The following is a 115,343-nucleotide window of genomic DNA, read 5'->3' as shown; positions in this document are numbered from 1 at the left end:
CTTTAGCGTGCTTTGCAAGGTGGTCAGGGTTTGTTGAGGGAGCGATCACCGTGGGTTCATTGGGTTGTTCACCAAATGCCGCTAGTGGTTCAATCGCACCGTTACTCTTACGCATCCCGATTTCGCGAACTGTTGTGACTGCCCCATGCACCACCACGCCTGCTGCTGCGGCACCGATGAGGCCGAAGCCGATTTTCTCCGCGCTGTTTTCAATGCCGAAGCCAACAATGTGGGGCAGAGTGTCATAGAACGGGGTGAAACGGTCGAAGAAGTGCTTTTCCGTACACCCAATGCACGGGTGGCCCGCACCAATGGGCCACCCTGATTTGAGGTTCCACTGAATAATCGGGCACGGGCTGAAGGTGGATGGGCCTTTACATCCCACTTCATACAGGCACCATCCGTTTCGTGCGGCTTCGTCGTCGAAGGTGCGCACGAACTGGCCGGCATCGAAATGTGCGCGGCGGGGGCACGAGTCGTGAATACGCTGGTCGTAGGCGAAAAGGGGGCGACCTTCGGCATCCACCTTCGGTGGTTTCCCGTGGGTAAGAATATAGGTGATGGTGGCGGTAATCACCTCACCAATTGGTGGGCATCCCGAGACATTAATGATGGGTTTGTCTTTGATTATGTCATCCACTCCAACGGCGTGAGTGGGATTTGGCCTGGCTGCTTGCACTGATCCGTAAACTGCGCAGGCACCAACTGCAAGGATGGCGGTGGCGTTTTTCGCTGCCTCGCGAAGCACTTCCTCGGAAGTTTTCCCACCGATCATGCAATAGACGCCATCTTCTGCCAACGAGACAGAACCGTTGACTACGAGGATGTGTGGACTTTCGTTCAGATCATGCAGGGCTTTTTCGGCTGCTTCACCAGAAGCGGCCATCACGAGTTCGTTGTAGTTGACCGACAGTTGGTTGAGTACGAGGTCTTCGATGGTGGAAGAACCAGACCTCAACACGGATTCCATACAGCCGGTGCATTCTTGAAGTTGAAGCCACGCAACATTGGGCTTGGTTACTTTATCGAGGGTCTCGGCGATTTTTTCTGCTTCTTCGGCGGTGGCTACCCCTTCTAGGGGTACCCCAACGGTGAAGATTGCGGCCATCGAGGCGCACATTTTCATGAAATCTCGGCGGGTTACACCTTTACGCTCAAGGTTTTCTTTAAGCGTTTCGCCTTGCCACGTGTCCAATAAGTGCATGAATCCAACCTCGTGATTGTTCAACGTTAGGTAAGAGTGCGTGTGCACATACGTGGACGCGGGGGTACCCGTCCACGTATACGGTGTCACTTCACGCTTCTTTCGTTAGGTATAACATTAGCTAACAACGGCGGTTGGCATGAGGAAATGTAGCCAAAGTTAAGAAGGCACGACGGTGGTGATCCAGTCGTAGAAGTTTTCCATTCCTTCCCCAGTTTTGGTGGAGAGTAAAATTACTCTGGCCTCGGGGTTTACCTGCCGAATATTTTTGATGAACAGATCCATATCGAAATCGAGATATGGGAGAAGATCAATTTTATTGACAATCACCACGTCCACGGATCGGAACATGACAGGATATTTCAGGGGCTTGTCTTCCCCCTCCGTAACGGAGGCCACCATCACTTTGTGGTGCTCCCCTACTTCAAATTCCGCTGGACAAACGAGGTTTCCAACATTTTCGATGAAGACGAGGTCGAGGGCATCGAGCGTGAGATTCTTCAGCGCGGCTGCGACCATGGGGGCGTCGAGGTGACATTCACCACCAAAACCCTTACCGGTATTCACAAGTGAGATTTGTGCCCCCATATTGGTGAGCCTGTCGGCGTCGAGGGCTGTTTCAATGTCGCCTTCGACTACTCCGATGCGCACTTTCTGGTGAAGATGGGCAAGTGTTTTTTCCAGCAGCGCAGTTTTTCCAGCGCCTGGTGAGCTCATGACATTGATGGCGACTATCCCATGCTCGCTGAAGGCATGGCGGTTGGAGTCTGCAAGCCGATCGTTTTCGGAGAAAATATCTTCCAGCACGCTGATGCGTTCGCGTGAGGTTTCGTAGCCTGAGTGATCCCCTAGATGCTCCTTCCCTTGACTATGCGAGTGTTCGTGGGTATGCCAATGCCCCTGGCCGTGCGAATGCTCATGCGTGTGCGAATAACCCTCACCATAGTGATGATCATGCTCGTGCTCATCATGGTGATGATGGTGGTCGTGATCATTATCGTGGCGGTGGAATCGTCCCATGTTCTTCTCCTTCAACCTCTATATCGATGACGCTAAACTCCTCGCCCGCGATCACGCGGGTCGGTTCGGGGCATTGGTGGCAGGAAAGGTCAAGATACTCCTCGCCTGAGATGTCGCGACGGTGCCCGGCAGCACATTCGATTATGGCGTCGACCCATTCAATGCTCAGTGTGGCCTGTTCGAGGGGTGTCTTTTTGGTTACGAAGCCCCACGCGTAGGTGAGAGTTTCTGGCACAACTTGGCGTAACGCCCCGATTTTCAGGTGCACATCATAGACTCGTCGATTCCCTGCGGCGCGTTGAACAACGTGCGCAAGCTGGGTGGAAAGAGCGATTTCGTGCACAAAGTCTGATGCTACCCCTTTAGGCTGCTGCAGTGCAGCACAACACACTGGCATTTGGGGAGGTCACAGCAGTGTTAGGGGCACCCTCTACACTGATGAAGTATGTATGGCGATCGTGAGCTTGTGCGTCAGCGGCATCTTTTGCGTGGCGTGGTCCAGGGCGTGGGTATGCGCCCGTTTTTATCCCGTGCGGCTTCGAAATGTGGGGTGTCGGGCTTTTGCGTCAACGATGTGTCGTGTGTGGAGCTGGAGGTTCAGGGATTTGCGGATGCAGTGGCTGAGTTTGAGTTGATGCTTGTGCATGAGCTTCCGCCTTTGGCGCAGGTTATTGGGCACGATGTGACGTCGTGTGAGGTGGTTCCTGGCGAGGAGGGGTTTGAGATTAGGGCGTCGACACGCTCATCGGGGTCGGCGGCGACGTTTATTCCGCCTGATGTTGCGATGTGTGATGATTGTGCGCGGGAGATGGCTGATCCGCGCAATCGTCGTTACCGTTATCCGTTTATTACCTGCACAAATTGTGGTCCGCGCCTGTCGATTATTGAGTCGCTACCTTATGATCGCCCTGCCACAACGTTGAAGGTGTTTCCGCTGTGCCCCGAGTGTGAACGCGAGTATACCGATCCGGCTGATCGTCGTTTTCATGCTCAACCTATTTCTTGCCCAGCGTGTGGCCCTCGTGTGTGGCTTACTGACAAGCAGGGCAACCAGCTGTGCGAGGGCGAGGATGTGTGGGCAACAGTGCATGAGCTTTTCGACGCCGGCAAGATCGTCGCGGTGCGCGGCATCGGGGGTTTTCACCTAATGTGCGACGCTCGATGCCCCTCAGCAGTGCACACGTTGCGTCAACGCAAACGCCGTGGTGATAAGCCCTTTGCGGTGATGGTGCCAGATGTTGCGGAAGCACAAAAGTGGGCGAAGTTCTCTCCCGAGCAGCTGGAGGTACTGTGCTCCCCGGCTCGCCCAATTGTGGTTGCCCCGGTGTGTGAGGGCGTGGGGGTGGCAGATATTGCGCCGGGTTTGAATGAGGTGGGGGTGATGGTGGCTTATTCCCCGCTTCATGTGTTGGTGGTGGATCGCCCGGTGGTGGCCACGAGTGGGAATGTGGCTGGGGAGCCGATTTGTTTTTCAAATGAGGCTGCGTTGGCGGGTTTGGGAGACTTCGCGGACGCGTTTGTGCTGCATGATCGTGAGATTCATGTACCGGTGGAGGATTCGGTGGTGGTGGGTTCGCGGTTGGTTCGGCGTTCGCGGGGGTTGGCACCGATTCCGTTTCGGGTTCCTGTGGGTAATGGTTTGTGTGTGTTGGCTGTGGGTGGTGAGTTGAAGAATACGGCTGCGTTGGCGGTCGGTGAGGTTGTGCATGTGTCGGCGCATGTGGGAGATATGGGCTCACTGGCGGCGTTGGAGGCCTTTGAGAAGATGGTGGCGCAGATGGTCAGCATTCGAGGTGTGCGGGTGGATGTGGTGGCCTGTGATGCGCATCCTGGCTATTCGACGTCGGCGTGGGCTTCCCGGTTTGCCGATCGCCATGATGTTCCGCTGGTGCAGGTGCAGCATCATCACGCGCATGCGCTGTCGTTGCTCGCTGAGCATGGTCGTGTGGGATCTTTGGGTGTGGTGATTGCCTGTGATGGCACGGGGTTCGGGTCGGATGGTTCGGTGTGGGGCGGGGAGGTGTTGATTGTTGAGCGCACTGGTGGTTTTCGCAGGTGGTGGCATATTCCGGAGTTCCCGCTTGTCGGTGGGGATCGTGCGGTGCAGTTCCCGTGGCGGGTTTCTCAGGGCGTGGCGCATGCTGTTGGGGTGGATGTGCCGGTGCCTGAAGGGGTGGATCCACAGGAGACTCAGCTGGTTGCTTCGCAACTTTCCTCGGGTATGGGTGTGGTGTCCACATCGAGTGCTGGGAGGCTTTTCGACGCCGCCGCCAGCATCATCGGTTTGATTCACGAGGTCTCTTTTGAAGGCCAAGCGGCGATGATGTTGCAACAGCATGCTTCTGCCCCGTCTTCCGCCATCAACGTCGGTGAGGGGTTGAAAGATCTGGTGGAGATGCTGAGCGACTCGCGGTTAGATTCGGGCGTGCGGGCGTGGCTTTTTCACGAGTGGTTGGCTCGCGTATGTGCCCGCGCGGTAGTCAGTGCGATCGACGCTCTCATGGAGGATGATGGTGAACAGTGCTCGCACGATAACCTCCCAGTGGTGGGGGTTACTGGTGGGTGTGCGGTGAATGGGCTGTTTATCCAGCGTCTGCGCCACCACCTGCCGTACCCGCTTCTTGAGCATTCTGCGCTTCCCTGTACTGATGGTGGGATCAGTGTGGGTCAGGCGGTTGCGGCGCGACTAGTGAGTAGCTTTGAGGAATTTTAGCAGATGCGTGGCAGTGGGTCCCCGACGAGTTTATCCACCATGCGGGTGCCACCGAAACCAGTAATGAGCACTACTGCGGCAGCGGGCTGGCTGACAATTCTTCCGATAACCCGCGGGTTTTCCGCACCGGCAGCTCTCAGTGCGGCAACGGCACGCTCAGCGTCTTCGGCGGGAACTACAGCGCAGAAGGTTCCCTCGTTGGCCACGTAGAGGGGGTCGATTCCCAACATGTCGCAGGCGGCGCGGGTCATGGGGCGTACTGGAATTGCTTCGTCTTCAAGCGCCACCCCGAGTCCGGTGTTTTCGGCGAGTTCATTCATCACGGTAGCCAATCCCCCGCGGGTTGCGTCACGCATCCACCGTGTGTTGGGGACGGCGGTCACAAGGGCGTCGACAAGCGTGGCTACCTCACGGGTGTCGGATTCGATGGGGGCGTTGATCGCGAGGTCACCCCTGGCCATCATCACTGCCATACCGTGGTCAGCGATGTGGCCAGAAACGATGATTTTGTTACCTTTCTCGACATGCTCGAAACCTAAGTTCCGGGCCTGTGGGATGATGCCGATGCCGGAGGTGGTGATGTAGATTTTGTCGCCTGCCCCTTTGGGCACCACCTTGGTATCCCCTGTGGCGATGCGCACACCCGCTTTGTCAGCGGCCTGATGCATGGAGGTGACAATGCGACGCAACGTTTCGATTTCTAGGCCTTCTTCGAGGATAAAGCTTGCCGAGATGAACTGCGGGATCGCTCCTGCAACTGCAAGGTCATTCACTGTGCCATTGATGGCGAGTTCGCCTATGTTTCCGCCGGGAAACTCTATGGGGTTGACTACATACCCGTCTGAAGAGAACGCAATCTGCGCCCCTGGCGCGTCCCCAGCGCTCACAAGCTCGTTGAGCCCGATCACTGCGGAGTCGCCTGCCTGCCCGAGCAGATCGTTGCCGTAAGCATTGAAAAAGACGTGCTCCACCAGCGCGGCGGACGCTTTTCCGCCCGCACCATGGGCGAGGGTGACATGGGTATCTTTGAGTTTGCTTGGGCGGCGTCGCACCCGGGCAATAGTCTCATTAACGTGGGTTTGATCCTGGTTGAGGCGGTTTTTCGGCTCCATTGGCGGGTCATCCTTGAAAGGGGCGGGAGATTCAACGCGGTGTGGCATTTGTGCTGGCACCGTCTTTCACTATACGATTGTTCATTTTTCCACGCGAGAACCACTCCACTTCCGCTCACGCCGCAGCGCACCTGAAAAAGCTGCTCTGGTGTTTGAGGTAAACACATGTGAGTTTCACGTATGCGTAAAAAAGTCTGACGCCAGTAGCCCCTCAATAACTATGGACGTGATAGAGAAGCTGCATTACCCACCGAGAATGGGGCTCATGTGGGGTAAGTGTGGGGGTGGAGTGTGCATGGGAAAAGGGAAGGGTAGCACAGTCGCGTTTTTTGCTTTATGTTCTGCAAAGTAGCATAAGTGTGTGGCCAAAGTGAGAAACTAGGTGTTGGTATTCCCTCTTTTTTCATCTCACGCCCCTTGCCTGGTTTTCTCTCTCCCGCACAAGAAAAGGACAGATACCCATGTGTCTTGGCGTTCCCGCGCAGGTAGTCGACATTCACGACTCGGCTCGCGCAACCGTGAGCATCGACGGGGTTTCCCGCATGATCTCCACCGAGCTTCTCATCGGCGACGACATTGAGGTTGGCAGCTGGGTTCTTGTGCACGTCGGCTTCGCGCTGAGCACGATCAACGAACAAGAAGCCTTGACTACTCTCGAACAGATCAAGAGACTCGGGGGAAACACGTTCGAAGAAGAAGTGGAATCGTTTAGCAGTTCGGAGATTAACTAGCCATGAAATACGTTGATGAATTTCGCGACCCGCAGGCCGCCCGCGCCCTGATCGCCAGCATTCACGCCCAAACGGACAAGCTGGAGCGGCCGTTGAAAATCATGGAGATTTGTGGCGGTCACACCCACACCATCTACCGCTACGGATTGGAAAACCTTTTACCTGACGCGATTGACTTCGTGCACGGCCCCGGATGCCCAGTCTGCGTGATCCCCATGGGGAGGGTCGATGATGCACTCTGGTTAGCTGCCCAACCCGATGTTATTGTGACTACGTTCGGTGACATGATGCGTGTGCCTGGCACCACCGGCTCGCTGCTTGATGCCCGCGCCCGCGGCGCCGATGTCCGTTTCGTCTATTCCCCGCTCGACAGCCTCAAAATTGCGGAAGATAACCCCGATAAGCAGGTCGTTTTCTTCGCCGTCGGATTCGAAACAACCGCGCCCTCCACCGCGGTAACGCTGAAAACCGCCCGTGAGCGCGGGGTGAAAAACTTTTCTGTTTTCTCCAACCACGTCACCATCGAACCCCCGCTTCGAGCCATCGCCGACGGCGGCAAAACGCTTGTCGACGCCTTCATCGGCCCCGGTCACGTCGCCACCATCGTGGGGACCCAAGCATTTGAGTTCCTGCCTGCCGCACACAACCTCCCCGTTGCGGTTTGCGGTTTCGAACCCTTGGATATTCTCCAAGGCGTCGCCATGCTACTTGAGCAATACATTTCCGGTGATGTTGCCGCAGGCAACGCCCGCGTGGAAAACCAGTACAGCCGCGTGGTACGTGAGGCAGGAAACCCGGCAGCAACAGCGCTGTTAAACGAGGTCTTTAGCCTGCGCGATACCTTTGAATGGCGTGGGCTTGGCTGGCTTGAGCATTCTGGGCTGAAACTCGCAGATACCTACGCCGAATTTGATGCGGAAAAAACGTTCACCCTCCCCAGTAACCGAGTGGAAGACCCCAAGGCCTGCGAATGCGGCTCGGTTCTTACCGGCTATATCAAACCGTGGCAGTGCAAAGTATTTGGCACCGCCTGCACCCCCGACACCCCCATTGGTACCTGCATGGTTTCCCCTGAGGGTGCGTGCGCAGCCTACTACAACTTCGGCCGCATCGAAAAAGAACTCGCAGTTGCGATCGTCGATTAGCTTAAGAGTGCTTTTGCCCGCGACACGCCACCCACTTACGCCACAACACCCGCAAGGTTGAATGCGGCAGCGCAAAAACCTCACGGACAAACGCCCGCTGACGGTGCGGTGGTGGTGAGGTGGCACTATGGGTGCGGATCGTCAAACCCAAATGCCATGCCCACACTTTTGTGCGCAGAATGTGAAAATCGTTGGTAACCACCAGCATCGAAACGGCGTCGCCAAGCAAGCGGTGCGCGTTTTCCAAATTCTCGTTGGTGCTCGTCGCCTCGTTTTCCACAATGATGCGGACAGGGTCAATGCCGCGAGCCACCAAATACTCAAACATGGGCCACGCCTCATTTTTCCCCGACACCACAATCACCGCAGGATCAGCAGCCGCAAGCTTCACAGCAGCATCAAGCCGACTCGCCAACAACCTGCTCGGATGCCCGCGATACACCTGACAGCCCAGCACAACAATCGCATGCGACCTCACCTTCAACCCCCTTTTTTTCTTTCCCACTAAGCAACCACACCACCTCATGCAGGTGCTTAAAAAGAGTTACTCACCAAGCAACGACTTGCGCAGTCGCTCATCCTTCGCCTCAACCTCAAGACGCATATTCTCCTGATAAGCAGCCATCTTCTCCACTAACGTAGTGTTGCCAGCACCCAAAATACGCACAGCGAGCAGACCAGCATTCTTCGCACCACCAATGGATACCGTCGCCACTGGAACACCAGCAGGCATCTGCACAATCGACAACAGCGAATCCATGCCATCAAGCTGATCAAGAGCACGCGGAACACCAATCACAGGCAGCGGCGTTGCAGAAGCAACCATACCCGGCAAGTGTGCAGCACCACCAGCACACGCAATGATGCACTTCAAACCACGAGTGTGAGCACTCTTAGCATAGGCCAGCATCTTTTCTGGTGTGCGGTGTGCCGACACCACCCCCACCTCGAATGGGATACCAAATTCCGCCAAAACCTCAGCAGCTGGCGAAACAGTAGGCCAGTCCGAATCCGAACCCATAATCAAACCAACGAGAGCAGTCATCTTTTTCTCCTTCATGCACAGACTATCCACCACAGTATGTCACCGCGCATAAACCCACACAAGCATCCTCAACGCACGATGCAGCTAGAACATCTAGGGCACGGCACCATCGCCAGCCTGAAATTCTTTTAGGGGTGTACCACGGCCTAAACACACACTAACTGGCCACAACTACGACCACCAACCACACCCCCACCACAGTTATTTCAACACCCCACATCACATCGTTACCCCACGCAATTCGTGGAGTACTTCTTATCCGCCCACATGAAGAGAAGAGCTCACATACACGCATCCTCAGCGTGGATTACAGCACACGAGCGCCCACGCACTCCAAGCACACTCGACCAATTCCACTCGCAAGGGCAGAATCCAAACCCTCAAAAACCTAAAGGTCGAGTAAGCCCCAAAACCCAGCATGCTGACCCAATCGACAACCCACTCAAGCATGAGAAAACCCAGTAAACCTAAAGAGCAAAGCAAACAAAAAGCATTCCCTTGGAATGGATGCCCTCAAACACTGCGTAACTCAAACACATACGCGCCAGCGCATCACTTAACCCCAACCACACCAACCCGCTGCGCCCACTCACACCAAGCAAACTCGACCAATTCCACTCGCAAGGGCAGAATCCAAACCCTCAAAAGCCTAAAGGTCGAGTAAGCCCCAAAACCCAGCATGCTGACCCAATCGGCAACCCACCCAAGCATGAGAAAAACCCAGCAAACCCAAAGAACAAAGCAAACAAAAGCATTCCCTCGGAAAGGATGACCTCAAACACATCTGCGCCAGCGCATGCGCTGCGAGCATCACTTAACCCCAACCACACCAACCCGCTGCGCCCACGCACACCAAGCAAACTCGACCAATTCCACTCGCAAGGGCAGAATCCAAACCCTCAAAAGCCTAAAGGTCGAGTAAGCCCCAAAACCCAGCATGCTGCCCCAATCGGCAACCCACCCAAGCATGAGAAAAACCCAGCAAACCCAAAGAACAAAGCAAACAAAAGCATTCCCTCGGAAAGGATGACCTCAAACACATCTGCGCCAGCGCATGCGCTGCGAGCATCACTTAACCCCAACCACACCAACCCGCTGCGCCCACGCACACCAAGCAAACTCGACCAATTCCATTCGCAAGGGCAGAATTCAGCCCATCAGAAACCTAAAGGTCGAGTTAGGGGGTGGATTCAGCGCCGATGGGGTGTTCGCACAATGAGTATCTTCGGGGGTGCCACAAGGAAAATACGTGCTCAAAGGGCACTTCCTCCTTGCTGGAAGGCGCAGGCCTAAGCACGCCCCCGTGCTGTCGTGAGGTCACAATGCACCATGCGTGCTAAACCTGTTGTTTGCATGCTTAGTGGGAGAAAGCACACATGCCCGCGTTGAAACAGTCGCTGCGGAAAAACAGCGTCTGTTTCAATGCGGGCTCAAGAAATGAAACCGTTTAAGGCCAGCGGGCATGAACAAGGAAATGTGCACACGCAAGTGCTGTCGAACGCACCTGGTTCACATCGTCACCGGATACATTCACATGTCCTATTTTGCGGCCGGCACGATGCGACTTTCCATACAAATGAATCTTCGCCTCAGGATGACGCAGCCAGACCTGGCGCATCCGCTCAGCCATACTCATTTCAGGATCGTTTTCAGCCCCCAACACATTCGCCATCACGGTAACAGGTGCGGTCATCTCGGTGGAGCCCAAAGGGAAATCCAACACAGCGCGCAGATGCTGCTCAAACTGGCTAGTGATACACCCGTCTTGGGTCCAGTGCCCCGTGTTATGTGGGCGCATGGCCAACTCGTTGACAAAAATCTCGGGCTCACCGTGCGCATTGCGGGTTTCAAAAAGCTCCACTGCAAGAGCACCTGTCACACCAAGGCTGGTGGCAATAGTGGCGGCAAGTTCACGCACCTGCGTCTCCACCGCGCCAAGACCTGGGGCTGGGGCAATCGCGAGAGTGCAAATACCATTCGTTTGCACCGACTCCACCACCGGCCACGCCTGTGTTGCACCTGAGGGGGTGCGCGCCACCATTGCGGACAACTCGCGCACCAGCGCAACCTTGCGCTCTGCCATCAACAAGGTGCCGGCGTCGAGAAGCTTAGTTATCAGTTCATCGAGCTCTTCTCGGGTGTCGGGGAACCACACACCGTGACCGTCGTAGCCACCACGCCGGGCCTTGATACACACAGCGCCGTTCATAGCGGCGAAGAAGGAGCGGGCGTCGTCAAGCGATTCGATAGCGGCAAACTCCGGCACCGGCGCGCCCAGCTGCGCAAGCTTTGTGCGCATCACCAGCTTATCCTGCGCATTCACCAACGCCTCAGGGCCTGGCTGCACATTCACCCCTGCTGCCCGCAATGCGTGCAAATGCTCGGTGGGCACATGTTCATGGTCAAACGTCACCGCATCACTACCCGCCACAACAGCGCGCACATCAGCAAGGTCAGTGTAATCCCCAATCACCACATCGCCGACCACCTGGGCAGCAGAATTGTGGGCATCAGAAGCAAGAATACGCACATGAACCCCCAACTCGATCGCCTCAGTGTGCATCATCCGCGCAAGCTGACCGTCACCGATCACAGTGACAGTAGGCTGATCGGACAAGCGTAGCGACGTCGGGGACAGGTGAGCGTGTACAGTATCGGCTGAATTGGTCACTCACCCTACTCTAGGCAGCAAAAACCGTACCCACAAAACCACCCCACGCTAACGCCGCATCAACTCCTGCTCAATAATCGCCTGCACCCGCTTCGCCTGCGGCACCTCAGGAATAATCACAGGACGATCAGCACCCATAACAGCCAACATAATCGTGCCCCGACGCCGCGCCACCTGGCGCACCGCCGACAACGGAAAAGTAGCCACCGCACCCGCAAGCCCAGCCGAACGCACAACAATGCGCTGATCAGTAACCACAATCCGGCGACGGCGCAAACTAAAAACCTTAAAAAAGAACCGCCAGCACACCAAAACTGCCCACAACCCCACCAGCACATTATGCATATCCGGGTTCAAACCGGGGCCATCAAAATAGCCAATCAGCATCCACGCAACACCCGTGATTGCGACAAGCTCAATGAACGGAAAAACCGTCGCATGCACAGGACTCGTGAGATCAACGAGCAAACGCTCGTTATCGACAGGGCGAAAAAACATAGTGCGACCAAGCATAGTTTAAATTAGCCAGCAGCGTTTTTCGCTCTCTATTTCCCACAATCACACGCTACTAATTCTCCTGCAACCTTAAGTGCGTAACATCCCCAGCCGACAGGCTGTGCAGCATACCTTGAGAATCACGAACTTCTAGGCGGCCATCATCAGCAACACCTACAGCCTCGCCCAGCAATTCCTTATCGCCTGGCAAAATCACCCGCACCTGCTGCCCAATCGTCGCTGAAACCGCACGATAATCCTCCAACAAGGCAGGATCATTCTCCTGCCACTGCACCAAACGACAATGCAGCCCTAAAAGCACCCGGACTGCAAGCTCATTGCGCTCAAACGCAATACCTTCCAAGCTCAACGACGTTGCATGTGGCACCGGGAGCTCATCAGGCTGAAGGTCAGTATTCAAACCCAAGCCAATCACCACTGCAGGCTCAGTCAAACTCACAGCTTCCGCCAAAATGCCACACAACTTCCGCCCCTCACGATTGAGATCATTTGGCCACTTCAGCTTCACCCCAGCATCCGGACCTAACGCATCCACCAAGCCCAAACCCGTCGCCAGTGGCATCGTGCCCAAACGCTGCACGCACTCCTTCGGTGGGCGAATCAATACCGACACCGACAATTGCGCGCCCGAAGGGGCAGTATAACTGCGCCCCATCCGGCCCCGGCCAGCAGTCTGATGCTCAGCAATCAATGCCGACCACGCGGGCGCACCCTCATGCGCCAACGCAATCAGATCAGTATTCGTCGAACCAGTCTCAGCAACGACGTCGATATGCGCAAAAGGACCGTTCGTGACAAGATGCGTGCGCAAAAAATCCAGATCATGAGGGGTGCGATTAGTCATGCGTACCATCATATCCCCCATGCCCACACCCACATCGCCTTGAAGCACAGCCGAGACACTAACCTGACGCAGCCCACAGCAGCCGCCACTACACATTTAACATCTGTAAAAGTTCGATGAAAATCCCAGTTAAACACACCTTTTAGCCGGTTGCATATGGTTGAAAATTGCAGGTCGCATCCGCGTGCCACCTACCAGTAGCCAGCGCACGTGCGGGGTGGAAAATGGGGAACGAAACTGCATGTCCCCTCCCCACAGCGAGGGGCTGCGACACGCCGAGAATGCAGAATGTGTCCTATTTCATTTTTGGGACAAAACTAGATTCTGACCTGCGATTTTCCACGAGCAGACATCAGATGAGCAAAATTTTTTGGATTTTTATCTAGAAAACTTTGCGTTCGTGGTCTACCATTCCAAAACATGACTATTTCCTCACCTTTGATCGACGTCGCATCTTTGCCAGACGTATCCACCACCGCCGGCAAGATCGCCGACCTCAAAGCACGCCGCATCGACGCCGCCACCCCCGTTGGCCGCGCTGCGCAGGAAAAGGTTCGTGCCCAGGGCCGCCTGACCGCACGCGAACGCCTCGATTACCTCCTCGACCCACACTCCTTCGTCGAGGTTGACCAGCTCGTGCGCCACCGCACCACCGACTTCGGCATGCGCGCCAAGCGCCCCGCCACCGACGGCATCGTCACCGGCTGGGGCACCATTGACGGGCGCGAAGTCTGCATCTTCTCCCAAGACGGCACCGTTTTCGGCGGCGCACTCGGCGAAGTCTACGGCGAGAAAATGTGCAAAATCATGGAGCTGGCCGTGACCACCGGCCGCCCACTGATCGGCCTGTATGAAGGCGCGGGCGCGCGCATCCAGGACGGTGCCGTCTCCCTCGACCTGATCGCCCAGACCTTCTACCACAACATCAACGCCTCCGGCGTGGTGCCACAAATCTCCGTCATCATGGGTGCCTGCGCAGGCGGCAACGCCTATTCCCCAGCGCTGACCGACTTTGTGGTCATGGTCGACCAAACCTCCAAGATGTTCGTCACCGGCCCAGACGTGATCAAGACCGTCACCTCCGAAGACATCACCCAAGAAGAGCTGGGTGGCGCAAGCATCCACATGGAAAAGGCCGGAAACTCCCACTACACCGCCGCCAACGATCAGGATGCGCTCGACTTCGTCGCCGATCTAGTCTCCTATCTTCCTTCCAACAACCGCCAGATGGCGCCTGTGACCGACTTCGACCAAGAAGAAGGCAGCATCGAAGAAAACATGGGTCCAGATGATCTGAAACTAGATTCCATCATCCCCGACAGCCCCACCGTTCCTTATGATGTGCGCGACGTCATCTCCGCACTCACCGACGATGGCGAGTACTTGGAAATTCAAGCTGAGCGCGCTGAAAACGTGGTCATCGCCTTCGGCCGCATCGAAGGCCAGTCCGTGGGCTTCGTGGCAAACCAGCCCACCTGCTTCGCTGGCTGCCTCGACATCGACTCCTCCGAGAAGGCTGCCCGCTTCGTACGCACCTGCGACGCCTTCAACATCCCCATTGTGATGTTGGTCGACGTGCCAGGCTTCCTGCCCGGCTCTGATCAGGAGCACGACGGCATTCTGCGCCGCGGCGCGAAGCTGCTCTACGCCTACGGCGAGGCGACCGTTCCAAAGATCACCGTGACCATGCGCAAAGCATACGGTGGCGCATACTGCGTGATGGGTTCCAAGGGCTTGGGCGCTGACCTGAACTTGGCGTGGCCAACCGCACAGATCGCAGTGATGGGCGCTGCTGGCGCTGTCGGCTTCCTACACCGCAAGGAACTCGCCGAAGCACGCAACTCCGGTCTCGATGATGATGCGTTGCTGGCTTTGCAGAAATCTTTCGAGCGCGAGTACGAGGATCACATGCTCAACCCCTATCTTGCCGCTGAGCGTGGGCTTATCGACGCCGTCATCTTGCCGAGCGAAACTCGCGGCCAGATCGCGCGCAACCTGCGCCTGCTACGCAACAAGCATGTGAATCGTCCGGCTCGCAAGCACGGCAACATTCCGCTCTAAATACACCAGCTTTCCTTATCTCTCTTCGTTGCCCCCTGTGTTTTTCACGCAGGGGGCAACGGCTGTTTGAACAGCGTGCCTTAAGTTCTAGTGGTCGTGGTGTGTGAACAAGTGTTGCCTTAGTTTCTCTTGCATGCGCTCAGGGCGGCAGCGTTAATTCAAGGAGATGCCAAAACTCACGAGAGTAACGCGCGGGTGTAATTCGTGGTGTTTTGTGCACGCGGAAACGAGAGGACAGTTACTGTGCACCCTACTATTCGGATTCATCCTTTTCAGAAGGCGGATAGTGAGTTTCCAGGTTTTTTTAGGGAGCATCGCCTGTGGCGATGCTCGCGAGACAGTGCGCTCGATCGTGGGTGGTACTCAGGGCTTTTATGCCACTGATGATCTTGTGATGCTGTTAGATAATGCCATCCAGATCACCTTGGCCAATGGGTGCGTGGATTTCATGGAGTTTTCCACGTTTCGTAATACTGAGGATGATGAGGATATCGCCTGCGCGATCATCATGGACGACACTGCCCTTTCTGAGCTTAAAGCCCCAGCACTGGTGGAATTTCTGTCTTCGCTCAATGGCGATGGCAACGTGGATGACAGTGAAGCTCCTGCAAGCTACCGATTTGAGGGAATCGGACTAACGTTGTGGCAGCCGATTGCATTCGAGGATGCTCTCGCCGAGCTTGAGCATGCTCGTGACAAGGATGCAGATGACGAGGAAATCGCGTTCTTGGAGCGTGAGGTCAAGGCTGCGCGTTTCTTCCATACAATCGGGTTCGGAACCCACTCCTCTATGTGCAGCTTTCACGAACCATAGATAGGACTACATATATGAGGGAACAAGATTCTGGGCTATAGAATACTTATGTGTACAACTGTGATGCATGAATCATACGGGTCTACTGCGTGTGGCATAAAGGCATGCGGGGTTAAAGGCAACAACTTTGGTGAAGAAAGTATCGCTATTCTTCCCCCACCTGAATTGACAGATACTGGGAAAATGTCAGAAGCTCTACCCCCAATGTGTGTAATTATTCGCCAGAAATGAAAGAAAAATACGAACACTTCACAAAACTTTCTTTTCCCCCTTAGACTGTGAAGTTATGACTGCCGCAACGATCACTGACGCAGGTGCACCAACACCTGATTTGACTACTACTGCAGGCAAGCTCGCCGATCTTCGTGCGCGCATTGCCGAAACTCAAGCCCCTATGGGCCAGGCTTCCGTTGACCGTGTCCACGAGGCTGGTAAGAAGACTGCACGTGAGCGCATTGAGTACCTCCTCGACGATGGTTCCTTCGTCGAGGTGGATGCGCTTGCTCGCCACCGTTCGAAGAACTTTGGTCTGGATGCCAAGCGTCCTGTCACCGATGGTGTTGTCACTGGCTATGGCACGATTGATGGCCGCAAAGTGTGTGTATTCTCCCAGGATGGCGCTGTGTTTGGTGGCGCTCTGGGTGAGGTTTACGGTGAGAAGATTGTCAAGATCATGGATCTTGCGATCAAGACCGGTGTACCTTTGATTGGTATCAATGAGGGCGCTGGCGCCCGTATCCAGGAGGGTGTTGTTTCTCTGGGGTTGTATTCCCAGATTTTCTACCGTAACACCATGGCTTCGGGTGTTATCCCCCAGATTTCCCTCATCATGGGCGCGTGCGCTGGCGGCCACGTGTACTCCCCTGCTTTGACTGACTTCATCATCATGGTGGACAAGACCTCCAAGATGTTCATCACTGGCCCTGACGTGATTAAGACCGTCACCGGTGAGGAGGTCACTCAGGAGGAGCTGGGTGGCGCTCAGACTCACATGAATATGTCTGGTACTTCTCACTACACTGCTGCTGATGATTCTGACGCTTTGGATTGGGTGCGCGATCTGGTTGGTTTCTTGCCTTCCAACAACCGTGCTGAGGCTCCTCGTGAGGCTGCTGACATTATGGTGGGTTCGATCCAGGAGAATATCAACGAGTCCCATCTTGAGTTGGATACGTTGATTCCGGATTCCCCGAACCAGCCTTATGACATGAAGGATGTCATCACCCGCGTGGTTGATGATGGTGATTTCTTCGAGATTCAGGAAGGCTACGCTGGCAATATCCTCATTGGTTTTGGCCGTGTTGAGGGTCGTTCCGTGGGTATTGTTGCTAACCAACCCACCGAGTTCGCTGGCTGTTTGGATATTCGTGCGTCGGAGAAGGCTGCGCGCTTCATCCGTACCTGTGATGCTTTCAACATTCCAATCATTGAGTTTGTGGACGTTCCTGGCTTCTTGCCTGGCACTTCTGAGGAGTACAACGGCATCATTCGTCGTGGCGCGAAGCTGCTGTACGCATACTCTGAGGCGACAGTGGGTAAGATCACCGTGATTACTCGTAAGTCTTACGGTGGCGCTTACTGCGTGATGGGTTCAAAGGATATGGGCGCTGACCTTGTGTTCGCTTGGCCTACCGCTCAGATTGCTGTGATGGGTGCCGCAGGCGCTGTTGGCTTCATCTACCGCAAGGAGCTCAAGGCTGCCGCTGCAGAAGGAAAGGATGTTGCTGCTGTGGCGAAGGAGTATGAGAAGGAGTACGAGGAGACTTTGGTGAATCCTTACATGGCTGCTGAGCGTGGCTATGTGGATGCGGTTATTCCTCCTTCTGAGACTCGTGGCCAGATCATTGAAGGTCTGCGTTTGTTAGATCGCAAGGTGGTCAACGTTCCTGCGAAGAAGCACGGTAATATTCCACTGTAACGTTTCTTTTGCTTCACACGAAGGAGCATTTGGAAACCCATGCTCCTTCGTGGTTCATCATCTCCGCACTCTTTGCTTGAATTGCGGAGGTCGTGACTGAAGGTATTTTTACACAATGCTCTTGGGCGTTGTCTGTCCTATCCGGCTACTTTTGAAGGCACTGTTATGTCTGATTCCACTGCGATCTCCCCCAGCTCAGCGGATGCGCCTGAGGTAAAGAAGCCCTTTTTGACAATTGTCAAGGGCAATCCTGACGATGTTCAGGTGGCTACGTTAACTGCTCTTTTTGCATCGATGGCACATAATGCTGCAAACGCTGAAGCTGTTGAGCGTGAGCGCAATATGTGGGGTAATGTGGCTGAGCGTTTGCAACGCCCAACCACCTACAATCCAACTGCGTTCCAAAACGTCAGCTTCTTTTAACGCATCTGTGTCCTTAAAACTCAGGCACACATGAAAAAATGCGGGAGGCTGTGAAAGAAACCTGGTTTTCTTTCACAGCCTCCCCCATTGCGTGTACTGCGTTGTTTAGACGCGTAGCAGGTTGCGTAGTGCAGGCGGGATAATGTGCTGAGGGTTAAGCGCCGATATAACAGCTGCAAGGATTCCTACTACACCAAGTGACCCGAGCACCCCGAGCAGAGCCTTTACCCAGCCTCGTGGGCTGTTGTTGTTGCTTTGATCGTCGGGCACTGTTCCGTTATCTGGCTGTGTGGCGTCTGCCTCAGGCTTCGGGGTATTCTCTTTGCGTTTTTCAATGTCGGCATCCGGTTTACCCTGTTCTTTGGGGGCATCCGGCACCTCCGCCACTGGAGGCACAGTAGTGCCGTTGCCTTGCGCATTGTTTCCCTGATTGCCTTCGTGGAGCATTTGAGTGCGCGGACCAATCTTTACAAATTTGTAAGGGCCATCCTCCTTCAATGAAGTCGTTTGATCCCAGCCCGTGGCACCGTCTGCGGAAGGAGTGGTGTTCACCTTCACGGGAAGACTTCCGGTAGCATACTCGACCACGTGCATGGCTTTATTAGGGCTTAGCACTTCGACTTCTGCATCCTTAACAGTCAATTTGCCGAAAGCGTACAGGCCGTAATTTGTTTGACCAAGGTGGTGATCGTGAAGTTTTCCACTGGCTGTCACTTTTCCACCAGTAATTTCGATGTTTTCGAATGCGTTGAAAATACCCACACTACTGTGTTTCCCAGTGTTTGCTTCTGCAACGATTTCACCCGCTTGCATCTTCAACCCCTTAAAGAGGGACATTCCCGTGCTAGATAATTGGAGAGATCGACCAGGTTTGAAATTGAGGGTCGGTCCATCAACGATGAGTTGTACGGTGGATTGAATGCCGTACGTTCCCTTCGCTGAATCAGCAGTTGTCACATTCAGCTCGCCCTGCCCGACAATTTTCAACGGTGATTGTGACTTCCCTACGTACTTCAAACCATAAACATCTAAATCACTGGCCGGAACATGAATGCTATTTTTCCCTTGTAAGTTAAGGATGAGCGATTTGGAGTTCTCCCCCTCATCAATCGCGTAAATTCCAACGGTAGCATCTTCCCGATTTTCCTCCTTTGCACGACTCTCAGCACGTGACGATTCAGAAATCTTTGCATTTTTCAGAGTCAGTGTCCCAGTTTCTGGGTCATAGCTAACAGTGCCATCGCTTTTCACATCGTTCTTGTTAGTCGATGTTACTTGGGTAGCACCCACCCACACATTGTATTTTTCTTCTGCATAAGCGGCCGGAGCTTGAGCACCCAACGCAAGTGCAAGTGACAATGAGAGCGCCACGGAGGGACGAAACACATGAGATGATCGCGACATCAAGACATTCCTTTCACATAACGCATTATCGATAAACGAGAGAAAGCACCCTTACTCTACACAGTTTCCATTAAGGTTTGTACTGCATATCGCTTGCATACACTCACGATTTTGACGGCAAAGTTTTGCCTACACATCCCGCGTAACAACAGTGCCTGATTAATACATTTAAGGAGGTTGTGGCATTTAAATTCGTTATGCTCGCCGTGGGTCTGCAGGCTCAAAAGAGGTAGACACAGGACGTATGGTCTACTGCGCGGCCGCTTTCTTTGTGAAAAATCTTTCAACGGGAATAAAAGGCTAATCTTATAGCAATCACGAGGTTGTCACAGTTAGCTTTGAGCAAGAAGCCCCTCAAAGCCAATGTTTTACAGCAGCAAAATATTGCTATAAAAATCATCCCCCAACCAGATCAAATCCACAGCGAGCGCAATGGTTCTAAACGAAAATTCTTGACTGAAGACACCCTTCCGTCAGCACATTTTGCAGCACCCCAGTGCGCAATAGTAACACGGAGCCAATTCGCATAAAAGTTCCGTTTACATAAGATAAATATAAGCACCTATCAAGATTTCCACCCTCTTTCCTTTACGAGCATGCGCTATCAACATGGCAGCTTGGAACATATGGGTGATAAAAATGTTTTGATAGACGTCAAATAATTTTCGTTTTTTCGTGTTTTAAAAAAATCAATTACCCCCTCAGTTCCAGCCCTAAACTTCCGCTATGCACGAGCTTTAGTCACGCATCAGACCATTTAGGGGTATACCCCTACGCGATTATTATATTTTGTTATTGCAGCCATAGTTCAAATATAGGTACATTCGGGGGTTAATCCCCCATTTCTTTAGCCCACAAACCCAACAACCGCACCAATCCGTGACCACGCTTTAACGGCGTCGACACGCAACTCACACCCCATCCCCGCACGAGATTGAACGGCGCGAATAGGAGGCACCATGCACACAACAACCGACATACCTGAACCAGTACTGAGCTTGGTCGATGTGTGCAAATCTTTCGGCCCCATTAACGTCATCGACCACGTAAGCGTGCACGTGCGCCCAGGGCGGGTGCTCGCACTGCTGGGCGAAAACGGGGCGGGCAAATCCACCCTGATCAAAATGATGTCCGGCGTCTACCAACCAGATTCCGGGCAGATCATCGTTGATGGCAACCCCACCCGCCTGCCCACCGCCAAAGCCGCCGAAGCGCTCGGCATCGCCACCATTCACCAAGAGCTCAACCTTGTGCCCACCATGTCGGTGGCAGAAAACGTGATGCTCGGGCGGGCGCCACGGCGCTTCGGGCTGGTCAATTTTTCGCGATTGCGCGCCGAAGCACGCGCAGCACTCGACCTGATCGGGGTCGACGTTGATCTCGACACCCCCATGCAGGAACTGGGAATCGCGCACCAACAAATGGTCGAAATAGCCAAAGCACTATCGGTTAACGCGCGCATCCTGATTCTCGACGAACCCACAGCAGCGCTCACCGACCGCGAAGTTGAGCAGCTTTTTCGCATCATTCGCCAGCTGAAAGAACGTGGCGTTGCCATGGTGTTCATCTCCCACCACCTCGACGAAATCGCCACGATCGCCGACACCGTCTCCGTGCTGCGCGACGGCCACTTCATTGCCGAAGTACCCGCCACCACCAGCGAAGATGAACTCGTGCGGTTAATGGTGGGGCGCGAAATCGACAACCAGTTTCCCAAACACACTGCCGCGCGCGGCCCCGTTGTGCTCGATGTGCGCGGTCTGAGCGCAAGCGGAAAATACCACGATGTTTCCTTTCGCGTTCACGCCGGGGAAATTGTGGGGATCGCCGGGCTGGTGGGCGCTGGTCGCACCGAACTGTTGCGTGGCATCGTCGGCGCTGATCACCGCGATCACGGCGAAGTGCTTATCGACGCCACCACCATCAAACCCAACGACATTCGCGCCGCCATCCACGCCGGAATCGGACTGGTGCCCGAAGACCGCAAAGCCCAAGGCTTAGTCCTCGACGCCAGCGTCAACGACAACCTCGGTCTCGCAACCTTCCGCAGCACCGCACGATTCGGACTCGTTGACCGCAGTGGGCAGCGCCAACGCGCAACACAGGTGGCCGATAGTTTGCGCATCAAAATGGCCTCCATGAGCCAGCCTGTACGCAACCTGTCCGGCGGCAACCAGCAAAAAGTAGTGTTTGGCCGGTGGGTGCTGGCCGGATCGAAAGTTTTGCTGCTGGACGAGCCCACCCGGGGTGTGGATGTGGGGGCGAAAGTCGAAATTTACACCCTCATTAACCAGATCATTGCCGATGGGGGCGCCGTGGTGATGGTCTCTTCCGAACTTCCCGAAATTCTCGGCATGTCCGACCGGATTCTCGTCATGAGCTCCGGGCGCTTAGTGGGGGAACTGCCCCCAACTGCCACCCAAGACGAAATCATGTCACTAGCTGTGAGCAACGTCGCCCACATTATCAAAGATCACTCCGACACTCACCCCGACCCCCACACCGAAGGAAAGGTACGGTCATGAGCACTCCCGCAACCACAACTGGGCCCACACCAGCTGCCCGGCGCGCACGCCACCCGCTGATGCATTGGATTATGAATAATGGTGCACTCGTCGGCCTCATTGTTTTGTGCATCGCTTTATTTATTGCCACCCCGCATTTTCTTACGGTGCGTAATCTTCTCAATATTGGGATCCAGTCGGCAACGGTGGCCATTCTTGCCTTCGGTATGACCTTCGTCATCGTGTCTGCGGGGATCGATCTGGCCGTTGGTTCGGTGGCTGCTTTTGGGGCGATGTGCTCCGCCTATTTCTTCGTTGAGGCGGGACTTCCTGGCTGGTTAACGTTGATTATTGGGCTTGTGATGGGGCTTGTTGCGGGTGCGGTGGCTGGGGTTGCTGTGGCCTATGGTCGCCTTCCTGCTTTTATTGCCACCTTGGCCATGATGTCTATTGCCCGTGGTGCCACGCTTGTTATTTCTGGTGGCTCGCCGCTGGCTGCCCCACCGGCGGTTACGGCCTTAGGCGCCGACTATTTCGGGGTACCCATGCCGATTGTCATGATGGCTTTAGCCGGGTTTTCCTGCTGGTTTATTCTTTCGCGCACTGTTTTGGGTCGTTCCATGTACGCCATTGGTGGCAATGAGGAAGCTGCTCGGCTTTCTGGCATCCCGGTGCGAACAACACTGGTGGTTGTGTATTCCTTATCGGGTTTGTTTGCGGCGTTAGCGGGATTGGTGATTATGGGGCGGCTTTCCTCCGCACTGCCCCAAGCTGCACTGGGCTATGAGCTCGATGCCATTGCCGCTGTGGTTATTGGCGGTGCCTCCTTGGCCGGTGGTTCCGGTAAAGCATCTGGGACTTTTGTGGGCGCGATTTTGCTCGCTGTGATCCGTAACGGTCTGAATATTTTGAATGTGTCCAGTTTCTGGCAGCAGATTGTTATTGGCCTCGTTATTGCTTTGGCGGTGGGTTTTGATGTTCTGCGCACCAAAACAAAGCTGTAGCCCCGACGCGGTGTTTTTGACCCCTATCACTTCAGCTTTGTGCAGGTGATCAGCAGTGTTTATCCGACCACCCTTCATTGTGGCTGTGGTCGGTGGTTGAACATCCAGCGGGAGAAAAAATTTAACAGTTGTGAGATTTTTACTATTTTTCCTCGAAAGGAGTTGAGTTTTCCCAATGTTTACTCATCCGTATTTCACTACACTTTCGGCAGCGGCGAAGTCGGCGACTGCACTGCATAACCGTCGCGGTGGGTCCGGAGCATCATCTCATTCGGCGCTTCGGCGTATTCTTACGCTGATCGCTGCTGTGGGTTTGGTGTGGGGTTTAAGCGCCTGTAACCGTGATTCAGCCACCGTGGCTGGGGGCGGGAGTGTGACTTTTGCCTTATCCACCCAAACAAACCCTTTCTTTGTGCAGCTACGGGAAGGGGCTGAAGAAAAAGCCGACGAATTGGGGGTGGCGCTGAATATTCAAGATGCCTCCGATGATTCTGCGGTTCAAACAAACCAGCTGAATAATGCCGCCACCATGGGCACGCATGTGGTGATTGTCAACCCCACAGATTCTGATGCGGTGGTTCCTGCGGTGAAAACACTCAATGCCGCATCCATCCCGGTGATCGCTGTGGACCGCACCGCCAATGGGGGCGAGCTTGCCTCCTTTATTGCCTCCGATAACGTTGCCGGTGGTAAGCAAGCCGCTGAAGTTTTAGCCCACGCTATTGCAGGCGAGGGTGAGATTGTGGTGCTACAAGGCATTGCTGGCTCATCTGCTTCCCGTGACCGAGGGCTGGGTTTCGAACAAGGCATTGCACAATTTCCGAATATTCGGGTGATTGCGAAGCAGACCGCCAATTTTGATCGAGCCGCAGGTTTGGATGTGGCAACGAATTTGTTGCAAGCGCACCCTGGTGTGAAAGCTATTTTTGCTGAAAATGATGAGATGGCGCTTGGTGCGATTGAGGCTTTGGGGTCGCGGGCTGGTACTGAGGTGATGGTGATCGGTTTCGATGGAACCGCCGATGGACTTCATGCCATTAGAGAAGGGCGCATGTTTGCTTCGATCGCGCAGCAGCCCAAGCAGCTAGGTGCCCGTGCTGTGGAGGAGGCCGCGAAGATTCTCAAGGGTGAAAAACCCCAGAAGGAAGTCCCTGTTGATGTGATTACGGTGACAAAGGAGAATGTTGCAGATTTTTAAATCACATCGTCTCCTTCCCCGCCTGTGGCATTCCTTCTTATCCCCTTGAAGCCTTGCTTTCCTGCTGCGTGGTTCTTGGTTTTCGTAGCCTCGCTTTGTCCGCGCACACCCGCGCACACCCGCGCACACCCGCGCACACCCGCGCACACCCGCGTGCGCGTCAGGTGCGCGGGCTGTAGTGGGGCGGTGGGTACGCCTTCGGTGTGCTGGCGCGGTTTCAATCTTTGACTGTCTTTTGATCTGAATGTGAAAGGTGTGTTGATGAAAACTGGTGGTCTGTTAAACCCTGATCTTAATTTTGCTCTGGCTCGTTTGGGGCATACTGATAGGTTTGCTATTGCTGATTGCGGTTTGCCTATTCCGCGTTCGGTTCCGGTGATTGATCTGTCTTTGGTGTTGGGTTTCCCGGAATTTGAGCGGGTGTGTGTGGCGGTGTTGGCTGAGGTGGTGGTTGAGGCAGTGACGGTTGCGGTGCAGATGCCGCAGCAGCTTCGTGTTGTTTTGCCTGATGTTGCTGTTCATGAGGTGGATCATGAGGAGTTTAAGCGCCTAATTTCTGAGTGTTCGTTTGTGGTGCGTACTGGTTCGACGGTGCCGTATGCGAATGCGATTTTTCATGCTGGTGTTCCTTTTTCTTAGTGCTTCGTATTTGTTGGTGTGCATCGGTAGTGTTGGCGGTAAAGCGTGACTGTTGGTGTTGTTTGAGGAGTGTGTAGGGTTTATGTCGATTGTTGTTGTGGGTTCGATTAATGCTGATTTGGGTGTGCGTGTGGCGCGTCATCCTCGCCCGGGTGAAACGTTGTTGGGTTCTGATGTGGTGATTTCACCTGGGGGTAAGGGGGCGAATCAGGCGGTGGCTGCTGCGTTGGTGGGCGCTGATGTGTCTTTTGTGGGTGCGGTGGGGGTGGATGCGTATGCTGATCCGGCGATGCGGATGTTGCGTTCCTCGGGGGTGGATGTGTCCCGTGTGGCGGAGGTTGAGTCGAGTACGGGGCTTGCGTTGATTGCTGTGGATGATCGCGGTGAAAATACGATCATTGTTGTTCCTGGTGCGAATGCGCTGGTGGATGGGGATTTTGTGCGCTCGCGTTTGCCTCAGTTGCGGCAGCAGGATGTGGTGTTGTTGCAGGGTGAGATTCCCCCTTCGGGTTTTGTTGCGGCTGTTGAAGCGGCGGTGGCGTGTGGTGCGCGGGTGGTGGTGAATCTTGCGCCGGTTGTTGATGTGGATCGTGGGTGTTTGTTGCGGGCTGATCCGTTGATGGTGAATGAGCATGAGGCGGCGTTGGTGTTGGTGCAGTTGGGGGTGTCGCCGGTTCCTGATTCTTTTGCTGGTATGGCGCAGGCGTTGCTGGATGTTGGTTTTCGGTCTGTGATTTTGACGTTGGGTGCTGATGGGGCGTTGGTGGCGGATGCTGGCGGGATCATTCCTGTTGCAACGCCGGTGGTTGAGGTGGTGGATACTACTGGTGCGGGTGATGCTTTTGCTGGTGCGTGTGTGGCTGCGCTTGATCGGGGCGAGTTGCTTGTCGACGCCGCCCGCTTCGCCGTTCGCGTCGGGGCGTTTGCGGTGACGGGGTTGGGGGCGCAGGAGTCTTATCCTCAGGTTGGTGATGAGCTTCCGGCGGTGTAGTGGCTTGGGTGTTGTGGCTTATGATTGTCGGTTATGCGTATTGTTTTAGCTTCTAGTTCGCCTTCGCGTCGGTCCATTTTGCTTTCTGCTGGGGTTGATCCTGTGATCCACCCGGCGGATGTGGATGAAGACGGGATTTTGGATTCTTTGTGTTCTCGTGCGCCTGAGGAGGTTGTGGCGGCGCTGGCGAAGGCTAAGGCTGAGGCGGTGGCGGCCGAGTATCCGCATGATTGTGTGATTGGTTGTGATTCTATGTTGCTTCTTGATGGCCAGTTGCAGGGCAAGCCGCATACGGTTGAGCGTGCGATTGAGCGGTGGCGGCAGCAGCGGGGGAAGAAGGCGACGTTGTTGACTGGTCATTGTGTGATTACTCCGATGGGTCGTTTTTCTCAGACTGCTGCCACTGATGTGTTTTTTGCGCAGGTTAGTGATGCTGATATTGAGGCTTATGCACGCACGATGGAGCCGTTGTTGTGTGCTGGTGCGTTTACCCTTGAGGCGATTGGGGGTTGGTTTATTGATCGTATTGAGGGCGATCCTTCGAGTGTGATTGGCTTGTCTTTGCCAACTGTTCGTCGGGGTTTGTATTCCTTAGGTATTGATGTGCATTCCTTGTGGAATAAGGTGTAGGTGTTATGCCACGCTGAGGCTTCCTACTTGGTGTGCTGGTTTTTGTTTTGGTGTTTGAAGGAGTTAGATCTATGACACAGTTGAAAGATATGCTTGCCCCTCCCCCAGTTCTTCTTCCTGCTGAGGAGCTTTCGGCTCCGGTTTCGGCAGAGAATGCGCTGGATTTGGCGTTGGTTCATCCTGCTTCGCCGCTGGTGTGGGCGACGGTGGCGGAATCTGCGCTTGCGCAGCTAGAGGGCGATTTAGCGCAGCAGAAGGTGTTTGCCTACGCGTGTGCGCGTACTGGCTATCACCGGAGTTTGGATCGTTTGCGGGCGAATGGGTGGAAGGGTTTTGGCCCGGTTCCTTTTGATCATGTGCCGAATCAGGGTGTGTTGCGTGCTATTGCTGCGCTTGCCCGCGCGAGCGCTGTGATTGGCGATCAGGCTGAGTACGATCGGTGCCGCCAATTGCTTTCCGACGCCGACCCCGCCTGCGTTGCCTCCCTGCTAGATTAGCGCCTGCACAGCATCCCCGTTTGCATCCCCAATGGCAACGTTGGATCAGTAGACAACCTTTCCAGTGACCAGTGGTTTCCCCTGGTCACTTTTTATTTTGCTCACGTTACTTTCGTTTTCCCTGGGGCTCAGAATCACTCAACTCGACCTATCCTCCCCCGCGCCCCAAAAACGTGGCGTCGCACCTGAAAAGGTCGAGTAAGCCCTACATCCCACACCCCACGCTTATCGACGCCAACACCCCACACCCCCACAACTCGACCTATGCCCCTCCCGCACCCCAAAAAACACGCCCTCACACCCCAAAAGGTCGAGCAACCCCAACAGCATGCAACCCACAACTCGACCTTTCCTACTCCCGCGCCCCAAAAACGTGGCGTCGCACCTGAAAAGGTCGAGTAAGCCCTACATCCCACACCCCACGCTTATCGACGCCAACACCCCACACCCCCACAACTCGACCTATGCCCCTCCCGCACCCCAAAAAACACGCCCTCACACCCCAAAAGGTCGAGCAACCCCCACACTTCCCCAGCCTAAAACTCGACATATCCTCCCTCACACCGCCAAACCACAGCCTCGCACACCAAAAAGTCGAGTAAGCCCACTGGAAGTACACCTGCTGCATATTGGGTAGTTCGACTTTTTCCTCCTGTGCAGCAGAATCCCCCAGCATGTACTGCCGATAGGTCGAGTAGTGCTGGGGGTAGGGTTGGGATGCGGGTGTTAGTGCGGTGGTTCTAGTCGTGGGTGGTGGCGTAAAACCCACTGGTTTTCTTTATTGGGTAGTGCTTCGCGATCCCATTCCGGCAAAGAATAGGATTGTACAGGGGTTGGTTGGGGTGAAGAAGTGGCCACAACACTAGGGCTTGCAGGTGTAGGCTGCGCAGTTGTGCTGCTGCTTGAGCTTGAAGTGGTGCTGGGTGGAGCAGATGGTGCCGATGAGGGTGCCATGGAGTGTGGCGTCGTAACGCGTGTGTTGTGTTTGACCAGTTCAACTACAGGTCGCATTTGTTCCCACAGCAGGGGGGCGAGTGTCAGCGCAAAATCGTCGCCCATGTGATTGCCGTCCCGGTAGACATAAATGTTGCCGATCACAGGTGGGCAGGTGTCGACGGGGCAGAACCAGTCGGCGGTGTCAACAGCAACAAAGTCGGGTCGCTTTTGGTACTTTGCTGCTGGATTCACCGGCGCGTAGACGTGCTCTTTCAAGCGTCCGCATTGGGAAATGTCGCCTGTTTCGGCGAAGCATTGGGATACCATCTGCCCGGTACCGTCGGGGTTTAAAAACCAGGGGTTGTCGCGCACGCCGACGAAAGCGATGTTGCGTTGGGCTAGGTAGTCCCACAAGGTGACGTAGGATTTTGGTACTTCATCTAAAAATCGGCCAGCCTCTAGCAGGGGGCGGGTGGCTGTGGAGAATACGAGGTCGGGGTTCAGTTTTTCTAAGCGTTTGATCATCACTTGGTTAAACTGTTTGCAGTCTTCGCTGAATACCCGGTCTTTTTCCTCCACAAAGGCTGGGCATCCTTGGCGCACTAGGGGAATGATTTTGAAGCCGTGTTGCTTGCCTAGTTTATCCAGTGGTGCCATCCATTGTTCGGCGTGCGAACCGCCCACCATTACCATCAAGGTTTCTGCTTGGCGGTCGCCATAAATGCAGTCGGAGTCCGCGAAATCCACTGCGAGTTTTTTCGGGTCGTCATGGAGTAACGACATGCACCCGTCGGACCAGGCTGGGGAGACTAGGTCCGCTAAAAGATACGGGTCTGGCATCGGCTCGGCGGCAGGCACCCGCGACATCGATGTTGCTGCCACTCCCGGGTAGCGGACGGGGTCGAGGCGCACGTCGGCTAAGGCGGCGACTTCCGCCCGCCACAGAAGCGGAACGTACAGTGTTGAAATAACCACCAGTGCCACCACGAGTCCGCCGAAGGCGCGTCCGCGCGCAGCCATGTTCACGCGCACTTGCTGCAGCGCTGTTGCGCAGCGCCGCTCCCCCGCCACGGGGCGTTTGCCGTGTTGTTTCAGTGGTTCCTCCACACAGCGGTGGGTGAGTTCAGCCAGAATAACGCTGGCTGCGATCACGCATACTCCCAGCACAAGGGTGGGGTTGTGCAAATTCAGGTAGACGGTGGAGATGATTAGCAGCGGCCAGTGCCACAGATAAAGGGGGTAGGCGATGCGTCCCAGCCAGCGCATCCAAGGGCTGGCGAGCCAGCGCACCCCTGCCCCGCCGCTGAGTACCACTAGCACTGCCCCGCCGATGGGGTAGAGTGTGGCGGGTCCGGGAAACAGGGTTGCGCCGTCGAAAAGCAGCCCGGTGCTGAGCACCATGAGCACGCCTACAATGCCGCAGGCTGCGCGCAGTTGAGCGGGCAGGGAGACCCGCGAAGCGTACAGCGCCAGCACCGCGCCGAGGCATAGTTCCCAGAAGCGCGAGAAGGTGGAGTAGTAGTTCAGCAGCTGGTCATTCATGCTGAGATACCAGGCGTAGCCGAAGCTGGCAGCTGTGAGCAGGATAAGAAGTGGTCCCGCCAGTCGCGCTGGGCTGACACTTTTTGCGTATCGACGCCGCCGCCGCGCCCACCACGCCACCACACTTCCCAGCGTGATGGCGAACAGATAAAACTGCCCCTGCACCGCCATCGACCACAAGTGCTGCAGCGGGCTGACCTGCGACTGCGCCGCACTATACGCCGCGCCTTGGGCGGCAATTTCCCAGTTTAAGAAGTAGCCCATAGCCGCCTCAAACTGGCGGGCGAGATTCAAATTCCGCAACTCTGGGGTAAGAAAATACACAGCGGCAGCAGTAGCACCCACAGTTAATGCCAGACTGGGTACGAGGCGGCGGATCGTGCGCCACAAGGGCCACAGGGGGTTCGGGTCAGCTGTTTCCCGCACCGCGTAGCGCAGCTGGGCGCCTAAGAAAAAGTAGCCGGAGAGAAGGAGGAAAACATCCACACCGCCTGAAACCCTGCCAACGAAAACGTGGAAAATAACCACGAAAGCGATAGCTAAACCCCGCAGACCATCGAGATCATAACGGTACTTGCTGGCAGTGAGCTGCTCCACGTTGAACAAATCCCCCGAGAGGTTAAAGGCGAAAACGAACGTTGGCTAAGTGGATGGTTTCGGCCTTAATCCATTCACAGGATGAATGGGTGTTGAAGCCAAACAGCTGTCATTCTAATGAACTTCACAGAGGGAGGAGAAATTGGGATCACAGCGCCTGCACAGCCCCGCCACACTCCCGCATCCCACCACGCAGACACACATCTACTGGCCTGCAGATATATGCGCACCGTTGCCCTAAAGTGCACCCACTTTTTGGCGATGATACGCACGCACAAGCGCACCAGCTGGCTACTGTCGGTTATTGTCCCGAAAGTAGCAGCTGGTGCGCTGCGCAATTAAGGGTTTTCTTGCCTAGATGCCAAGCATCTTATGCTCAGCACCTGTTAACCACTCAGTGCTGGAAGTGGAGCGCCTGAGATTTTAGGCGAACTTCTTTTCCACGCGCTCGATAGCTTCCTTGGCCACCATTTCCTGAATGCCCATGTCGAGCTCCGAGGTGAAGCCCACGCAGGAGCAGTTGATCTCGCCGAGTACGTAGGTGTCCTCGCCGTTGTCGCCGTCGGCAAGCATGAAGTCTGCGGTCCAGATCAGTGGGATGTTGTCGCCACCGAGTTTTTCAGCAATCACTGGGCGGGCGGCAGCGAACATGTCCACCAGATCCTGCCATGCTTCTGGCTTGTCGTAGGTGTACTTCGCGCCGGAGAACAGGGTTGCGGAGAAGTTGTCGCCGCCTTCGGCTGGCTTCTTGTGCACCACGAACACTGGGTGTGGGCCAACGAGCAGAATGCGGATCTCACCTTCGACGATGCGAGGCATGAAGCGCATGTCTACCAGCATGCCGTTGTCGCCGATGATGTACTGGTCGCAGAAGTCCATGAACTCGCCCAGCTCACGGATTTCGGTGTGGTTGTCCACAGCCTCGGTGCAGCGCAGCTTGGTGTCCAGCGGCAGTGCGGTGCCGGGGGTAACAGATGCTGCCAGTTCCTTATCTTCAAGCTGGACGCGCCAGATGCCGGAGCCTGTGGAGCCGCGGTTTTGCTTGAGCACGCGCTCACCATAAGACAGGGAGGTGGGGAAGGTGTTGTGGAAGGTTTCCACATCGTAATATGCGGCGGTGTCGGAGGGGACGAGGTCGGTGTCGTTGAGCTTGACCAGTGCGTCCTTCGCGCCGTAGGCCATCATCTCAGCTGGAGTGGACATGCCCACAAGACCTGCTTCGCTGAGCTTGGTCAGCAGGTCGAAGTAGCCCTTTTCGCCGCCGGGGATGTTGCCGGGGTTCACGCGGGAAATGTAGGCATCGAATTTACTGGAGACGTACTCGAACAGTGCGTCAGACCACTCTGGGCGGAAGTAGACAACCTCGGCGTGCCAGCCAGCATCCTTGATGGCGTTAACGATTGGCATGGTGTCTTTGCGGTGTCCGTCAAAGTACTTGTCGGAGCCGCCTTCGACCTCAAAGACTACGATGCTTTTGTGCATAGTGATTCCCTTTCGCTGAAGAAGATGCTTCGAGCTTCACACTGTGTGAACACTCGAAATTTAGGGGGTGAAGTTGTGGTGCGTGCACTGTTTTTACTCCCAGCGCCCCTGTCAATATTCTGCGTCTACCCCCAGATAGGGCAGAATGTGAACATTGATTTGCTTCAGTCACCGCCAGTGCTCAGCCACGTTTATCCGCGGTGTGTGTTTCACAAGCGCCAGGCGACTATGAGCACAATTTCTCAGGGGGAAACTGTAAAGAAAAGGTACACCTCTTTTAGGGTAATTGACTTGTTGTGGTACCGCCTGCAGAAAACAGCGTTAGTAATGAACAACACACAGATAGTGTGCACATGACGCTTGCGCAAGAAATTGCTTAAGCTGTTAAGTGTTTTCTAGTTCTTGAATTGTTCTGTTTTTTCATTCACGCAACTATTGCGCATTACTACCCCCGATCATCTCTCCTTGTGCGAGAAGAAAGGCTTCGAATACCTCATGCCTGCTCCATTTGATCCCCATCCGCTGTTGCAAGAATATGCCCACCCTGAGCGTTTAGTGTCCGCTTCGTGGCTGTCCGCACGCTTAGGCACCCCTGGTTTGCGGGTGGTCGAGTCCGATGAAGATGCTCTGCTGTACGATATCGGTCACATTCCTGGCGCTGTGCGTATCGACTGGAAGCGGGATTTGAACGATCCTCTGTCCCGTGATTTTATCAGCGCCGAAGAGTTTGCCCAGCTTATGCGGGCGAAAGGTATTGCGGCTGACGATACCGTTGTTATTTATGGCGATAAGTCCAACTGGTGGGCTGCGTTTACTTTGTGGGTGTTCGAGCTGTTCGGGCACAAAGATGTGCGTTTGCTCAACGGCGGCCGTGACGCATGGATGGCTGAGGAGCGCGACACCTCCTATATGGTCCCTGAATATCCGGCGACCGATTACCCCGTCCCTGAGCGTAACGACGCCCCATTCCGCGCCTTCGTCACCGATGTGCAGTCCGTGGTTTCGGGGGAGACGAAGGCAACCATTATCGATGCCCGCGAACCCGATGAGTATGCCGGCACCCGCCTGGCTGATGCCCCCGAATCGGGGGTACTGCGCCATGGGCATATCCCTGGTGCGGTGAATATTTCGTGGGAGAAGTCTGTGCACCCGAACTCACGCTTCCGCAGCCGTGAGGAATTAGAGAAGGCATACGCATTGGCTGGAAAATCGGATTCCACGATTGTCTACTGTAGCCATGGTCAATTGTCTGCCCACACGTGGTTTGTTCTAAAGCACCTGCTTGGCTGGGAAAATGTACGCAATTATGATGGTTCCTGGGCGGAGTGGGGCAATATGGTGCGTATGGATATTCGTCGGGGTCATGCCCCTGACGATCTTGAGATGTCAAAGAACTGGCCCGTGGGTTAAGAACTATTGAAAATCGGGAAAATTTTTGTTCACAGATTTTGCTTTGCCACTGCCGCAAATGTGAAAGAATGTGATACGCCGAGTGCTTCGTCACATTCTGTAATTTTGAGAGCCAAAGTTACGACAGTGTAGGTGTCCGTATACGATGACACGTTATGCTTTGCATAACGAACATTCTTCATGTGTGGGCTTCGTGACTGAAGCAGACAGCTGACAGAAAAATTTGACCCCCTATATCTTCAAAGAACCAGGAGTACTTCACGTGACTGTGGAATCCAGGAAGATCACCAAGGTTCTCGTCGCTAACCGCGGTGAGATCGCTATTCGCGTTATTCGCGCTGCGCGCGACGCTGGTATCTCCAGCGTTGCGGTTTATGCTGAGCCTGATGCAAACGCACCATTCGTTACCATGGCTGACGAGGCTTTTGCCCTCGGCGGCCAGAATTCTGCAGAGTCCTACCTGGTCTTTGACAAGATCCTCGACGCTGCGAAGAAGTCCGGCGCTGATGCGATTCACCCAGGCTATGGTTTCTTGTCGGAGAACGGCGACTTCGCCGAGGCTGTCATCAATGCGGGCCTGATCTGGATTGGGCCTTCCCCACAGTCCATTCGCGACTTGGGTGATAAGGTGACTGCCCGCCACATCGCTTTGCGCGCTGAGGCACCAATGGCTCCTGGCACCAAGGAACCTGTCAAGGATGCCAGCGAAGTTGTTGCTTTCGCCGAGGAGCATGGCCTGCCTATTGCGATTAAAGCTGCTTTCGGTGGCGGTGGCCGCGGCATGAAGGTTGCCTACACGATGGAAGAGGTGGCTGAACTTTATGATTCCGCTACCCGTGAGGCTTTGGCAGCATTCGGTCGTGGCGAGTGCTTCGTGGAGCGCTACCTCGACAAGGCACGCCACGTGGAGTGCCAGGTGTTGGCCGATATGCACGGCAACGTGATCGTTGCTGGTACTCGTGACTGTTCCTTGCAGCGTCGTTTCCAGAAGCTGGTTGAGGAGGCTCCTGCCCCATTCCTCACTGATGAGCAGCGCAAGTCTTTGCACGAGTCTGCAAAGCGTATTTGTAAGGAAGCTGGCTACTATGGTGCCGGCACCGTCGAGTACTTGGTTGGTTCCGACGGCCTGATTTCCTTCCTTGAGGTCAACACTCGTCTGCAGGTGGAGCACCCAGTTACTGAAGCCACCACTGGTTTGGATCTGGTGCGTGAGCAGTTCCGTATTGCTGAGGGCAAGGAGCTGCACATTAAGGAGGATCCAACTCCTCGTGGCCATGCTTTCGAGTTCCGTATCAACGGCGAAGATGCTGGTTCGAACTTCATGCCAGCTCCAGGCACCATCACCAAGTATGTTGAGCCTGCTGGCCCTGGTGTCCGTATGGATTCCGGCATTGTTGAAGGTTCGGTTATCGGTGGCCAGTTCGACTCCATGCTGGCGAAGCTGATTGTGTATGGTGAGACCCGCGAAGAGGCTTTGCAGCGTTCCCGCCGTGCACTGGGTGAGTACATTGTTGAGGGTATGCCTACGGCTATCCCATTCCACCGCCACATTGTGGAGAATCCTGCATTCGTGGGTGATGGTGAGAAGTTCGACGTGTACACCAAGTGGATTGAGGAAGAGTGGGACAACCCCATTCCTCCTTACGTTGATCCTGCTGAGGCTGAGGAAGCTGAAGAGGCTACCCCAAGCCAGAAGGTTGTTGTTGAGATCGACGGCCGTCGCGTAGAGATCGCCCTGCCAGGCGACTTGGCTTTGGGTGGTGGCGCTGGTGGCGCGAAGAAGAAGGCAAAGAAGCGTCGTTCCGGTGGCGCAAAGGCTGCTGTTTCGGGCGATGCTGTTGCCGCTCCTATGCAGGGCACCGTGATCAAGGTCAACGTCGAGGAAGGCCAGGAAGTTGCTGAAGGCGACGTCGTGGTTGTTCTTGAGGCCATGAAGATGGAAAACCCTGTGAAGGCTCACAAGGCTGGTGTGGTTACCGGCTTGGCTGTCGCTGCTGGCGAGGGCGTGACCAAGGGTTCGGTCATGATGGAACTGAAGTAGTATTCGTTTGTGAATGCTGTGGGTGCCTTCGCTATCTGCGGAGGCACCCTTGTGCTTGTATGTTGGGAGGTAAACAGATGAAGCTTGCAGAAGCGTTGTATGAGCGGGCGAATCTCCAGCGTTATTTGGCGGTTTTAGCGGATCGTTTGGAAGATCTAGCTCAGGTTCAGGAGGGTGATACCCCACCTGAGGATCCTGCACAGATTATTCAGGAGTATAGTGCAACCAATAAGCGCCTTGAGCAGTTGGTTGCCCGGATTAATCATGTGAATGCAACGACTCTTTTCGACGAGTCGCGAACTCTCACCCAAGCCTTGGCGCTGCGCGAACGCCTCAAGCGTGAATTCGATATGTACAATCGTGTCGCGCAGCGGGCTTCGAAGAATCAGGTTCGGTGGACTCGCTCAGAGATTAAGCTGGTTTCTACTGTCAATGTTGCTGATCTTCGTGCGCACGCCAATCAGGTGGCGCAGCAGATCAGGGATGTGGATATGAAGATTCAAGAGTTGAACTGGAGTATTGAGCTTTAGTTCAACGGTTGTGTTGGTAGGAAAATATCAGTGAGTACATTTTCCCATTTTTAACCTTTTGCTGCGGCATCAGTGATGATTCTGCGGGCCGGGATCGAGGATATCTTGCATTGTTAGGCCCTGCACATTCAGGATTGCGCACACACGGGATAATTCACTATTTATTACCACGTACTGGGGTATTTTCCGAGGGTTTTAGGGATTGGGGTTCACACAACCAATGGTTTTCACACAGTGCGTTACGCCACTGGTGCCAAGGAGTAATTCTTCGCTACCAGCCGTAGCGCACTGTTTTTTCTTGTGCCCACCACGTGAAGAATCGGTCGCACTTTGAGTAGTCCGCACAGATTGCTCCTGGTGCGAACAATCACCCCTGTACCGCAGCTTGCTCTGTCCAGCACGCAGACACACAAGCCACACTGACCGCAGCGCGAAGAAGCTCTGCTTTTTGTCTTCCCCGCTGGCACTATATTGTGGGACGCCTGTTGAGTTTTGGCACCGGGGATTAGCACGCAAATTTTTGTAAAAAGGTGATGTAAACTCCTGCCGAAAGAAACGTTCGTTCACTATACTTTCCTCATGTTTTGGGTCTCTTTTCTCGCGCTCCTCGCGCTTGTTCTCCTCGGGGTAGGCGTCGGTTTAATCGTTCGAGCGTATAAGATATGGCAAGCTTCCAAGAACCCACCGTCTACCACTCCGGTGGATCCTTTCGCGTTTGTCACAGGCGCTGAGCGGTTTAGCACTACTGTCATTGGGCCTGGTGCTGTGATCAGCCATGGTTCTACCGACTATGTGGTTCGTGGTACTCTCACCTGCCGTCAAGGCCCTTTCGAGTGGTACGAGCATTTGCTCACCAGCAATAAAGGCCCTGGCTGGTTCGAGGTTGAGGTGGATGAGGGGGAGGTGAAATTGGCGTTGTGGCGTACCGACCGTTCGGCGGATTTATCCCCCTTGGGCCAGGTGACGTATGAGGGTGAGACGTATACGGAGGTTGAGCGGGGTCCGGCCACCTATACCAGTGTGGGCACAACGGGGTTGCCGATGGCTGGTGAGATGACATATGTGGACTACAAGGGGCCTGACGGTAAGCTCTTGTCGCTGGAAAAATACAGTGATGATTCCTTGTGGGAGGTGTCCATTGGGCATGAGGTTGTGCCTGGTGAGTTGACAATTTACCCCGCCCCGCCTGCCCAGGAGTACTCGTGAGTGTGGTCATCACTGATCTTGTGGTTCCCACTGCTGATGTGTCCTGGCGGGATCTTGGGGTGTGTGTCAACGGCCCGACCCGCCCCGTGCTCAGCTCGCGCACGCTTGTCGACGCCCCCTCGACGTCGTTAAGCATGGGCATCATTGGTGCCTCCCATGTGATTGAAGTTCGGGGTGCACAAACCCCCTTATTGAGGGAGGAGGTGTCGTGTCTCGCAGCTACTGCGGCGGGCGAGACTGTGCCGGTGAAGGATGGGCGGGCAGATTACCGCCAGCGTTTTCCCAGCGCCGACTACCGTTTTTCGCTGCGCACCAGCATTTTTTCGGATTATGAGTTTGCGGATAAAGCCGAGGCTGTCATGGCTCAGTTGGATGCTTCGTGGCTGGTTGCCAGATTCCCCGGCGAGGGGGATTACCATATCACCGCGCTCGGTGGGGCGTGGAATTGCGATCGTTGGTGTTGGACAACGTATCACCTGTATCCACTGGAAGGTGCGATTGTGCGGACGCAATCGGCGTGGATTGTGAGGAATTAGATGAACGCGAAGGAAAATTCACATAACGAGTCGACGGTGAAGCTTCAGCAGCGGGCTGTGGCATTGTTTAATATCGGTGTCCTTTTCATCGTTGCTGGAATTGCAGCTTTTCAGCTCGCGTTGGAGATGAACGCGGAGGCACCTGCCACAAAGGTGGCGAAAGACTGCCAATTTGTTAAACGTGAGTTCATGGTGAGTTTTTATACCTGCCCAGGCTCTGTGGATGAGTGGATTAACACGATCGACGGTAATCCTGAGCTGCAGCAGATGGCAACAGATCATGAAACCAATACTGTGTACTTACGGCGGGAAAAGTATGTTTTTAGCGTGAAGGATAACGGGGATGGCACTTCACAAGTGACTGTGGAGGATCATCAGCGTTTGAATTCTGGGACGTTTGTGCATTTAGGTCCCTACTTTCGCCCTTCCTCGCCGCGTTCATCTTCGGGTGGCGATTCCGGCGGATTTGGTGTGAAGTAGCTGGATTGGTCGACAACTATTACTTTCAAGGAATGAGATTTTTATGAACACTTTTATCTCCTTTGCTCAGGTGGGTGCGCACGCCCAGCCCATGCTCGTTGCGGCGGGGTTTTCGGAGTCGAGTTTCACATTAGGTATGACATCTACGGTGTCTTATTTTGCCTTAGCCTTAGCGCTTTTCCTGCTGGGGTTTAAGGTGCAGGATTGGTTGACGCCGGGGCATTTTCGGAAGCAGATTTTTGTCGATAACTTGCCTAATGCCTGCGTGTTGGCGGGAAGCCAGGCGGTGGCGTTGGGGATCGTGATTGCCACGGCTATTGCGTTATCCCCTGATGAGTTGGGGCAGGGGTTGCTTTTTACCCTGTTCTATTCCTTGGTGGGGTTGGCGCTGCAAACTGTGTTTTTGGTGATCGTGGAGTTATTTTCGCCCAATCGTATGCGGGATGTGTTCGAGGATCCGAAGTTGCGCCCGAGTGCGCTGGTCAGTGGCGTTTTTCTGATTATGGTGGGTGTTATTAACGCGGCATGTCTGCTGTAGTGCTGTCCCCTGCCCGCAGGTTCCTTCTGCTTGTGTCGGTGTCGGTGTGTGCCGCTTCAGGGTTGGTGTATGAGCTTGCGTTGATTTCTTTGTCTGCGGTGTTGGCGGGTGGTTCTGTGGTGGAGACCTCGCTGATTGTTGCGGGGTTTGTGGCGGCGTTGGGCTTGGGGGCGTTGGCGGCAAAGCCGTTGTTGACACGGGCTGAGGTTGCGTTTTTGTCGGTGGAGGCGCTGTTGGGGCTTGTTGGGGGGTTGTCTGCGCTGGTGTTGTATTGGGCTTTTGCTGTTGTGGGCAATTCGCTTGCGGTTTTAGGCGGGGCAACCCTGGTCATTGGCATGCTGGTGGGGGCTGAGTTGCCACTGTTGATGACACTTTTTCAGCGTGGCAAGCTTGTCGACGCCACCACCTCCGGCTCAGTTTTAGCAACGTTGAATGCGGCTGATTATTTGGGGGCGTTGATTGGTGGTGTGGCGTGGCCGTTTGTGTTACTGCCGTTTCTGGGGGTGGTGCGTGGCACGCTGGCTGCTGGTTTGCTGAATGTCTGTGCGGCGTTAGTGATTGCGGTGTTAGTGTTGCGCAGTGATGTGCTGCGGCGGCAGTTCGCGACGATTGCCTCAGGGCTGTGTGCGATTGTGGTGGTGTTGGTGTCGGTGTTGGTCGCCAGTGATGGTTTGGTCACTTCGGCGCGACAGCGACTCTATGCTTTCCCGATTGTGTATTTCCACCAGAGCAAGTATCAGGAGATTGTGGTCACACAGTGGGGGAAGGATCGGCGCTTATTCTTAAATGGTGGGTTGCAGTATTCCACCCGTGATGAGTATCGCTACACGGAATCGTTGACCTACCCAGTGGTTGATGCTTCGACGTCGCGGGTGTTGATTATCGGCGGTGGGGATGGTTTAGCCGCCCGCGAGTTACTGAAGTTTCCACAGGTGAAGCATATTACGCAGGTGGAGTTAGATCCGGATATGGTCGCGGTGGCTAATTCAGTGTTGCGTGACGATAACGCTGGTGCCTTAGACGATCCCCGTGTAACTGTGCTGCTGCGCGATGCGTTTACGTGGGTGCGCACTCCCCCGCTGCCCCAGGATCGCTTCGATGCGATTGTGGTGGATCTGCCGGACCCTGATAATGAGATTATTGGGCGGTTGTATTCGCAGGAGTTTTATTCAATGCTGCTGAAACATTTGGCCCCTGGGGGTGCAATGACAGTGCAGTCTGGCAGTGCTTTTACTACTCCTGATGTGTTTTCCCGCGTGTATTCCACGTTGCTGGCTTCAGGCTGCGCATCTGTTGTTCCCTATCACGTGCATGTTCCTACTTTTGGTGACTGGGGTTTTAATTTCTGCACCCTCACCTCACGCGGACTTGTGATGCCGAAAACACCTGCGCATACTCCTCGCTTTGTAGACCAAGGAGTGTTGGATGCAGCAAGGGTATTTGGCGCGGACAACAAGCCCCGCCTGCTTCCTGCGAATACGCTGGATCGGCCGTTGATTGTGGCTGATCGCAGGCGTGGGTACCGCCAAGCGGGCGAGTAGCGGGTCTTTAGCTTTTCGACGTCGTCACGCAGCCAGTTAAACGCCGTTTAGCTTTGCGCTCTATGCTTGTGTTCATGGATGTTTTGGAATTAAACGGGGGCCGGTTTTATCTGCGCCCACTGCACAACGATGACCGCATCGACGATCGCCCCGCACTTGCGACCGTGATGGACAACCCCGATGAGTTCATCAAGCAGATGCGGGCCTCGGACAGCGACTATTGCTGGGCGATTTGCGAACAAACCAACGTAGACATGGTTGCGCTCGGCCACTACGATCACCGCACGAAAACAATCACCACCACCCCCATCGGCGACCCTGAGCGCATTTTGCCCAACGATCCCGTACTTCCCCCGAAATCCGTTGCGGATGCCGCCGAAGCCGGACACGGTGTGATCGCGCGATGGGTGGCAGCTGCGCTGGATTAGCAAGGACCTCATAACTGAGGGATTCGAAAACAAGGCGGGGGTAGTGGTATCAAAAACTACCCCAAGACACTACTTATAGTGTCCACACCTTGAAAGCACATACCAACCACCGTTCTCCGCGAGGGCGCGAAGAAAAAGGTCGAGCAACCCCAAGAAAGACCCCCACCACCACCACCCTCCTCACACCTATAACTCGACCTTTCCCACCCCAACCCCCAAAAAACACAACCCCAAAAACCTAAAGGTCGAGCAACCCCAAGAAAGACCCCCACCACCACCCTCCTCACACCCACAACTCGACCTTTTCTCTCCTCCGCACTCAAAACGAGGCCTCAAAGAGGAAAAGGTCGAACTACCGAATGCTTTGGGAACTTACTAGTGCTAGATTTGGCGCAATTGCCACAAATTCCGGTGATCCCGGTCCCGTTTCTGCCCTCTTCCCTTTGCGTAACGTGAGCTGGTCCTCCAAGGCAATCGGCCACCTATCAATATGCACGTATTGATTCAGAATTAATAGTTAGAGTTTCAGCACAGTGCCTTAAAATTGACCTGCGGTTTTACCAATAGCACTCGCTCTATCTCTAACTGATATTTCCCAGCATCCGCACACAGCTTCTACACAGTTATGTCGCTTCTAGTGCGCGCCATAAGAATCCGCGCACACCCCCACCAGGGTGCGATCAAAGCTGTATCGCAGTTGCCTAACAGATCCCACAGCACATAAAAATACCCCCTAGGGTGTATCTAGGGGGTGTGGATGACTAGGCTATTTAGCCAAGGTCGTCATGGGCAACCAACTGGCGGGCAGCCTCAGTAATCGAACCCGACAAGGAGGGGTACACCGCGAAGGTCTGGGCCAGCTGGCTGACAGTGAGCTGGTTGGTCACAGCAACCGCAATGGGAAGAATCAGCTCCGAGGCAGTCGGGGCAACCACCACACCGCCAATAACAATGCCCGAAGACTTACGGCAGAAAATCTTGACAAAACCGTGGCGCAGCGAACGCATCTTCGCACGAGGATTACGTGGCAAAGGCAGCATCACCGTACGCGCGGAAATCTCACCAGATTCAATCTCATGCTGCGTAATACCCACAGCAGCAATCTCCGGGCGGGTAAACACTGCGGTAGCCACAGTCTTCAAACGCAGTGGCGACACACCTTCACCCAAAGCGTGGTACATAGCGATACGCCCCTGCATCGCAGCAACCGAGGCAAGTGGGAACTGGTCAGTACAGTCGCCGGCCGCATACACGCCGGATACGCTCGTACGCGACACACGGTCAACCTTGATATGACCCGAAGGGGTGGTTTCCACACCAATGTTCTCCAAGCCCAAATCCTTGGTATTAGGAACAGAACCAACAGTCATCAAGGCGTGGGAGCCGAAAATCTCACGGCCATCAGCGGTGCGTACACATACGCCACCATCCTCAGTGCGGGTAACCGAATCCACGCGGGCATGCTTCTCCAGTAAAACACCACGCTCCGCCAACACAGTTTCCAGCACGTCGGCGGCATCGGCGTCGTCGTGAGGCAAAATGCGATCACGCGAAGCAACCATAGTGACCTTCACACCCAACTCAGCAAAAGCGGACACAAACTCCGCACCAGTCACACCGGAACCCACCACAATCAAATGCTCAGGAAGCTCAGTGATGTTATAAATCTGGCGCCACGTCAAAATACGCTCACCATCAGGCTGTGCCGCAGGCAAAATGCGCGGACTCGCACCCGTAGCCACCAACACCAAATCCGCCTCGAGAGTTTCCTCGAAGCCTTCCTTGTTTGTCACCTTGATATAGTGCAGGGTCTGCTTGGTGTTGTAATCATCAAACACACCACGACCATCAATAATGCGCACACCCGCACTCGCCACTGACTTACGGATATCGTCAGACTGCTCAGCCGCAAGCTGCTGAACACGCTCGTTGAGGGCGTCGATAAGCAAATGCGCCTCACCAATACCCTTATTCAAGCCCATATCATCAGCGCGGCGAAGGTCAGTCTTAATATTCGCGCCAGCAATAAACGACTTCGACGGCACACAATCATGAATAACCGCCGAACCACCCAAGCCCAAATCCTCAACAAGGGTGACAGCAGCGCCATACTTTGCGCCCGTCAACGCCGCCTCATAGCCGGCGGGACCACCACCAATGATGACAATGCGCTTAGCTTTCGGCAAAGAATCAGCCGGGTTAGACACCGCAGAAGCAGAAGACACGGCAGACGCAGAAGAATTGGTGGGCAGGGCGGACAAGGAACCTCCAAAAACAACAGTAATAATGGAAAGCAAAAACTATCTTATAGTGCTTCAATCTAGTGTAGTGCAGCACGCAGCAGCCCGACGACTTAAGCAGCATAAAGGCCACAAAACTCCGAGCACACACCACCTGCTCAAGCCAACTGCCAAAAGCACCAACCTACAGCTCGCCACTAAACACGTAACCACACTCCGCATGAAAACGCTGCACAATACCCGCAAACAAACGAATCCCCACAGGAATACACTTCTCATCCGCAAGCATTGTCGCCTTATGCAAATCACTCGGAGTACTCACACCATCCCAGCACCCCAAACGTGCCATCGAACCTGGCACATGCTCCAAATACCAGGAGAAATCCTCACCACCAGACGACTGCGACGCCTGCACCACCGACTGAGGATCAACGCTGCGGGCGGCGTCGGCGAGCACAGCTGTACACACATCATCATTGACCACAGGGGGCACACCCTTAACATAATCAACCTCAAATCCGCAGCCAGTCGGAGCCACAATCGCCGCAACCAACTCCTCCAACAACTGCTGAATACCACGCCAAACCATAATATCCGCAGTACGAATCGTGCCCCGAACCACACCCTCCTCCGGAATAGCATTCGGTGCCGAACCAGCATGCAACGCACCAAACACCATCACCGTCGCCGTACGCGGATCAACCCTACGCGACAACAACCCCGGCAAATCCGTGACAATCTTCGACAAAGCAAACACCACATCAGCACTCAAATGCGGGCGAGACGAATGCCCACCAGGACCCGTCACCTTAATCTCAACCACATCACCCGCCGACGTAATCGGACCCACACGCACACCAACCGTACCCGTACGCAACTTCGGCTCCGCATGCACCGCAAAAATACTCGTCACACCCTCAAGCACACCCAACTTGATCACATTCGGCGCACCAGAATCCATCACTTCCTCCGCCGGCTGGAAGATGATACGCACACCCATATTCAACGGATTTTTCGCATGCGTTTCAGCAAGCGCACACGCCAAACCCAACGCAACCGTGGTGTGAATATCGTGACCACACGCATGCATCACCCCAGGTGTCACCGAACTAAATTCGTAGCCCGTATTCTCATGGATCGGCAAGGCATCAATATCCGCACGAAACGCAAGCTTATGCTCAGTATTAGGGCCAATATCCACCATCAACCCAGTGCCGGGAAACAGCACAGGTGACAAACCGTACTCCCGCAAGCGGGCAGCGATAAAGGCAGTTGTTTCATGCTCCTGATCACTCAGCTCGGGGTGCTGGTGGAAATGACGTCGCCAGCGATAAATCTGCTCCTCATTGTCGCGAATCCACGCATCCACCAGCACAGAAAAGTCAGTAGCAGCGGGCGCGGCAGAGTGGGCTGCCGGTGCGGGTGCTGCGCTGGGCGCAGGCACAGCAGGCGCAGGGTTGGGTGCCGTGCGTGCTGCGGGTTGGGTGCCGGGTTGGTGGTCAGCTTGGGCGCGTAGGTGGTTTGAGGTGTGGTGTTCAAACTCCACGGTGTGTCATCTCCCCGGTTTTTATTGTGTTGGTGAACCAATGGTTGGTAAGCAGCGTGTCACGTCGTTTCTTCAGCAACTATGCTTGGAGGGTGACTGCATGTTGTTGAGTACTGTGTCTTCATACTTGTCGTGTGGCGGTGTTGTTGTGAAGCTTGTTGTGAAGCTTGTTGCAAGCTTCGTGCAACGTCGCCATGGTGGGTGTGTATGAAGGTGTGTGTGCTTGCGATCCTCTTGGTCCGCGCGTGGGTGCAGTGTTGGTGCTGTACTGTGGCGTGGGTGTTGAGGGTCGGTTCTTTGTCTATAGCATAGTGGTTGCGCTGATTTCTGTGGAAGTGCGCCGGTTGTGTGGCTTTCTTGGGTGGTTGGTGTGGTGTTGTTGGGCGTGTTCGACGTTGTTGACAGTTGTGAGGATTTTTTGTAGCCATGGCCGAGTCTGTGAGTTTTGGTACTGCGGGGATGCGGGCTCCGGTGGGCCCTGCGGCGCATCATATGAATGTTGGTCAGGTGACTCGGATTTCGTCGTGTATTGCGGCGTGGTTGGCGTTGAATGCGTCGCCGCGGAAGTCGGGGCATGATCGTGCGGCTTTTGAGTCTGTGCGGGATTTGGGGATTGGGCAGGCGTTTCATGATGAGGATCCGGCGCCGAAGGTGGTTGTGGGTTACGATTCGCGTTACGGTTCTCATATTTTTGCTACGACGACGGCTGAGGTTTTTGCGGGTGCGGGTTTTGAGGTGTTTTTGATGCCTACCCCTACCCCGACGCCGTTGGTTCCGTGGTTGATTCGCAAGTGGGGTTTGGATGGGGGTGTGCAGATTACTGCCTCGCATAATCCGGCGAGTGATAATGGTTACAAGGTGTATATGGGGAATGGGCGGCAGATGCCCCGTTCGGGTGAGGTTGCTGTTGAGCGTTTGCTTGTCGACGCCCCTGCGGCGTCGGCGATTCCGCGCGTGACCGTTCGTCCTTGCCAGGATGTGGTGCGTCGCTATATTGATGAGGTGACTGCTGTGGTTATTCCGGAGCAGGGGGATTTGTTGCGGATTAATAATGAGCGGGCTTCTCTTACTATTGCGTTGACTGCGTTGCATGGGGTGGGTGGGCGTAGCATTATGCAGGCATTGCAGACTGCGGGGTTTGCGCAGGTGCATTCGGTTGCTTCGCAGCATTATCCTGATCCGACTTTTCCTACTGTGAGTTTCCCGAATCCGGAGGAGCCTTCAGCGTTGGTGGAGCTGTTTGAGTTGGGTGAACAGGTGCAGGCGGATGTGTTGTTGGCTCTCGATCCGGATGCGGATCGTTGTGCGGTGGGGATTCGGACGAAGGCTGGGCATTTGAAGATGTTGCGTGGCGATGAAACTGGTCCGCTTCTTGCCACTCGCCTTGTGCCCCGCTATTCGGGTGAGGGGCAGCGCCCGGTGGTGGCCACTACTGTTGTCTCTTCGCAGCTTTTGGGGGTGATAGCAGAGGATATGGGTTGGGATTTGCGGCTGACTTTTACTGGTTTTAAAAATTTGAATGCTGCTGCGGGCGATGAGCCTGTGACTTTTGCGTATGAAGAAGCGATGGGTATTTCGCCCACACCGTGGATTGTTGATGACAAAGATGGCATTGCCACGGCTTTGATTGTGGCTAGTTGGGCGGCGGAGTTGCACGCCAAGGGTTTGGATTTTGACGATGAGTTGGAAGCGCTCTACCGCCGTTATGGCTATTTCACTGGCACTCAGGTTTCGGTGCGTACCCAGGATCCGAGTGCATTGATGCACACGTGTATTGAGAATCTTCCACACAGGTTGTGTGGGGTGGATGTGACAGCTAAGACTGTTCCGGTGCTGAGTAATACGTGTGGGATGTCAGAATCGTCGCGCCCGCCTGCGGGTCTTGTGCTGAATGGTGAGTGTGAGGTGGGTAAGGTGCGTGTGATTGTCCGCGCCTCGGGCACGGAACCGAAGGTGAAAGTGTATATCGAGGTTGTGCAGGAGAATGGCAGCACTGCTGATCGTGGCAGCGCTGTTGCGCTTGTCGACGCCCTAGCCGCCGAGCTCAGTACCCTTCTGGCCCGCCTGTAGTGTGACCGCCACTTATGCTGTGCGTTTGTGGTGGTTTTGTAGTATTTTGCGGAGTTGGTAGATGATGGGGTGGTTGAGGGGGTCGAGGTTGGGGATGTCGTTTCTACTTAGGCTGGGGTCTACTTCTTCTGGGTGGTAGCGGATGATGATGTAGCCGTGGTTTTGGATGATTTTTTCTCGGTAGCGTTCGTTTTCAAGCGCGTGGTAGTTGTTGCGGGTTTTAGCTCTGCCGTCGATTTCTATCCCGATGAATCCATTGACTACGATGTCAATCCGGTAGCTTTGGACTGGTACTTGGATTTCGATGCTGGTTAGTTCAGGGATGCGGTCGAATACGCTTTCAATCAGGCGGCGTGCTTTGGTTTCATACAGGCTTTCGCTGCCTTCTTGTGCAGTTGCTAATAGCTCTAAGGCGCGGGGTTTGCCTGTGATGCTGGGCATGGATTTAATCTCTGCATATGCTTGGATTTTAGAAATCCTCCGATGGTAAAACGCTGCTTCGATAAATGTCATGGCGGTGTCTTCGTCTTCTTCTTTAGCTACTAGGTCTACGAATGTGCGTGGAATAGTGGTGACGCGGATGCCGTTTTCTTCCATGATGTCTTTTTCCGGTAGCAGTCTGGATGTGTAGGTGGCGTAGGGGCTGCGTTGGTTTTTTGCTGGGGGTTTCATGGTGCCGGGAAGAGTAAGCTGCACGGTGACAAAATCAGTGGTGTTTGAGATAAAGGGGATGCCTAACACGCAGGCGGCTGCCCTGCCGGTTAAGACTGCCGAACGTGATGTTGACGCTACGGCGTAGCAGCGCATCAGATTGCGTCTGCTGGGTACTAGACGGTGAAAAACCGCAGAATTAATTGCTTGGGTTAAGGCTAGTTTGGTGATGCTGCTTGTGGTGTCGTGTGTGGTTTTCCGCAGGTTGATCAATGCATGGAATGGGAGGGGGTTATTTAGCCCACAGGTGATGTTGTAGGAATTGGTGGTCATATTTTTATCAGAACACACCTTCAGCAGGTTCGCATGTCGAGAGTGAAAAATCCTCCCCAAACCTGTGGATAACTCCATTTCCCACCAAGCCCTGTGGATAACTTTTCCTGCAACCAACCCCCCAACCCCGAGAAGCAGGCAGATTACTCGACCTTTCTGCCTTAAAGATCTGTTTCTCAAAACTCCCGCAAGAATAAGTCGAGTTACCCCACAAACAACAAGCCTCCCCAAGACAAGGAGCACAGGACACAAAACACAAGAGCTAAGGCTTACTCGACTCATCCATTCCCCAAGACAAGAAACGAAAAGCACCGGCACGGATTAGTCGAGCTTCCCCTCACACAGCACCCCCAAGAGAAAACAACGTCACTGGAAAAATAACACTAACTCGACTCATTAACCCCCAACGCCGCATACCCATAGCCACAGTGCAGATAAGTCGAGTTACCCCACAAGCAACAAGCCTCCCCAAGACAAGGAGCACAGGACACAAAACTCAAGAGCTAAGGCTTACTCGACTCATCCATTCCCCAAGACAAGAAATGAAAGGCACGGGCACGGATTGGTCGAGTTACCAGTAGGGGCACCAAAGTGTGATGCTTGCTGTAGAACCTAAAAAACACCTTGTGTTCTTTGGCACAAGGTGTTTTTGGTTAACGGTGGTTATAGGTCGATGTTGCGGGGTCCGTAGAGCCTGTCGCCGGCGTCGCCAAGCCCTGGCACGATGTAGGCGTCTTCGTTGAGGCCTGGGTCGATGGTGGCGGTGACGAGGCGTACGGGCAGCCCGGAGTTTGCGAGCGCATCGACGCCGTCTTGGGCGGAGACCATGCATACTGCTGTGATGTCGGTTGCGCCGCGTTCGGCGAGGATTCGTACTGCGTGGAGTAGTGAGCCGCCGGTGGCCAACATGGGGTCAACGATGAATACGGTGCGCCCGGATAGGTCTTCGGGTAGTGCTTCGAGGTATGGGACGGGTTCGTGGGTGACTTCGTTGCGTGCTAGTCCGATGAAGCCGACTTGTGCGTCGGGGATCATTTTGAGTGCGGGGTCGACCATGCCCAGCCCGGCGCGGATGACGGGGACGATGATGGGTGGGTCTTGGAGGCGGGTGCCTTCGGTGAGGGCGACGGGTGTTTTCAGGGGGAATTTTTCTATTTCAAGATCTCGTGATGCTTCGTAGATCAGCATTGCACCCAGATCGGCGAGAGCGGCACGGAATCCGGCGTTATCGGTGCGCTCATCACGCATAATTGTCAAACGTGAAGCGGCCAGCGGGTGGTCCACGATCCTAATATCCATACCCCACATGGTAGCGCGTGCTACCCCCGTTCACCCAACCTTTGGGAACGCAAATGCAAAAATTCCAGTCTTATATTGTATGAGTCTAAATATTTCTCCGGTACAGCTGCGGGGTCTCCTATCAGCCCTTGCAGCGCAGCTTGATGTGATCATTGATGCCCCGATTATTCCCGGCGAGCAGCTCGACGGTGTGGGTGAGTTCATTGGTGCGTTTAATTCGTGTGCGCAGTCTCTTGCGAGGCGTGGGCGTGCGCAGTGTGCGTATGTGGAATCGTTTGTGGATGAGGCTGTTGAGCTTTTGCATGCTGCTGAGAGCATTGATGCGGATACGGCTAGAAGGTTGGGGTCGAAATGATTGATGTTTCTGTGTTTGCTGATGAGGTTGCGCAGTGGCTTCCTGCGTTGGTGTCTGAATTGTTTGAGCTTCCGGTGATTCCTGAGTTTGAGCAGGTTGAGGCGGTTGCTAAGAGTTTTGGTGCGGAGCCGTTGACGTTTATTGCTGAGCATAAGCAGCTTCACGACGACGTGGCTGAGGCAGCCCGTACTGTTGCGGCTGCTGTTCCGCATCTGGTTGTGGCAAAGGAGTCTTTGGAGGCTATTGCTTTTTCGCATGCGCAGCGTGCGGCTGTGCTCATTCCGCAGGCGTTGAATCCTGTTCCGGCTGTGCATATTCCGGCGCAGCAGGCGTTGGTGGGTTTGTACGCGAGTTTTCAGCAGCAGGTTTCTCAGCAGTTGGTTGTGTTGAGGGAGGCGCTTGCCCCGTATACGCGGCAGTTGCAGCGGATTGCTGAGAAGGAGGCGGCGTTGCGTTTTACTACTGGTTCGCGTGGGCGTGCGCTTCCGGTGGGTGCGGGGCGTTCGTCGCAGGGGGAGGTTGTTGATGCGTTGGCGCTTTCGTCTGGTTCTTCTTCTAGTTCTGTTGATGAGCGGGCGCGGGGTCAGCGTGCGTTGGATGCTGCGCGTTCTGCTTTGGGTACCCCCTATGTGTGGGGTGGTACGACTCATAGTGGTTTCGATTGTTCTGGTTTGACCCAGTGGGCGTGGCGGGAGGCGGGGGTAGAAATTCCGCGTCTTGCTGAGCATCAAACGGTGGGCCGTCCGGTGTCGCGCGAGGAGTTGATTCCTGGTGATTTGATCGTGTGGAATGGGCATGTGGCCATGTATGCCGGTAATGATCAGTTGATTGAAGCTGGTGATCCTGTTCAAGTGGGGCCGATGCGTACAACGAATATGGGGATGGCTTTTAAGGGTTACTTTAGGCCTTCTTAAAGTGCGTTGTGCGTGCGGGAACAGCTACTATATATCTTCATGACAAACAAAGGCATTATCCCGGTTAAGGTTTCCCTCACCGAGGGTGACTTTTTCACCCTGTGGGCACCCTCCTGGCGTGAGCATGGCGCCGAGTGGCAAGCGTTCCTTGGCGCAGGTGACCAACTGTTCATGTTCCGTTCTCCGGAAGAGTTGCTGGTTTTCTTGGAGGAGGACACTGCCCATGATTTGCGTGAGCACCCGAAGTGGAATGCATTCATGGCGCAGGGTGCTCATCGGGTAGTCCCGAGCGACAAGCAGTACTTTGACATTGTGGGTGTTCCAGCGTTGTTGGCTGGGCGCGCGTCGCATGAGAATGTGTCGCATGTGGCGCGTTGCTTCAAGCTGGCTCGTAGTTTGGGTGATGTTACTGGCACGTCGAGTGTGCAGGTGTTTTTCTCCTCTCATTCGTTGTTGGCGAATGCTGATCGTGGCAGTGAGCATTTCAGTGGCCCGGCTGGCGAGGCTGAGTGGACTGCTATTGGTCGGGTGATTGTCACCAACTGGGACAAGGTTGTGGATGCGCTCGATGCGGCTGTGACGATCAAGGATGTCGCAAGTGCGGATGTTGCTTCGGCGCGCACTCGCATTGATGAGGCTGTCGAGGCGGCGAAGAAGGCTCGTGAGGCTGAAGAGCAGCGTAAGAAGGAGGAAGCTGCGAAGATTGATCCTTACGACACCACTGCGTGGGCTGCTGCTGGCATCGACCCTGTGAAGATTTCGCTTGATGGTCGTACTGTGTACACGCTGCGTACGTATGTTGAGGCCAAGCCTGTGTTCTTGGGTAAGTATGGTGAGATTTACACCTTCTCGTCTTCCAAGTCGCTGGTGCGCTGGTTGGTGGAGCATGATGATCATGATCTGGCGAAGGTGTCTACGTGGGAGGATATTAAGCAGGGTGCGAATGTGGGCACGCTTTCTGTGTCTGTGCACCCCGATAATGTCTACTCCTTCAACGGGATTGCTCGTGATATTGAGCGCGGCCCGGAGCATGTGGATACTGATCAGGTGCTGCGTGCTTACGAGTTGCTTGCCGACGCCGCCGACTGGGCCCAGGATGACTCGCTGAACTCCTTCTTCCTGGCGAATCCACGCATGCAGGACTATATTTCCTACATCACCGGTTCGACTCGCACCACAGGGTATATCCCTACCCCACCGTTTAACGAGCATGTCGATGCATGGAACCAGCTGGAGCAGATGCTGATCAAGCGTTTCTCCAAGTTCTAAAAACCAACTTTTTTACACAAAGGGCGGCCAGTACTTGTGCACTAGTCGCCCTTTGTGTTTTTAGTTGAGTCCAAGGTCTTTCGGTTCGATTCCCATATCGATAAGCAGCTGGGGATCCACGCCGTCGAGAAGCGCGTGGGTGTCAGGGGTTTCCGGCGCATCCTCATCGACTGTGCCTTCGACAGCGTCAGCTTCACCACCTGCGATAAGAGGGCTGAAGTGTGGGCGCAACACCGTCTCAATCACCTGCTCGCGCACACCATAGGGTAAGAACGTAGCATCCACCGTGCCCAAGATGAGACGATACACATCTTCGGCCGACAACTCGTGTGCCTCAACAAAGTCAAAGCTGAGCTCATCGATAGCAACCTTAAAGCCCATGGACTGCAGCACTGGGAGCGGGTGATCACCCAACTGTTCAATAGCTCCCTGCTCACAATCATAGGCTGGCTGGGCAAGCACAGGAATCTGCCTGTCGAGCACAAAACGCGCCTCCGGCCCGCAGGCAATGTCACCGTCGTCTGTCAGGCGGAAATCCCCCACCATGTCGGCCATGCCCACAATGCGCGAAGCCCCAGCAATCACCTGTTGCGCCACTGTGCCCTCGAAGTGGAAGGGGATGAATGCCTTGCGCAATAGCTCAGCAATCTTAGGGTCATTGGTCACCGCACCAACAAGGTGGGTGTTGCTGTCGACGTCGAAAAGCGCAACGTCCTCGTGTGTCTCACAGCGCAAAACCAAGCCCACAAGCACAGGAGCATCAGCTGCTACAGCATTCGCATGTGCCAGCTGCTCTGATGTGACAATGTGCTCAACATAAGCAACGTTATGCGCATGAGCAACAACCGCATCCACATCCCCACAACTGGCCACCACAATGCGCGGTAGCTGCTTAAATTCCACTTCCCCTAGAGCGGGTTGGCCGAAGCTGAGCGAGGAAAAATCAGGCATGTCATGCGCATCTAAAGTCATGCTCCCAGACTAATCTGACCAGACCCCAAATGCACACGACAGCTTTGTTCCTCGATAAAAAGACCCCTCCGCCAAGAACAAAGCATGCGGGGTGTTACTTCTTGCGCATGAAAAGCCCAATAATTCCCGCACCCACAGCACCTAGTACTGCACCAACACCTACAGAGGTTGTAGGGTTCGGGCCTGTAGCAACTTCCTGACGCACATAGATCACAGCAGGCGCAGGCGCATCCAACTGCGCAATTTCCAGCGCTTCCTTCGACGTTGCCGCCCACGCGGAGGTGTACAACAAAATCCGCCAGATGAAATAAAACAGCACCATCACACCAATGATCGGACCAAATGTTGCCCCCGCGGGGTTATTCAACGCGGAGGAGAAAAACACCGAACCGAGCTGCTTAAACACCTCAAAAGCGACCGCACCAATCAAGCTGGCCTGCACTGCCGACTTGCGGGGAACCTCGCCGCGTGGGAGTTTTTTCAACAGCCAGAAAAACACGAGGAAGTTCGCAACAATACCCAACACCAACGCAACGATGGTAGTCATAATCCCAATACCTGGGATTTGATCAAGGTGAGCGAATTCCAAAAGAGTCATGGTCAATCCAGAGCTGCCGACCACAGTAATGCCCAAAGCTACGGCCAACAGCAGCAAAACACCGATCAGGCCAAGGAAATCCGCAATTTTTGTTTTCACAAAATTGCCTTCATCAATGGGGTAATTCCACATCTTGGACACCCCGTAACGCAGGTTATTCATCCAGTTCAAACCGGACCACAAGGCGGTTGCACCACCGACACCAAACATGGCACTACGCTGATCGATAGCGGTGGAAATGATGTTATTGACAGTCTCGCCTAGCGAACCTTCAATAGTGGACGATACCCGCTCGTTGATTTCCATAAGCACATCAGGCCGGTTCGCCAGTACCGATGCGATCGCTGCGAAGCTCAGCATCAGCAACGGGAACATGCTCAGGACAGAAAAGTAGGTAATACCTGCGGCAAATTGGTTGCCACCACGCTGGGTATAGCGCTCATTCATCAGCATGATGTGGTCAAACCACGGCCACTTATCGCGGTAACGATCAATGAATCCTAATTCGTCAGCATTGCTACGCTCGATCCCGTATTCATCGGTGCGATCTTGATTAGGTCGTGTAGTAGTAGCCACAAGCGTTTTCTATCCTTGCATCGTGAACAAAAAGTGGACATAACAATAGCTACCACTCTATGCCAACTGGCCACCGCATGTTGAATGCGATGGCCAGTAGCACACGACTTGTTAGCAAATTGTTGTACTAACGCTTCGGGGGCAAAAAGCCCACGCGATCGTACACATCAGCGAGAGTTTTCGCTGCCACTGCACGCGCTTTTTCGGCACCTGCAGCCAAAACATTTTCCAGCTCAGCTGGATCATCCATGTACATGGTGTACTTCTGGCGCAGCGGGGTAACAAAAGCTTCAAGCGCCGCTGCGGTATCAGCCTTGAGCGCACCATAGCCTTGGCCTTGGTAGCCAGCCACCAAATCATCAATGCTGGTACCGGTCAATGAGGATTGGATAACGAGCAGGTTGGACACACCTGGCTTGTTTTCCTTATCAAAGCGGATTTCGGCGTCGTTATCGGTGACGGCGCTCTTGATGCGTTTGGTGGAAATCTTCGGATCGTCCAGCAGGTTGATCAAGCCCTTTTCGTTTTCTGCCGACTTCGACATCTTCGCCGTAGGCTCCTGCAAATCGTAGATCTTTGCAGCACCCTGCGGAATGAGCGCCTCGGGCACCGGGAAGGTTTTCTTGTAGCGCGAATTGAAACGCTCAGCAAGGGTGCGGGTGAGCTCAAGGTGCTGGCGCTGATCTTCACCCACAGGCACTAGCTGTGGGCGGTAGAGCAGAATATCTGCAGCCATGAGCATCGGATAGGTGTACAGGCCAGCGGAGGTGCGGTCAGCACCGCGCTTGGCGGATTTATCTTTGAACTGGGTCATGCGCCCCGCCTCACCGAAGCCGGTCATGCAGGTAAGAACCCAGGCAAGTTCGGCGTGTTCGTGCACGTGGGACTGGACGAACAAGGTGGAACGTTCAGGGTCGATACCTAAAGCCAGTAGCTGTGCTGCACCGGCGATGGTGCGCTTGCGCAGTTCTTTAGGGTCCTGATCGACGGTAATGGCGTGGAGATCAGGGATAAAGTAAAAAGCCTCGTACTCATCCTGCAGGTCGATCCACTGTTTCAGGGCGCCGAGGAAGTTTCCGAGGTGGTAAGAATCCGCTGTGGGTTGGATTCCGGACAGGACGCGCTTTTTCGCTACAGGTTTTCCGGTTTCAGTCATAGTAGATAAGTGTAACTCACCTCGCCTGCTGGCACGGTGTTGGTTTAAAGTACAACACCGCTGCACACGGTAAATGTGGCAGCGGTGTGATAAGTCAACGCGAGTTTATTGCAGGCGGTCTTTCTTGCCGAACAGGTACACCATGCTTGCGACGATGGAAGCTCCGCCACCGGCGAGTGCGAGCGCACCAAGGATTGCTGAAACGTCGTGGGCGCCGAGCAGGAAGTAAGAGACGACCAACAAAACGATTCCGAGGATGAAGAAAAAAATGCCCTGAGCGCGCATGTAAATCAATGCTCCTATGCGAGGTAGTAAAAGTATCCCCAAAGAACCTACCCTATTTCACCGAATTTTTCCGAAAATAATCTTCCCGCTATCGATGCGCAGTACCCAATCCTCCTAGTTATATGGCGCTGATCGTGCAGCGTATCGGCACATTGTGAATAGAAAATTCCCCAAAATTTTTTGCGTACCATTTTCATTATTGCGCTTTGGCACCACCCCCTTCTGCGCAGTTTTCTGTGGAACGAAACCCCCGTTTTCTTTAATAAAATATATAAAGAATATGCATTATTCCTTGTTTTGTTTCTACCCATCGACTAGCCTCGGTTCTTAATTGGCCTGTGAAATCGTGGTGTGCCCCGCGTTGAACGAGGAGGTGTGTGAGGTGAGTTGGATTCGGGATCTTTTGCGTCGCATTTTGAGCATAATTATTAGTGCGGTGATCTCAGTGGCCTCATTTTTTGGGCTATCAGGGCTGTTTAAAACCACAACTCCAGCTGACGCGCAGGCGGGCTTTCATTTGACGGTGGTCGATCAGGCCGGCCATCCGTGGTCGCAGTGTTTGGTGGCGTTGTCGTGGGAAAATGATGAGCGCGCAAAGTTCACTGATGATGCCGGGTATTTCCATGCCTCACTCGTGCCAGGCAAACACACGGTGACGGTGAATTGTCCCGCCACCGCACAGCCAAAGGTTTTTGACGTAACCCTTCCCGATCAACACAGTTTCGCACTCACCTTAACCATGCCACGCGGATAACGATCTGCTTTCAAGAAAAAGCCCTGAGGCGTGCAATCTCTCGGATTTATTCCTTCCACAGGCTTGCGACTGGAAGTGAATAGAGTTTCGGGCCAAGTAGTCTTCCTTGGGTGTCGGTGTTCATCACGAAGCCTGCGACAAATTTCTCCCTGTATTTATCCCGCAACCACTCTAGGTGTTTGAAATCTGTGGCGTTGACTGTCGACGCTGCTTTGACTTCGATCGCTATAATGCGCTGGTCAGCCAGTTCCACAATAATGTCGACTTCCCTATCGTCGGGGCTTCGATAATGCGCAAGACTCCAGTCTGTTTCGCTCCAGGTTTGTTGTCGCAGCAATTCACTTACGATAAACGCTTCGAGCATTCCACCAAAGGCTTGCCCGTGGATGATGTTTTTGAGGATGTCGGGGTGGGTTCGGGTCAGATGAACCCCCAAGCCGGAATCACTCATGATTATCTTTGGTCTTCCCACTTCACGTTTGAGCAAGTTTGGCGTCCATGGTGGGATTACATCGATGAGAAACACTGAACGCAAAAGTGACACGAATGCGCTGGTGGTAGTCGCAGGAATGTTAGCAAGATTGGCGAGCCTACCGATAACAGCTTCATATCCCTGGACTGCTGCGAGTTCACGAAGCAGGGTAAGTACTCGGTGCGGTTCAGGGACTCGCCTGAGTTCTTGAATATCTTTTGAAGTGATCCTTTCCAAGTAGGAATCGAACCATGCGGTTCGCATGCGTGGCGAAAGCGTTTGCACCTCCGGCATTGAGCCACGAGCGACAATGTCGACGTATTCGCTACGGTCTGCAGTAGTTTTTTCCTCCAGTGGATCTACACCGCTTATTACTCGTGTAATGAAGTCTTCTTTGTACCCGCGTAATTCTCCTTGACTAAACCCCCGCAGCGTGCAGCTAATGACGCGCCCAACTAAACTATCGGCTGATTTTTCTGCAAGTAATTGAGAACTACCAGTGATAATGAATCGCCCAGGAGTGCGGTCCGCATCAATCGCTGCTTTTAATGGCAAGACAAGCTCTGGGGCTCGTTGAAACTCGTCGATAACCATGATTCGGTTGTCAGCTTGGCCGAGAAATCCCCGCGGATCGTTTTGCGCAGCGTTGAGCACTTCAGGATCGTCGAGGCTAAAGAAAGCCATTTCTTTAGCCAGCACCGACCCCATCATCGTAGCCAACGTAGTCTTGCCAACCTGTCTCGCGCCACAAATCTCAACAGCACAAAAGGTGGTTAAAAGTTCGGCCAACCAGTCTTGAATATTACGGCGAAGATGCGCTTGCATACCTTAAGATTGTATGCCGGTCGTGGATCGGTGGCAAGAAAAGTCGTGGATCGGTGGCAGCAAAAGTCGTGGATTGGTGGCAACAAAAGTCGTGGATCGGTGGCAACATTAGCTGCGTTTGAAATAGTGGCGGATCAAGGTGGTGGCAAGGATTGCGCGTAGGTTTTAAACAAAAGCGGGGATGGCAACCAGCCACCACACGCCCAGAAGGATCACATGCACACCATATTCCAGCAATAGTGTCGGTTTGGGCTCTCTTCCGCTGAAGCGCAGTCGAGCATGCGCATGCGGATAGGTAGGAAACACCCGGCCGAGAATCACCGCCACCCCAGTTGCCACTACTTGTGCGAGCAACGGGAATACTGATCCCACTGCCACTGATCCCACAACGGCCAGCACCGTCGCGGGAATCACCAGGTGCAGGTAGGCCACATATTCGGCAAAGCCCACAGTTTTTCGGATGCTTAGCCCGGGTAGGTCATCGCGCTCCCGGTAGGCGACAACCAGTACTAAACCGAGGGAAAATCCGAAGCACAAAAAAGCATAGGCGGGCCCGTTCAAAGAAAGCGCCACGGCAGCAACAAGGAATACACAGGCTAGAAATACGCTGTCGCCAGGGAAGCGTCCTCGTCGGATTTTAAAGGCCACAAATGCCGCTATGCCCATAGTGTGCGGTGTGCGGGTGCGCGTCGTGCTCTTGCGTATGCGGGGAGTGTGCGGGTATAAGGCAAGCACAGCGGCACCTGCGGCAAGGGCGGGAAGGGCTACCGCTACGTTTGCGCTTAAAAGCGCATAGGCAAGTGTGACTATGAAGGGGCCGGATATTAAGGAGGCGGCATAACAATCGCGGTATAACAGCTTTTTCGGCGCAGAAATTGGTGGCTGTGCCCAATTATTCCAGTGGGTAGCCATTGTTTGAATGGCCATCACCCCAGTAGCAACCGCAGAGATGAGCATAAACACAAGTGGTATTTCTACCTGCATGCTTAGGCAGATCCCGATGATCAGCATAAGCTCAGCGATTCTTTCGTACCCATCACCGCGAGAGCCGTAGCGTGCATAAAGAATTGTGCCAAGCATCGTTTATTTTAACCAGCCCAGTTCTTCCTGCGGCAGGCGTGCACCCGTGAGTTCGAAGAACCGTTGACGCGGGTTCGTCCCTAAAACTTCTTCGGGGGTTCCTTCCGCCACAATTGTCAACTGCGCAAAAACTTGCACATAGTCAAAGCTCATGCACAGATCGATATCTTGGGTGGAAATAAACAGCGACGAGCCCGCTGCGCTCATGGTGCGAAAAATCTCCATCACCCTTTCACGGGCAATACTATCGACTGTTTCTAGCGGCTCATCGAGATACGCAATCGCAGGGCGCTGAAGTAGCACTGTTGCAATGGCGGTCTTTTTATAGTTACCGGCGGAATACGTTGACACTGGTCGCTCAAAAGCGCCATCAATAAGTAGCGCACGGCATAGCGACTGCGCGCGCTGCTTCGCCTCCGGTATTTTTTTTCATCAACCCCACCCGGGTGAGTAATTCGCAGGCGCTTAATTCCAGCGGAATACATGGATGGTCGGGAAGATACGCTCCTGGGACGCGATCATGCAGGTGACGTAAATGGGTGGTTTTTCCTGCACCGTTCAGGCCGATCAGGCCAGTAATCATCAGCTACTCCCCTCCTTATCCGAAGCTGGGCGCGATCCCACTCCCCCACTGTGGGTGGTTTTCGCGCCCAGCAGTGTGTGCGTTTAGCTATAGGTGACTGTTAGTGGTGCGTGATCCGACCAGCGCATCGCGTGGTTTTCTGCTTTAAACACCTCAGCTTTGGTGGCACGTGTGAGCATGGCGGCAGTTACAGCTTGGTAATCAATGCGCCACCCGGCGTCATTGGCGAAAGCTTGGCCACGGTAGGTCCACCACGTATAGGGGGCGTCCTCGGGTTGGAGGCGGCGTGCCACATCGAACCACACCGGGTTTTCTGCTGCTTGGCGCACCTTGTCGGAGGTGTATTCAACAGCACCGGCCCACTGGCCCGCATCAGTGATCTGCGACTGGGCGTCCGGGAAGGTGCCAAAGACCTGATCCATGAAGGCCCGCTCATCAGATAGGAAGCCGGAAGAGGTGCGGTTGGTTTTGAAATTCTTCAAATCCTGCTCGCGGTGGCAAATATTCCAGTCCCCACCAATCACCATCAATTCGTGCGTGGCGGCAGCATCGCTGAGGAAACCTTCGAAGGAATCAAGGAAGCGATACTTTTCGTCCTGCTTATCAGTACCGGCCGATCCGGAAGGCAAGTATAAGGAGGCCACTGTCACCTGATCATCGCCAATGGTGGCGGTGCCTTGAATATAGCGGCCGGAATCCTCAAACCCCTCGATGCCGATGCGCACATCATCTAATTCGGTTGTGCTCAGAATCGCCACCCCGGCGCGACCTTTAGCCGCGGCAGGGGCACCGTAGAAGTGCCAGCCTTGATCAAGGATGGGGGCAAGGGCTGCGCGGGCATCTTTGTCGCTGGCACGCACTTCTTGGAGCAAGACGATGTCGGGATTTTCTTCCAGCAGCCAGGGGTTGAAGCCGAGGTTGTCGTCGGAGCGCTGTTTGCAGGCGGCGCGGATTCCGTTGACGTTAATTGTGGTGATTTTCATGCAGTCCACCTTAACGCAGCGTGGGCAGCACACTCGACTTTTAAGCTAAAAGTACTGGTGTGGGTTGTCTGTGGGGGAGGTGTTTTTCTTTGGGTGTGGGATGAGAAAGACGATGATGAGGGTCATCAGCATGAACAGTTGCAGTACCCAGTCGGGCCACTGAAGCTGAATTGAAACTAGCCCCATGAGCCCACAGAGTGTACCGATGATCCTCAAGGTGATGCTTTTATTCATAACAAGGTTCCATAAACAGGCAAAGAAAATAAGGGTGGACAGCGAATTTTCCACCCAGCATAATCCTTTTTAACCTGCTGAGGAAGGGGCAGGGGTGAGGGTAGTTGTGCAGGGGTGGGGGCGTCGATACGCACGAGCAATCAGCCAGATCACAATCGCAGCAACACCTAAGCCTGCACCGGCGATTGCGGGTGCGTTATAGCCGTATCCTGCAGCGATCACGGCACCACCCATGAACGCACCCGCCGCGTTCGCAATATTCAATGCCGCATGATTGAGCGCACCGGCAAGAGTTTTCGCCTTACCCGCCACATCCATCAAACGCAGCTGTAGGCACGGGATCAGGGCGGAAGCAGACGCGCCGATAATGGCGAAACACACAATCGCGGGGATAGTAGAAGCGCTCGCAACGCTAAAGAGCAGCAGCGATGCGACGATTGCGCCTAGGGAGACCAGTACGCCGTAATCAACGCTCCAGTCACTCAACCGACCCCCAATCCAGTTGCCCACAATCATTCCGACGCCGTAGATGCTCAACACCAACCACATCCACTCTTCTGCCACACCGGCGCGCTGAGTCATCGTCCACGAAATGTAGGTATACACCGCAAACATGCCGCCGAAACCGACCGCACCAATCGCAAGCGAGAACCACACCTGGGCGCGCTTGAGCGAACCAAGCTCAGCCAGCGGACTCGTCGGCGACATGAGCACCATGTGCGGAAGCAGGAACCACAACGCCACCAACGTACTCAAAGAAAACGCGGTGACCAGCACGTACGCATAAGACCAACCCCACTGGTGGCCGAGAGCTTGCGCGGCGGGCACACCCAGCAAACTCGACAGCGGGAAGCCCATGCCCACAAAAGCCAGCGCCCGGCCACGCTTATTATGCTCCGCCATGGAGGTCACGACCAGCGCCGACACGGAGAAAAACGCGCCGTGCGGCACGCCGGTGATAAAGCGCGCAAACACCAAGGTGCCAAAGCTTGGGGCAACAACTGTTAAAGCATTACCCGCAACGAAAGCGCCCACGAGGATCAGCAGCAGGCGCCGCCGCGGGATCATGCCGGTGAGCGCTGTAATGATCGGGGCGCCAAGCACCACACCTAAGGCGTAGGCGGAAATGATGTGCCCTGCCGTGTTTTCCGCAATCGAGTACGCGTGCGCAATATCTTTCAGCAACCCCATTGCGACGAACTCGCCGACGCCGATGGCAAAACCCCCGAGTCCGATGGCAATCATGACGATGAGGCGCCCTTGCGGGGAAATCTCAGTTTGCAGGGGGATGGGGCGGCGCGAAAAGCGCGCAGAGGTGCCCCGGGATGATTCATCGAGGACTTCGGTTGCAGGCGTTGAGCTCAGAGACGTTGACACGTGAGCAAAGACTACCGCCCCACCTAGCTGCGCTGTCAATTCCTTACTCGCGCATAGTTGCCCAGATCGCAGCGTGCTCGCATAAGTGCGCTACGTCCATTTCCCCACCTTGCCCCGCATACCCCATAGCAGTGCTGGACGGTGCAGCCCACAGCGTTGCCTGCGTCGTGGGGTGGGATGCGTTTCGACGCCGCCACGGCAGTCCCGGTTCGCGGAAGGGGGTGCGGGGATTAAGGGGGTGTGGGGATCGAGGCAAAGCCCGCACAAAACAGAACGATCGTACTGCTACTACCCCCGTTTATGCGCAGCGTCGGCGCAGCATATGCGCATATTCGCTGGATACGTGTGACGAAACACCCTCATGGGCGGTATTCTTAAACAGTTGTACTTCACGCTTTCATTCCTAAATAAGGAGACATATGGCTAAGATCATCTGGACTCGTACCGACGAAGCTCCACTTCTTGCGACCTACTCCCTGAAGCCAGTCGTTGAGGCTTTCGCTTCCACCGCAGGTATCCAGGTCGAGACTCGCGATATCTCCCTGGCAGGCCGTATCCTGTCCCAGTTCCCTGAGTTCCTCGCCGAGGACCAGAAGGTTGAAGACGCACTCGCGGCTTTGGGTGAGCTGGCCAAGACCCCTGAAGCAAACATCATTAAGCTTCCTAACATCTCCGCATCCGTCCCTCAGATGAAGGCAGCCATCGCTGAGCTGCAGGCACAGGGCTTTAAGCTTCCTGATTACCCTGACGCTCCTGCAACCGATGAGGAGAAGGACATCCGTGCGCGTTACGACGCCGTCAAGGGCTCCGCTGTTAACCCTGTGCTGCGTGAGGGCAACTCCGACCGCCGCGCGCCGATTGCCGTGAAGAACTTTGCGAAGAAGAACCCTCACCGCATGGGTGCGTGGGATGCTTCTTCCAAGACCAATGTTGCCACCATGGATGCCAACGACTTCCGCCACAACGAGAAGTCCGTCATCATCCCTGCCGACAACGTGTTGACCATCAAGCATGTTGCCGCCGATGGCACCGAGACCGTTTTGAAGGCCGATCTGAAGGTTCTCGCCGGTGAGGTTATCGACGGCACCTTCATGTCCGCGAAGGCACTGGATAAATTCCTTGCTGCGCAGGTTGCCCGCGCTAAGGAAGAGGGCGTGTTGTTCTCTACTCACCTGAAGGCCACCATGATGAAGGTCTCCGACCCCATCTTGTTCGGCCACGTGGTGCGTGCTTACTTTGCTGATGTCTTCGCACAGTACGGTGAGGTTCTTTTGGCCAATGGCCTCAACGGTGAGAATGGCTTGGCTGCTATCTACACCGGCTTGGAGTCTTTGGACAACGGTGCTGAGATCAAGGCTGCTTTTGACAAGGCTTTGGCTGAGGGTCCAGCACTAGCCATGGTGAACTCCGACAAGGGTATTACTAACCTGCACGTTCCTTCCGATGTGATCGTGGATGCGTCCATGCCTGCGATGATCCGCACCTCCGGCCACATGTGGAACGCTGCTGGTGAGGAGCAAGATACCCTCGCTGTGATCCCGGATTCCTGCTATGCAGGTGTGTACCAGACCGTGATCGACGACTGTAAGGCCAACGGCGCGTACGATCCTTCCACCATGGGCACCGTGCCTAACGTTGGTCTGATGGCTCAGAAGGCTGAGGAGTACGGCTCTCACGACAAGACTTTCCGCGTTGCCGCTGACGGCAAGGTGCAGGTTGTCAACTCTGCTGGTGAGGTTTTGATCGAGCACGACGTTGAGGCTGGCGATATTTGGCGTGCATGCCAGACCAAGGATGCCCCTATCCAGGACTGGGTCAAGCTCGCTGTGACTCGCTCCCGCCTGTCCGGCATGCCAGCTATTTTCTGGCTGGACCCTGAGCGTGCTCACGACCGCAACCTGACCACCCTGGTGGAGAAGTACTTGGCTGATCACGACACTGAGGGCCTGGATATTTCCATCAAGTCCCCCGTTGAGGCAACCAAGGTGTCTATCGAGCGCATCCGCCGCGGTGAGGACACCATCTCCGTGACCGGCAACGTGCTGCGTGACTACAACACCGACCTGTTCCCCATCTTGGAGCTGGGCACTTCCGCGAAGATGCTGTCCATCGTTCCGCTGATGGCTGGCGGCGGCCTGTTTGAGACTGGTGCTGGCGGTTCCGCACCGAAGCACGTGCAGCAGGTTCAGGAAGAAAACCACCTGCGTTGGGATTCCCTGGGCGAGTTCTTGGCTCTGGCTGAGTCGCTGCGCCACATCACCAACACTGGCGGCACCAAGAAGGCTGCTGTGTTGGCTGATGCTCTCGACGCCGCAACTGAGCGTCTGCTGGATGAGAACAAGTCTCCTTCCCGCAAGGTTGGCGAGATTGATAACCGTGGTTCTCACTTCTTCCTCACCACCGAGTGGGCGAAGGCTTTGGCTGAGCAGACTGAGGATGCTGAGCTTGCTGCAACCTTTAAGCCTGTGGCTGAGGCACTTGTTGCGAATGCTGATCAGATCAACGCGGCGCTGCTGGCTGCCCAGGGTGCTCCTGCTGATCTGGGTGGCTACTACCAGCCATCTGAGGAGAAGGTGACTGCAATTATGCGTCCTTCCGCCACGCTCAATGAGATCATTGATGCTGTGAAGAAGTAATTTCTTCCCCCTCTTTGTGGGCGGCGGGGCTTAGTGTGAATGCTAAGCCCCGCCGCTTTTGTGCTTGTCGACGCCCCCACCCACCCCCAATAACACCCCAGCGCGCCCCGCACATTGCGTCACCCCAGTGGCTACTCGACCTTTTGAGTACACACCAGAAGTTTTCCACCCCGGAAAACACACAAGGTCGAGCACACGCGCGAAGTCAGAAGAAAAGCTCCCCCACACAAAAACAGCACCTATAAATACGCAAGGATTGATTCAAAAATACTGATTCGACTTTCAGCACAAGCACCAAAATCTGACCTGCGGTTTTTTGGGTAGCACTTGCTCTATGTCGAATCAATATTTCGCTTATATGTCCCCCTCCCCCTAACCTGACCTAGCGGAGGCCTGTGAATCCAGGCTTTGACACAGTGTGCGTAGGGTTTTCTTTCCGACGGAAAGTTGCCACTGGTTTAAGGCTGTCGGTCGCATTAGTTCATTCAGCACTTTGGACTACACAACAACGCAACCGAACGTCATCCGCCTATAGCCTTGAATGTTTTGCCTTTGCGTGCCTAGACCAAAATGCGGCGGTGGAATATTTTGCCACCAAGAACTAGAAGGATCAGTGTAGAAAAGACCAGCAGTAACCACGAAGAAACCACAAGCCAAACGGCACCGTTGCCCACTAAATGTACTAAGGGGGCTGCCCCCATGGATAGTGGTGGCACCCACGAAATAGCTACTAGCCATCCCTCAGAAGACGATCCCCAATTCACAAGCGGTGCGAAAGGGATGCTGAGTGAAAAAAGCAGCAGGAATAAGATCGGTATTTGCGCAAAAACGTAGTCTTCGTTACGCGAGACCAACACACCTGTAATGGCATGGAGCGCGGTGAATAGAAGATAGCCGGGGAGGAAAAAGGCGAGAACTATTACTGCCGTAAACCAAGGAAAATCACTGTTTGCGCCGGTGTCGATGGAAAAAAGCGAAAGCACAACCACTGCCCATAAAACTATGAGTTGGCCGATGCCCACGAGCGCGTGTCCGAAAAGCTTTCCAATATACAGTTCTTCTGGTCTCGTCGCAGAGAGGAGAATTTCGGTTATTTTATTGTCGCGCTCATCGGTAATCGAAGCTCCGGCCAAGGTGGAATTCATCATGATCACGATGGATAAGGCCACAAACAAAAATATGGACACGATCGTAATTCCGACCTCACCGGCGAAGAGATCGTCACGCGGTTCCAATACGCCGCAGGCTAAGTAGATCATTCCGGCGGCAAGTACTACAAGGGTGAGATGCGTACCAAGGCTTCGCAAGCTAAGGGCCGCTTCCCTGCGCGCGATTGTGGCAATTACCCCGAAGTCTAGGTGTCGTATCATTTCATTCCTTCCGCACCATCGTAAAGTGATTCCAAAGCTTGGGTGAGCGATTGCTTTTGATAATCCACACCCCGGATTTCCTGCCCCTGTAAACCGGACTTCATTAATTCCTCGACTGTTATGTGATCAGAATTTAATGTCAGCGTCAGCCCATCCCACGAATGCACAGAACTGCATTGACTAAAGTCGAGGTCTTCAACTGAGCGACCTTCTTCAAAGACCGCGTGAATATGCACTACTGTGAGTTCATCTCTCAGCTTCAGCGACGAAGGATCCCCTTGGAAAACTATTACCCCTTCCTTCATCACCGCCAAGGTGTCAGAAATGCGGTCAACAATGTCGATTTGATGTGAACTAAATACAATGGTGCGCCCACCCCGCGCATATTCTTTGAGCAGTGCGATGAGTCGTTCAACCGACATCGGATCAAGTCCAGAAAAGGGTTCATCAAGAATGAGAAGCTCAGGTTCGTGGATGAGGGCAGCTGCGATCTGCACGCGCTGCTTGTTCCCTAAAGATAGGTGCTTGACTTTACTATCGGCGTATTGTTCCACGTCGAGCTGAGCGAGGATTTTATCAATTCTCTTATCAACAGTATCTGCTGGCACTTTATGCAAAAGTGCGAAGTAGCGAAGCTGTTTGCGGACCGTTTCGTTGACATACAACCCCCGTTCCTCGGGCATATAGCCCACCCCTTTGACAGATCCTGGCTGCACTTGTACATCATTGATGTGAATCTCCCCTGAATCTGCAGGAAGTAGTCCCATGATGATCCGCATGAGGGTTGTTTTACCCCCACCATTGGCAGCGAGCAGGCTAAATATTTCCCCTTTGTGAACATTGAAATTCACACCGTTGAGAACTTTCTTTTCTCCAAAAGATTTATGAATATTTGAAATACGAAGCACCATATTTTTCACCTTTAAAAGAAGTACCACCCCTATCGTCACATCCATACAATAGGGGCCCAAGTTACACTAATTGCAGAAATTTACACCACTTCTTTTGAGTAATTTGCACTCTTTTCAATCCCCTTCACGGGAAGATACGAACCACGTCACCAGCGCAGAAAGCATTGATAACACTATGGTAGCCGTGGTTCCACCAACGGTATCTAGACCGTCAAACATGATAGCGCATATTGAAAAAACAAACATATAGACGATCACAGCTTTGAAGTAAGCACTCATGATTTACTCCTTAAAAATCTCCCAGCACTTTGGCTGCCAGATACAGCTTCAGACTATATTCAAAAACCGGAGAAACGCCGCTTTTTATCAATGCTCAAACATTGTGAAGAATTCATATAAATATAGGCAGTAACTATTTCCCAAACTTTTTCACATCGCCGAGGGTTACCATTGCGCACAATCCACGCTAACGAATAGCAACTTCGACGCAATCCTTCATAGTTATAGGCGACACTATCACGAACTTTTGACTTGATCTATGAAAAACGAGCCCATATTTCTATGGCGCTCACAGGAATACCCGGAAGCCACACTGGTCACAACCTTCCCCGCGTTGCCATTACCGAAGGCGAACGCACAACCGTGCAAAGTGGTCGCTATCATCCTGCCCCCCAGCAGGCTCGATGGGTGGTAGCGCGACGCGAAGCGTGAGTGGATGCGGCACTTCTTGTGCGCGAATGCATCAGGCTTTGTTTATGTTGGAAATGATAATAGACTCACATTCAACTGTGGTCTGAATAGATCTTCTCTTCCGGAATGCTTGTGGGCGAAAGCTAGGCGGGGCCATATCTGTAGCACCCCTTGTGTTGAGTAGTAACACTGCCCTGTCCTTTTCCTTGTTCTATGCAGCGCTTTCCGGCTGAGAAAAGTGGTCTTTTCCATGTGTAAACGCCTCCTTCTTCCCCTTGTTCTCCTATGCTTTGGTGCAGGTTCAACCCTAGTGATCCCGCAGGCTAGTGCCATGGAAGGGGGTCGGGAAACACGGGTTGAAGAAATCGAAGCGAATAAAGTGGTGCGCTTGATTGTCAATGGCAGAAGCTTGTGCACTGGGGTTGCTATTGATGAGCACTGGGTGCTTACAGCTGAGCACTGCCGGAAAAATAAAGACGAGATTGCCACGGTGGATATTCAGCGGGGCACTACGCTGCCCGCGCCTTCGATCACGGGTGTGTGGCATGCTGATGCCCCGAGTGGCGATATTGCGTTGGTGTTTGTTGAATCAGGTTTGGGTTTGGCGCATTATGCTGATATTTCTCGTGATGCTGTGCGCATCAATGATGCCGGCACTAATTATGGGTGGGGTTCGGGCACGAAGGATGTGTTGAAGATGTCGCACCAGAAAGTGGTGGGGGCCTATACTGCCAGCGGTTTTAATCAGGGTGCGATGTTTGTCAGTGAAAATGAGGGTGTGACGAAAAATCGTCCGGGTGATTCTGGTGGGCCGCTGTTTATTCGGGGCACTGTTGCGGGTATTTCTTCCTCAATTGGCTCGTCTGTGAAAACTAATTTCAGTTCTGTTCCGGCTGTATATGACTGGATTGTCCGTGAAGTTAATTCGCGCCCGCAGCCGCGCAGCACTGAGTTCATGGCGGAGATCGATCCGGGGGTGGCAGATCGGATCAATCAGCGTATCCTGGCCGCGCAGCAGCAGCGTGCGATCGCACTCGAGATCGCGGAAACCAACGCCGCAGATGCCCAAAAGGCGCTGGAGCGTGCGACTGAGCGTGAAGCTTTAGCTGCCGCGAACGTCGACAAGGCCCAGCAGTTGCATGAGCAGGCGCAGGCGCTGCACGATTCGGCAGCTGAGCAAATTGCGCAGGCGCAGCAGGCACAAGACGATGCGCGGCAGGTCGTTGCGCACGCGCAGCGGGAACAAGAAATTGCGCAGGCCGCGCTCGTTAAACAGCAGCAGTTGTCTGAGCAGCTAGTGCAGGAATTAGAGGAAGAAAAAGCGCAGCGTTTAGCGCTTGAGGCGCAGGTGGGTGCAGGTGGGAGTTCGTCGGCGCCTGTGTTGAGCGCAGAGTGGTGGCGTGGGTTTTTCGGTGTGCTTGCTGCACTTGTGGGCGGGGGTGTGGCTGGCTGGCTTCTTGCTCTGCGCTTTTAGCGTATCGACGCCGCCAGCACCGTTCATCGATGAGGTGAGGGTGGCGACGTCGATAAGCAGTGCAAACAAGCACAGCATAGTGCGGGATGAATAATATTATTTACACCCGATTAGCTGCGGTTTTAACCCAAAAGTAGACAGAGCGGTTTCTTTTTTCGGCCCACAGTGCGTAACTTTGTCACAGAACGACATGATTTTGTGTCCCACCTCACCACCTGAGGCGCAAGGTGAGGTAAAAACTCAACTTTCACTCACCTTCACCCCCTTCAAGGAGCGCACCATGGCACCGAAATACGATAACTCCAACGCCGCCGATTGGGCACCAGCAACCCAAGCTATTCACGCAGGCCAGCCAGTTGATTCCGACACCGGCGCACGCAACCTGCCACTGTATTTGACCACCTCCTACCTCTTCGACTCCGCCGAGCACGCAAAGCAGCGCTTCGCACTCGAAGACATCGGACCGGTGTACACCCGCTTAACCAACCCCACCACGGAAGCGCTCGAAACCCGCGTCGCCACCCTCGAAGGCGGCGTCCACGCTGTTGCCTTCGCCTCCGGCCAAGCAGCAGAAACCGCAGCGATCTTAAACCTTGCCTCCGCCGGCGATCACATTGTTGCCTCCTCCCGCCTCTATGGTGGCACCTCCACCCTTTTCCAAGTCACCCTCGCCCGGCTGGGCATCGAGGTTACGTTGGTCGAAAACCCCGACGACCCCGAAGCATGGCAGCAAGCAGTACGCCCAAACACCAAGGCATTTTATGGCGAAACCTTCGCCAACCCCCAAGCAGACATCCTTGATATTCCCGCCATCGCTGAAGTTGCACACCGTAACCAGGTGCCGCTGATTGTTGATAACACCATCGCTACCGCAGCGCTAGTCAAACCGCTTGCCCTCGGCGCGGATATTGTGGTGGCATCGCTAACAAAGTTCTACACCGGCAACGGCAGCGTGATCGGCGGCATCCTTGTCGACGGCGGCAGCTTCGACTGGACCGTCGAACGCGACGGACAACCCGTACACCCCAGCTTCGTCACCCCCGATCCGGCCTACCACGGCCTGAAATACGCCGACCTAGGACCTGCCGCATTCGGGCTTAAAGCCCGCGTCGGCCTGCTACGCGACACCGGCGCAGCACTCTCCCCCTTCAACGCATGGATCAGCGTCCAGGGCCTCGACACCCTATTCCTGCGCGTTGAACGCCACAACCAAAACGCGCTCACGGTAGCTCAGTTCCTCAACGATCACCCAAAGGTGTCCAAGGTAAACTTCGCCGGCCTGCCCTCCTCCCCGTGGTACGCCACAAAGGAAAAACTGGGCTTGAAGTACACCGGTTCTGTCCTGTCCTTCGATGTTGTGGGTGGCAAAGACGAAGCCTGGGCTTTCATCGACGCGCTGAAGCTGCACTCTAATCTCGCCAACATCGGCGACGTGCGCTCCCTCGTCGTGCACCCTGCTACCACCACGCATTCGCAAAGCGACGCCGAAGGTCTAGCACTAGCGGGCATTTCCGAGTCCACCATCCGGTTATCTGTGGGCATTGAAGATATTGACGATATTCTCGCTGATCTCGAAGCAGGATTCGCCGCAATATAGTACTGGGCAAATACGCACAGGTGGTTTCTTCAATGTGTCGAAGAAACCACCTGTATGTTTGGCGCAATCACACAACTGTTGCAAGGGGCGTGAAAGGCACTAAGACAATATTTTTTAAGAACCGAGCTTCAGATTCGGAAATACCTTCAGGGCATTAGTGAGCAAACCCGCTAAAGCTGTCACAGCTGCTAGAACACTGACCACCAAAGCAACGGTCGACTGCCAACCAACACCGCTTGACAAACCACCAAAAGGTGGCTGCTGCCCAGGAGGGGCAGGTTGATGTGGCGGGGTGGGATTATTGCTACCACCACTGCCAGTGGTGAAGGTGAGCGAATAGCGACCGGTATCTACTGGTGCAACAGCCCATCCAGGAAGTGGCTCCGGCAAGTGTGGACGCGCGGAATCAACCCGGTACAAATCAAAAGCCTTGCTGGTGTAGTTCTTCTTCCGCGGATCGAAATCAGGGCTAATGGGAAATTCCGCGAGCACAACGTTCTTTGCTCTCTTATCGGCGCGGTTGTCCAAATAATCAAGCTCGTAGTCGGCAACAAAATTACCCCGCTTTGTTTGAGCATTCAGGTTGACCCGCATATTGCTCAAGTTCAAATTGTAGGTGTACTTAAAGGGCTGGTTGCCTTGGTGTCCGCCGCCTTTAAACTGCACTGGACCAAATACATGGAGAACACCCGCGCCTGTGGTATCGATGCGGGAGGTATGAGCATTGATGGGCAACTGAACGGAACTGACTTCATTGCTCCCATGAGTTAAAACCATGGTGAAGGTTCCCTGAGAAATGCTCATCCTTTCTGCTGCTGTTGCTGCCGGATGCATCATCGAAGCCACCATAATGGCGGCGACGGACGGTGCCAATAACGTGGTACGCATGATGTTTCCTCTCTTAGAATCCAATCAATAGTGAATGTTCATCTTTTTCATGCCACGTTTAAAATATCACGCCAATCCGAAACGATTCCACATAACAGAAAGACTCTCATTCCCTGCTCAGGAACAAGAGCCTTCTCTTTGGTTATTTCTTATATAAGGTGCGTGTTAGGGGGATCACACCGGCAGGATTGCTTAGAAAGGAAGCCGCAATCCGAACCGTGGCGCCAACGCTTTAAGCGCCGCCACAATCGCACCGAACAGTGCAAACACGCCCACTAAGGAGCCAACAATAACCTTGGTTCGGTTTTCCGAATCCACCGAGGACTTCGTGCCGTAGTGATCCACATCGCCAGGAATATTAAACGCCAGCGTTAAATCTGGCGCATCCAGCACGGTGCCCTCAGCATAGCGATTATTAATAAATGCTTCCTGGAAACCGGGCCCTGCAACGGTGGGGTCGATATTTTTGTAATTGTAGCCAGCCCTAGTGGGAACCATCGGCCCCTTAGGCAAGGTAAAACGCGCCAGCTCCACATCATTACCACTCTTGCTTCCAGTCGTGCCCGTGGTACCTTGACCGGTCGCTGCCCCAAGATCACCCTTGGTTTCATAGTCCACGGTCACGGTCGCAGAAGCGCCCTTGAACACCAGCTTGAAATCGCTGAGCTTCACATCCAAACCCCAGCGGTCTTCCTTGCTGTCGTAGTGCGCACGGAAGTGAATGTCACCTTTCAGTGGTAGTTGCGCATCACCGTTGGCTTCATAGCGCGCGTTTACGACATCAATGGGGAAAGCGAAGTCTTTTTTATCCCCCTCGAATGGAGTCACACCATTATCAAGGGTGACAGTGCCTCGCCCAATAGGGCCGGTGATATAGCTGACTAAGGATTTACGAAAGCCCCACACAAACTGCCCACTGGTCACCGTTGGCTCCAGATCACTAGGGGCTGTGGCTTCCTGTGCACCAACGGGAATAATGCAGGCCCCAGCCACCAACAAGGCGCTTGTTGCCGCAGTCAAGAATTTCTTCACTTACTCACACTCCACATTCTTTTCTTAAAAAATTTACACCGCGCCACGGTTGTGGCTGGTGGTTTACATAGGAGACAGTTTCATTATAAGACTACTGCTTGATGCTACCGTACGCATAGAAAAACGGGCGCGTGTGCCGATCGTATTCCACACGCACCCGTAAATTCAATGGTTGAGGAAAATTAATTTTCCCTTAGAACTTCAGGCCCATCTTTGGGAGGAAGAATGCTGCAACACCCGCAAGAGCCGCAAGGATTGCCACAATCGCAGCGATGATACCTGCTACCTTGCCGCCCGATGACTGGTTCTGCCCCTGATCGCCTGGGGTGGTGTTATTGCCAGTATCTGCGTCTTTCCCCTTCTTGGTTGGCTTGCCTGGGTGAGCTGGCTGTGGCTTACCGTCAAGGCAAACTTTCTTTACCTTCAGCTCAAGTGCGACATCATCCATTGGATGGGTTGAATCATACTGCCCCATGAACGCAACATCAGCCCCCTCAGCAGTGTGTTTCTTCTTATCGGTGCCAGGCTGTGGGGTGTAGCGCAAACCAGTGGCCTGCACCTTCAAATCCTTCTCGTTGAGTGTCCAGGTTGAGGTGGTGCCTTGTGCGATGTAGCCGGAACCTGACACTGCATTTTCTGGAATACGGTCAGAATCCTTGTAGGAAGCCATATCCTTACCGGCAACGTAGAAGCCGGAGTAGTTGATACCCGCCTTGGTGGTTCCACCGTTGATTTCAACATAAGGGGATTCAATCTGAGTAGAAAGTGCACCGTGGTGGCCGGTGAACTTCACGGTGGATGCCTTGGTTCCAATGATTGCCTTGGTAATGCTTGTGCCATCGCCTTCGATGCGGCTGAGCTTGGGGTCCACTTCAAAGTTGAAAGCATAGCCTACAGCGGTGTCTGCCACGGTATTTCCCTCTTCGTTGACAGCACCAGCAGAAGTCCACGTGCCCTGTGCAATAGCACTTTTAACATAGTTGCGCCAGGATTGCTTCACACCCCACTTGAGGGTTCCAGATTCCACCTCATAGCCTTTAAGTGTGCAATTGGCGAGAGTGTCATCAGCGTGAGCGGCAACGGGGGTTAGTACAGCGGTAGCAAGTGCGGTAGATACCGCGAGTGCTACGCGGGTGCGGTTAAAAATTGCCATGATTGTTCGATCTTCTCCTTATATCGAATCTTAAAAACCAAAGGCGAGCATGTGCTAAAAAAGCCAAGGCTCACCTTATATCCAAAACCATCGCCATTTCAACCACTTTTCACCTATTTCACCCACTATTTACCCCCCTGCAAAACCCGTTTCCTCGACCGGGTACCAATACTACAAAAGCATTAGCAAATATGCAGCAAAAATGCACCTAGGGGATACACACTACATAAGATGTTCTCGGGCTGAGCCGAAAACACCACCATTCCATTTCAAAAAAAAAGGCAACCGGCCTATCCACCTGCATCTACCACCAACGTGGGCACCGAATTTCCCCCATGCCTAAGTTGCATGTACCCTCTTCATTCTTTTCAGTTCTCAAAAGCGTAGTGACGGTCACCTTTTTTCGCGCTCGCGCGCAGCCAAGAAACCTCACGCTCAGCGCCACGAAGGACCTCCAAATCCCAGGCACCTGCAAGCGCACTCGACTTTTTCTTTTTTGAACGTGCAAGCCATGCACATGACGTACTAATTGGTCGAGCAACCAACCCGCGCACCGTTCAAAACAACCTGTCCCCTACCAACAAGGAACCGAACAAACTCGACCTTTTCGTTCTCAAGGATCTAGTTCCAAAGAATCTTTCAAAAATAAGTCGAGTTGCTCCACATTGGAGTCTTCTCAAGCCACACCCAAGACCCACGAGAACGAAGGTAATTCGACTTTTTCGTTGTGTGAGGCCCTGATCTAATACCGCACCCTCGAATTGGTCGAATTACCTCACGTGGCGGATGCCCTAGGGCCAATAAAACCTTCAGATACAGAGCAGGTGTGAAGAAGGTATACAGTGTGGACAGGAGGGTGTTGAAGTTCCCGCTGAGCGTGGTACCTGCGGCGCGTGGTTGCCTTGTGCTTTCATGCGCGTAGGGCGAAGACGCGTAATCCCCTACGTTCGTGCAAAAAACGCAGGGGATCAATGAGCACATATGCAGCACAGGTGTGCGTTAGAGCAGGAGCACTACCTGTCATTGCCTATTGTTTCGGCAAGAATGGTTTGACCAGATCCATGATCATCTTGCCTACAATCGCTACCGTGGCCACGCCGGCAATGATTGCCAACAGGGAGGAAACATTGGCGCGGATTTTTTTGAAAATTTCTTCCAAACTTCCCGTTGTGCTCCCGCTCATCGAGTCGGATACGCTCGACGATGCGCCCGGCGTCGGCACGCTGCTCGATGTTGCGCTCGAGTGACCAGCACCAGGCACTGGGGCTTGGCACGGCTCAGAGGCGGCCGGGGTGTATGCACCCATGCTGAAATTGTTCAGCATCGTGATGCGTTCGGGGCTAAACTTTGTGCCTGTTCCGATCGCACACGCATATTCATCGGGCAGGCGGTCCTGACCAAGACCCGCAGCGAGAGTTTTGATCTCACTGTTTGCAGTATCCAGGCAGCCTGGGGTGACTTCCAATGTGAGCTTAACGTCATCAATCTCAGGTTTGTAATCCTTGTTGTAGATCCCGAGGAAGATAATATCAACTCCATCTACCGTAGATTTTTTCGTGTCGGGGTTGTATCCAGTGCCTGGTTTTGGCTCCACCACAAGATGCTGGGAGTGCAGCTGTGCGGTGTTCTGCCCTAGTGTCCAGGTGGTTGCTTGGGCGCTATTTTTCTTCGTGCCCGCGAACACATCTTTGCCCTCTACCCGGTTCTTTGGGGTGCGATCGTCCGGCTTGTAGTCCGTCATGCCTTTACCTGGCACGTAGAAGCCCTGGTAGTGCACACCTACTTTGGTATTCTCACCGTTGACCCGCACGTAGGGGGAAATGATGGTTGACTGTAGCGCACCCTTGTGGCCTGAAAATGTTGCCGCAGATTCTTGGGTGCTCACCAGTGCGTGGCTGACAGTTTTACCGGTTGAATCCAGAAGGATCAGTGAGTTTGCAGGATCTACCGGCCAGGCAAAGGTGAATTGAGCGCCAATTGGATCGCCGTTTTCTGTCACATTTTTCGAGGTCTCCCAATCGCCGAGTGCAATTTGCCCCTTGATGTACTGGCGCCAGGATTCCTTGATTCCCCAGTGGAAGGTGCCCTTTGTTACCTGCAAAATAGGCTGGGTGCAGGTTGTTGCAGCAGTTGCGGTTTCTTGGGCGTTAGCTGCGGGGATTTGGGCAAGCCCAGCGCCCAGTGTGAGGGCTAGAACAGCTGCGCTTAGTGTGTTGTGTGTGGAAGATAGGTTCATGATCACTGATCCTTCACGTGTGTTGTACCCACGGTGAGTTTTTAGGAACGAGCAGTTGCTTTCTCGCGGGTAAGAAGTGAGACAAATGCCTGTTCAGAGTCGGTGCTTCGCTGGCGTTCGGGGTGAACGCTGATCAAACCATCGACTACGCTGACCTGGATTGGCCAACCATAGATTTCACTCAAATTTTCGCTGGTGTACACCTGCGCGACAGTTCCGTCGGCTGCGACTGTGCCGCGCGCTAGGCACACGATGTGGTCGCAGTAGCTGGCGGCAGCGTTCAAATCATGCAGCACCACGATCACCGCAACGTTGGCGGCCTTGGCGAGTGTGCGCACGAGGCCAAGCACGAGTTCTTGGTGTTTGATATCGAGTGCGGCGGTGGGTTCATCCAGCATCACCACGGGTGTTTGTTGCGCGAGCACCCGCGAGAGTGCGACGCGGGCGCGTTCGCCACCGGAGAGTGTGGCAATGTCGCGGCCTGCCAGATGTTGCGCGTCGGTGGCGGCTAGGGCTGCGTCAATGATTTCCTCGTCGAGCAATTCGAGCGGGGTGCCTTCCCAGCAGCGCCGTCCCATGGCAACGACGTCGCGCACTAAAAACTCAAAGGACACGCCGACATCTTGCAGCATCACTGCGCGGGCGCGCGCTAACTCCAACGCGCTTGACGACGCCGGATCTAGGCCCGCCACGCTCACCTGGCCGCTGCTGCGCTCAAGGTCGCCAGACACCACAGCCAGCATGGTGGACTTACCTGCACCATTGGGGCCAATCAGGCCTGTGACTTCACCAGGGCGGGCAGTAAAAGAAACATCATGCAAAAGCCTGCGTCCACCAATATCGACGCTGACGTTGTGTACTTCGATCAATGCATTCCCTTTCGCATCATGCGACGCAACAGAATAAAGAAGGTGGGGCCACCGACCAGCGCGGTGAAAATACCGATAGGCAGGTCCGCGAAGGGGATAACGGTGCGGGCGGCGACGTCGGCAAGCGCAATCAGCACGGCACCCGCCAACGCCGAGGCTGGCAGCAAAATCTTATTCTCCGGGCCCACAATCGAACGCAGCAGGTGCGGCACAATCAACCCCACAAAACCAATCAGACCAGCAAAAGACACAGCACCAGCCGTCAGCACCGTGGACGCGCCAATCGCAACAATGCGCAAACGCGCCACATTAATACCCGTATGGCCAGCCGCCCGCTCACCCAAAGCAAGCACATCCAACTTCTTACCCAATTGCAACGCCATGGTCACACCCACAGCCACAATCGGAAGCACAACCCACACATGCTTCCACTGGGAACCATTGAGCGAACCCATCTGCCAGAAAATCACCTGCTCCCGGTTCGCGGTGGGGGCAAGGTAGACCATGAAAGAAATCAAGGCGCCACATACCGCATTAATCGCAATACCGGTCAAAATCAGGTTGACCACACTCACCTTGCCCTGACTACGCGCAAGCTGATAAATGATCACCGTGACCAGCACCGCCGACAAAAACGCGGCAAGCGGAACAGTAAACGTACCCACAATGCTCACGTTAAACACAATCACCAGCGCCGCACCGACACCAGCGCCGGAGGTCACACCGATAATCGACGGCTCCGCAAGGGGGTTGGCAAACACCGCCTGCATCAAGGTGCCCGCCACGCCCAAAGCAGCACCAACCAGCAAACCTAACACGATGCGGGGAAGGCGGATCTCCCAAATCACATTGCCCGCCAAATTATCCCCACCAGGACCCGCCGCTAACAGCGGAACAAGATCGGGAAGTGGCACGTAAAACTGCCCCAACACAATGGACAAAATGGTAGACACTACCGCCAAAATTGCCAGCACCACGAAAGTGGCAATGCGACGCTTACGACGGCGGGCAAACACCTCAGCAGCACTAGGCTGTGACACATCTGCCTGCGATGGTGCGAGGCTGGGGTCGAGTTTTTGTTGCAGTTGTTGAGTCACTAAGGTCACTGAGCCTTCTGTTTAATTCGCGTTTTCCGGAGCGTACACAGCCTTCGCCAAGCGGATCAAGGTTTGTCCAGTCAACGGACCGAAGGCGAGCGACTGCCCATCCGGCAAGGTGACCACACGCTTCTTCTGCCCCGCTGTGGTTTGAGCAATGCCTGGTCGCTGCAGCAAACCCTCAATACCACCGGTAGATTCCAAACCACCGCTCATCATGATGATCACTTCAGGATTAATCTTGGCCAGCGCCTCAGCATTCGCAGGTTCGGCGTAAGAAAGCTTGTATTCGGTACCCAAATCCACACCACCGATACCTTCGATCAGATCCTTCGCACCCGTGCCCTCACCCATGATGAAGAACACCCCGCCAGTACCACGAGCGTACAAGAACGCCATGCGCATTGGCTTTTCAGGAACTAGTGCCTGTAATGCTTCGCGGTCCTTTTCAATCTCCTCCATGGAGCGCTGAGCCAGTTTCTCAGCTTCCTCATTCAAGCCCACGACTGCGCCGAGGTTCTTGATGTCATCGGAAATGGATTCGATAGTACGGGTGGGTTCCATCACCACTGTGGTCACACCAGCTGCACGAATCTGATCAATAGCATCCCGTGGACCAATGGAGTGATCAACAATCACCAATGTGGGTTCCAGTGACAACACCGCTTCGACGTTAATGTTGTGACCACCCTGGGTGACCACCGGCAACGACTCTAAAGACTTCTCCGTTGAAGAAACGGTACGGCCAACAATATTCGATCCCAGCCCCAAACCAGTCAGGGTTTTGGTGTAGGTGCCATAAAGGTCGAGCGCCAAGATGCGGGAGGTGTCATTGACGGTTACATCGTAGCCGTCGGCGTCGGTAAGCTCCACAGGCAGGCTTGGTTTCGCGTTGGTAGTGACTGGCTCCACTTCATCAAACTCAGTCACCTGAGTGACCCCTTCAAAGCTGCGTGGATCGGAAAGATCAGTAGCAGCAGGAATGGAGTCGCGTAGTTTCTCTCCCGAGGATTCGTAGGCGCCTTGAACTCCACAGCCCACTAAGCTGACCGCGCATACTGTAGCCACGACGGCGGCTCGAAGTTTGGTAGAAAAAGTCTTCATGGTCTCCCTTAGTTCCGGTTTGCTGACAGAGGATTGGTGTTCACTTATCGGTGCGGCGTTTCACGCGCCTAGGCACCGTACTTCTTAGGCTGGGTTATTCACCACGAGGCGCCCCATACTTCCACCTGCAACCACGAAAGCAGCAAGCGCCAAAAGCACATACATTCCAGGGCTCAGCTCCGTACCGCCAACACCATTTGCCGAGGCTGAGGCGTTTTTAATCTTGAACTTATTGGCGCCGCTTTCGTATCCTTCGGTGCTGGTGGAATCCTCATCGAAGCTCACGTCGCCACCTGCCTCGCCGGAATTCTTCAGCTCGGCAGCCTTAGCCCCAGCACCACTGCCACCCGCAGCATTTGTTGCCGCGGCACTACCCTGGCCGGATGCACAGTTAGCAGATGCACCAAGACCTGCTTGGAAACTGATGGGATCAAGCTGGGTGCCTGGCTCATAGAACTCCGCAAAAGCCTTCGAACCAGCATCAGTTAAGGAAACACTAGCCGTGCCGGATGCGGAATTGTCACTAATATTCAAGGAGCTGAACTGCAAATTACCCAAAGCCACGCGACCAAAGTTGGTGACCTTACCGGATGTATCGGAAGAGACAACTTCAGCGATCAGTGCACCAGAATTGCCATTGAACTGGATCTCCATGTTGGTGATCTGAAGATTCAGCACACCATTGTGCCCCGTAAACTTCATGCCACCACCGAAAGCAATCGTGCCGCTCTTCTTTGCGGTATCCACCGCGCCGGAGTTGCCGGTGAAGTGGAATTCACCGTTGCTATGCTGCACGTTCGATAGTGTCCACTTACCCTTAGCAATGGAGCCGGTGATGTAGGACTGGAAGGATTTCTTCACACCCCATGCAGCCTTTGCTTGCTGCACACCCTTCGCACCTTCTGCAGAGCACACGTCACTGCTTGCAGCAGAGGCTGCTTGGGCACTGCCTGCACTTAGGCCGCCGCTGGCACCCGAAGTGGTAGACACGCCACCTGTGGCACCTGAGCCACCAGTACCGGAGCCACTGGTTTGGCCGGAGGTTCCACCTGTGCCACCTGTGCCACCGGTAGTGCCGGAAGCAGAAGCTTGGGTGCTTGTTCCTGCCGCACCGCCTGTAGATTGGGTGTTTTTGTCTTTGCTGCCGGAGAAGGACTCGACTGTCTTCTTAAACTCCAAGGCGTTGCACATCAAGGTGTTAATCCCACCGAGTGTGTCATTAATTTCAGCAAGGGTACCCATGGCTTCTTTATTGGCACCGCTGAATTCGCCGGAGACTTTGCCGAACGCATTTTTACACACGTCGCCCGAACCGCCAGAAGTGCCGGAACCACCCGAACCGGCCGAACCACCAGAGCCACCACAGCTACCATCAAGTTTGACGCTGCCGGAGGTAGGATCTAGGGCTTCACCCACATTGTAGCTGATAAACAGCTGCTTTCCACCTTGGGTCAAGGTGGTGTTGCCGCTGAGATCGACGGTGCCAGAATCAGTATTGGGCGCATTATTCAGCGCAATGGTGGCAATGGTCACATCGTCCCCGTTAATTGGATTACCACGCTTGGTCTTATCCACCATATCCGATTCGTAGGACTGATAATCCACAACAATATCAGCGCTGGAGCCCTTGACCACCACTTTGATATCGCTGATCTTCATGTCCAGCAAATCAAGGCCAGTGTAGTTATGACCCTTGAAATGCAAGGTGCCTTGCATCGGGATGGTCGCCTCGGTAGCACTGGTGATAGTAGCTTTGCCAGGAGTAAACACAAAAGCACCATCGGCGCCAGTGGCACTTCCCGTAAAACCGATTCCGGAGGAGGAATCCCAGTTGCCTTTAGCAACGTTTCCCTTGATGTAGTTTCGGTAGGTTTGCTTAACCCCCCAGTTAAAGGCGCAGTTGGACTGTGCGTGCGCAGCGGGAGCGAAGGCCACAGGCGCTCCTAGTAGCGGCAGGCCTACGATCGCGGGCACGGACAATAAACTCAGCACCTTTTTTCGTGCGCTGTGTGACTTTGCGGCTGAAACCATCGGCCTTGTTTCTCCGTCTCTCCGTGTACTTTCAGTAACTATGTCGGGGGTTTAACGTTGTGTGCTGTGTGAATAAGCGACACACTGCTTCACACGCGCAGTTCCCTTTGTGGTTTGCCCACCGCAGGGGGTGAGGGGTGCGCCGGAAGGGTTGTGTGCCCTCATTCGGTTAGGTTAAGCTTCGCACACTTATACAACCATGTATAGGCTACACTTAGTTGCGTCGGTTTACCTATTTTGAGGAAAGCTTTATCCAACCTTTATGAATTCGCTTAATATGACCGCTTTTTCCAACCTTTACCCTGATGTTGACCCATCAAAGGGTTTACCCCTTACGAGGGCAGAGAGGTTTTCCTTTTGCCTTGCTGCTGCAATTTTGGGTTTTGGTTTTGTGGTGGGAAACCTGATCGTCGCCGGCGTAGGCTTAGCATTGCTGCTATACGCAACGATCGTCCCTGGGCAAAAAACGGCACGCCGGATCCGTAAAGAAGCACGGGATCGCTTCCCACAGCAACAGTGGGTGGAGAACACGAAAGCGAACCCACAAAAATTAGTGCTTTTAATTGCACTTTTTTGGGGCAGCATTATTGCGATTAACGTGGCTACGTTCTGGTATTCCCCCGACGATATTCGCACCTACACCGGCGCTGGTGCCGCTGTTCTCACCTTTGTGCTGGCATGGCTCATGCCCGGCATGAACCCCATGTGGTCAAGCGACGAAAAGGCAAAACAGAACAAGAAGGCGCAGCGCAAGCTGAAGAAAAAGCAGCCCCAACCCGCCCCACTGTCCGATGACACCGCCTCAATGAAGCCGGTCGAAGGTTAACGATCAGGCCAGAAACTATCTGTCACATTCCGAGCCATCTCCATCATCAATGGGGATGCCCAGCCTTTTCGCCTCCTCGACATCAATATACATAGTCCAGCCGAAGTCGGCTTCCTCATCGCTAATCTCGAAATCTTCCTCTTCATCATCATCCTCACACCACACTGGTGTCACAGATGGGGCTGATTCCTGCGCTTGCGTTTTCACACCAAAAATCCATGCCGCCACACACAACAGAAGCACAATCGGCACAACGATGAAAACCACAGTCAGACGAGAAAAAGCACGCATGCTTTCATCCTAGTGCACCCCCTGAGCCCAACACTAGCGTTTGGGACCTTTTTCTTTCACTCACCCGGAGAATAGAAATACTCCCACACCACCACAGTTTTTCTCCAACCCACTGTCGCGCCACAATGGACTAGACAGAGCGGTACAGGTAGCATGAGCTGAGTTTCATTGTCACCAATTCAAGGGAGAAACACCGTGGCTTCCATCATCACCACCGGCGAACTCACACACGTAGCCATTGGCGATTTCCACACCGAAGCAGGCGCTACACTCCCCAACGTCACCATCGCCTACCAAGCCTGGGGCAACTACACCGGCGACAACCTCATCCTCGTCGAACACGCCTTAACCGGCGACTCCAACGTGGCCGAATGGTGGGCCGACATGCTCGGGCCCGGCAAAGCACTCGACACCAACACCTATTGCATCGTATGCACCAACGCACTCGGCGGCTGCAAAGGCTCCACCGGCCCCAGCAGCCCAGACCCCACCGGCACACCCTGGGGGTCACGCTTCCCCGCACTGTCGGTGCGGGATCTTGTCGACGTCGAAAAGCAATTCTTGTCCACCTTAGGGATCACTAAAGTTCACGCAGTACTCGGCGGATCGATGGGCGGCGCGCGCGCCCTCGAATGGTCACTCATGCACCCCACCATGCTGCGCGGCGCACTCGTCATGGCAGTATCCGCACGGGCAAGCGCCTGGCAAATCGGCATACAAACCGCCCAAATCGACGCAATCGAACAAGACCCCAACTGGCACGGCGGCGACTACTACGCCACCGAAGCCCCACTCCGCGGACTCGCCGCAGCACGACGCATCGCCCACCTCACCTACCGGGGTGAGCTCGAAATCGACGAACGCTTCGGCACCGACCCACAGCAGGGCGAAAACCCACTCGGCACCCACCGCAGCAGCACCCAACGCTTCGCCGTGCAAAGCTACCTGGAACACCAGGGACTCAAACTCACCAAGCGTTTCGACGCCGGCAGCTACGTCACCCTCACCGAAGCACTCAACCGCCACGACATCGGGCGCGGGCGCGGCGGGTTAAACAAAGCACTGGGCGCATCCACCGTACCCACCATGATCGCCGGCGTAGACACCGACATCCTCTACCCCTACCACCAGCAAGAACACCTCTCCCGCAACCTCGGCAACCTGATCGCCATGGCCAAAATCTCCTCCCCCGTTGGCCACGACGCCTTCCTCACCGAGTCACGGCAAGTCGACCGCATCATCCGACGCTTCCTGCTGCTGGTCAACCAAGAAATCGAAGACGACCGCCTCTTCCTGCACCACAAAGAAAACTAGGGGGATTGTTCTTCCCCGCTCAGACTTAAGACTCCCCCCTCCCCAACTCCCGCGCCTGGGGTTACTCGACCAATCCACCTACGAGCCTCGGGATCTGTAGCCCTAGGTGCGCAAAAGTCGAGTTCTAACGGGACTTCGCATCCCGTGTGGTGCAGCCTGTGTGTGGCTACTCGACCAATTCGCGCATGGATCCATGAATCCACGCCCTTAGGAGCATAAAAGTCGAGTTACTCCAATCCATATCGGGTACAACACCCTCCCAGGATTAAATCCGCCTAGGGTTTCTCGACTAATTCGCGCTGGGACCTATGAATCCACAACCTTGGGAGCACAAAAGTCGAGTCACCTTCATCCGTATCGGGCACAACACACTCCCAGGATCAAACCCGCCTGAGGTTTCTCGACCAATCCACACCAAGCTCAAGATTTTCAGGACCCAAGTGCGAAACAGTCGAGTAAACACCTTTAGCCAATACAAGCAACCACCCCATGTAAAGCCCACGCTTGGGGTTTCTCGACCAATTCGCGCGTGTACCCATGAATCCACAACCTTGGGAACACAAAAGTCGAGTAACCCCAATCCGTATCGGGCACAACACACTCCCAGGATCAAACCCGCCAGGGGTTTCTCGACCAATCCACACCAAGCTCAAGGATTTCAGGACCCAGAAGCAAAACAGTCGAGTAACCCCCTGGGCGAAAGCCTGTATTGACAAGCTTCAGTGAAACCAGGAAGTGAAGTTATCCACAGGCAAAAGGACATTTTTTCACTCTCGACATGCGAACCTGCTGAAGGTGTGTTCTGATAAAAATATGACCACCAATTCCTACAACATCACCTGTGGGCTAAATAACCCCCTCCCATTCCATGCATTGATCAACCTGCGGAAAACCACACACGACACCACAAGCAGCATCACCAAACTAGCCTCAACCCAAGCAATTAATTCTGCGGTTTTTCACCGTCTAGTACCCAGCAGACGCAATCTGATGCGCTGCTACGCCGTAGCGTCAACATCACGTTCGGCAGTCTTAACCGGCAGGGCAGCCGCCTGCGTGTTAGGCATCCCCTTTATCTCAAACACCACTGATTTTGTCACCGTGCAGCTTACTCTTCCCGGCACCATGAAACCCCCAGCAAAAAACCAACGCAGCCCCTACGCCACCTACACATCCAGACTGCTACCGGAAAAAGACATCATGGAAGAAAACGGCATCCGCGTCACCACTATTCCACGCACATTCGTAGACCTAGTAGCTAAAGAAGAAGACGAAGACACCGCCATGACATTTATCGAAGCAGCGTTTTACCATCGGAGGATTTCTAAAATCCAAGCATATGCAGAGATTAAATCCATGCCCAGCATCACAGGCAAACCCCGCGCCTTAGAGCTATTAGCAACTGCACAAGAAGGCAGCGAAAGCCTGTATGAAACCAAAGCACGCCGCCTGATTGAAAGCGTATTCGACCGCATCCCTGAACTAACCAGCATCGAAATCCAAGTACCAGTCCAAAGCTACCGGATTGACATCGTAGTCAATGGATTCATCGGGATAGAAATCGACGGCAGAGCTAAAACCCGCAACAACTACCACGCGCTTGAAAACGAACGCTACCGAGAAAAAATCATCCAAAACCACGGCTACATCATCATCCGCTACCACCCAGAAGAAGTAGACCCCAGCCTAAGTAGAAACGACATCCCCAACCTCGACCCCCTCAACCACCCCATCATCTACCACCTGCGCAAAATACTACAAAACCACCACAAACGCACAGCTTAAATGATGTTTTAGCTGCCCAAGGAGTCCACGGAGGAGGAAAGGAAAATCATCAGGGAACCGCCCAGGGCGGTATAGAGCGCATCAAAAGTGCGCGAGCGCACCGCTAACACGCCCAAAATCTTTGAGTCGCAAGTCAAGCGCAGTACCGACAGCCAGAGCAACGCTACCCCTAGGGTAAATGTGGCTCGACGCCAATGTTCCGTGAACGAAAAAATACCCGAGGCAAGCACACCCAACACAAACACCACCACTGCGGCAATCTGCAGCGGGCGCGGAATGCGCGACGGTAGCAGATTCACATCATGAGGATTATCCAGCGGGGAGGCTGGGGGCGTAGGCACTGCGGGCATTTTTCTGATCACGCTTTCTGCGAATTAGGCTTGTTGCTCCGCGCGCTCAACAACGTTTCGCACCAAGAAAGCACGGGTCAAAGGACCCACACCACCTGGGTTAGGGGAAACAAAACCAGCGACATCCCATACGTCGGGGTGCACGTCGCCTAAAAGCTTTCCGTTTACGCGCGACACACCCACATCTAAAACAGCCGCACCTGGGGCAACCATGTCAGCGGTCAGCATGTGGCCAACGCCTGCTGCCGCCACAATGATGTCCGCTTGAAGGGTTTCCGCCTTCAAATCCTTCGTACCTGTGTGGCACAAGGTAACAGTGGCGTTTTCTGAGCGGCGAGTCAGCATCAAACCGATCGGACGGCCAACAGTGACACCGCGACCAATCACAACCACCTTCTTACCGGCAGTCTCTACACCGAAACGCTTGAGCAAATGAATCGCACCGTTAGGGGTACATGGCAGTGGTGCTGGCTCATTGAGCACCAACTTGCCCAAGTTCACTGGGTGTAAACCATCGGCATCTTTGGCTGGGTCGATACGCTCTAGCACCGCATTCTCATCCAAATGCTTCGGCAACGGCAACTGCACAATATAACCAGTGCACTCAGGATCAGCATTGAGCTCATCAATCACCTGATGCAATTGCTCCTGAGTAATATCCGCAGGCAGATCCCGACGAATGGAACGCACGCCAATCTGCTCGCAGTCACGGTGCTTCATCTTCACATAAGAATGCGAAGCCGGATCATCCCCCACCAGCACCGTTGCCAGCCCTGGAACAATTCCCTTCTCACGCAGCGCAGCCACACGAGAAGCAAGATCAGAAAAAATTTCATCGCGGTAAAGATTGCCGTCAAGCTTGGTTGCAGTCATGGAAAGTAATTATTCCACGACCGATGCCAAAGAACACACCCCGATTAGTCATCTTCGGAGTTAAAGTGGCAGCTTTCGCACTCAACCATGGCGCGGAAGGCGACGTCGGCAAGCTCAGTACCAGCACCGGAATACAAGTTCACGCTTGCGTCGACACCAAAATCACTCAGCTGCTGAGTCTTGAAATTGTATTTCGCAATCGCCGCAGTCACCATCGTTGAACCCTGCGCACGCAAAATATTCAACGCACCCAAATTCGCATCATGATCAGGCATCGCCAGCACCAACAACCGCGGCTCATGCTGACTAGCGCGCATCCGCGCCCACAACTCCGGATCAGTCGCATCGCCCTGGAAAACAATATAGCCGCGGGCGCGCATATCACGCACCCGATCCTCATCATGCTCAATGCCGGCAACAGTCAACCCATATTTCTCAGTCAGCTGCTTATACGCACCCGCGCCGACTCGACCCATACCCAAAATAATCGCATCCACACCACCAATCTCCAGCGGACGCTCACCCGCAGCCAAACGCGACGGATCACGCGCCGGCAACATCTCCACCAAACGCTCAAAAAACAGATCCATCTTCAACGATGCAATCGCACTAAGCACAAAAGAACCCGCAACAGCCAGCGCCATCACCTGCACCCACGAAGAATCCAGCATGCCTCGCGACGCCGCCAACGTAGCCACAATCAAACCAAACTCCGAATAATTCGCCAACGCACCCGCCGTCAACACCGACGTACGCCGCGACATCCCCACCTTATACAACACACCAACAAACATCAGCGCCTTCAAAGGCAACAACGCCAGCAAAATACCTGCCGCAATAAAACCACCAAGATCAGGAACACCGCCCAAACCAATCTCAATGAAAAAACCCACCAGCAGCAGCTCACGCACACTAGTCAGACCCTTAAACAAACGCCCCGCAATGGGATGACCAGCCAAAACCAAACCCATCACCAGCGCACCGAAAGTGCCCGACAAACCAGCCAGCTCAAACAACGCATACGCACCAATTGCGATAGTAACGCCAGCTAACACCAGCAATTCCATGCGGTACACACGATCCGGCAATTGACGCACCACAGGGCGAATCAGCGGCAACAGCAGCAACAAGTAAGCCCACGGCTGAGGTGTTTTACCACTCGCCAGCACGAGAAACACCACCGCGAAGATATCTTGCAACACCAAAACACCCACCGCGATCTGACCCACACGCGAGCGGATACGCCCAGAATCTTCCAAAAGTGCCATCACAAACACCGTGGAAGAAAACGAACTAGCCAAACCGATCAGCAAAAACGCCGCAATGCCAGTGCCTGCAAAAAGCGCAAAGGGCAGAAAGGAAAGCCCCGCCAAAATCACGGCATACACCACAATATTGAGCGCGGCATGCCCCACCGCCGTGCCCACGATGCGCACTTTCGTCAGCGTGGATATATCGAGGTGCAAACCAATGGTGAACAGCAAAATTGCCACACCAACTTCACCCAACTCCCCCACACCAGGAATATGCTCAAAACCCATGGCGCTGAGCACAAAGCCCGCGCCGAGGAAACCCACAAGTGGTGGGAGTCTCACGGCCGAGGCACCAAGCCCACCAATAATGGCAACGATTGCGGGTAATAAAAACTCCTCTGGCATAATCCCCAATCCTAGTTACTATGATTACTTTTTATGCCATTCGTCCACGTCGTCTTCGACCAACCCTGTATCCCCCCGAACACCGGCAACGCTATCCGCATGTGCGCAGGTACCGGCGCTCACCTCCACTTGGCGGGCCCGCTGGGGTTCAATATGGAGGAAAAGAATCTGCGCCGCGCGGGGCTCGATTACCATGACCTTGCCGATGTGAGTGTTCACGAAAATCTTGAAGCGCTTTTCGACGCCCTCCCCAACGCCCGCGTTTTTGCTTTCACTACTCAGGGCGAACTGTCCTATGACGAGGTGGAGTACCAACCCGGCGATATTCTGCTTTTCGGAACTGAACCCACGGGGCTCAGTGAACACACACTTGCCCACCCCCGCATCACCGCCAGGGTGCGCATCCCCATGCTTGCGGGCCGACGGTCCATGAATTTGTCTAATGCGGCTGCGGTGGCCACCTATGAGGCGTGGCGCCAGCTAGGTTTCATCGGGATTTAAGCCCAGTTGGCTTAGTTTTCATACATCAAGGTGAACCTGCCACTGGTACTCGCCTGTGCTGTGTGTCCACGTGTTACCACTTCGGTCATGTCCGATCGCCTAAGTAAAACGCATGAGCTCTTAAGTCCTGTCCTGTTTTCCTGCGTACTGATGGTTTCAGTGCCAGCTCAGCTTTTCCCTAGGGATGGTTACTCGTAGCGGTTTCTCGACCTTTCTTTCCCGCACTGCGTGTAATCACCACAGCGTGGGGAAAGAGTCGAGTAAGCGCGCATCTGCCGAAACTGTATCTACACCTAGTGTTGTGCCGTGTGGGAGGTTTCTCGACCAATCAGTGCGCACTGCCCTGTTTCTTCCCCCTTTGAAAAGGAAAGGTCGAGTTCGCTCGTGCACACGAGGAAACACCTTCGCGGGGTCCCTCATTGTGGAAGCTTTCTCGACCAAAACGCGCTTGTGTTGTAGATACAAAGACTTAAAAGGGGAAAGAGTCGAGTTACCCCAATGTGTGCAAGCAGTGCACCTGTGACACACCCGCCACAAACAACCCCGCAGCGCCTAGTTGAGAATCCGAAAGGAAATAAAAACAGTGAACTGATCTGAATCCTAGATTTACCCAATGTGGTTACACCGTAGGCTTTTGTAGCGCGGGTCTTTTAAAGATTGACTGTCCTCTCATCCCTTGTGGAAGATCCACTACTGGTCATAGCCGCGTTCTTGGGCGCGGTATAGCTGCACGTAGTGTGGGCAGACTCCAGGGCGCATGAGTTGTTCATGTGTTCCGCTGCCCACGAGTTTCGAGCGGTGGAGTACCAAGATCTGATCGGCGGTGCGCGCGGTACCAAGATTATGGGTGATCACAATGCGGATGCTGTTTTCTGGCACGGGACTTGCCTCAATGGTCTGAGCTATGAGCGTTGCTCCTTCAGGGTCGAGTGCCGCATTGGCTTCATCGAATACTTGGATGGTGGCGTGTTCACGCAGTAATGCTCGGGCAATGCCGATTCTTTTCCATTGCCCACCTGAAGGTGCCAGACACGATGCATCGGTGTGCTCGCGCTGCGGGACTAAGAAAGTATCCATGAGCGCACCCTTGTGGGCAGGCAGTGTGTACTGCACTTTCCCCAGTGCTTCTTCTATTTGGTTTTCAGTGCACACAACGGTTTTTCCGGATACGGCACCTATCCCCACATTATGAAAAACCGTGGCTGTTAGACGTGCTGGTTCTTGGGGAACAAAGGCATACGAACTTTTTGGTGGAATGCTCACTGTTCCACTCGTGGGGGTGCGCAGCCCAAGAAGGAGGGCGCCGAAGGTGGATTTTCCAGAACCGTTTTCCCCCACCACCGCAACAGTGCTGCCTAGCGGGATGTCGCAGGTGAGATCATCTAATGCCCAGGGTTGATCTAGGGAGTATCGGTAGCGCAGGTTTTTCACGCTTATTCCCGCCTGTGCGGGGATTGGTTTGGGCAATTGGCTTAAAGGTTCAGCAAGAAGTGCGCACAATCGAGCTACTGCTCGGTCGGATTTCATCAGCATTTTTAGGGTGTGGTGCACGAGTGCACCTGTGGCAGCAAGGCGTACCAACACAAAAATTGCCGAAGATACCATCGCCGCAGCATCTGGGCTTTGTGCTTCACGCAGTAGAAGATATAACGCCACTCCGAGCCCTCCTGCCTGAATGACAGCTCCGACCAGTTCTTGGGCGCAGGCGCGTGAAGTTGCTAAGCGTTGTCGTTCAAGCCACCTGTAGGTCGTGCGCGCAACGATACTGCGGTAGTACTCCCCTGCTCTACTTAAGCGAAGTTCATCTCCTCCATGACTGTGCGTGAGCGGCTCCAGTAGGCGGTCAAGCTCAACGCCGTGTGGGGCGGATTTTTCGAGGGCATCTTCACTTTTTCGTTGCCCGTTTAGGCCGAGGTAGAGCTGTGGAAGAGCAGCAAGGGGCACAATGAGCAAGCTGAGGTGTATCAGCGTTGCTGCTACCAGCAGGCTGATCACATTGGTGAGGTTCACTACGCCAATAAGCCAGGTATTCACACTTCGGCCGACCGATCCTTGCTGCTGGTGGATCATGCTCAGAAACTCGACTCGCGCTGTGGTGTTTAGCTCATCGATCGTTCCCACCGTTCCTAACTCACGGATAACGGTGTTGTTGATGGTACTGGTGACAGCATCCACGAGGCGCAGCCGCGCGGTGGTTCCTGCCGCCTGCAGTAATAGGGTCATGCCGGTGACCGCTGCGAGAATCAGCGCGAGCATCACAGCGCGGCTGGTGGCGGCGTCGACAAGCGCAGCAACAATGCTATAAATTAGCCATGCTTGGGCAAACACAACTAACCCACTAGCCACCTCAACAAGGCTGCCTATCAGCGCAACTGGGTGTGCCTGCCAGGCGAGATGCACTAAGAAAAGCACTCGCGCTCGCATGCTGCTACGTGCCATGGATGCTGCGTTTTTGTTGCTGAAAAGTTGCGGCATAGTCACCTGCTTTCGCCATCAATTGATCATGCGAACCCATTTCACTGATCCTTCCCTGCGACAGAACTAGGACACGATCAGCGTGGGCAAGTATCCCTAATCGGTGCGTGGACAGCACGATTGTCAGTTGCGGATAGCGCTGGCGCAGCTCATCGAGTGTTGCGGCAACACGCTGCTCGGCGTCCACATCTAACGCTGCAAAAGGCTCATCAAGAAGCAATAGTCTGCGCCCTGTTTCCACGGCTGCGTGCGCCCTAGCGAGCGCGAGGCGTTGCCACTGCCCGCCCGATAATCCCGCGCGGGGATCGCAGTCTGAGTCAAGGCCGTAGCGTGGAAGAATTGTGCTTAAGTTCATCTCGTGGTGTAGTGAGCTTTCTGCGAGCGCAAGTGGGAAGCGCGGCGGGTCTTGGAGTACCATCGCCGCAGCATGGCGCACTGTTAATGTCCCGGATGCTGGCGGGATAAGCCCTGCAAGTGTGCGCAGCAGGGTTGTTTTTCCGGCACCGTTGTGCCCAACCACGCCGATAAATTCGCCCTCCCGAAACTCCACGTTTATATCGCGCACAATTGTTTTCTCGCCGATGCGCACACTCAGGTTTTTCGCCATCACTGCTAGGTCTGATGCACCGGACGTTTCTAGGTCTTTTTCCTCGCCGACTACAGTCATTTGCTGAGTGTCGCGATTGTGCATGCGCACAATATTTTTCAGTGTTTTTTGCGCCTTGTGCACTGCAACGCCGGCATCGCCTGTTGGCCCTGCCCCGGCGAGTGCAAGAAAAGCGGGAATCACGGTGACTACAAGTCCCACGCTTCGTGTACCCGCTGCGATATCCGCTGTAAGTTGCAGGCACACATAGCTCAGCGCCACCACCACAAGTGCTGTGCTCAGCCCGAGCATCACGAGCTGCTTTCCCCGCGCACGGGTTGCTTTGCGTATGCGGCTGCGCATGTGTTGACCATAAAGTTGTGCGAGAAAACCGTAGGCACCGAAGTGGAGGAATTCCCCGTTGCGGTTTGTGGTCACAGCATGAAAGATGCTTGTCGACGCCCGATCATCGAGGTCGTGCTCAGCAATGTCGGCGACCATCCAGCGTTGAAAGATATTGCCATTGAGTATAAAAGCAGCGCTCACGCTGATGGCTGCGAAGATATTCCAGTGCGCCACCGTTATAAATCCCACGAGTGCGGCCACGCGCATACCAACGATCATGACCGCAAGATCGGTGCTTTCGCGAAACCACCATTGGCGGAGATCAGAATCGAGCGCTAAGGCGCGCGCTTGCCCATCGGTATGCAGTGAAGCGCTGACAATAGATTCTTTACCCAAAGCGAGAAGATCGTAGTTGAGTTGTCGTGCCACGAGGGTGGTGATCGGAAGCAGGAAGGTGGGGATTGTCACCACGGATACTGCAAGGATGATACGAGTGACATTCGGCCCAGAATGGGTACTGAAACCCTCAATCACGAATCCTAGCAGCGGGAAAATCAACACTCCTGCCGCCGCTTGGACACAGGCGCATACTCCCAAGAATATGGTTTTTAATGGGTATAGTCGTGCTGCATTAAACCACCACAATGAGGTGATCGCACGCCTCTTGCACAAAAAACGCATCAGTTGAACCATAAAAACTAATGTATCGTTTTCTCGTGCGCACAATGGTCATAAGTCTTTTCTTTCAGGGGGGTATGCACCACGACTTTCCCTGTGGCGTGCTGTGTGCCTGTGTGATCAAGTTCCTCTGTTTTTTCGTCTGATCAGCGACTACATTTAAATATGTTAGGTATGCCTAAAGTTGGGAGTGGTGTTATGAATAAGCGTGCGCGCGATATTGATCATCTTCAAGGGCACTGGTTGCTTGCAAAGTTGGGCAAGAAGGTTTTGCGCCCTGGTGGTGTGGCGTTGTCCCAATGGATGCTTAATCAGCTCAATCTTAAAAATAAGGATGTTGTTGAGCTTGCCCCGGGTTTAGGTGTGACGGCGAAGAGCATTCTTCTTCATGGGCCACGGACGTATACCGGCATTGATGAGGATGAGAATGCGGTTGCTCAGCTGCGTCAACAGTTAGGGGGTGCGCGGATTGTGTGCGGTTCTGCGGCTGCAACTGGGCTTGACGACGCCGTGTGCGATGTTGTTGTCGGTGAAGCGATGCTGTCAATGCAGTCAGAAACAATTAAGAACAGTATTGTTTCTGAGGCCGCTCGTATTTTACGCCCTGGTGGCCACTACGGGATTCATGAGCTGGCACTTGTCCCGAATGATGTGGATGACAAGGTTGCTGAGGAGCTGAAAAAGAACCTTGCCCGCAGCATTAGAGTGAATGCGCGCCCACTGACTGAGATGGAGTGGGCAGCGCTTTTAGAGCAGCATGGTTTTGTCCTCGAGTCCATTAAAGTGGCTCCGATGGGCTTGTTGCACCCGCGGCAATTGATCGCGGATGAGAAACTGCGCGTGTTTAAAATTGTGTTCAACTTAATTCGCTGGCCTAATGCCCGCAAGCGGGTCGTGAATATGCGCCGAGTGTTTCGGGACAACAGTAAGAACTTAAGCGCCATTGGGATTGTTGCGCGCAAGCTTTAGCGTTGCAATTCGGCAAGCAGTGTGTGGGCGTCGTCAAGCGCTAAGTCGCGTCCGGTCATCGTCACCGGGCCGTGCACGAGGTGCATCTGCACTGTAGCCACGCCCACAAGTCGTTGAATCGGTCCGATGCGCATTCCAATTTCTTGGATGTGGCGGCGGTGCGCCACCGCCACACGACGCCCCACCCTGCCACGATATTCCACCCCGAAATGCTCAGACAGTTCACATGCCTGTTTTCGCCAGTCAAGAGGGGAAACCCAGCGTGCCTGGCGCGGGCTGCGGTAGCGCATATTTTCGGGGATGTTCAGCGGATCAACCTCAACCCCCATGAGAAGATCCACCAGCATCATTGCTGTTTTCCGATCCCCCACGGGCAGCACCGTCATGCCTTGGGTACCTTCACCGTAACCGGCCACGCTCACCCGCACCCGCCACCAATTAAACGGACGCCACAATGCGGGGCGACGCACAATCACCGCATGGGTGCGATCCATATCCAGCACCTTGCGCTGCAAATTCGCCAAACCATACGAGACCGTCACGGTATTGCCCACCCGGCGCGCGGTGAATTGGTAGGAGCCGTCGATGGTGCGCCAGATCGGTGGGACGGTGGCGAAGAAAAGGGGGATCAGGGCGGCAACGGAAATGTCGGCGGCAACCGTGGCGGCGGTGGTCACGATGGTAAACAGCGCGGGGATGCTTAAGAAAGAGGAAAGCAGGGTGCGGTGCACAGGGATTGGGGGTACAAGTAGTGTGCCTTGTTCTTCTTTGCCTAAGAGTTGTTCTTTGAGCCGGTAGGCGACGCTGCGGCGCAGGTAGCAGATTTCGACGCGGGAGTTGTGCCCGCCGGCGGTTTCGATGCGCACGGAGGCAAGCCCGAACAGCCTGGCGTGGAAGGGTTGGTACACATCGATTGCTTGGGTGCGATCGAGGCGTGCGCTTCTGACTTTTTTATCAAAAAGACCCCAGCGGTAGGTGACTTCGGTGTCGGTGACGCTGTAGCTGATTGCCCGCCACCACAAAAGGGAGGCGAAAACGAAGACGAAGAGGATACAGGTGATGATTCCGGCGGCTTGGAGTGTTTCACCCCGGTCTGAGGAAACTAGGCGGCGGATGAGCTCAACCGTGTAGTCGCTGAAGGTGGTGGTGGCAAATACTGCGAGGGCAAAAAGCACACTCCATGTTTTCAGCGCGGGGGTGAGTGGGTGAACGCGGTGGTAGGGTGTGTCGCTCACAGGTCGATCATCTTCTTCTTCGCCCGTTCCGATACTCGTTCCCGCAGCTGATCTGCTTCTTCGGCGAGTAGTCCGCGCACTTTTGCATCTGAGGTGACTGAGGCGGTGTTGAGCTTTAAAGTTTTCAACCCATAGATGCGCTCCAAGGGGCCTTGGCTTAGATCTACATATTGCACCCTGCCGTAGGGCACCACGGTGAAGGTGTGCCACAGTTTACCTTTGGTGATCAGTAGGTCTTCTTCAGTTTCTAACCAGCCGAGGTTGTGTACTTGTTTGGGAATCAGCCATGCCTGCCAGATGAGGAAGAGCCCTATTATGCAGGAAAGGGAGATGCCCCACCAGCCGGCTTTGCCAAAAATGGTCCAGAGTATGGCAGCAATCATCGGGATAATGAGCCAGGGCAGGCGGCTAATGTAGCGGATGATAATGAGGTCTTTCGACACTGGGTTGAGCGTAATATTCATACTGTTTTCTACCTTATCCCAGCTAGTGAAAATCCCGCGAGCGTCTGCTTAAGACTTCGCCGACGCGTAATTCCACCAGCTTATCGGCGTTTATCGAGGCAACCTGGTTAGCGTTGCTCACAATCCCGCGCACCATGAGGGCTTTGGCAGTGCGTGCTATTTTCTTCTGTTTTTCCCACAATCCGGCACTGACCACGATGTTCATCAGCCCTGTTTCGTCTTCCATGCCGAGGAAGGTGACTGTACCTGCGGTGGCGGGGCGTTGGCGGTGGGTGACTATTCCGGCTACCCAGATCCGGTGTGCGTCTTCGACTTCGAGGAGTTTGTTTGCTGGGATTACCCCCTGTGTATCGAGGTAGCTGCGCAAAAGCACCATGGGGTGTTTGTCGTGGCTGACGCCGGTGGCGGCGATGTCGGCCACGAGTAGTTCGAAAGCATTCATGCCGGGCAGGCTGGGGGCATGAAATGAGGAGAGTCCTTCCAGCATGCCGTCGTGTTCTGTTGCGGCAACCCCGGCTTGCCATAATGCTTGTCGACGATCCACCCCCAGGCAGTCCAACGCCCCCGCCTTCGCCAGTGCTTCTACATGATTAACCTGTAGGTGTGCCCGGCGCGCGAGCTCAGCCACAGTGTTATAGGGTGCATGGGCAACAATATCGTCGGTGTGGGAAAGGCCTTTGACTAAGTCGAGGCCGAGTCGGATTGCGCCGTTTTCGATGCTGGCGTGGCTGCGGGAGTGATTCACGCAGACGGGGAGGATGCGGACGTTGTGGCGGCGGGCGTCGGCAAGCAAGGATTGTGGGGAATAAAAGCCCATGGGTTGAGCTTTGAGTAGCCCGACGCAAAACTCGGCGGGATAGTAGCACTTGAACCAGGCGGAGAAAAACACCAGTGCTGCGAAGGATTGCGCATGTGATTCTGGGAAGCCGTAGGCTGCGAATGCCACCACCTTATTCCACAGCACATCCGCTACTTCCCCGGTGATTCCGCTGGTGGATTCCAAACCCTGATAGAAACGCTGTTTGAGTGCTGCCATGCGTTGCGGGGATCGCTTCGACCCCATCGCGCGGCGCAACTGGTCGGCCTCCCCGCCACTGAGGCCTGCCGCATCGACGGCGATCTGCATCAATTGTTCTTGAAACAGTGGGATACCGAGTGTTTTCGCCAAGGATTTTTCCAGCACAGGGTGTTCAAAACTCACTGGTTCTTCACCGTTACGGCGCCGCAAATAGGGGTGCACGCTGCCACCTTGGATCGGGCCGGGGCGAATCAGGGCAACCTCGACCACGAGGTCGAAAAAGCAGCGGGGTTTTAACCTGGGCAAGGTTGCTAATTGGGCACGCGACTCTACTTGAAACACACCAACGGCATCCCCTACGCACAGCATGTCGTACACCTTGGGGTCGGCCATGTCGAGCTCCCATAGTTGCACTGTAATTCCGTGTGATTGCGCAACAAGGTCGATCATGTGGTGGAGCGCTTCGAGCATGCCTAAACCCAGCAGGTCGAATTTGACCAGCCCTGCCCATGCGCAGCCTTCTTTATCCCACTGCACAATGCTTCGATCTTTCATGCGCGCCCATTCCACGGGCACAACATCGGCAATGGGGCGATCACAAATCACCATCCCACCAGAATGGATACCTAAGTGGCGTGGCTGTCCGCGAAGTTGTTGAGCAAGCGCTGCCACATCCGATGGAGCTTCGGTGACCTGTTTCGACCACCCATCGCTCGCCCCTGGCGGGTAGCCTAACGCCCGTGCGGCATCACGCAACGCACCTTTATAACGGTAGGTAATGACGTTTGCTACTTGGGCGGCATTCTCACGCCCGTAGCGGGAATACACATACTGGATAACCTCTTCACGCCTGCCAGACTCACAATCAATATCGATATCCGGCGGGCCCTCCCGATCAGCAGAAAGGAAACGCTCAAACAACAATCCCGCAGCAATCGGCTCCACATTCGTAATGCCCAGCGCAAAACACACCGCCGAATTCGCCGCCGACCCGCGCCCCTGACACAAAATATTATGGGCACGCGCGAAATCCACGAGATCTGTGACAATCAAAAAATAACCGGGAAAACCCAACTCGTCGATCACCGCCAGCTCGTGAGAAATCTGGGCTTTCGCCTGTTTTATAATCCCCGCTTCACGCCCGCCGTAGCGCTGCTCAAACCTTTCCCACACCAACTGCGCCAACCAGCTGCTCTCATCATGTCCTTCGGGCACTTCCCAGCGCGGCAGGTTCGGGCGCACCACACTCAGTGCAAACGCGCATTCGCGAGCAATCGCCACAGCCGCATCCATTAAATACTCGCGCTGCGGGCCGAGCACTTCAGCAATCACCTCGCCCCGGCGCAACCAGGTTGCCCCCATGGGGTGCAGATCACCCGCGCTTGCCATCACATCCATGCGCCGAGCCAGCGCCTGTTTTGCCTGCGCAACAGGGGCATCCTCAAAGCTGGCAGCACAGGCCCTGCTCGTAGCAACCGCACCAATGCTCAAGCGCGTGACGACGCCGTCGAGACGCTCCCACGCATCAACATCGTCGGGGCACATCCCCACCACATACTCCGCCAACACATCCTTCGCGCCAAACGCATCAACCAGCTGCTCCATCTGCTCAAGCCACTCCACCCCAGCCAACACATAACAGTGCCCGTCTAGCTCGCGTGCGATCTGCGAAAGTGCAGGGTAGCGCACCTGATCTTTCGATCCGCTCATGTGCGCGTGTGTCATCAGCCGCGATGCGCGACGGTACCCTTCAGGGCTTTTACACAGCAAAGTTAAGACAGCATAGTCTAGGCTAAGCTCCGCCCCGAAAACAGTAGCCACCCCACTATCTTCCGCCGCCTCAGCAAAAGCGATAGCACCGTAGAAACCGTCCCTATCCTGCAAAGAAAGCGCACATATACCCGCCTTTATGGCAGCATCGACCATCTGCTGCGGTTCGGAGGCGCCCCGCAAAAAATTATAACTACCCGCCGCATGCAACTCCACCCACGGGCGAGATGAATAAAATCGAACAGATTTCTTTTCTTTCACCTCAGTATAATGCTCAATTGGGTGCAGTTCCGGCTCCTGCTTGCCCGACAAAATGCGCTCCAACCTTGACCACGAGAGCGCTTTTCCGCGAAAACCTGCATTCCATTCCACACCCCACATACTAGCACATAATACAAACATATGTTTGAGTAATTTTCGCCCCGAGAATAGACTAAGCTGTACATTTGTTTTGTCCTGCGCTAGTGTTCCCTCTAGGTTTTTTCATTCGTATTCGACAAAGAGAGTTGTTTTTTCATGAAGATCTCGTTTACACGTACCGTTGCTGCTGCCGCAGCCACGATCGTTGCCGCAACCGGCCTGGTTGCTTGCTCCTCCGATTCCAAGGATGCAGCCCCTGCATCTGATAACACCACTATCCGCATCGGCACCACCGACTCCACCATGAAGTCCTGGGCTGTGCTGAAGGATCTGGCGAAGGAAAACGGGATCACTCTGGATATCACGAACTTCTCCGATTACTCCACTCCTAACTTGGCGCTGTCCCAGGATCAGATTGATGTGAACCTGTTCCAGCACTTGAAGTTCTTGGCTGAGTACAATGTTGGCAATAACGACAACTTGGTCCCAGTTGGTGCTACTGAGATCGTTCCTTTGGCACTGTTCTGGAAGGATCATTCCTCCCTTGATGGTATTGATGGCGAGTCTGTTGCTGTTCCGAATGATCCTTCCAACTTGGGTCGCGCTATCAACGTGTTGGTTCAGGCAAAGCTGGTCACCTTGAAGCCTGAAGCTGAGGGTCTTGTGACTCCTTCTGAGGCTGATATTGATAAGGACAAGTCCAAGGTGACCATCACTCCTGTGGATGCGGCTCAGACCACTGCTGCTTACGGTGAGGGCAAGCCTGCTATCATCAACAATTCCTTCCTTGATCGCGCTGGCATTGATCCAAAGTTGGCTGTATTTAAGGATGATCCTGCTTCCCCTGAGGCTGAGCCTTATATCAACGCTTTCGTGGTCAAGGCTGAGGATAAGGATGATCCTCAGGTGAAGAAGTTGGCGGAGCTGTGGCACTCCCCTGAGGTTTTGGCTGCTGTGGCTGAAGATTCGAAGGGTACCTCTGTTGCTGTGAAGCGCACCCCTGAGCAGCTCAAGGAGATCCTCGATCGCCTTGAGGAGCAAGCGAAGTAATTTTTTCCCTCCTTTGCCTCCCCCAAAATGTGTGTTGTGCACAGTTTGGGGGTCTTGGAGTTTTCGCAGATTTTTTTATTTCCCTCTAGTGAAGAAGTTGAATACTTAAAGTGAACGGAACACGAATTGAGTTCGAAAACCTGTCAAAGGTTTTTCGTTCCCCGAAGAAAGGCGCCGGTGAGGTTGTTGCTCTTGACGGGGTGACTTTGACGGTTGAGCCTGGCGAAATCCTTGGCGTGATCGGCTATTCTGGCGCGGGCAAGTCTACGTTGGTGCGCATGATCAACGGCCTCGATACCCCCACCTCTGGTCATTTGCGTCTGGATGGCACTGATATTGTGGGGTTGCCTGAGCGCGAGTTGCGTGGGTTGCGTCGTAATATTGGGATGATTTTCCAGCAGTTCAATTTGATGCGTTCACGCACTGCGGCGGGCAATGTTGAGTACCCGTTGAAGTTGGCGAAAATGCCGAAAGAGCAGCGCCAAGCCCGGGTTGCTGAGTTGTTGGAGTTCGTGGGTTTGTCGGATCGTGGCGATAATTACCCGGAGCAGCTTTCGGGCGGGCAGAAGCAGCGTGTGGGCATTGCCCGCGCTCTTGCGACTGACCCGGCGCTTTTGCTTGCCGACGAGGCCACTTCTGCGTTGGACCCAGAAACCACCCATGAGGTGTTGAACCTTTTGCGTAAGGTGAATGACGAGTTGGGTTTGACCATTGTGGTGATTACTCACGAGATGGATGTGGTGCGCGCTATTGCCGATAAGGTTGCGGTGATGGAGGCGGGTCGTGTGGTGGAGTATGGCTCTACTTTTGAGGTGTTCTCTAATCCGCAGACTGATGTGGCGAAGCGTTTTGTGGCTACGAGTTTGCGTAATACTCCGGATTCGATTGAGGCTGAGGATTTGCTTGCCCACGAGGGCCGGTTGTTTACGATTAATTTGACGGAGAATTCTGGGTTCTTTGCTGCGGCTGCCGAGGCGCGTGCCCGGGGGGCGCGGATCGGTATTGTCCATGGTGGTGTGACCACGTTGCAGAAGCAGTCGTTTGGCAAGGTGACTGTGCGTATGTCTGGCCCTGATGACGCAGTTTCTGGTTTTTATGAGGCTTTGAAGGCTACCACTGAGATTGAGGAGATTCTCCGATGAATACCTATACTTTGGCGGCGGCTGACTGGTCGCGTCTTGGCGATACTTTCACTGAGGCTATCGTTGATACTTTGGTGATGGTGTCGCTCACCATGGTCATTGGTGGTTTCTGTGGTCTTGCGCTGGGCATTTTGCTTTACACCACCCGCGATGGTGGCATTTTGAAGAACAAGGCGTTGTTCAGGTTCATTAACGTGTTGGTGAATTTTGTTCGCCCGATTCCGTTCATCATTTTGCTTTCTGCTTTTGGCCCGCTGACTGTGATGGTCATTGGTACGCAGATTGGTCGGGATGCCGCGATTTTCGGCATGTCGATTGCAGCAACCTTCGGCGTGGCTCGTATTGTGGAGCAGAATTTGGTCAGTATTGATCCTGGTGTGGTTGAGGCTGCCCGTGCGATGGGTGCAAGCCCGTGGAAGATTATTACGACGGTGATTATTCCTGAGGCGTTGGGCCCACTGATTTTGGGTTACACCTTTATCTTTATTGCGATTGTGGATATGTCGGCGATGGCTGGCTATATCGGCGGTGGTGGCTTGGGTGACTTCGCTATTGTGTACGGTTACCGCGCCTATAATTTCGAGGTCATGTACTTTGCGGTGTTTGTGATCATTGTGATTGTTCAGATTGCTCAGCTGTTGGGCAACTGGCTTTCCCGCAAGGTCATGCGCCGATAAATTTTCACACACTAAAAATAGGGGTGCCTTCTCTGGCGCCCCTTTTTTGGTGTTGAAAAAGCTTGGCTTCCTCGCACCTTCCCACTCGAGGTATCTCGACCTTTACACCTCCCCCACCCCCTGATCCATACCCACAAGAAAAATAAGTCGAGTAAGCCACAAACCCCACCCCCAAAACCCACCCTCACACAAACCAAGGGGTTACTCGACCAATCCACATCCCGCACCGAAAATGTGCCCCTGAGGAAAGAAAGTGTCGAGTTAACTAAAAATCCTTGAGGGGTTAGTCATGAATGACGCGGGGCACGCGGGAGGCATCTCGACCTTTACACCTCCCCCACCCCCTGATCCATACCCACAAGAAAAATAAGTCGAGTAAGCCACAAACCCCCACCCCAAAACCCACCCCCTCACACAAACCAAGGGGTTACTCGACCAATCCACATCCCGCACCGAAAATGTGCCCCTGAGGAAAGAAAGTGTCGAGTTAACTAAAAATCCTTGTGGGGGTTAGCCATGGATGACGCGGGGCACGCGGGAGGTATCTCGACCAATTCGTATATGTTCAGTCAGATACACAGATGTAGGTGAGAATAAGTCGAGTTACCTTCAGGTTAGGTAGCCCTTCGAGTGACGCATTCCTTGTGCGCTGTTCACCGTGGCATGCATGAGCCTAGTTTTCGGATTACCCTCAATCCGCATCTTTTACGCCCCACAGATCCCTCTCCGATACCATCTGAATAAAAGACAGTATTACGTCGATGCCCAAGTTTCTTCCCTGCCCAACGAACGTACCTGTGGGATTGCGAGGAAAGCGAGTGCAGCGGGGACAAAGACGAAAGTAACCAGTAAATGTACTGCCCCGAACCCATATTCTTGGACCACCAAACCTGAAGTCCATACCCCAAGTGGCATGAATCCCATGGCTGTCACAGTCATGATTGATGAGGCTTTACCAATGAAATGTGCTGGAGTGTATGCCAAAAAATAACCGCTGAGCACAGCGTTAAATAGCGGCAAGCTGAAAGAGAAGACTCCTAAGTAGAAGAAGTAGTGCCCTACGCTATTGTGCACAACCAACATGGACATGCTCACAGCGAAAAGCCCTACAGTTGTATAAAGAACAACGCCACCTTGAAGCCGTGAAATAACATAGGTGGAGATCATCGCCCCAACAAGCCCCACAATGCCGTAAAAGGATTGGAACGTTCCCAATAGGGTTGTTCCCGATTGCTGGGAGGATAGAAACAAGTAGGCACTATTTAAGGTGGCTGACATGCTGAAATTAAGCAGTGGGGCGAACCATACAACAGCAAAAATAATTGGTGAGCTGCGGATTACACGAAACGTTTCCCAGTAGCTATGGGCATTTTCTTGCGTGCTGCCAGTGGCAGTTTCAGAAATTTTTATCCGAGAAAACACAACGAAAGCACAAAGGTAGGTCAGGCAGTTAAAAAGGAACGTTGAGACCATTGCGAATACGTGCAAAGATGCACCAATGATCGGCCCACACACAGTGCCAAATGAGTAGCGCGCCTGATTGATGGCCATCGCTTTGCCCATATGCTCAGCACTGACTACGTGCTTCACCAGCACCTTTTCCGCTGGAGAAAATAGTGCTGACGCCGTTCCACTCATCAGCGCAGCACCCACGAGCACGGCAAGCGGTGCCCCCTGAAACCCTATGTGGGTGATCACCACAGCGGCAACACCAAGAAACCCTACTATTACAGAGAGCATAATAAGGGTTCGTGGTGGATACCGATCAGCGTAATATCCTGCGGGAATGCCCACCACTACGGTAGCTAACACCACGCAGCCGCTGACAAAAGAAGCAGCAAAGGAAGAGTGGGTCATGCCAAGCGTGTAGGCGAAGAAGGCAAACAGTGACACACTCACCCCGAGTGTGTTCACGGTGTGCCCGAGCATCAAAAGTCGGTAGTTTCTATTCGCAAATAGCCCCTTCGCCATGCACCCTACACTTTCCTGTTTTACCGCTCATGCACTCCTAGGCTAAACCATGCTTTCGTTGTTTTGGTGTTATCACCACAGGAGGGCAACACGTTTTCGACTTCTCGTTGTTCCATGTCGACGGTGAAGGTGCGGCCGTCGATAAGCGTGATCGTCGTATCAGCAACCTGCGCCATACCCAGCATGATCTTCTCCCCCTGCTTCGCTAGGTGCTCAAAAACAGCGACCTCCGCCGCCTGCTCTTTCGCATGTAATGTGCCGCGCCCGCGATTGCCCGGCAAGAAAAGCTCACCACGGTAGGCGTGGTGGACCATATCCGCAGCGGCACGGGAATTGAGGTGCCCATAGTAGTAACCCCACGGAAATAGGACCATGCTGGGGGCGAAACGATGCCCCTTTGTGTGACTGCATTCCCAAATGTGGGCGGTGGGAAGTTCCCGCACCAGCGCCTTAGCCACGGGGCGGCCTTTGATTGCACAGCAGCGGTCGCGTTTCGCGTGGGTACACACCATCACAAGGGGTTCGGTGACTAGTTCAGCATTATTGCGGCCAGGACCGGTGAGGTCGAGTGTAAAAAGTTCATCAAGGGTGCGGATGGTTAACCGTTCAAGTGCTGCTTCATCGCTAAAAACCAGATAGACGGTGAGCTCTTCTTTATGTGCGTGCCCTTCGCGCCCGGGTTTGCGGATCAAGTACAACCCGGGGAGGGTTTTTAAGCGTGCTGTGTCTTCTTCGCTGAAGGTACCGCCGTCTAGAATGTCGTGGCTCCACGCGCCGGTATGTTCCAGAATCACGTAGGTGTGCCCAGTTTTGGAGGTGCCGGGAAGGGGTTCGAGTTGCACGTCGGAGCACAGCGGGTTTAAGGGTTTGAAGCTGCATGGTTCGGGTGCATAGGGGTCGTAGTCCATGGGCACTGGGGGTGTGTGCGGGGAAACGGGTGGGAGGCTGCAGGCTGTGCCAGAAAGTGGGGGCAAAAACGGCAGGGGGCAAGATTCTTGCTCGGGTTCGCGGGAGCTCATAGCTGCCATCTTAGGGGGTTCGGGGTGGTGAGGTTTGTTCTTTCGTTGCAGTTTGGCAACGATTCGTCAGAAAAACTGCACCTTGGCTGTTACTGAAGTTACTGTTGGTGTTATGAGAAGCTTGCGCCCGAATTTTCGTCCAGTCCATATCGCCCTCGCCACGCTCACCCTTGCCGCGCTCACGCTAAGCGCCTGCGCCCCAAGCCCGACGCCTGCGCCACCCCAAGATATTAATTCCACCGCCAAGGGCAGCACCCTTGCCACCACGACCACCACTCCCGCCCCAGCCGGTATTGCTGCACTGGGCAAAGCATCGATGGCGCAGAAAACCCAGCGCCCCTCCGTTCCAGCAGAACTTGTGCCAGTAACAATGCGCACGGGCGCACATGAGGGTTTCGACCGTGTGGTGATTGAACTCAAGGGCACCGGCACGCCTGGTTGGTTTGTGGATTACACTGATCAGGCAGCCCAGCAGGGTTCTGGTAAGCCGGTTGAGATCGCTGGGGATTCCACTTTAGATGTCAATATTGATGGTGTAGTACTCCCCTTTGAGCTCGGTTTAGACACCCCGCCGCTTGCACCCATTACCGGCCAGGGGGCGAAGGTTGTGCAGCTGAAATCGGTGGGCACGTTTGAGGGCCGCGCCCAGTTTGTGGTGGGCATTAAGGGCCAGAAGACCCCGTATTCGGTGGAGTTGTTAGATAATCCCACCCGCGTGGTGATTGATATTCGCCACTAGTAGGTTGCTTCTACCCGCCACCGACCCTCAACCCACAGCAGCAGAAATGCCTGTGGGTTGTTGTGTGTATCCACCCCGACGATTTGGATGCGGGCGCAGGGTTTTTCACCCAGCCACCACTCGCGCAGCACCGGCCACGGACCGGCCCATGAGTGGATGAGGTAACGCTTGGTTCCCCATTGCAATCCGGCGGGGGCGGTGCTGAAAACCGCATCGCGTGTGATGGTCACCGCCTGTCCTTGTGCCCCCACCAGGGTGCACATACTCGCGGGGTGGGCGAGTTGGGTGGGCAGTGGGGCAGGTAGTGCCCCTGGCCAGCTGTGGGGTGTAGGTGCTTCTGCCTGTTCCCCGCAGGGGTGGTAGGTGATGCGTTCGGCTACTCCCCGACCACCAACTCGCTGGGGTTGTAGGACGTTATCGACCCCCACCTGGGATTGGATGCGGCTGATTATTCGGTGGATATCTGCCTGTGTGTCGGTGTTGCCCCACAGGGTATGGGCTGTGGGGTTGGCGCATTCGATGGGGTCGAGGATAAGCTCGGTCACCCCTTCAGGCTCGTCGGCCTGCGACTGTGCGCGGTTATGGGCGTTGAGCCAGCCTTCGAGTTGCCAGCGTACGCGGTCGGCGGTGGCCTGTTCGTCTAAGGGGAGGTGGGTGCGCCAGGTGCGTTGGTGTTCGCTCTCGCCGAAGCGGGCGGTGATGGTGAGTCTCAGGCAGCTGTATCCGTGTGCGCGAAGTGTGCTGTGCAGTTCAACAGCGAGGGTGCGGGCGGCGAAGGCGGCGACGTCGATACGCGTGATGGGCTCTTCGGGAATCATGCGCACACTCATGTCTACTGTGGGTTGCGCGAGATGGATTCGGCGCGGGTTGTGCCCGCAGGCGATGTCGTGGCAGTGCACGCCGGGGGCGCCGAAGCGGGTAGCGAGGTCGCTGCGACGCAGTTTTTTCAGCTCCCCCAGCGTGCTGATGCCAAGTTGATTGAGGGTGTCAATCAGCGCAGGTTCGCAGCCGAGCGCGGGTTCTACCCCGAGAATATTTAAGGGTTGGGTGGCGAGAAATTGTGCGGATTGCCCTGGTGGCACCACTTTTCCGCAGCGTGCGGCGATGATTGCGGTGGGGATTTCATCGGCGATGCCCACGCTGCAGTCCATGCCGCTGAAGGCCACGGTGTCGAGGGCTTTTTCGGCGGCGATGTCTTCGCTGCCGTGGTAGCGCCCGGCGGCAGCGGCGTCGATAAGCACAAGCCCAGGCCGCATGATTTCGATATGCGCGGCAACAGCATCGAGACTATCGGCAATGTCGCTAAACATGCGGCCGTCGCGCTCATGATCGCGACTGAGCACAACAGCATCGGGTGCGAGAGCATGCACGTTGCGCAGGCGCATGCCGCGGCGAATCCCACGCTTGCGGGCTGCAAGGTTGCTCACTGCCACAGCGTGCTGCTCGGCGATCACGATGGGGTCGGTGATCTGTGCAAGGTTCGCCAGAACAGCAGCTTGCGCGGGCCAGTCCGGGAACCAGAGTGCTAGAGTGCGCATGCGGGCACCTGTGTGCGTGTCGACGCCGCCACACCGCCCGCCCCAATCGTGACGGTAGTGCTACGGCTCATGCCGTGCGCCTGACAACACAACTCCAAATCAAAACTGGTGATGCGCCCAGTACCGCACCCAATACCGTGGAACGTGGAGATTCTTCCACTCAACCGCACTGCGGGTGAAGCCACATCCACACCAACCATGACCACACTGGCCACCCCTTTGCGCACTTTTGCCATCAGCGGCCGGGACTGGGTTGGACTTAGGTGCGCTTCTGGACCCCGGTAGAAAATAAGATCGACCGACTCAGCAAGCGACGCAACCACATTAAGATCCGACTGGGGCACAACAATGATGGTATCGAGGCTTTCAACCCCCGCGTAGCTCAACCCTTCCCACCCCACAACACCCACATAACCACCCGCAGCAGTCGTGTGCGCAATAAGTTCAATTGCCAGCGCTGAGCTGGGGTTCATGCATGATACCGCGCCGCGGGGCAACCCTTTGTGAGGGAAGATTTCTTGAAACGCCGCAGGTACATCCACCACTTTCCGAGCCGGGGCGTGTTCGTTGATCTGCGCGCGCAACGCATCAATATGCGAACGCTGCACCGCAGATAATTTTCGAACACCTGTTTGTCTCATATCTTTTATCTAAATACACGCCCGCCCCCACTGTCAAGCACTTTGAACACACCACACTTCGCCCATTTCACCTATCAACCCCCTCACGCCCGCACCCCAACTCGACCTTTCCATCTCCCGCACGCCCGAAACCGGGGCTTGCGCATCAAAAGGTCGAGTAACCAAAAGGAAACCCCGCCCCAACAGCATGTGCCAACCCCTTCAAGCCCTCACGCCCACACCCAACTCGACCTTACCGCCTTCCGCACGCCTGAAACTAGGCTTTCCGCACCAAAAGGTCGAGCAGCCCAACAGGAGACCCACCCTACCAGCGCTTATCAACGCCCACCCCTCACCCCCACACCCAACTCGACCTTTCCACCTTCCGCACGCCTGAAACCAGGCTTTCCACGCCAAAAGGTCGAGCAGCCCAACAGGAGACCCACCCAACCAGCGCTTATCAACGCCCACCCCTCACGCCCGCACCCCAACTCGACCTTTCCGCCTCCCACACGCCCGAAACCAAGACTTCCGCGCCAAAAGGTCGAGTAACCAAAAGGGAACCCCACCTCAACAGCATGTACCAACCCCTTCAAGCCCTCATTCCAACTCGACCTTTCCGCCTCCCGCACGCCTGAAACCAGGCTTTCCATACCAAAAGGTCGAGTAACCAACGCAACTCCCGAATGCCATTAAGGCAAGGCCTAGCCAATTACCCCCACAATCAGAGAAAATACCCAGCACTAGCCCATTATTTTCTTGACAAAACCTTGGGTTGCCCCCCCCTGCACGCAAAAGTATCCATAGTGCTTTCTTGCTCTGTTAGACTGCACAGAACTCACACTGCTTTTCAGTAAGTCATTTCCCCCAAAAAGCCCAGTAGGAAGGTATATGTGATGGTTCTCAGTGCAAAGCCGGGTCGTTTTCTGATCATTCTCGCTCTCATTGTTGGCCTCGTCAGCGTTGGGCTGGGTGCGTTCGCGGTAATGAATTACGCCCAGTATTCGTGGCTGCTGTATCTCATTTTGGGCATTGGTGCCCTCACCCCCGCGCTGGTGCTTTCAACGGTCACAGTTCGCTTCACCGATAATGCTCTGGTGATCAAGCAGTACGCTTTTGAAAAAACCATTCCTTATGCCGAGATCACAGCGGTTAGCCTGCATTCAGATTTGCCACTCGTGCAAGCTTTTGGCTACAACACCGATGGTGATGGAGCTACCATGCTGTGTGCCTCTGATGCGCGGGCAGAGATTACAACCCGTACCGCCACATTCCGCTTCAGCATTAGTGAACCGGAAAAATTCGCCGAAGTCATCGCCGACAAAGTCGACTGTCCCGTGGTTTAAAAACAACCCTAACCTGCGTCGTGTTTTGGGAATATGGCGGTTCAAGTGCTGGGGGTTGAGGCAAGTATTTAAATAGCGTGTGCGAGCTGTCTTCATGCAGAACATAGCGGAGGCACCAATTGACAAAATACTGCCCATAGAAACTGATGCTCCCTTGACGCACTTATCTCACGCACACTAACATCACATTGCATAACGCCCCTTGCCGTTGACCCTCCACATATCAGGAGTGCTGCCGATGACAAGGGGCTGTACTGTGTGCTTACTGGCTTTAAAAAGCCCTAGTCCAGGTCGTGTTTTTGGGCCCAGCGGGTGAGTGCATGGCGGTTTGATTGCTGGGTTTTGCGCAAAATATTTGATGCGTGAGTCTCCACCGTCTTAATGGAAATAAACAGCTGCGCACCGATTTCCTTATAGGTGTAGCCGCGGGCAAGTAGGCGCAGTACTTCCAGCTCGCGCCTAGTCAGAGCATCAACCACTGGGTCATGGTCAATCTGTTCTTCCCGCTCCACCGCGCGATCATGCTCCGGGGAATCCACCACGCCCACTCCAGCATGCGCGTCGGGTCGGGCAAAGGCATCAAGCACAAAACCAGCAAGTCGCGGGCTAAACACTGCATCACCCTCGGCGACGCGGCGGATGGCGTCGATAAGCTCAAGCCCATCAATCGACTTCGTCACATACCCGCGTGCCCCCGCCCGGATCACAGCAATCACATCCTCAGCCGCATCAGACACCGACAAAGCCAAAAACTTCGCCGATCCCTGCGAACCGCGAATCACCGCAACCCCACCCCCATCAGGCATATGCACATCCAACAACACCACATCAGGGCACGTTGCGGCAATGCCCGCAATCGCATCAGCGACAGTACCTGCCTCGCCCACAATGCTCACCGCCTGGCCAATTTCAGCACGCACCCCGGCGCGGAAGACTGAGTGATCATCGACGAGGAAAACTTTCATACCCTCCATTTTTAGTTGCTCGCGAGCACAATCTCCACTTCCGTGCCCTTATCGGAATGAATCGCAACCTCCCCGCCAGCCCGTTTCACCCTGGCAAAAATGGAATCGCGCACCCCATGGCGATCCTGCGGAACAGCCTCAAGATCAAAACCAGGGCCACGATCACGCACATAAATCCGCAGCCCATCAAAAGTTTCGGCATACACATCAATATCGGGGCAGCCGGAATGCTTCGCCGCATTCACCATCGCTTCACGGGCAGCCAGCACACACGCTTGAGTGTTCTCCGTCAACGGCTGATCCTCCCCCACCGTCACAGGGGCGATGCGCACCCCGAAAGTATCCTCTACCTCACCGCAGGCGCGACTCAGTGCAGCAAACACCGTGGAATCCTCCTGAGGGGCAAACAGCCACTGGCGCAACTCCCGCTCCTGGCCACGGGCGAGGCGACTCACCTCCTCCGGATTATCTGCGCGCTTTTGAATCAACGCAAGCGTTTGCAACACCGAATCATGCAGCCGAGCAGCGATCTCAGCCCGCTGCTCCGCAATGAGTTTCTCCTCCCGCTGAGTGCTCAAACGCTGCAATAGGCGTAAACCGAAAGGCACCACAAGGGCAGCCACCCCCGCTAAGGTGAGCAACACAGAACCCACGGCGGCGCTAAACTGCTGCCCGTTTGTCCACTGGATTGCGCCCATAAACACCCCGCCAAGCACAAAAAGGGCACCGATAACAATCACCAATGCAGACGATTTTGAGGTGAAGCGATCATAAGCAAACCAGGTGACCACCGAACCAAAAGCGATCACCACCAACGCAATCGCCAAACCAGCAGGAACAGAACTGACCCGGAAACTCACCGCGGACGAACCAATTACCGCCACACCCACCAGCACCCACGAAAGAGTTTTAGGGAAACGATCAAGAATCTCCACATCGCCATCTTGGGTTTTTGTTAGCACCCACACAGCAACGTAGAACCATACGCCAAAGCCGCCAAAAAACGACGCAAGCACAAGCGCAACACGCACCCACGCCACTTCCACCCCTAAATGCAGCGACAAGCCCGTACACACGCCGCCGATAAAGGAACCAGGGCGGTGGCGTCGATAAGCAGGATACGCAGCAGTTGGAACTCTCATGCCCTTCATCGTTGCACGTTTTCGCACCCTTATGCCATCAGGGAACACCCTGAAATACAAAGATCAGGGGAAAACCCTGATGCATTTATCACAAGCAACGCACACAATGGGAAGTGAAGAAAGAAAAACCCCACAGTCACACTAGGAGCACAAGCACCATGAACACCACACCACAGCCCCCCACCGCCCCCACACCACAGACGTGGGATCGCATGTGGGCAACCCGCCCCGTACGCCTGCCGAAAAGTCAAGGCGGCAACGCCTACATCGCCGGAGTCTGCGAAGGCATCGGCGTTCGCTACCAAATCGATCCCACCTTAATCCGCATCGCCTTCGTCCTCGCCGCCTTCACCGGCGCCGGCTTAAGCCTCTACCTCTTGTGCTGGATGCTCTTCCCCCGCTACAGCGTGGACAAAGCCCCCGTCGAAGTACTCTTCGACAACCGCAACGGGCGCTACTCCGCCGACCAATCCACCGGTTGGGTTCTTGTCTTTACCTTCCTCTTCCTCAGCGGATCACTCGGGTTCGGCTCCCGCGGCATCATCAGCGGCACCACCTTATTCACCCTCGCCATAGGCGCACTGGTCTGGTATTTACTGCATCAGCGCACCCCACAACCCCCCGCAGGGCTGATCGCTGACTTCGCCCCACCAGCACCCGATAAAGCAACAACACCCCAACCTGAGGTCGACCTGAGCGCCTACAGCCCCGCACCCGGCTTCGACGCCGTACACCGCCCCCAACCACCAGCATGGGACCCACTCGGCACCGTCCCCGAACTGTGGGACCTGCCCGAACCTGGCCCCGCAGTTGCTCCCGAACCACCCAAGCGCACCCGTGTCTGGCCGTGGGTCGTGGTCGGCTTCGTTGTCATCGCCGTGAGCGCATCAGGTGCCATCGGAATGTTCCGTGCTGAGCGCCCCCTTGCGAATATCAATCAGACCATCACTCAGCAAGAGCAGATCCAGCCGGAATACACCACCAACGTCGGCTCCATTAACCTCGACTTCAGCAAGCTGAAAGAACTCACTGAAGATACAGACGTCACCGCCTACACCGATCTGGGTAGCATCAACGTCAGCTTACCCACAGCAGTGAAAGTGCGACTAACATGCACCACCGACCTCGGCTCCGTCCATTGCCCCAGCGACCCCGTGATTAACCCCACCGCGCCGGGCAAAACGCTCACGCTGCATCTCTCTACCGATCTCGGGTCAGTCAACGCCGACTCCCCTTAACCCCCGCGTTTATCCCCCGCATGCCCACGCACGATGCTTATCGACGCCGTGGTGTAGCGGGGGAGTTTTAGACATGCTTACGGGGTTGGTCAGATAAGGACAGGCTCGCTGCTTCCCTCATCGCTTTCTTGCGACGGCGATCCATAATCACAAACCACACGCCCGCAATCACCACCACAACGGCGAAAACATTGCCCACAATCAAGAGATTGGACACCTTACGGTTGTGCGCCTGAACAATATCCTCACCAGGGTCTACAACCACACTAGGGGCAGTGGATTCCGGGTGGAAGTTCGCAGACAAACCCAAACAATGACGCAACGCAACAACCGTTGATTCTTCCAATTTTTGTGTCTGCGCCAGTGGCTGATTGAAAGCCATATCGACCTGCGCCTTCAGTTTCGGGCTGGCGGTGGAAAACGCCCGCGTCATCGTGGCAGCCGAATGGCCCTGCTGCAACTGCTGCTGCGTTTTTTCCAGCAACACATAGGCGGCATCCTGATCCGCATCCACCGTTTTCGCCTGGAAAAAATCAAGCTCAACCTGCATGAAGAACTTTGTGGGATTTCCCGCGATCCGCGCCGAAGCCACAAGCAGATCCACATCCGAATCACTGTAGCCCGCTGGAATTAAATATTCTGAAGCCTGCCCACGCAACTCCACCACCCTATCGAGCGGGATGCCAGAAATATTGGGCACCCCACTTACCCCAGCCATCCCGTTGCCCACCAACGGGGCGGGGGCGTTTTCATAAAGTTCAGCCGCAATAGGACCAAACTCAGGCACCTCATCAATGACGTTTTCCAGCAGTTGCGGGTAACCCGACTTGCTTTCAACGAATGCTTGATAGCCGCGTGCCCCGTCGAGCGACAACACACACCGCCCCCCTTGCTTACTTACTGAGTGGAGAGCCGGTTCCTCCTCGGCGTGCGCTGGTGCTGACAAAAAGCTTGCAGTGAGTACGAGTGCGCTACAGCCGAGGGTGGTGAGAAAAACCCTCAGGTGAGAAGCAGAACCGACAATTGAGTCCATGTCGACATATTCCCACAAAAGCACCCGTATTTCCATTTTTTAAGCGATTTTTAATACTGTAGGTGGTGAGGGGGCACACTCAGTCTCATTAGTCGAGCTGCACTCGGATTTCTTCACACAGGTTGCACAATTCATCGAGCTCATCTTCATCCCACAGCTGTGCACAGCTGAACTCGTAAGGATCAAGGGAAAAATACTTCATCGCCTGCGTTAGTTGCACAAATTCTTTCGGGGAACTGTCGATACGCATCATGCGCGACCGTGCACCACGAATCCTGGCAAGATTAAAACGCCCCACCCGCTTCGACTCTAACAACAAAACCGCCACATCAAGCAGCCACAAAAACGCATACTCGGCGTGGAAGGTATTTTCCCCCACCGTAAAATCAATGCTGCCAGAAGTGAGATCACCGCCCAGGTTTTTCAAACCCGACTGTGTAAAAATCTCTTCCAAGGTGCATACTTCCGGCAACGTGTCCAAATACCGCACCAGTTCTTGACTATCGGTGTGCTCGCCAAAGAACCGACCCCAGTAACGCTCAATCATCATGGGCGATAACTCTACCCTGCTTTAAGCCCACAACGATAGGTCTCGCCGTATACAGCACAAACCCCCCTTGAAGTGCTCAGCGGAGAATAAGAATTTTCTCCACAACAGCTGTGAACACCAAAGGGGGGTATCAGTGGCTTAGAACAAGGAGGGTTTTACTCCCACTCGATGGTTCCCGGTGGCTTGGAGGTGCAGTCCAAAACCACGCGGTTGACATCCTTGACCTCGTTAGTGATGCGGGTGGAGATTTTCTCCAGCACATCATAAGGCAGGCGAGTCCAGTCGGCGGTCATCGCATCCTCGGAGGACACAGGGCGCAGCACGATAGGGTGGCCGTAGGTGCGGCCATCGCCCTGCACGCCCACGGAGCGCACGTCGGCAAGCAACACTACTGGGCACTGCCAGATTTCACCATCCAAACCAGCGTTGGTCAGCTCGGTGCGGGCAATCAGATCCGCCTGACGCAAGGTCTCAAGACGATCCTCGGTAACCTCACCAATGATGCGGATACCCAAACCCGGACCTGGGAATGGCTGGCGGTTGACGATCTCCTCAGGAAGACCCAACTCGCGGCCGACAGCACGAACCTCATCCTTAAACAGCAGGCGCAGTGGCTCAACCAGCTTGAATTCGAGATCCTCTGGCAAACCGCCCACATTGTGGTGGCTCTTAATATTTGCGGTGCCCGCACCACCACCGGATTCAACCACGTCAGGGTACAAGGTGCCCTGCACGAGGAAGTCCACGGTGGAACCCTCTGGGGAATCCGCCAAAACCTCAGACACAGCGCGCTCGAAGGAACGAATGAACTCCGCACCAATAGCCTTACGCTTTGCCTCAGGGTCAGTCACGCCCGCAAGCTTAGACAAGAATGCTTCACGCTCGTCAACGGTCACCAGCTTCGCACCGGTGGCGGCAACGAAGTCAGTCTGAACCTGTTCGCGCTCACCGGCACGCAGCAGACCATGATCAACGAACACACAGGTCAGGCGGTCACCAATAGCCCGCTGCACCAGTGCTGCCGCCACAGCGGAATCCACACCACCGGACAGGCCACAAATTGCGCGCCCAGTATCGCCCACCTGCTCGCGGACGGCGTCGATAAGCTCCTCAGCAATGTTAGCCGGCGTCCAGTTTTGCTCCAGACCAGCAACCTCAGTCAGGAAGCGCACAAGCACCTCCTGGCCGTGCGGGGAGTGCAAAACCTCAGGGTGATACTGCACACCAGCCATGCGCTTTTCAACACACTCAAAAGCAGCAACCGGCGCACCCTCAGAACGCGCGGTCACGCTGAAACCTTCAGGCGCCTGCGAAACAGCATCGCCGTGCGACATCCACACTTTGTGGGTCGCGGCTAAACCAGCGTGCAACACACCGCCATCAACGATCATGTCGGTGCGGCCGTACTCGCGGTTACCGGTGTTAGCAACAGTGCCGCCCAGCGCGTGGGTCATGGCCTGGAAGCCGTAGCAGATACCGAAAACGGGGATGCCAAGTTCGAGCAACGCTGGGTCGAGCGACGGCGCGCCAGTCTCGTACACGGAGCTTGGCCCGCCGGAGAGGACGAGCGCTGCAGGGTTTTTCGCCTTGATTTCTTCAACGGTAGCGGTGTGTGGAACAACCTCGGAGTAGATCTTCGCTTCGCGAACGCGACGAGCGATGAGCTGCGCGTATTGTGCGCCGAAGTCGACAACCAGTACCGGATTGTGCTTTGCGTGGGTGTGCGCGGGGTTCTGTTCAGTCACAATTGACTAGTTTAGCCTGTCACAGCTAGTCAGCGTCAATATCTCGCTAGGCGCGAAACTCATTCTGCGCCCAGTTTCAAAACGCCCCCACACACGTGAAGCTCACCACACAACGTGACCCGCACCTTACCTAGTGGTCGAGTAATCACCCACGAACTGTTCACTTGCGGGCACGCCTATGCCGAACTTTGTGAATAATCGCAAGCACACTAAAGGTAATCAACGCTGGCCACGCCAAAATCCATAGAATCATTGAAATGCCCAACATCACATCAGATTCCGCAACCGCGCCAACAATCATTCCAATAAATGTCACGACATGGATCGCCACAGCAAAAAGGACACCCCGTACTGCTCTATTGGGAACAGGACCCGTAGGCGCCTGCGCCCACTGAGCACCGACGGGACTTACAGGAAGTGGAACCTCCGCAAAGTCATAAGGGCTACTTGAATGCCTTGACTGCACAGAAGGCCCTTGAATCCGAATGTTCTCCAACACAACAGGTTCTGGCGCGGTCTCTATTAAATAGCTTTCCGACCACACCTTTTTCTCACTATCTAATGATTCAGGTGCAGGCACGTCAACCACGATTGGGGGTTTAGGCACCGGTGTTGACACCGGTTTCGGAAGTGATTTTGGCAAAGGTGTTGGCAGCGGGTCGATCACAGGGACAGGGGGAATAAGAATATCTGGAGTTTGTTGGGCACGTGTACGCTCAGCCCACTGGGAAAAGTCGTGAGCAGTCACAACTTGCGTTCCATACAAAAGCGCTAGTCGAAGTTTTCCGTCACTTCCATGCACAGTGTCGGTGACCAAAACATCACAGCGTGTTTTCGAGATCGCTTGCTTATACTCAAGCCCCAATTGTGTACATAAACCTTGTAGTTCTGAGCCGTGCGTATAGCGCTGTCTATCAACAATCACCGGACCACGAAAGGCGACACGCACACCTTTAGTAAGCGCGCTCTCAGCAGATACCATGTTGTACTCGTTGGCATTTGGTTCTTCTACCGCTTGGGCAGAAAGCCTTTGGGGCGCAACTTCTTTAGCAGCATCTT

The 115,343-nt window shown here is 54.6% G+C and carries 99 protein-coding genes (2 of these 99 cut by a window edge); 42 read left to right on the top strand and 57 right to left on the bottom strand.

Annotation, left to right across the window (positions count from 1 at the left end):
* From CFELI_RS02825 to CFELI_RS02815, 3 genes are all read right to left on the bottom strand, one after another.
* Window positions 1–1,204 carry the 5' portion of a hydrogenase small subunit gene (locus CFELI_RS02825; RefSeq protein ID WP_277103916.1) on the bottom strand. It extends 35 nt beyond the left edge of the window, so only the first 1,204 of its 1,239 coding nucleotides appear in the window; the start codon lies at window positions 1,202–1,204; its stop codon lies off the left edge, out of view.
* Between the two features lie 159 nt (window positions 1,205–1,363).
* Complete coding sequence (gene hypB / locus CFELI_RS02820; RefSeq protein ID WP_277103915.1) at window positions 1,364–2,224, bottom strand: hydrogenase nickel incorporation protein HypB; 861 nt, start codon at window positions 2,222–2,224, stop codon at window positions 1,364–1,366.
* On the bottom strand, window positions 2,199–2,567 hold the full coding sequence (locus tag CFELI_RS02815; RefSeq protein WP_277103914.1) for a hydrogenase maturation nickel metallochaperone HypA: 369 nt from the start codon (window positions 2,565–2,567) through the stop codon (window positions 2,199–2,201). Before CFELI_RS02815 ends, hypB begins: the two co-directional genes overlap by 26 nt.
* Window positions 2,568–2,669: 102 nt before the next feature.
* On the opposite strand from CFELI_RS02815, the gene hypF reads away from it, so the two are divergent.
* A complete protein-coding gene (hypF, locus tag CFELI_RS02810) occupies window positions 2,670–4,937 on the top strand; it encodes a carbamoyltransferase HypF (RefSeq protein ID WP_277103913.1) in 2,268 nt (755 codons plus the stop codon).
* Here hypF and hypE read toward each other — a convergent pair.
* Window positions 4,934–6,049, bottom strand: coding sequence for a hydrogenase expression/formation protein HypE (gene hypE, locus CFELI_RS02805; RefSeq protein ID WP_277103912.1), 1,116 nt, complete (start codon window positions 6,047–6,049; stop codon window positions 4,934–4,936). The genes hypF and hypE overlap by 4 nt on opposite strands.
* A gap of 461 nt (window positions 6,050–6,510) precedes the next feature.
* Here hypE and CFELI_RS02800 point away from each other — a divergent pair, with 461 nt between their 5' ends.
* Both CFELI_RS02800 and hypD read left to right on the top strand, forming a co-directional pair.
* The gene (locus CFELI_RS02800; RefSeq protein ID WP_277103911.1) at window positions 6,511–6,780 is read left to right on the top strand and encodes a HypC/HybG/HupF family hydrogenase formation chaperone; all 270 of its coding nucleotides are present in this window, start codon (window positions 6,511–6,513) and stop codon (window positions 6,778–6,780) included.
* A gap of 2 nt (window positions 6,781–6,782) precedes the next feature.
* Entirely contained in the window at window positions 6,783–7,925 is a 1,143-nt protein-coding gene (hypD, locus tag CFELI_RS02795; protein ID WP_277103910.1) for a hydrogenase formation protein HypD, read from the top strand.
* Window position 7,926: 1 nt separating this feature from the next.
* Here the strand turns inward: hypD and CFELI_RS02790 are convergent, their stop codons facing one another.
* The 5 genes from CFELI_RS02790 to CFELI_RS02770 all read right to left on the bottom strand — a co-directional run bounded on the left by CFELI_RS02790 (window position 7,927) and on the right by CFELI_RS02770 (window position 13,001).
* On the bottom strand, window positions 7,927–8,403 hold the full coding sequence (locus CFELI_RS02790) for a YdcF family protein (RefSeq protein WP_277103909.1): 477 nt from the start codon (window positions 8,401–8,403) through the stop codon (window positions 7,927–7,929).
* A gap of 66 nt (window positions 8,404–8,469) precedes the next feature.
* Window positions 8,470–8,970: a 5-(carboxyamino)imidazole ribonucleotide mutase gene (gene purE, locus CFELI_RS02785; protein ID WP_277103908.1), complete on the bottom strand. Its 501-nt coding sequence runs from the start codon at window positions 8,968–8,970 to the stop codon at window positions 8,470–8,472.
* Window positions 8,971–10,417: 1,447 nt separating this feature from the next.
* Window positions 10,418–11,608 (bottom strand): 5-(carboxyamino)imidazole ribonucleotide synthase, encoded by a 1,191-nt coding sequence (locus CFELI_RS02780; RefSeq protein ID WP_277103944.1) that lies wholly within the window; start codon window positions 11,606–11,608, stop codon window positions 10,418–10,420.
* Between the two features lie 81 nt (window positions 11,609–11,689).
* Complete coding sequence (locus CFELI_RS02775; RefSeq protein ID WP_277103907.1) at window positions 11,690–12,154, bottom strand: hypothetical protein; 465 nt, start codon at window positions 12,152–12,154, stop codon at window positions 11,690–11,692.
* Between the two features lie 55 nt (window positions 12,155–12,209).
* Entirely contained in the window at window positions 12,210–13,001 is a 792-nt protein-coding gene (locus tag CFELI_RS02770; protein ID WP_277103906.1) for a biotin--[acetyl-CoA-carboxylase] ligase, read from the bottom strand.
* Between the two features lie 420 nt (window positions 13,002–13,421).
* On the opposite strand from CFELI_RS02770, the gene CFELI_RS02765 reads away from it, so the two are divergent.
* The 4 genes from CFELI_RS02765 (at window position 13,422) to CFELI_RS02750 (ending at window position 18,217) form a co-directional block, all read left to right on the top strand.
* Window positions 13,422–15,062, top strand: a complete 1,641-nt coding sequence (locus tag CFELI_RS02765; RefSeq protein ID WP_277103905.1) for an acyl-CoA carboxylase subunit beta — start codon at window positions 13,422–13,424, stop codon at window positions 15,060–15,062.
* Window positions 15,063–15,348: 286 nt separating this feature from the next.
* A complete protein-coding gene (locus CFELI_RS02760) occupies window positions 15,349–15,876 on the top strand; it encodes a hypothetical protein (RefSeq protein WP_277103904.1) in 528 nt (175 codons plus the stop codon).
* A gap of 286 nt (window positions 15,877–16,162) precedes the next feature.
* On the top strand, window positions 16,163–17,794 hold the full coding sequence (locus tag CFELI_RS02755) for an acyl-CoA carboxylase subunit beta (protein WP_277103903.1): 1,632 nt from the start codon (window positions 16,163–16,165) through the stop codon (window positions 17,792–17,794).
* A gap of 165 nt (window positions 17,795–17,959) precedes the next feature.
* The gene (locus tag CFELI_RS02750) at window positions 17,960–18,217 is read left to right on the top strand and encodes an acyl-CoA carboxylase subunit epsilon (RefSeq protein ID WP_277103902.1); all 258 of its coding nucleotides are present in this window, start codon (window positions 17,960–17,962) and stop codon (window positions 18,215–18,217) included.
* A 105-nt stretch (window positions 18,218–18,322) separates the two neighbouring features.
* Here CFELI_RS02750 and CFELI_RS02745 read toward each other — a convergent pair whose 3' ends face one another.
* Window positions 18,323–19,621, bottom strand: coding sequence for a hypothetical protein (locus CFELI_RS02745; RefSeq protein WP_277103901.1), 1,299 nt, complete (start codon window positions 19,619–19,621; stop codon window positions 18,323–18,325).
* Window positions 19,622–20,468: 847 nt separating this feature from the next.
* Window positions 20,469–20,600, bottom strand: coding sequence for a hypothetical protein (locus tag CFELI_RS02740; RefSeq protein ID WP_290259367.1), 132 nt, complete (start codon window positions 20,598–20,600; stop codon window positions 20,469–20,471).
* Here CFELI_RS02740 and CFELI_RS02735 point away from each other — a divergent pair.
* The 7 genes from CFELI_RS02735 (at window position 20,581) to CFELI_RS02705 (ending at window position 27,084) form a co-directional block, all read left to right on the top strand.
* Window positions 20,581–22,146: a sugar ABC transporter ATP-binding protein gene (locus tag CFELI_RS02735; protein ID WP_277103900.1), complete on the top strand. Its 1,566-nt coding sequence runs from the start codon at window positions 20,581–20,583 to the stop codon at window positions 22,144–22,146. The genes CFELI_RS02740 and CFELI_RS02735 overlap by 20 nt on opposite strands.
* Window positions 22,147–22,205: 59 nt before the next feature.
* Window positions 22,206–23,129: an ABC transporter permease gene (locus tag CFELI_RS02730; RefSeq protein WP_277103943.1), complete on the top strand. Its 924-nt coding sequence runs from the start codon at window positions 22,206–22,208 to the stop codon at window positions 23,127–23,129.
* Between the two features lie 175 nt (window positions 23,130–23,304).
* Entirely contained in the window at window positions 23,305–24,327 is a 1,023-nt protein-coding gene (locus CFELI_RS02725; RefSeq protein ID WP_277103899.1) for a D-ribose ABC transporter substrate-binding protein, read from the top strand.
* Window positions 24,328–24,588: 261 nt separating this feature from the next.
* The gene (gene rbsD / locus CFELI_RS02720) at window positions 24,589–24,966 is read left to right on the top strand and encodes a D-ribose pyranase (protein WP_277103898.1); all 378 of its coding nucleotides are present in this window, start codon (window positions 24,589–24,591) and stop codon (window positions 24,964–24,966) included.
* 82 nt (window positions 24,967–25,048) lie between these two features.
* A complete protein-coding gene (locus tag CFELI_RS02715; protein WP_277103897.1) occupies window positions 25,049–25,957 on the top strand; it encodes a ribokinase in 909 nt (302 codons plus the stop codon).
* Between the two features lie 33 nt (window positions 25,958–25,990).
* Entirely contained in the window at window positions 25,991–26,587 is a 597-nt protein-coding gene (locus CFELI_RS02710; RefSeq protein ID WP_277103896.1) for a Maf family protein, read from the top strand.
* Between the two features lie 71 nt (window positions 26,588–26,658).
* Window positions 26,659–27,084: a DUF3151 domain-containing protein gene (locus CFELI_RS02705; RefSeq protein ID WP_277103895.1), complete on the top strand. Its 426-nt coding sequence runs from the start codon at window positions 26,659–26,661 to the stop codon at window positions 27,082–27,084.
* A 726-nt stretch (window positions 27,085–27,810) separates the two neighbouring features.
* Here CFELI_RS02705 and CFELI_RS02700 read toward each other — a convergent pair.
* Window positions 27,811–30,159 (bottom strand): acyltransferase family protein, encoded by a 2,349-nt coding sequence (locus tag CFELI_RS02700; protein ID WP_277103894.1) that lies wholly within the window; start codon window positions 30,157–30,159, stop codon window positions 27,811–27,813.
* Window positions 30,160–30,582: 423 nt separating this feature from the next.
* Entirely contained in the window at window positions 30,583–31,641 is a 1,059-nt protein-coding gene (locus CFELI_RS02695) for a Cj0069 family protein (RefSeq protein ID WP_277103893.1), read from the bottom strand.
* 495 nt (window positions 31,642–32,136) lie between these two features.
* Here CFELI_RS02695 and CFELI_RS02690 point away from each other — a divergent pair, with 495 nt between their 5' ends.
* The 9 genes from CFELI_RS02690 to CFELI_RS02650 all read left to right on the top strand — a co-directional run bounded on the left by CFELI_RS02690 (window position 32,137) and on the right by CFELI_RS02650 (window position 40,351).
* Entirely contained in the window at window positions 32,137–33,051 is a 915-nt protein-coding gene (locus tag CFELI_RS02690; protein WP_277103892.1) for a sulfurtransferase, read from the top strand.
* A gap of 262 nt (window positions 33,052–33,313) precedes the next feature.
* Window positions 33,314–35,092 (top strand): acetyl/propionyl/methylcrotonyl-CoA carboxylase subunit alpha, encoded by a 1,779-nt coding sequence (locus CFELI_RS02685; RefSeq protein ID WP_277103891.1) that lies wholly within the window; start codon window positions 33,314–33,316, stop codon window positions 35,090–35,092.
* A 77-nt stretch (window positions 35,093–35,169) separates the two neighbouring features.
* Window positions 35,170–35,622, top strand: a complete 453-nt coding sequence (locus tag CFELI_RS02680; protein ID WP_277103890.1) for a DIP1984 family protein — start codon at window positions 35,170–35,172, stop codon at window positions 35,620–35,622.
* 579 nt (window positions 35,623–36,201) lie between these two features.
* Window positions 36,202–36,828 carry a DUF4178 domain-containing protein gene (locus tag CFELI_RS02675; RefSeq protein WP_277103889.1) on the top strand — a complete coding sequence of 209 codons (627 nt, stop codon included), beginning with the start codon at window positions 36,202–36,204 and terminating at the stop codon, window positions 36,826–36,828.
* Complete coding sequence (locus CFELI_RS02670; protein WP_277103888.1) at window positions 36,825–37,364, top strand: DUF2617 family protein; 540 nt, start codon at window positions 36,825–36,827, stop codon at window positions 37,362–37,364. Before CFELI_RS02675 ends, CFELI_RS02670 begins: the two co-directional genes overlap by 4 nt.
* On the top strand, window positions 37,365–37,844 hold the full coding sequence (locus tag CFELI_RS02665) for a DUF4247 domain-containing protein (RefSeq protein WP_277103887.1): 480 nt from the start codon (window positions 37,365–37,367) through the stop codon (window positions 37,842–37,844).
* Window positions 37,845–37,887: 43 nt separating this feature from the next.
* Window positions 37,888–38,382 (top strand): DUF350 domain-containing protein, encoded by a 495-nt coding sequence (locus CFELI_RS02660; protein ID WP_277103886.1) that lies wholly within the window; start codon window positions 37,888–37,890, stop codon window positions 38,380–38,382.
* On the top strand, window positions 38,370–39,923 hold the full coding sequence (locus tag CFELI_RS02655) for a polyamine aminopropyltransferase (RefSeq protein WP_277103885.1): 1,554 nt from the start codon (window positions 38,370–38,372) through the stop codon (window positions 39,921–39,923). Before CFELI_RS02660 ends, CFELI_RS02655 begins: the two co-directional genes overlap by 13 nt.
* A gap of 62 nt (window positions 39,924–39,985) precedes the next feature.
* Window positions 39,986–40,351: a hypothetical protein gene (locus CFELI_RS02650; protein WP_277103884.1), complete on the top strand. Its 366-nt coding sequence runs from the start codon at window positions 39,986–39,988 to the stop codon at window positions 40,349–40,351.
* Window positions 40,352–41,121: 770 nt separating this feature from the next.
* Here CFELI_RS02650 and CFELI_RS02645 read toward each other — a convergent pair.
* Together CFELI_RS02645 and CFELI_RS02640 are read right to left on the bottom strand one after the other, a co-directional pair.
* Window positions 41,122–42,537 carry an NAD(P)H-quinone dehydrogenase gene (locus CFELI_RS02645; protein WP_277103942.1) on the bottom strand — a complete coding sequence of 472 codons (1,416 nt, stop codon included), beginning with the start codon at window positions 42,535–42,537 and terminating at the stop codon, window positions 41,122–41,124.
* Window positions 42,538–42,775: 238 nt separating this feature from the next.
* Window positions 42,776–43,960 carry an amidohydrolase gene (locus CFELI_RS02640; RefSeq protein ID WP_374724759.1) on the bottom strand — a complete coding sequence of 395 codons (1,185 nt, stop codon included), beginning with the start codon at window positions 43,958–43,960 and terminating at the stop codon, window positions 42,776–42,778.
* A 603-nt stretch (window positions 43,961–44,563) separates the two neighbouring features.
* On the opposite strand from CFELI_RS02640, the gene CFELI_RS02635 reads away from it, so the two are divergent.
* The gene (locus tag CFELI_RS02635; protein ID WP_277103883.1) at window positions 44,564–46,207 is read left to right on the top strand and encodes a phospho-sugar mutase; all 1,644 of its coding nucleotides are present in this window, start codon (window positions 44,564–44,566) and stop codon (window positions 46,205–46,207) included.
* A gap of 12 nt (window positions 46,208–46,219) precedes the next feature.
* Here the strand turns inward: CFELI_RS02635 and CFELI_RS02630 are convergent, their stop codons facing one another.
* Window positions 46,220–47,191, bottom strand: a complete 972-nt coding sequence (locus CFELI_RS02630) for a putative endonuclease domain-containing protein (RefSeq protein ID WP_290259356.1) — start codon at window positions 47,189–47,191, stop codon at window positions 46,220–46,222.
* 663 nt (window positions 47,192–47,854) lie between these two features.
* Entirely contained in the window at window positions 47,855–48,490 is a 636-nt protein-coding gene (gene upp / locus CFELI_RS02625; RefSeq protein ID WP_277104945.1) for a uracil phosphoribosyltransferase, read from the bottom strand.
* Between the two features lie 79 nt (window positions 48,491–48,569).
* On the opposite strand from upp, the gene CFELI_RS02620 reads away from it, so the two are divergent.
* Genes CFELI_RS02620 through CFELI_RS02610 form a run of 3 tightly spaced genes read left to right on the top strand, consistent with a single transcriptional unit; the run spans window position 48,570 to window position 51,028 of the window.
* On the top strand, window positions 48,570–48,845 hold the full coding sequence (locus CFELI_RS02620) for a hypothetical protein (RefSeq protein WP_277104946.1): 276 nt from the start codon (window positions 48,570–48,572) through the stop codon (window positions 48,843–48,845).
* Window positions 48,842–49,759, top strand: coding sequence for a C40 family peptidase (locus tag CFELI_RS02615; protein WP_277104947.1), 918 nt, complete (start codon window positions 48,842–48,844; stop codon window positions 49,757–49,759). Before CFELI_RS02620 ends, CFELI_RS02615 begins: the two co-directional genes overlap by 4 nt.
* A 39-nt stretch (window positions 49,760–49,798) precedes the next feature.
* The gene (locus CFELI_RS02610; RefSeq protein WP_277104948.1) at window positions 49,799–51,028 is read left to right on the top strand and encodes a SatS C-terminal domain-containing protein; all 1,230 of its coding nucleotides are present in this window, start codon (window positions 49,799–49,801) and stop codon (window positions 51,026–51,028) included.
* Window positions 51,029–51,088: 60 nt separating this feature from the next.
* Here the strand turns inward: CFELI_RS02610 and CFELI_RS02605 are convergent, their stop codons facing one another.
* The 4 genes from CFELI_RS02605 to CFELI_RS02590 all read right to left on the bottom strand — a co-directional run bounded on the left by CFELI_RS02605 (window position 51,089) and on the right by CFELI_RS02590 (window position 54,624).
* Window positions 51,089–52,000 (bottom strand): hypothetical protein, encoded by a 912-nt coding sequence (locus CFELI_RS02605; RefSeq protein ID WP_277104949.1) that lies wholly within the window; start codon window positions 51,998–52,000, stop codon window positions 51,089–51,091.
* Between the two features lie 94 nt (window positions 52,001–52,094).
* Window positions 52,095–53,174 (bottom strand): inner membrane protein YhjD, encoded by a 1,080-nt coding sequence (yhjD, locus tag CFELI_RS02600; RefSeq protein WP_277104950.1) that lies wholly within the window; start codon window positions 53,172–53,174, stop codon window positions 52,095–52,097.
* Between the two features lie 127 nt (window positions 53,175–53,301).
* Window positions 53,302–54,330, bottom strand: a complete 1,029-nt coding sequence (trpS, locus tag CFELI_RS02595) for a tryptophan--tRNA ligase (protein ID WP_277104951.1) — start codon at window positions 54,328–54,330, stop codon at window positions 53,302–53,304.
* A 105-nt stretch (window positions 54,331–54,435) separates the two neighbouring features.
* Complete coding sequence (locus tag CFELI_RS02590; protein ID WP_374724717.1) at window positions 54,436–54,624, bottom strand: hypothetical protein; 189 nt, start codon at window positions 54,622–54,624, stop codon at window positions 54,436–54,438.
* A gap of 373 nt (window positions 54,625–54,997) precedes the next feature.
* Here CFELI_RS02590 and CFELI_RS02585 point away from each other — a divergent pair, with 373 nt between their 5' ends.
* Window positions 54,998–55,369, top strand: coding sequence for a carboxypeptidase-like regulatory domain-containing protein (locus CFELI_RS02585; protein WP_277104952.1), 372 nt, complete (start codon window positions 54,998–55,000; stop codon window positions 55,367–55,369).
* Between the two features lie 46 nt (window positions 55,370–55,415).
* On the opposite strand, the gene CFELI_RS02580 is transcribed toward CFELI_RS02585, so the two are convergent.
* From CFELI_RS02580 to CFELI_RS02550, 7 genes are all read right to left on the bottom strand, one after another.
* Window positions 55,416–56,666: an ATP-binding protein gene (locus CFELI_RS02580; protein ID WP_277104953.1), complete on the bottom strand. Its 1,251-nt coding sequence runs from the start codon at window positions 56,664–56,666 to the stop codon at window positions 55,416–55,418.
* A gap of 165 nt (window positions 56,667–56,831) precedes the next feature.
* A complete protein-coding gene (locus tag CFELI_RS02575) occupies window positions 56,832–57,746 on the bottom strand; it encodes a hypothetical protein (RefSeq protein ID WP_277104954.1) in 915 nt (304 codons plus the stop codon).
* A 3-nt stretch (window positions 57,747–57,749) separates the two neighbouring features.
* Window positions 57,750–58,097 (bottom strand): ATP-binding cassette domain-containing protein, encoded by a 348-nt coding sequence (locus tag CFELI_RS02570; protein WP_277104955.1) that lies wholly within the window; start codon window positions 58,095–58,097, stop codon window positions 57,750–57,752.
* 19 nt (window positions 58,098–58,116) lie between these two features.
* Entirely contained in the window at window positions 58,117–58,329 is a 213-nt protein-coding gene (locus tag CFELI_RS02565) for an ATP-binding cassette domain-containing protein (RefSeq protein ID WP_277104956.1), read from the bottom strand.
* An 83-nt stretch (window positions 58,330–58,412) separates the two neighbouring features.
* Window positions 58,413–59,312 carry an exodeoxyribonuclease III gene (locus tag CFELI_RS02560; protein WP_277104957.1) on the bottom strand — a complete coding sequence of 300 codons (900 nt, stop codon included), beginning with the start codon at window positions 59,310–59,312 and terminating at the stop codon, window positions 58,413–58,415.
* Between the two features lie 45 nt (window positions 59,313–59,357).
* Entirely contained in the window at window positions 59,358–59,546 is a 189-nt protein-coding gene (locus tag CFELI_RS02555) for a hypothetical protein (RefSeq protein ID WP_277104958.1), read from the bottom strand.
* Between the two features lie 69 nt (window positions 59,547–59,615).
* Window positions 59,616–60,836, bottom strand: coding sequence for an MFS transporter (locus tag CFELI_RS02550; protein WP_277104975.1), 1,221 nt, complete (start codon window positions 60,834–60,836; stop codon window positions 59,616–59,618).
* A gap of 506 nt (window positions 60,837–61,342) precedes the next feature.
* Between CFELI_RS02550 and CFELI_RS02545 the strand changes: the two genes are divergently transcribed.
* The gene (locus CFELI_RS02545; RefSeq protein ID WP_277104959.1) at window positions 61,343–63,559 is read left to right on the top strand and encodes an NADP-dependent isocitrate dehydrogenase; all 2,217 of its coding nucleotides are present in this window, start codon (window positions 61,343–61,345) and stop codon (window positions 63,557–63,559) included.
* Between the two features lie 560 nt (window positions 63,560–64,119).
* Here the strand turns inward: CFELI_RS02545 and CFELI_RS02540 are convergent.
* Together CFELI_RS02540 and CFELI_RS02535 are read right to left on the bottom strand one after the other, a co-directional pair.
* Window positions 64,120–64,929 (bottom strand): ABC transporter permease, encoded by an 810-nt coding sequence (locus CFELI_RS02540; protein WP_290259344.1) that lies wholly within the window; start codon window positions 64,927–64,929, stop codon window positions 64,120–64,122.
* Window positions 64,926–65,840: an ABC transporter ATP-binding protein gene (locus CFELI_RS02535; RefSeq protein ID WP_277104961.1), complete on the bottom strand. Its 915-nt coding sequence runs from the start codon at window positions 65,838–65,840 to the stop codon at window positions 64,926–64,928. The genes CFELI_RS02540 and CFELI_RS02535 overlap by 4 nt, the downstream gene beginning before the upstream one ends.
* Before the next feature lie 940 nt (window positions 65,841–66,780).
* On the opposite strand from CFELI_RS02535, the gene CFELI_RS02530 reads away from it, so the two are divergent.
* Both CFELI_RS02530 and CFELI_RS02525 read left to right on the top strand, forming a co-directional pair.
* Window positions 66,781–68,004, top strand: a complete 1,224-nt coding sequence (locus tag CFELI_RS02530; RefSeq protein ID WP_277104963.1) for a trypsin-like serine protease — start codon at window positions 66,781–66,783, stop codon at window positions 68,002–68,004.
* Between the two features lie 280 nt (window positions 68,005–68,284).
* On the top strand, window positions 68,285–69,601 hold the full coding sequence (locus CFELI_RS02525; protein ID WP_277104964.1) for an O-acetylhomoserine/O-acetylserine sulfhydrylase: 1,317 nt from the start codon (window positions 68,285–68,287) through the stop codon (window positions 69,599–69,601).
* Window positions 69,602–69,715: 114 nt separating this feature from the next.
* Here CFELI_RS02525 and CFELI_RS02520 read toward each other — a convergent pair whose 3' ends face one another.
* From CFELI_RS02520 to CFELI_RS02485, 8 genes are all read right to left on the bottom strand, one after another.
* Window positions 69,716–70,489, bottom strand: a complete 774-nt coding sequence (locus tag CFELI_RS02520; RefSeq protein WP_277104965.1) for a hypothetical protein — start codon at window positions 70,487–70,489, stop codon at window positions 69,716–69,718.
* A gap of 192 nt (window positions 70,490–70,681) precedes the next feature.
* Window positions 70,682–71,521, bottom strand: a complete 840-nt coding sequence (locus CFELI_RS02515; protein WP_277104966.1) for an HtaA domain-containing protein — start codon at window positions 71,519–71,521, stop codon at window positions 70,682–70,684.
* Between the two features lie 193 nt (window positions 71,522–71,714).
* Window positions 71,715–72,674 carry an HtaA domain-containing protein gene (locus CFELI_RS02510; protein ID WP_277104967.1) on the bottom strand — a complete coding sequence of 320 codons (960 nt, stop codon included), beginning with the start codon at window positions 72,672–72,674 and terminating at the stop codon, window positions 71,715–71,717.
* Between the two features lie 1,027 nt (window positions 72,675–73,701).
* Window positions 73,702–74,910: an HtaA domain-containing protein gene (locus CFELI_RS02505; protein ID WP_277104968.1), complete on the bottom strand. Its 1,209-nt coding sequence runs from the start codon at window positions 74,908–74,910 to the stop codon at window positions 73,702–73,704.
* A gap of 41 nt (window positions 74,911–74,951) precedes the next feature.
* Window positions 74,952–75,779, bottom strand: coding sequence for a heme ABC transporter ATP-binding protein (locus CFELI_RS02500; protein WP_277104969.1), 828 nt, complete (start codon window positions 75,777–75,779; stop codon window positions 74,952–74,954).
* A complete protein-coding gene (locus tag CFELI_RS02495; RefSeq protein ID WP_277104976.1) occupies window positions 75,776–76,819 on the bottom strand; it encodes a FecCD family ABC transporter permease in 1,044 nt (347 codons plus the stop codon). Before CFELI_RS02495 ends, CFELI_RS02500 begins: the two co-directional genes overlap by 4 nt.
* 78 nt (window positions 76,820–76,897) lie before the next feature.
* The gene (locus CFELI_RS02490; protein WP_277104970.1) at window positions 76,898–77,980 is read right to left on the bottom strand and encodes a heme/hemin ABC transporter substrate-binding protein; all 1,083 of its coding nucleotides are present in this window, start codon (window positions 77,978–77,980) and stop codon (window positions 76,898–76,900) included.
* An 84-nt stretch (window positions 77,981–78,064) separates the two neighbouring features.
* The gene (locus CFELI_RS02485; RefSeq protein ID WP_374724716.1) at window positions 78,065–80,011 is read right to left on the bottom strand and encodes an HtaA domain-containing protein; all 1,947 of its coding nucleotides are present in this window, start codon (window positions 80,009–80,011) and stop codon (window positions 78,065–78,067) included.
* Window positions 80,012–80,273: 262 nt separating this feature from the next.
* Between CFELI_RS02485 and CFELI_RS02480 the strand changes: the two genes are divergently transcribed.
* Window positions 80,274–80,837, top strand: a complete 564-nt coding sequence (locus CFELI_RS02480; RefSeq protein WP_290259334.1) for a hemin receptor — start codon at window positions 80,274–80,276, stop codon at window positions 80,835–80,837.
* A 15-nt stretch (window positions 80,838–80,852) separates the two neighbouring features.
* Here CFELI_RS02480 and CFELI_RS02475 read toward each other — a convergent pair whose 3' ends face one another.
* Entirely contained in the window at window positions 80,853–81,128 is a 276-nt protein-coding gene (locus CFELI_RS02475) for a hypothetical protein (RefSeq protein ID WP_277104973.1), read from the bottom strand.
* Window positions 81,129–81,323: 195 nt separating this feature from the next.
* Between CFELI_RS02475 and metX the strand changes: the two genes are divergently transcribed.
* Window positions 81,324–82,442, top strand: coding sequence for a homoserine O-acetyltransferase MetX (gene metX / locus CFELI_RS02470; protein ID WP_374724715.1), 1,119 nt, complete (start codon window positions 81,324–81,326; stop codon window positions 82,440–82,442).
* Between the two features lie 813 nt (window positions 82,443–83,255).
* Window positions 83,256–84,227 (top strand): putative endonuclease domain-containing protein, encoded by a 972-nt coding sequence (locus CFELI_RS02465; protein WP_290259331.1) that lies wholly within the window; start codon window positions 83,256–83,258, stop codon window positions 84,225–84,227.
* Window positions 84,228–84,235: 8 nt separating this feature from the next.
* Here the strand turns inward: CFELI_RS02465 and CFELI_RS02460 are convergent, their stop codons facing one another.
* From CFELI_RS02460 to CFELI_RS02450, 3 genes are read right to left on the bottom strand one after another with little or no spacing between them, the layout of a single operon-like run.
* Window positions 84,236–84,577 (bottom strand): DUF3017 domain-containing protein, encoded by a 342-nt coding sequence (locus tag CFELI_RS02460; RefSeq protein ID WP_290259328.1) that lies wholly within the window; start codon window positions 84,575–84,577, stop codon window positions 84,236–84,238.
* A gap of 24 nt (window positions 84,578–84,601) precedes the next feature.
* A complete protein-coding gene (locus CFELI_RS02455) occupies window positions 84,602–85,450 on the bottom strand; it encodes a bifunctional methylenetetrahydrofolate dehydrogenase/methenyltetrahydrofolate cyclohydrolase (protein WP_277104142.1) in 849 nt (282 codons plus the stop codon).
* A gap of 44 nt (window positions 85,451–85,494) precedes the next feature.
* A complete protein-coding gene (locus CFELI_RS02450) occupies window positions 85,495–87,108 on the bottom strand; it encodes a cation:proton antiporter family protein (protein WP_277104143.1) in 1,614 nt (537 codons plus the stop codon).
* A gap of 33 nt (window positions 87,109–87,141) precedes the next feature.
* Here CFELI_RS02450 and CFELI_RS02445 point away from each other — a divergent pair, with 33 nt between their 5' ends.
* On the top strand, window positions 87,142–87,609 hold the full coding sequence (locus tag CFELI_RS02445; RefSeq protein ID WP_277104144.1) for a tRNA (cytidine(34)-2'-O)-methyltransferase: 468 nt from the start codon (window positions 87,142–87,144) through the stop codon (window positions 87,607–87,609).
* Window positions 87,610–88,299: 690 nt separating this feature from the next.
* On the opposite strand, the gene CFELI_RS02440 is transcribed toward CFELI_RS02445, so the two are convergent.
* Both CFELI_RS02440 and CFELI_RS02435 read right to left on the bottom strand, forming a co-directional pair.
* A complete protein-coding gene (locus CFELI_RS02440; protein WP_290259324.1) occupies window positions 88,300–90,048 on the bottom strand; it encodes an ATP-binding cassette domain-containing protein in 1,749 nt (582 codons plus the stop codon).
* A complete protein-coding gene (locus CFELI_RS02435; protein WP_290259322.1) occupies window positions 90,038–91,576 on the bottom strand; it encodes an ATP-binding cassette domain-containing protein in 1,539 nt (512 codons plus the stop codon). Before CFELI_RS02435 ends, CFELI_RS02440 begins: the two co-directional genes overlap by 11 nt.
* Window positions 91,577–91,891: 315 nt before the next feature.
* On the opposite strand from CFELI_RS02435, the gene CFELI_RS02430 reads away from it, so the two are divergent.
* The gene (locus CFELI_RS02430) at window positions 91,892–92,662 is read left to right on the top strand and encodes a class I SAM-dependent methyltransferase (protein ID WP_374724714.1); all 771 of its coding nucleotides are present in this window, start codon (window positions 91,892–91,894) and stop codon (window positions 92,660–92,662) included.
* On the opposite strand, the gene CFELI_RS02425 is transcribed toward CFELI_RS02430, so the two are convergent.
* From CFELI_RS02425 to CFELI_RS02415, 3 genes are read right to left on the bottom strand one after another with little or no spacing between them, the layout of a single operon-like run.
* Complete coding sequence (locus tag CFELI_RS02425; protein WP_277104148.1) at window positions 92,659–93,897, bottom strand: PH domain-containing protein; 1,239 nt, start codon at window positions 93,895–93,897, stop codon at window positions 92,659–92,661. The genes CFELI_RS02430 and CFELI_RS02425 overlap by 4 nt on opposite strands.
* Entirely contained in the window at window positions 93,894–94,361 is a 468-nt protein-coding gene (locus CFELI_RS02420) for a PH domain-containing protein (protein ID WP_277104149.1), read from the bottom strand. Before CFELI_RS02420 ends, CFELI_RS02425 begins: the two co-directional genes overlap by 4 nt.
* 22 nt (window positions 94,362–94,383) lie before the next feature.
* On the bottom strand, window positions 94,384–97,530 hold the full coding sequence (locus CFELI_RS02415; RefSeq protein WP_277104150.1) for an error-prone DNA polymerase: 3,147 nt from the start codon (window positions 97,528–97,530) through the stop codon (window positions 94,384–94,386).
* A 135-nt stretch (window positions 97,531–97,665) separates the two neighbouring features.
* On the opposite strand from CFELI_RS02415, the gene CFELI_RS02410 reads away from it, so the two are divergent.
* The 3 genes from CFELI_RS02410 to CFELI_RS02400 all read left to right on the top strand — a co-directional run bounded on the left by CFELI_RS02410 (window position 97,666) and on the right by CFELI_RS02400 (window position 100,378).
* Window positions 97,666–98,559: a MetQ/NlpA family ABC transporter substrate-binding protein gene (locus tag CFELI_RS02410; protein WP_374724713.1), complete on the top strand. Its 894-nt coding sequence runs from the start codon at window positions 97,666–97,668 to the stop codon at window positions 98,557–98,559.
* A 110-nt stretch (window positions 98,560–98,669) separates the two neighbouring features.
* Window positions 98,670–99,701 carry a methionine ABC transporter ATP-binding protein gene (locus CFELI_RS02405; RefSeq protein WP_277104151.1) on the top strand — a complete coding sequence of 344 codons (1,032 nt, stop codon included), beginning with the start codon at window positions 98,670–98,672 and terminating at the stop codon, window positions 99,699–99,701.
* The gene (locus tag CFELI_RS02400) at window positions 99,698–100,378 is read left to right on the top strand and encodes a methionine ABC transporter permease (RefSeq protein ID WP_277104152.1); all 681 of its coding nucleotides are present in this window, start codon (window positions 99,698–99,700) and stop codon (window positions 100,376–100,378) included. Before CFELI_RS02405 ends, CFELI_RS02400 begins: the two co-directional genes overlap by 4 nt.
* A 753-nt stretch (window positions 100,379–101,131) precedes the next feature.
* Here CFELI_RS02400 and CFELI_RS02395 read toward each other — a convergent pair.
* A complete protein-coding gene (locus CFELI_RS02395) occupies window positions 101,132–102,349 on the bottom strand; it encodes an MFS transporter (protein ID WP_277104153.1) in 1,218 nt (405 codons plus the stop codon).
* Between the two features lie 20 nt (window positions 102,350–102,369).
* A complete protein-coding gene (locus tag CFELI_RS02390) occupies window positions 102,370–103,257 on the bottom strand; it encodes a sucrase ferredoxin (RefSeq protein ID WP_374724758.1) in 888 nt (295 codons plus the stop codon).
* 223 nt (window positions 103,258–103,480) lie between these two features.
* Here CFELI_RS02390 and CFELI_RS02385 point away from each other — a divergent pair, with 223 nt between their 5' ends.
* Complete coding sequence (locus CFELI_RS02385) at window positions 103,481–104,107, top strand: AMIN-like domain-containing (lipo)protein (RefSeq protein ID WP_277104155.1); 627 nt, start codon at window positions 103,481–103,483, stop codon at window positions 104,105–104,107.
* Here the strand turns inward: CFELI_RS02385 and CFELI_RS02380 are convergent.
* Together CFELI_RS02380 and imuA' are read right to left on the bottom strand one after the other, a co-directional pair.
* A complete protein-coding gene (locus CFELI_RS02380; protein WP_277104156.1) occupies window positions 104,104–105,645 on the bottom strand; it encodes a DNA polymerase Y family protein in 1,542 nt (513 codons plus the stop codon). The two genes, CFELI_RS02385 and CFELI_RS02380, sit on opposite strands and share 4 nt — an antisense overlap.
* Window positions 105,633–106,286, bottom strand: coding sequence for a DnaE2-dependent mutagenesis accessory factor ImuA' (gene imuA' / locus CFELI_RS02375; protein WP_290259313.1), 654 nt, complete (start codon window positions 106,284–106,286; stop codon window positions 105,633–105,635). Before imuA' ends, CFELI_RS02380 begins: the two co-directional genes overlap by 13 nt.
* An 872-nt stretch (window positions 106,287–107,158) precedes the next feature.
* Between imuA' and CFELI_RS02370 the strand changes: the two genes are divergently transcribed.
* On the top strand, window positions 107,159–107,611 hold the full coding sequence (locus tag CFELI_RS02370) for a hypothetical protein (RefSeq protein WP_290259311.1): 453 nt from the start codon (window positions 107,159–107,161) through the stop codon (window positions 107,609–107,611).
* Between the two features lie 281 nt (window positions 107,612–107,892).
* On the opposite strand, the gene CFELI_RS02365 is transcribed toward CFELI_RS02370, so the two are convergent.
* Window positions 107,893–108,576, bottom strand: a complete 684-nt coding sequence (locus CFELI_RS02365) for a LuxR C-terminal-related transcriptional regulator (protein WP_277104159.1) — start codon at window positions 108,574–108,576, stop codon at window positions 107,893–107,895.
* An 11-nt stretch (window positions 108,577–108,587) separates the two neighbouring features.
* Window positions 108,588–109,718, bottom strand: coding sequence for an ATP-binding protein (locus CFELI_RS02360; RefSeq protein WP_277104160.1), 1,131 nt, complete (start codon window positions 109,716–109,718; stop codon window positions 108,588–108,590).
* 158 nt (window positions 109,719–109,876) lie between these two features.
* Here CFELI_RS02360 and CFELI_RS02355 point away from each other — a divergent pair, with 158 nt between their 5' ends.
* Window positions 109,877–110,956: a PspC domain-containing protein gene (locus tag CFELI_RS02355; protein WP_277104161.1), complete on the top strand. Its 1,080-nt coding sequence runs from the start codon at window positions 109,877–109,879 to the stop codon at window positions 110,954–110,956.
* A gap of 67 nt (window positions 110,957–111,023) precedes the next feature.
* Here CFELI_RS02355 and CFELI_RS02350 read toward each other — a convergent pair whose 3' ends face one another.
* The 4 genes from CFELI_RS02350 to CFELI_RS02335 form a co-directional block, all read right to left on the bottom strand.
* The gene (locus CFELI_RS02350; RefSeq protein WP_277104162.1) at window positions 111,024–111,989 is read right to left on the bottom strand and encodes a hypothetical protein; all 966 of its coding nucleotides are present in this window, start codon (window positions 111,987–111,989) and stop codon (window positions 111,024–111,026) included.
* Window positions 111,990–112,077: 88 nt separating this feature from the next.
* Complete coding sequence (locus tag CFELI_RS02345; RefSeq protein ID WP_277104163.1) at window positions 112,078–112,539, bottom strand: imm68 putative immunity domain-containing protein; 462 nt, start codon at window positions 112,537–112,539, stop codon at window positions 112,078–112,080.
* Between the two features lie 155 nt (window positions 112,540–112,694).
* On the bottom strand, window positions 112,695–114,284 hold the full coding sequence (guaA, locus tag CFELI_RS02340; RefSeq protein ID WP_277104164.1) for a glutamine-hydrolyzing GMP synthase: 1,590 nt from the start codon (window positions 114,282–114,284) through the stop codon (window positions 112,695–112,697).
* Window positions 114,285–114,444: 160 nt separating this feature from the next.
* Window positions 114,445–115,343: the 3' portion of an AAA family ATPase gene (locus CFELI_RS02335; protein ID WP_277104165.1), read on the bottom strand. 2,359 nt of this gene lie beyond the right edge of the window; only the last 899 of its 3,258 coding nucleotides appear in the window; its start codon lies beyond the right edge, outside the window; it ends in the stop codon at window positions 114,445–114,447.

The organism is Corynebacterium felinum (assembly GCF_030408755.1).
Taxonomy (GTDB): domain Bacteria; phylum Actinomycetota; class Actinomycetes; order Mycobacteriales; family Mycobacteriaceae; genus Corynebacterium; species Corynebacterium felinum.
Note: the sequence above shows the minus strand (reverse complement) of the source record. Positions and strands in the feature narration are given on the sequence as shown.

What these genes read in the sequence shown, in the direction of transcription:
- CFELI_RS02605 (WP_277104949.1), bottom strand. Translation starts at nt 52,000, where the DNA reads ATGACTTTAGATGCGCATGACATGCCTGATTTTTCCTCGCTCAGCTTC.
- CFELI_RS02480 (WP_290259334.1), top strand. Translation starts at nt 80,274, where the DNA reads ATGAATTCGCTTAATATGACCGCTTTTTCCAACCTTTACCCTGATGTT.
- hypB (WP_277103915.1), bottom strand. Translation starts at nt 2,224, where the DNA reads ATGGGACGATTCCACCGCCACGATAATGATCACGACCACCATCATCAC.
- CFELI_RS02740 (WP_290259367.1), bottom strand. Translation starts at nt 20,600, where the DNA reads ATGTCGGTTGTTGTGTGCATGGTGCCTCCTATTCGCGCCGTTCAATCT.
- CFELI_RS02385 (WP_277104155.1), top strand. Translation starts at nt 103,481, where the DNA reads ATGAGAAGCTTGCGCCCGAATTTTCGTCCAGTCCATATCGCCCTCGCC.
- CFELI_RS02355 (WP_277104161.1), top strand. Translation starts at nt 109,877, where the DNA reads ATGAACACCACACCACAGCCCCCCACCGCCCCCACACCACAGACGTGG.
- CFELI_RS02365 (WP_277104159.1), bottom strand. Translation starts at nt 108,576, where the DNA reads ATGAAAGTTTTCCTCGTCGATGATCACTCAGTCTTCCGCGCCGGGGTG.
- CFELI_RS02635 (WP_277103883.1), top strand. Translation starts at nt 44,564, where the DNA reads ATGGCCGAGTCTGTGAGTTTTGGTACTGCGGGGATGCGGGCTCCGGTG.
- CFELI_RS02450 (WP_277104143.1), bottom strand. Translation starts at nt 87,108, where the DNA reads ATGCCAGAGGAGTTTTTATTACCCGCAATCGTTGCCATTATTGGTGGG.
- CFELI_RS02395 (WP_277104153.1), bottom strand. Translation starts at nt 102,349, where the DNA reads ATGGCGAAGGGGCTATTTGCGAATAGAAACTACCGACTTTTGATGCTC.
- CFELI_RS02800 (WP_277103911.1), top strand. Translation starts at nt 6,511, where the DNA reads ATGTGTCTTGGCGTTCCCGCGCAGGTAGTCGACATTCACGACTCGGCT.
- CFELI_RS02675 (WP_277103889.1), top strand. Translation starts at nt 36,202, where the DNA reads ATGTTTTGGGTCTCTTTTCTCGCGCTCCTCGCGCTTGTTCTCCTCGGG.
- CFELI_RS02560 (WP_277104957.1), bottom strand. Translation starts at nt 59,312, where the DNA reads ATGAAAATCACCACAATTAACGTCAACGGAATCCGCGCCGCCTGCAAA.
- CFELI_RS02650 (WP_277103884.1), top strand. Translation starts at nt 39,986, where the DNA reads ATGCTTGTGTTCATGGATGTTTTGGAATTAAACGGGGGCCGGTTTTAT.
- CFELI_RS02750 (WP_277103902.1), top strand. Translation starts at nt 17,960, where the DNA reads ATGTCTGATTCCACTGCGATCTCCCCCAGCTCAGCGGATGCGCCTGAG.
- CFELI_RS02445 (WP_277104144.1), top strand. Translation starts at nt 87,142, where the DNA reads ATGCCATTCGTCCACGTCGTCTTCGACCAACCCTGTATCCCCCCGAAC.
- CFELI_RS02540 (WP_290259344.1), bottom strand. Translation starts at nt 64,929, where the DNA reads ATGATACGACACCTAGACTTCGGGGTAATTGCCACAATCGCGCGCAGG.
- CFELI_RS02630 (WP_290259356.1), bottom strand. Translation starts at nt 47,191, where the DNA reads ATGACCACCAATTCCTACAACATCACCTGTGGGCTAAATAACCCCCTC.
- CFELI_RS02615 (WP_277104947.1), top strand. Translation starts at nt 48,842, where the DNA reads ATGATTGATGTTTCTGTGTTTGCTGATGAGGTTGCGCAGTGGCTTCCT.
- CFELI_RS02710 (WP_277103896.1), top strand. Translation starts at nt 25,991, where the DNA reads ATGCGTATTGTTTTAGCTTCTAGTTCGCCTTCGCGTCGGTCCATTTTG.
- CFELI_RS02415 (WP_277104150.1), bottom strand. Translation starts at nt 97,530, where the DNA reads ATGTGGGGTGTGGAATGGAATGCAGGTTTTCGCGGAAAAGCGCTCTCG.
- upp (WP_277104945.1), bottom strand. Translation starts at nt 48,490, where the DNA reads ATGGATATTAGGATCGTGGACCACCCGCTGGCCGCTTCACGTTTGACA.
- CFELI_RS02520 (WP_277104965.1), bottom strand. Translation starts at nt 70,489, where the DNA reads ATGCGTACCACGTTATTGGCACCGTCCGTCGCCGCCATTATGGTGGCT.
- CFELI_RS02485 (WP_374724716.1), bottom strand. Translation starts at nt 80,011, where the DNA reads ATGGTTTCAGCCGCAAAGTCACACAGCGCACGAAAAAAGGTGCTGAGT.
- CFELI_RS02705 (WP_277103895.1), top strand. Translation starts at nt 26,659, where the DNA reads ATGACACAGTTGAAAGATATGCTTGCCCCTCCCCCAGTTCTTCTTCCT.
- CFELI_RS02510 (WP_277104967.1), bottom strand. Translation starts at nt 72,674, where the DNA reads ATGGCAATTTTTAACCGCACCCGCGTAGCACTCGCGGTATCTACCGCA.
- CFELI_RS02765 (WP_277103905.1), top strand. Translation starts at nt 13,422, where the DNA reads ATGACTATTTCCTCACCTTTGATCGACGTCGCATCTTTGCCAGACGTA.
- CFELI_RS02545 (WP_277104959.1), top strand. Translation starts at nt 61,343, where the DNA reads ATGGCTAAGATCATCTGGACTCGTACCGACGAAGCTCCACTTCTTGCG.
- CFELI_RS02725 (WP_277103899.1), top strand. Translation starts at nt 23,305, where the DNA reads ATGTTTACTCATCCGTATTTCACTACACTTTCGGCAGCGGCGAAGTCG.
- CFELI_RS02380 (WP_277104156.1), bottom strand. Translation starts at nt 105,645, where the DNA reads ATGCGCACTCTAGCACTCTGGTTCCCGGACTGGCCCGCGCAAGCTGCT.
- CFELI_RS02680 (WP_277103890.1), top strand. Translation starts at nt 35,170, where the DNA reads ATGAAGCTTGCAGAAGCGTTGTATGAGCGGGCGAATCTCCAGCGTTAT.
- CFELI_RS02555 (WP_277104958.1), bottom strand. Translation starts at nt 59,546, where the DNA reads ATGAATAAAAGCATCACCTTGAGGATCATCGGTACACTCTGTGGGCTC.
- CFELI_RS02735 (WP_277103900.1), top strand. Translation starts at nt 20,581, where the DNA reads ATGCACACAACAACCGACATACCTGAACCAGTACTGAGCTTGGTCGAT.
- CFELI_RS02390 (WP_374724758.1), bottom strand. Translation starts at nt 103,257, where the DNA reads ATGGACTACGACCCCTATGCACCCGAACCATGCAGCTTCAAACCCTTA.
- CFELI_RS02505 (WP_277104968.1), bottom strand. Translation starts at nt 74,910, where the DNA reads ATGAACCTATCTTCCACACACAACACACTAAGCGCAGCTGTTCTAGCC.
- CFELI_RS02575 (WP_277104954.1), bottom strand. Translation starts at nt 57,746, where the DNA reads ATGCTTGGCACAATTCTTTATGCACGCTACGGCTCTCGCGGTGATGGG.
- CFELI_RS02755 (WP_277103903.1), top strand. Translation starts at nt 16,163, where the DNA reads ATGACTGCCGCAACGATCACTGACGCAGGTGCACCAACACCTGATTTG.
- CFELI_RS02455 (WP_277104142.1), bottom strand. Translation starts at nt 85,450, where the DNA reads ATGACTGCAACCAAGCTTGACGGCAATCTTTACCGCGATGAAATTTTT.
- CFELI_RS02475 (WP_277104973.1), bottom strand. Translation starts at nt 81,128, where the DNA reads ATGCGTGCTTTTTCTCGTCTGACTGTGGTTTTCATCGTTGTGCCGATT.
- CFELI_RS02660 (WP_277103886.1), top strand. Translation starts at nt 37,888, where the DNA reads ATGAACACTTTTATCTCCTTTGCTCAGGTGGGTGCGCACGCCCAGCCC.
- CFELI_RS02460 (WP_290259328.1), bottom strand. Translation starts at nt 84,577, where the DNA reads ATGCCCGCAGTGCCTACGCCCCCAGCCTCCCCGCTGGATAATCCTCAT.
- CFELI_RS02420 (WP_277104149.1), bottom strand. Translation starts at nt 94,361, where the DNA reads ATGAATATTACGCTCAACCCAGTGTCGAAAGACCTCATTATCATCCGC.
- CFELI_RS02490 (WP_277104970.1), bottom strand. Translation starts at nt 77,980, where the DNA reads ATGAAGACTTTTTCTACCAAACTTCGAGCCGCCGTCGTGGCTACAGTA.
- hypD (WP_277103910.1), top strand. Translation starts at nt 6,783, where the DNA reads ATGAAATACGTTGATGAATTTCGCGACCCGCAGGCCGCCCGCGCCCTG.
- CFELI_RS02565 (WP_277104956.1), bottom strand. Translation starts at nt 58,329, where the DNA reads ATGATTACTGGCCTGATCGGCCTGAACGGTGCAGGAAAAACCACCCAT.
- CFELI_RS02655 (WP_277103885.1), top strand. Translation starts at nt 38,370, where the DNA reads ATGTCTGCTGTAGTGCTGTCCCCTGCCCGCAGGTTCCTTCTGCTTGTG.
- CFELI_RS02715 (WP_277103897.1), top strand. Translation starts at nt 25,049, where the DNA reads ATGTCGATTGTTGTTGTGGGTTCGATTAATGCTGATTTGGGTGTGCGT.
- CFELI_RS02530 (WP_277104963.1), top strand. Translation starts at nt 66,781, where the DNA reads ATGTGTAAACGCCTCCTTCTTCCCCTTGTTCTCCTATGCTTTGGTGCA.
- CFELI_RS02410 (WP_374724713.1), top strand. Translation starts at nt 97,666, where the DNA reads ATGAAGATCTCGTTTACACGTACCGTTGCTGCTGCCGCAGCCACGATC.
- CFELI_RS02440 (WP_290259324.1), bottom strand. Translation starts at nt 90,048, where the DNA reads ATGGCACGTAGCAGCATGCGAGCGCGAGTGCTTTTCTTAGTGCATCTC.
- CFELI_RS02730 (WP_277103943.1), top strand. Translation starts at nt 22,206, where the DNA reads ATGCATTGGATTATGAATAATGGTGCACTCGTCGGCCTCATTGTTTTG.
- CFELI_RS02535 (WP_277104961.1), bottom strand. Translation starts at nt 65,840, where the DNA reads ATGGTGCTTCGTATTTCAAATATTCATAAATCTTTTGGAGAAAAGAAA.
- imuA' (WP_290259313.1), bottom strand. Translation starts at nt 106,286, where the DNA reads ATGAGACAAACAGGTGTTCGAAAATTATCTGCGGTGCAGCGTTCGCAT.
- CFELI_RS02665 (WP_277103887.1), top strand. Translation starts at nt 37,365, where the DNA reads ATGAACGCGAAGGAAAATTCACATAACGAGTCGACGGTGAAGCTTCAG.
- CFELI_RS02350 (WP_277104162.1), bottom strand. Translation starts at nt 111,989, where the DNA reads ATGGACTCAATTGTCGGTTCTGCTTCTCACCTGAGGGTTTTTCTCACC.
- hypE (WP_277103912.1), bottom strand. Translation starts at nt 6,049, where the DNA reads ATGGAGCCGAAAAACCGCCTCAACCAGGATCAAACCCACGTTAATGAG.
- CFELI_RS02610 (WP_277104948.1), top strand. Translation starts at nt 49,799, where the DNA reads ATGACAAACAAAGGCATTATCCCGGTTAAGGTTTCCCTCACCGAGGGT.
- CFELI_RS02620 (WP_277104946.1), top strand. Translation starts at nt 48,570, where the DNA reads ATGAGTCTAAATATTTCTCCGGTACAGCTGCGGGGTCTCCTATCAGCC.
- CFELI_RS02775 (WP_277103907.1), bottom strand. Translation starts at nt 12,154, where the DNA reads ATGCTTGGTCGCACTATGTTTTTTCGCCCTGTCGATAACGAGCGTTTG.
- CFELI_RS02695 (WP_277103893.1), bottom strand. Translation starts at nt 31,641, where the DNA reads ATGCACAAAAGCATCGTAGTCTTTGAGGTCGAAGGCGGCTCCGACAAG.
- trpS (WP_277104951.1), bottom strand. Translation starts at nt 54,330, where the DNA reads ATGACTGAAACCGGAAAACCTGTAGCGAAAAAGCGCGTCCTGTCCGGA.
- hypF (WP_277103913.1), top strand. Translation starts at nt 2,670, where the DNA reads ATGTATGGCGATCGTGAGCTTGTGCGTCAGCGGCATCTTTTGCGTGGC.
- CFELI_RS02690 (WP_277103892.1), top strand. Translation starts at nt 32,137, where the DNA reads ATGCCTGCTCCATTTGATCCCCATCCGCTGTTGCAAGAATATGCCCAC.
- CFELI_RS02770 (WP_277103906.1), bottom strand. Translation starts at nt 13,001, where the DNA reads ATGACTAATCGCACCCCTCATGATCTGGATTTTTTGCGCACGCATCTT.
- CFELI_RS02430 (WP_374724714.1), top strand. Translation starts at nt 91,892, where the DNA reads ATGAATAAGCGTGCGCGCGATATTGATCATCTTCAAGGGCACTGGTTG.
- CFELI_RS02345 (WP_277104163.1), bottom strand. Translation starts at nt 112,539, where the DNA reads ATGATGATTGAGCGTTACTGGGGTCGGTTCTTTGGCGAGCACACCGAT.
- CFELI_RS02745 (WP_277103901.1), bottom strand. Translation starts at nt 19,621, where the DNA reads ATGTCGCGATCATCTCATGTGTTTCGTCCCTCCGTGGCGCTCTCATTG.
- CFELI_RS02400 (WP_277104152.1), top strand. Translation starts at nt 99,698, where the DNA reads ATGAATACCTATACTTTGGCGGCGGCTGACTGGTCGCGTCTTGGCGAT.
- CFELI_RS02525 (WP_277104964.1), top strand. Translation starts at nt 68,285, where the DNA reads ATGGCACCGAAATACGATAACTCCAACGCCGCCGATTGGGCACCAGCA.
- CFELI_RS02580 (WP_277104953.1), bottom strand. Translation starts at nt 56,666, where the DNA reads ATGCAAGCGCATCTTCGCCGTAATATTCAAGACTGGTTGGCCGAACTT.
- CFELI_RS02465 (WP_290259331.1), top strand. Translation starts at nt 83,256, where the DNA reads ATGACCACCAATTCCTACAACATCACCTGTGGGCTAAATAACCCCCTC.
- CFELI_RS02360 (WP_277104160.1), bottom strand. Translation starts at nt 109,718, where the DNA reads ATGAGAGTTCCAACTGCTGCGTATCCTGCTTATCGACGCCACCGCCCT.
- purE (WP_277103908.1), bottom strand. Translation starts at nt 8,970, where the DNA reads ATGACTGCTCTCGTTGGTTTGATTATGGGTTCGGATTCGGACTGGCCT.
- rbsD (WP_277103898.1), top strand. Translation starts at nt 24,589, where the DNA reads ATGAAAACTGGTGGTCTGTTAAACCCTGATCTTAATTTTGCTCTGGCT.